Origin of the sequence: Kutzneria sp. NPDC051319 (assembly GCF_040682195.1) — a bacterium.
Classification (GTDB): domain Bacteria; phylum Actinomycetota; class Actinomycetes; order Mycobacteriales; family Pseudonocardiaceae; genus Kutzneria.
On sequence record NZ_JBFBAM010000021.1, the window covers coordinates 1 to 115,343 of the forward strand.

General features: G+C 70.0%; 95 protein-coding genes, 2 tRNA genes, 2 pseudogenes and 1 riboswitch (1 of these 100 running past the window's edge). Of the genes and pseudogenes, 51 read left to right on the top strand and 48 right to left on the bottom strand.

Annotation, left to right across the window (positions count from 1 at the left end; genetic code table 11):
• Window positions 1–165: 165 nt before the first annotated feature.
• Window positions 166–1,695 carry a phospholipid carrier-dependent glycosyltransferase gene (locus AB0M73_RS22195; RefSeq protein ID WP_363893469.1) on the bottom strand — a complete coding sequence of 510 codons (1,530 nt, stop codon included), beginning with the start codon at window positions 1,693–1,695 and terminating at the stop codon, window positions 166–168.
• 49 nt (window positions 1,696–1,744) lie between these two features.
• On the opposite strand from AB0M73_RS22195, the gene rsmI reads away from it, so the two are divergent.
• The 9 genes from rsmI to AB0M73_RS22240 all read left to right on the top strand — a co-directional run bounded on the left by rsmI (window position 1,745) and on the right by AB0M73_RS22240 (window position 12,180).
• On the top strand, window positions 1,745–2,635 hold the full coding sequence (rsmI, locus tag AB0M73_RS22200; RefSeq protein WP_363893201.1) for a 16S rRNA (cytidine(1402)-2'-O)-methyltransferase: 891 nt from the start codon (window positions 1,745–1,747) through the stop codon (window positions 2,633–2,635).
• A 31-nt stretch (window positions 2,636–2,666) separates the two neighbouring features.
• Complete coding sequence (gene metG, locus AB0M73_RS22205; RefSeq protein WP_363893203.1) at window positions 2,667–4,460, top strand: methionine--tRNA ligase; 1,794 nt, start codon at window positions 2,667–2,669, stop codon at window positions 4,458–4,460.
• A gap of 42 nt (window positions 4,461–4,502) precedes the next feature.
• Window positions 4,503–5,297, top strand: coding sequence for a TatD family hydrolase (locus AB0M73_RS22210; protein ID WP_363893206.1), 795 nt, complete (start codon window positions 4,503–4,505; stop codon window positions 5,295–5,297).
• Between the two features lie 439 nt (window positions 5,298–5,736).
• Window positions 5,737–7,197 carry a ubiquitin-like domain-containing protein gene (locus tag AB0M73_RS22215; RefSeq protein WP_363893209.1) on the top strand — a complete coding sequence of 487 codons (1,461 nt, stop codon included), beginning with the start codon at window positions 5,737–5,739 and terminating at the stop codon, window positions 7,195–7,197.
• Window positions 7,198–7,214: 17 nt separating this feature from the next.
• Window positions 7,215–8,060 (top strand): 16S rRNA (adenine(1518)-N(6)/adenine(1519)-N(6))-dimethyltransferase RsmA, encoded by an 846-nt coding sequence (gene rsmA, locus AB0M73_RS22220; RefSeq protein ID WP_363893211.1) that lies wholly within the window; start codon window positions 7,215–7,217, stop codon window positions 8,058–8,060.
• Between the two features lie 282 nt (window positions 8,061–8,342).
• A riboswitch (SAM riboswitch) is annotated at window positions 8,343–8,433 on the top strand.
• Between the two features lie 225 nt (window positions 8,434–8,658).
• A complete protein-coding gene (locus AB0M73_RS22225) occupies window positions 8,659–9,669 on the top strand; it encodes a methionine ABC transporter ATP-binding protein (RefSeq protein ID WP_363893215.1) in 1,011 nt (336 codons plus the stop codon).
• Window positions 9,666–10,352 (top strand): methionine ABC transporter permease, encoded by a 687-nt coding sequence (locus AB0M73_RS22230; protein WP_363893218.1) that lies wholly within the window; start codon window positions 9,666–9,668, stop codon window positions 10,350–10,352. The genes AB0M73_RS22225 and AB0M73_RS22230 overlap by 4 nt, the downstream gene beginning before the upstream one ends.
• A gap of 21 nt (window positions 10,353–10,373) precedes the next feature.
• Entirely contained in the window at window positions 10,374–11,183 is an 810-nt protein-coding gene (locus AB0M73_RS22235) for a MetQ/NlpA family ABC transporter substrate-binding protein (protein ID WP_363893221.1), read from the top strand.
• 31 nt (window positions 11,184–11,214) lie between these two features.
• A complete protein-coding gene (locus tag AB0M73_RS22240; RefSeq protein ID WP_363893224.1) occupies window positions 11,215–12,180 on the top strand; it encodes a 4-(cytidine 5'-diphospho)-2-C-methyl-D-erythritol kinase in 966 nt (321 codons plus the stop codon).
• Here AB0M73_RS22240 and AB0M73_RS22245 read toward each other — a convergent pair.
• Window positions 12,177–12,791 (bottom strand): MmpS family transport accessory protein, encoded by a 615-nt coding sequence (locus AB0M73_RS22245; RefSeq protein WP_363893227.1) that lies wholly within the window; start codon window positions 12,789–12,791, stop codon window positions 12,177–12,179. The genes AB0M73_RS22240 and AB0M73_RS22245 overlap by 4 nt on opposite strands.
• Window positions 12,792–12,869: 78 nt before the next feature.
• Between AB0M73_RS22245 and AB0M73_RS22250 the strand changes: the two genes are divergently transcribed.
• The gene (locus AB0M73_RS22250) at window positions 12,870–14,636 is read left to right on the top strand and encodes an ABC-F family ATP-binding cassette domain-containing protein (RefSeq protein WP_363893230.1); all 1,767 of its coding nucleotides are present in this window, start codon (window positions 12,870–12,872) and stop codon (window positions 14,634–14,636) included.
• A 96-nt stretch (window positions 14,637–14,732) separates the two neighbouring features.
• On the top strand, window positions 14,733–16,385 hold the full coding sequence (locus AB0M73_RS22255) for a fatty acyl-AMP ligase (protein WP_363893233.1): 1,653 nt from the start codon (window positions 14,733–14,735) through the stop codon (window positions 16,383–16,385).
• 44 nt (window positions 16,386–16,429) lie between these two features.
• On the opposite strand, the gene AB0M73_RS22260 is transcribed toward AB0M73_RS22255, so the two are convergent.
• The 10 genes from AB0M73_RS22260 to AB0M73_RS22305 all read right to left on the bottom strand — a co-directional run bounded on the left by AB0M73_RS22260 (window position 16,430) and on the right by AB0M73_RS22305 (window position 26,329).
• Complete coding sequence (locus AB0M73_RS22260) at window positions 16,430–18,496, bottom strand: hypothetical protein (RefSeq protein WP_363893236.1); 2,067 nt, start codon at window positions 18,494–18,496, stop codon at window positions 16,430–16,432.
• 78 nt (window positions 18,497–18,574) lie between these two features.
• Window positions 18,575–18,823, bottom strand: coding sequence for a DivIVA domain-containing protein (locus AB0M73_RS22265; RefSeq protein ID WP_363893238.1), 249 nt, complete (start codon window positions 18,821–18,823; stop codon window positions 18,575–18,577).
• Between the two features lie 86 nt (window positions 18,824–18,909).
• Window positions 18,910–19,482, bottom strand: a complete 573-nt coding sequence (gene pth / locus AB0M73_RS22270) for an aminoacyl-tRNA hydrolase (RefSeq protein ID WP_363893241.1) — start codon at window positions 19,480–19,482, stop codon at window positions 18,910–18,912.
• On the bottom strand, window positions 19,472–19,978 hold the full coding sequence (locus tag AB0M73_RS22275; protein WP_363893244.1) for a DivIVA domain-containing protein: 507 nt from the start codon (window positions 19,976–19,978) through the stop codon (window positions 19,472–19,474). The genes pth and AB0M73_RS22275 overlap by 11 nt, the downstream gene beginning before the upstream one ends.
• A gap of 80 nt (window positions 19,979–20,058) precedes the next feature.
• A complete protein-coding gene (locus AB0M73_RS22280; protein WP_363893246.1) occupies window positions 20,059–20,658 on the bottom strand; it encodes a 50S ribosomal protein L25/general stress protein Ctc in 600 nt (199 codons plus the stop codon).
• 205 nt (window positions 20,659–20,863) lie between these two features.
• A complete protein-coding gene (locus tag AB0M73_RS22285; RefSeq protein WP_043730274.1) occupies window positions 20,864–21,844 on the bottom strand; it encodes a ribose-phosphate diphosphokinase in 981 nt (326 codons plus the stop codon).
• A 2-nt stretch (window positions 21,845–21,846) separates the two neighbouring features.
• Window positions 21,847–23,328, bottom strand: a complete 1,482-nt coding sequence (glmU, locus tag AB0M73_RS22290) for a bifunctional UDP-N-acetylglucosamine diphosphorylase/glucosamine-1-phosphate N-acetyltransferase GlmU (RefSeq protein ID WP_363893249.1) — start codon at window positions 23,326–23,328, stop codon at window positions 21,847–21,849.
• A 42-nt stretch (window positions 23,329–23,370) separates the two neighbouring features.
• Window positions 23,371–25,038: a GGDEF domain-containing protein gene (locus AB0M73_RS22295; protein WP_043719330.1), complete on the bottom strand. Its 1,668-nt coding sequence runs from the start codon at window positions 25,036–25,038 to the stop codon at window positions 23,371–23,373.
• Between the two features lie 74 nt (window positions 25,039–25,112).
• A tRNA-Gln gene (locus AB0M73_RS22300) sits at window positions 25,113–25,183 on the bottom strand.
• 33 nt (window positions 25,184–25,216) lie between these two features.
• The gene (locus AB0M73_RS22305; RefSeq protein WP_363893253.1) at window positions 25,217–26,329 is read right to left on the bottom strand and encodes an alpha/beta fold hydrolase; all 1,113 of its coding nucleotides are present in this window, start codon (window positions 26,327–26,329) and stop codon (window positions 25,217–25,219) included.
• Window positions 26,330–26,542: 213 nt separating this feature from the next.
• On the opposite strand from AB0M73_RS22305, the gene AB0M73_RS22310 reads away from it, so the two are divergent.
• Complete coding sequence (locus AB0M73_RS22310) at window positions 26,543–27,493, top strand: acyl-CoA desaturase (protein ID WP_363893256.1); 951 nt, start codon at window positions 26,543–26,545, stop codon at window positions 27,491–27,493.
• 92 nt (window positions 27,494–27,585) lie between these two features.
• Window positions 27,586–28,185 carry a TetR/AcrR family transcriptional regulator gene (locus AB0M73_RS22315; RefSeq protein WP_363893472.1) on the top strand — a complete coding sequence of 200 codons (600 nt, stop codon included), beginning with the start codon at window positions 27,586–27,588 and terminating at the stop codon, window positions 28,183–28,185.
• Window positions 28,186–28,251: 66 nt separating this feature from the next.
• Here AB0M73_RS22315 and AB0M73_RS22320 read toward each other — a convergent pair whose 3' ends face one another.
• Complete coding sequence (locus AB0M73_RS22320) at window positions 28,252–28,809, bottom strand: barstar family protein (RefSeq protein WP_363893259.1); 558 nt, start codon at window positions 28,807–28,809, stop codon at window positions 28,252–28,254.
• Entirely contained in the window at window positions 28,809–35,723 is a 6,915-nt protein-coding gene (locus AB0M73_RS22325) for an RHS repeat-associated core domain-containing protein (RefSeq protein ID WP_363893262.1), read from the bottom strand. The genes AB0M73_RS22320 and AB0M73_RS22325 overlap by 1 nt, the downstream gene beginning before the upstream one ends.
• Window positions 35,724–36,178: 455 nt before the next feature.
• On the opposite strand from AB0M73_RS22325, the gene AB0M73_RS22330 reads away from it, so the two are divergent.
• Entirely contained in the window at window positions 36,179–42,331 is a 6,153-nt protein-coding gene (locus AB0M73_RS22330; protein ID WP_363893265.1) for a LamG-like jellyroll fold domain-containing protein, read from the top strand.
• Window positions 42,332–42,382: 51 nt separating this feature from the next.
• Here AB0M73_RS22330 and AB0M73_RS22335 read toward each other — a convergent pair whose 3' ends face one another.
• Window positions 42,383–43,135 carry a putative hydro-lyase gene (locus AB0M73_RS22335; protein ID WP_363893268.1) on the bottom strand — a complete coding sequence of 251 codons (753 nt, stop codon included), beginning with the start codon at window positions 43,133–43,135 and terminating at the stop codon, window positions 42,383–42,385.
• A gap of 45 nt (window positions 43,136–43,180) precedes the next feature.
• Between AB0M73_RS22335 and AB0M73_RS22340 the strand changes: the two genes are divergently transcribed.
• Together AB0M73_RS22340 and AB0M73_RS22345 are read left to right on the top strand one after the other, a co-directional pair.
• Entirely contained in the window at window positions 43,181–43,591 is a 411-nt protein-coding gene (locus AB0M73_RS22340; RefSeq protein WP_363893271.1) for an SRPBCC family protein, read from the top strand.
• Window positions 43,588–44,025, top strand: coding sequence for a MarR family transcriptional regulator (locus AB0M73_RS22345; protein WP_363893274.1), 438 nt, complete (start codon window positions 43,588–43,590; stop codon window positions 44,023–44,025). The genes AB0M73_RS22340 and AB0M73_RS22345 overlap by 4 nt, the downstream gene beginning before the upstream one ends.
• Window positions 44,026–44,193: 168 nt before the next feature.
• Here AB0M73_RS22345 and AB0M73_RS22350 read toward each other — a convergent pair whose 3' ends face one another.
• A complete protein-coding gene (locus AB0M73_RS22350; RefSeq protein ID WP_363893277.1) occupies window positions 44,194–46,737 on the bottom strand; it encodes a CHAT domain-containing protein in 2,544 nt (847 codons plus the stop codon).
• Window positions 46,738–46,841: 104 nt separating this feature from the next.
• On the opposite strand from AB0M73_RS22350, the gene AB0M73_RS22355 reads away from it, so the two are divergent.
• The 7 genes from AB0M73_RS22355 (at window position 46,842) to AB0M73_RS22385 (ending at window position 55,426) form a co-directional block, all read left to right on the top strand.
• Window positions 46,842–47,888, top strand: coding sequence for a S8 family serine peptidase (locus AB0M73_RS22355; protein WP_363893280.1), 1,047 nt, complete (start codon window positions 46,842–46,844; stop codon window positions 47,886–47,888).
• Window positions 47,881–48,429 carry a sigma-70 family RNA polymerase sigma factor gene (locus AB0M73_RS22360; RefSeq protein WP_363893283.1) on the top strand — a complete coding sequence of 183 codons (549 nt, stop codon included), beginning with the start codon at window positions 47,881–47,883 and terminating at the stop codon, window positions 48,427–48,429. The genes AB0M73_RS22355 and AB0M73_RS22360 overlap by 8 nt, the downstream gene beginning before the upstream one ends.
• Complete coding sequence (locus AB0M73_RS22365; RefSeq protein ID WP_363893286.1) at window positions 48,426–48,875, top strand: hypothetical protein; 450 nt, start codon at window positions 48,426–48,428, stop codon at window positions 48,873–48,875. The genes AB0M73_RS22360 and AB0M73_RS22365 overlap by 4 nt, the downstream gene beginning before the upstream one ends.
• 161 nt (window positions 48,876–49,036) lie before the next feature.
• Complete coding sequence (mfd, locus tag AB0M73_RS22370) at window positions 49,037–52,612, top strand: transcription-repair coupling factor (protein WP_363893289.1); 3,576 nt, start codon at window positions 49,037–49,039, stop codon at window positions 52,610–52,612.
• A 30-nt stretch (window positions 52,613–52,642) separates the two neighbouring features.
• A complete protein-coding gene (locus AB0M73_RS22375; RefSeq protein ID WP_363893292.1) occupies window positions 52,643–53,578 on the top strand; it encodes a hypothetical protein in 936 nt (311 codons plus the stop codon).
• The gene (locus AB0M73_RS22380) at window positions 53,575–54,543 is read left to right on the top strand and encodes a MazG family protein (protein ID WP_363893294.1); all 969 of its coding nucleotides are present in this window, start codon (window positions 53,575–53,577) and stop codon (window positions 54,541–54,543) included. The genes AB0M73_RS22375 and AB0M73_RS22380 overlap by 4 nt, the downstream gene beginning before the upstream one ends.
• A 10-nt stretch (window positions 54,544–54,553) precedes the next feature.
• Window positions 54,554–55,426: a murein transglycosylase gene (locus AB0M73_RS22385; protein ID WP_363893298.1), complete on the top strand. Its 873-nt coding sequence runs from the start codon at window positions 54,554–54,556 to the stop codon at window positions 55,424–55,426.
• Between the two features lie 57 nt (window positions 55,427–55,483).
• On the opposite strand, the gene AB0M73_RS22390 is transcribed toward AB0M73_RS22385, so the two are convergent.
• Complete coding sequence (locus AB0M73_RS22390; protein WP_363893301.1) at window positions 55,484–55,879, bottom strand: tetratricopeptide repeat protein; 396 nt, start codon at window positions 55,877–55,879, stop codon at window positions 55,484–55,486.
• A 237-nt stretch (window positions 55,880–56,116) separates the two neighbouring features.
• Here AB0M73_RS22390 and AB0M73_RS22395 point away from each other — a divergent pair, with 237 nt between their 5' ends.
• The 6 genes from AB0M73_RS22395 (at window position 56,117) to AB0M73_RS22420 (ending at window position 63,144) form a co-directional block, all read left to right on the top strand.
• The gene (locus tag AB0M73_RS22395) at window positions 56,117–58,306 is read left to right on the top strand and encodes a UvrD-helicase domain-containing protein (RefSeq protein WP_363893304.1); all 2,190 of its coding nucleotides are present in this window, start codon (window positions 56,117–56,119) and stop codon (window positions 58,304–58,306) included.
• Between the two features lie 103 nt (window positions 58,307–58,409).
• On the top strand, window positions 58,410–59,696 hold the full coding sequence (gene eno / locus AB0M73_RS22400; RefSeq protein WP_363893307.1) for a phosphopyruvate hydratase: 1,287 nt from the start codon (window positions 58,410–58,412) through the stop codon (window positions 59,694–59,696).
• On the top strand, window positions 59,696–60,256 hold the full coding sequence (locus AB0M73_RS22405) for a cell division protein FtsL (protein WP_363893310.1): 561 nt from the start codon (window positions 59,696–59,698) through the stop codon (window positions 60,254–60,256). The genes eno and AB0M73_RS22405 overlap by 1 nt, the downstream gene beginning before the upstream one ends.
• 20 nt (window positions 60,257–60,276) lie before the next feature.
• On the top strand, window positions 60,277–60,747 hold the full coding sequence (locus AB0M73_RS22410; protein ID WP_363893475.1) for a DUF501 domain-containing protein: 471 nt from the start codon (window positions 60,277–60,279) through the stop codon (window positions 60,745–60,747).
• 204 nt (window positions 60,748–60,951) lie between these two features.
• Window positions 60,952–62,175: a hypothetical protein gene (locus AB0M73_RS22415; RefSeq protein ID WP_363893313.1), complete on the top strand. Its 1,224-nt coding sequence runs from the start codon at window positions 60,952–60,954 to the stop codon at window positions 62,173–62,175.
• A gap of 18 nt (window positions 62,176–62,193) precedes the next feature.
• Complete coding sequence (locus tag AB0M73_RS22420) at window positions 62,194–63,144, top strand: Ppx/GppA phosphatase family protein (RefSeq protein ID WP_363893315.1); 951 nt, start codon at window positions 62,194–62,196, stop codon at window positions 63,142–63,144.
• Window positions 63,145–63,220: 76 nt separating this feature from the next.
• Here the strand turns inward: AB0M73_RS22420 and AB0M73_RS22425 are convergent, their stop codons facing one another.
• Together AB0M73_RS22425 and AB0M73_RS22430 are read right to left on the bottom strand one after the other, a co-directional pair.
• Entirely contained in the window at window positions 63,221–64,186 is a 966-nt protein-coding gene (locus AB0M73_RS22425; protein ID WP_363893318.1) for a hypothetical protein, read from the bottom strand.
• Window positions 64,187–64,298: 112 nt separating this feature from the next.
• Complete coding sequence (locus AB0M73_RS22430) at window positions 64,299–65,756, bottom strand: peptidase S10 (protein ID WP_363893321.1); 1,458 nt, start codon at window positions 65,754–65,756, stop codon at window positions 64,299–64,301.
• A 19-nt stretch (window positions 65,757–65,775) separates the two neighbouring features.
• On the opposite strand from AB0M73_RS22430, the gene AB0M73_RS22435 reads away from it, so the two are divergent.
• The 5 genes from AB0M73_RS22435 to AB0M73_RS22455 all read left to right on the top strand — a co-directional run bounded on the left by AB0M73_RS22435 (window position 65,776) and on the right by AB0M73_RS22455 (window position 69,559).
• Window positions 65,776–66,474 (top strand): uracil-DNA glycosylase, encoded by a 699-nt coding sequence (locus tag AB0M73_RS22435; RefSeq protein ID WP_363893324.1) that lies wholly within the window; start codon window positions 65,776–65,778, stop codon window positions 66,472–66,474.
• A gap of 176 nt (window positions 66,475–66,650) precedes the next feature.
• Window positions 66,651–67,976, top strand: a complete 1,326-nt coding sequence (locus AB0M73_RS22440; RefSeq protein ID WP_363893327.1) for an NAD(P)/FAD-dependent oxidoreductase — start codon at window positions 66,651–66,653, stop codon at window positions 67,974–67,976.
• Between the two features lie 156 nt (window positions 67,977–68,132).
• Window positions 68,133–68,255 (top strand): hypothetical protein, encoded by a 123-nt coding sequence (locus AB0M73_RS22445; RefSeq protein WP_255360895.1) that lies wholly within the window; start codon window positions 68,133–68,135, stop codon window positions 68,253–68,255.
• Window positions 68,256–68,257: 2 nt separating this feature from the next.
• Window positions 68,258–69,370, top strand: coding sequence for a hypothetical protein (locus AB0M73_RS22450; RefSeq protein ID WP_043719286.1), 1,113 nt, complete (start codon window positions 68,258–68,260; stop codon window positions 69,368–69,370).
• A 114-nt stretch (window positions 69,371–69,484) separates the two neighbouring features.
• Window positions 69,485–69,559: transfer RNA gene (locus AB0M73_RS22455), tRNA-Leu, on the top strand.
• 70 nt (window positions 69,560–69,629) lie between these two features.
• Here the strand turns inward: AB0M73_RS22455 and AB0M73_RS22460 are convergent.
• Together AB0M73_RS22460 and AB0M73_RS22465 are read right to left on the bottom strand one after the other, a co-directional pair.
• A complete protein-coding gene (locus tag AB0M73_RS22460) occupies window positions 69,630–70,076 on the bottom strand; it encodes a hypothetical protein (RefSeq protein ID WP_363893332.1) in 447 nt (148 codons plus the stop codon).
• The gene (locus AB0M73_RS22465) at window positions 70,073–70,534 is read right to left on the bottom strand and encodes a hypothetical protein (RefSeq protein ID WP_363893335.1); all 462 of its coding nucleotides are present in this window, start codon (window positions 70,532–70,534) and stop codon (window positions 70,073–70,075) included. The genes AB0M73_RS22460 and AB0M73_RS22465 overlap by 4 nt, the downstream gene beginning before the upstream one ends.
• Window positions 70,535–70,721: 187 nt before the next feature.
• Between AB0M73_RS22465 and AB0M73_RS22470 the strand changes: the two genes are divergently transcribed.
• Window positions 70,722–71,627, top strand: coding sequence for an alpha/beta hydrolase (locus tag AB0M73_RS22470; protein ID WP_363893338.1), 906 nt, complete (start codon window positions 70,722–70,724; stop codon window positions 71,625–71,627).
• Between the two features lie 11 nt (window positions 71,628–71,638).
• On the opposite strand, the gene AB0M73_RS22475 is transcribed toward AB0M73_RS22470, so the two are convergent.
• The 12 genes and pseudogenes from AB0M73_RS22475 to AB0M73_RS22530 form a co-directional block, all read right to left on the bottom strand.
• Window positions 71,639–73,201, bottom strand: a complete 1,563-nt coding sequence (locus AB0M73_RS22475) for a Na+/H+ antiporter (RefSeq protein ID WP_363893478.1) — start codon at window positions 73,199–73,201, stop codon at window positions 71,639–71,641.
• Between the two features lie 100 nt (window positions 73,202–73,301).
• Entirely contained in the window at window positions 73,302–73,946 is a 645-nt protein-coding gene (locus tag AB0M73_RS22480) for a response regulator transcription factor (protein ID WP_363893341.1), read from the bottom strand.
• Window positions 73,947–74,007: 61 nt separating this feature from the next.
• A pseudogene (locus AB0M73_RS22485) lies at window positions 74,008–74,238 on the bottom strand (MerR family transcriptional regulator); the annotation flags it as partial.
• Window positions 74,235–75,860 carry a molecular chaperone DnaK gene (gene dnaK / locus AB0M73_RS22490; RefSeq protein ID WP_363893344.1) on the bottom strand — a complete coding sequence of 542 codons (1,626 nt, stop codon included), beginning with the start codon at window positions 75,858–75,860 and terminating at the stop codon, window positions 74,235–74,237. The gene dnaK and the pseudogene AB0M73_RS22485, both read right to left, overlap by 4 nt.
• A 265-nt stretch (window positions 75,861–76,125) precedes the next feature.
• Window positions 76,126–77,010, bottom strand: a complete 885-nt coding sequence (gene pqqB / locus AB0M73_RS22495) for a pyrroloquinoline quinone biosynthesis protein PqqB (protein ID WP_363893347.1) — start codon at window positions 77,008–77,010, stop codon at window positions 76,126–76,128.
• The gene (gene pqqE, locus AB0M73_RS22500) at window positions 77,007–78,083 is read right to left on the bottom strand and encodes a pyrroloquinoline quinone biosynthesis protein PqqE (RefSeq protein ID WP_363893350.1); all 1,077 of its coding nucleotides are present in this window, start codon (window positions 78,081–78,083) and stop codon (window positions 77,007–77,009) included. Before pqqE ends, pqqB begins: the two co-directional genes overlap by 4 nt.
• Window positions 78,076–78,342: a pyrroloquinoline quinone biosynthesis peptide chaperone PqqD gene (pqqD, locus tag AB0M73_RS22505; protein ID WP_363893353.1), complete on the bottom strand. Its 267-nt coding sequence runs from the start codon at window positions 78,340–78,342 to the stop codon at window positions 78,076–78,078. Before pqqD ends, pqqE begins: the two co-directional genes overlap by 8 nt.
• Entirely contained in the window at window positions 78,339–79,013 is a 675-nt protein-coding gene (pqqC, locus tag AB0M73_RS22510) for a pyrroloquinoline-quinone synthase PqqC (protein ID WP_363893356.1), read from the bottom strand. Before pqqC ends, pqqD begins: the two co-directional genes overlap by 4 nt.
• Before the next feature lie 89 nt (window positions 79,014–79,102).
• Window positions 79,103–79,234: a pyrroloquinoline quinone precursor peptide PqqA gene (gene pqqA / locus AB0M73_RS22515; RefSeq protein WP_063753550.1), complete on the bottom strand. Its 132-nt coding sequence runs from the start codon at window positions 79,232–79,234 to the stop codon at window positions 79,103–79,105.
• Window positions 79,235–79,353: 119 nt separating this feature from the next.
• Window positions 79,354–80,535, bottom strand: a complete 1,182-nt coding sequence (locus AB0M73_RS22520) for a polysaccharide deacetylase (protein ID WP_363893360.1) — start codon at window positions 80,533–80,535, stop codon at window positions 79,354–79,356.
• Between the two features lie 37 nt (window positions 80,536–80,572).
• Complete coding sequence (locus AB0M73_RS22525) at window positions 80,573–81,334, bottom strand: class F sortase (RefSeq protein WP_363893362.1); 762 nt, start codon at window positions 81,332–81,334, stop codon at window positions 80,573–80,575.
• Between the two features lie 8 nt (window positions 81,335–81,342).
• Window positions 81,343–82,743 carry a SpaA isopeptide-forming pilin-related protein gene (locus AB0M73_RS22530; RefSeq protein WP_363893365.1) on the bottom strand — a complete coding sequence of 467 codons (1,401 nt, stop codon included), beginning with the start codon at window positions 82,741–82,743 and terminating at the stop codon, window positions 81,343–81,345.
• A gap of 379 nt (window positions 82,744–83,122) precedes the next feature.
• Between AB0M73_RS22530 and AB0M73_RS22535 the strand changes: the two genes are divergently transcribed.
• Together AB0M73_RS22535 and AB0M73_RS22540 are read left to right on the top strand one after the other, a co-directional pair.
• Window positions 83,123–83,905, top strand: coding sequence for a Bax inhibitor-1/YccA family protein (locus AB0M73_RS22535; protein ID WP_363893368.1), 783 nt, complete (start codon window positions 83,123–83,125; stop codon window positions 83,903–83,905).
• Window positions 83,906–84,062: 157 nt separating this feature from the next.
• Window positions 84,063–85,376: a hypothetical protein gene (locus AB0M73_RS22540; RefSeq protein ID WP_363893371.1), complete on the top strand. Its 1,314-nt coding sequence runs from the start codon at window positions 84,063–84,065 to the stop codon at window positions 85,374–85,376.
• A 17-nt stretch (window positions 85,377–85,393) separates the two neighbouring features.
• On the opposite strand, the gene AB0M73_RS22545 is transcribed toward AB0M73_RS22540, so the two are convergent.
• Window positions 85,394–86,614, bottom strand: a complete 1,221-nt coding sequence (locus AB0M73_RS22545; protein ID WP_363893374.1) for an acetyl-CoA C-acetyltransferase — start codon at window positions 86,612–86,614, stop codon at window positions 85,394–85,396.
• A gap of 99 nt (window positions 86,615–86,713) precedes the next feature.
• Between AB0M73_RS22545 and AB0M73_RS22550 the strand changes: the two genes are divergently transcribed.
• On the top strand, window positions 86,714–87,685 hold the full coding sequence (locus tag AB0M73_RS22550; protein ID WP_363893377.1) for an ABC transporter substrate-binding protein: 972 nt from the start codon (window positions 86,714–86,716) through the stop codon (window positions 87,683–87,685).
• Window positions 87,686–87,893: 208 nt separating this feature from the next.
• Here the strand turns inward: AB0M73_RS22550 and AB0M73_RS22555 are convergent, their stop codons facing one another.
• Window positions 87,894–88,820 carry an SGNH/GDSL hydrolase family protein gene (locus tag AB0M73_RS22555; RefSeq protein WP_363893380.1) on the bottom strand — a complete coding sequence of 309 codons (927 nt, stop codon included), beginning with the start codon at window positions 88,818–88,820 and terminating at the stop codon, window positions 87,894–87,896.
• A gap of 142 nt (window positions 88,821–88,962) precedes the next feature.
• Here AB0M73_RS22555 and AB0M73_RS22560 point away from each other — a divergent pair, with 142 nt between their 5' ends.
• From AB0M73_RS22560 to AB0M73_RS22570, 3 genes are all read left to right on the top strand, one after another.
• Window positions 88,963–90,333: a cystathionine beta-synthase gene (locus tag AB0M73_RS22560; protein ID WP_043719255.1), complete on the top strand. Its 1,371-nt coding sequence runs from the start codon at window positions 88,963–88,965 to the stop codon at window positions 90,331–90,333.
• Window positions 90,334–90,421: 88 nt separating this feature from the next.
• On the top strand, window positions 90,422–91,630 hold the full coding sequence (locus AB0M73_RS22565) for a hypothetical protein (RefSeq protein WP_363893384.1): 1,209 nt from the start codon (window positions 90,422–90,424) through the stop codon (window positions 91,628–91,630).
• A 245-nt stretch (window positions 91,631–91,875) separates the two neighbouring features.
• Window positions 91,876–93,033, top strand: coding sequence for a cystathionine gamma-synthase (locus AB0M73_RS22570; protein WP_363893387.1), 1,158 nt, complete (start codon window positions 91,876–91,878; stop codon window positions 93,031–93,033).
• Window positions 93,034–93,110: 77 nt separating this feature from the next.
• Here the strand turns inward: AB0M73_RS22570 and AB0M73_RS22575 are convergent, their stop codons facing one another.
• Complete coding sequence (locus tag AB0M73_RS22575) at window positions 93,111–93,332, bottom strand: hypothetical protein (RefSeq protein ID WP_043719250.1); 222 nt, start codon at window positions 93,330–93,332, stop codon at window positions 93,111–93,113.
• Between the two features lie 158 nt (window positions 93,333–93,490).
• On the opposite strand from AB0M73_RS22575, the gene ilvA reads away from it, so the two are divergent.
• A complete protein-coding gene (ilvA, locus tag AB0M73_RS22580; protein ID WP_363893390.1) occupies window positions 93,491–94,696 on the top strand; it encodes a threonine ammonia-lyase in 1,206 nt (401 codons plus the stop codon).
• 144 nt (window positions 94,697–94,840) lie between these two features.
• Here the strand turns inward: ilvA and hppD are convergent, their stop codons facing one another.
• The gene (gene hppD, locus AB0M73_RS22585) at window positions 94,841–96,022 is read right to left on the bottom strand and encodes a 4-hydroxyphenylpyruvate dioxygenase (protein WP_363893393.1); all 1,182 of its coding nucleotides are present in this window, start codon (window positions 96,020–96,022) and stop codon (window positions 94,841–94,843) included.
• Between the two features lie 157 nt (window positions 96,023–96,179).
• Between hppD and AB0M73_RS22590 the strand changes: the two genes are divergently transcribed.
• Entirely contained in the window at window positions 96,180–96,659 is a 480-nt protein-coding gene (locus tag AB0M73_RS22590; RefSeq protein WP_043730234.1) for an Lrp/AsnC family transcriptional regulator, read from the top strand.
• 28 nt (window positions 96,660–96,687) lie between these two features.
• Here AB0M73_RS22590 and greA read toward each other — a convergent pair whose 3' ends face one another.
• Entirely contained in the window at window positions 96,688–97,188 is a 501-nt protein-coding gene (greA, locus tag AB0M73_RS22595; RefSeq protein WP_363893396.1) for a transcription elongation factor GreA, read from the bottom strand.
• A gap of 210 nt (window positions 97,189–97,398) precedes the next feature.
• Window positions 97,399–97,824, bottom strand: coding sequence for a DUF4307 domain-containing protein (locus AB0M73_RS22600; RefSeq protein ID WP_363893399.1), 426 nt, complete (start codon window positions 97,822–97,824; stop codon window positions 97,399–97,401).
• A 120-nt stretch (window positions 97,825–97,944) separates the two neighbouring features.
• Between AB0M73_RS22600 and mca the strand changes: the two genes are divergently transcribed.
• The 3 genes and pseudogenes from mca to AB0M73_RS22615 all read left to right on the top strand — a co-directional run bounded on the left by mca (window position 97,945) and on the right by AB0M73_RS22615 (window position 99,668).
• On the top strand, window positions 97,945–98,826 hold the full coding sequence (gene mca, locus AB0M73_RS22605) for a mycothiol conjugate amidase Mca (protein WP_363893402.1): 882 nt from the start codon (window positions 97,945–97,947) through the stop codon (window positions 98,824–98,826).
• 17 nt (window positions 98,827–98,843) lie between these two features.
• Window positions 98,844–99,032, top strand: a pseudogene (locus AB0M73_RS22610) (hypothetical protein); the annotation flags it as partial.
• Between the two features lie 27 nt (window positions 99,033–99,059).
• Window positions 99,060–99,668 (top strand): sucrose phosphorylase domain-containing protein, encoded by a 609-nt coding sequence (locus tag AB0M73_RS22615; RefSeq protein WP_043719236.1) that lies wholly within the window; start codon window positions 99,060–99,062, stop codon window positions 99,666–99,668.
• A gap of 3 nt (window positions 99,669–99,671) precedes the next feature.
• Here the strand turns inward: AB0M73_RS22615 and AB0M73_RS22620 are convergent, their stop codons facing one another.
• The 4 genes from AB0M73_RS22620 to AB0M73_RS22635 form a co-directional block, all read right to left on the bottom strand.
• Window positions 99,672–100,427, bottom strand: coding sequence for a nucleotidyltransferase domain-containing protein (locus tag AB0M73_RS22620; RefSeq protein ID WP_363893406.1), 756 nt, complete (start codon window positions 100,425–100,427; stop codon window positions 99,672–99,674).
• Window positions 100,428–100,500: 73 nt separating this feature from the next.
• Window positions 100,501–101,172, bottom strand: coding sequence for a nucleotidyltransferase domain-containing protein (locus AB0M73_RS22625; protein WP_363893408.1), 672 nt, complete (start codon window positions 101,170–101,172; stop codon window positions 100,501–100,503).
• On the bottom strand, window positions 101,173–103,653 hold the full coding sequence (locus AB0M73_RS22630) for a polynucleotide kinase-phosphatase (RefSeq protein ID WP_363893411.1): 2,481 nt from the start codon (window positions 103,651–103,653) through the stop codon (window positions 101,173–101,175). It lies immediately after the preceding gene.
• Window positions 103,650–104,984 carry a 3' terminal RNA ribose 2'-O-methyltransferase Hen1 gene (locus AB0M73_RS22635; RefSeq protein ID WP_363893414.1) on the bottom strand — a complete coding sequence of 445 codons (1,335 nt, stop codon included), beginning with the start codon at window positions 104,982–104,984 and terminating at the stop codon, window positions 103,650–103,652. The genes AB0M73_RS22630 and AB0M73_RS22635 overlap by 4 nt, the downstream gene beginning before the upstream one ends.
• A gap of 67 nt (window positions 104,985–105,051) precedes the next feature.
• Between AB0M73_RS22635 and AB0M73_RS22640 the strand changes: the two genes are divergently transcribed.
• Window positions 105,052–107,064 (top strand): thioredoxin domain-containing protein, encoded by a 2,013-nt coding sequence (locus AB0M73_RS22640; protein ID WP_363893417.1) that lies wholly within the window; start codon window positions 105,052–105,054, stop codon window positions 107,062–107,064.
• Between the two features lie 286 nt (window positions 107,065–107,350).
• Complete coding sequence (locus tag AB0M73_RS22645; RefSeq protein WP_043719226.1) at window positions 107,351–107,908, top strand: hypothetical protein; 558 nt, start codon at window positions 107,351–107,353, stop codon at window positions 107,906–107,908.
• A 41-nt stretch (window positions 107,909–107,949) separates the two neighbouring features.
• Here AB0M73_RS22645 and AB0M73_RS22650 read toward each other — a convergent pair whose 3' ends face one another.
• A complete protein-coding gene (locus AB0M73_RS22650) occupies window positions 107,950–108,576 on the bottom strand; it encodes a hemolysin III family protein (protein ID WP_363893482.1) in 627 nt (208 codons plus the stop codon).
• A 132-nt stretch (window positions 108,577–108,708) separates the two neighbouring features.
• Between AB0M73_RS22650 and AB0M73_RS22655 the strand changes: the two genes are divergently transcribed.
• Window positions 108,709–109,494 (top strand): isoprenyl transferase, encoded by a 786-nt coding sequence (locus AB0M73_RS22655; protein ID WP_363893420.1) that lies wholly within the window; start codon window positions 108,709–108,711, stop codon window positions 109,492–109,494.
• Window positions 109,495–109,562: 68 nt separating this feature from the next.
• Here the strand turns inward: AB0M73_RS22655 and AB0M73_RS22660 are convergent, their stop codons facing one another.
• Window positions 109,563–109,865, bottom strand: coding sequence for a hypothetical protein (locus tag AB0M73_RS22660; RefSeq protein ID WP_363893423.1), 303 nt, complete (start codon window positions 109,863–109,865; stop codon window positions 109,563–109,565).
• Between the two features lie 221 nt (window positions 109,866–110,086).
• Entirely contained in the window at window positions 110,087–110,413 is a 327-nt protein-coding gene (locus tag AB0M73_RS22665) for a hypothetical protein (RefSeq protein WP_157494702.1), read from the bottom strand.
• A 255-nt stretch (window positions 110,414–110,668) separates the two neighbouring features.
• On the opposite strand from AB0M73_RS22665, the gene AB0M73_RS22670 reads away from it, so the two are divergent.
• Both AB0M73_RS22670 and AB0M73_RS22675 read left to right on the top strand, forming a co-directional pair.
• Window positions 110,669–111,889: a DUF885 domain-containing protein gene (locus tag AB0M73_RS22670; RefSeq protein WP_363893427.1), complete on the top strand. Its 1,221-nt coding sequence runs from the start codon at window positions 110,669–110,671 to the stop codon at window positions 111,887–111,889.
• A gap of 425 nt (window positions 111,890–112,314) precedes the next feature.
• On the top strand, window positions 112,315–113,604 hold the full coding sequence (locus tag AB0M73_RS22675) for a PhoH family protein (RefSeq protein ID WP_363893430.1): 1,290 nt from the start codon (window positions 112,315–112,317) through the stop codon (window positions 113,602–113,604).
• A 98-nt stretch (window positions 113,605–113,702) separates the two neighbouring features.
• On the opposite strand, the gene AB0M73_RS22680 is transcribed toward AB0M73_RS22675, so the two are convergent.
• Together AB0M73_RS22680 and AB0M73_RS22685 are read right to left on the bottom strand one after the other, a co-directional pair.
• A complete protein-coding gene (locus AB0M73_RS22680; RefSeq protein WP_043719213.1) occupies window positions 113,703–114,473 on the bottom strand; it encodes an ABC transporter permease in 771 nt (256 codons plus the stop codon).
• Window positions 114,470–115,343, bottom strand: partial view of an ABC transporter ATP-binding protein gene (locus AB0M73_RS22685; protein WP_363893433.1) — the 3' portion only. The gene runs 194 nt beyond the window's last position; only the last 874 of its 1,068 coding nucleotides appear in the window; its start codon lies beyond the right edge, outside the window — the gene reads right to left on this strand; its stop codon occupies window positions 114,470–114,472. Before AB0M73_RS22685 ends, AB0M73_RS22680 begins: the two co-directional genes overlap by 4 nt.

Below are 115,343 nucleotides of genomic sequence, written 5' to 3' on the forward strand. Positions count from 1 at the left end.
CCCGTGCTACCCGCAAGAAGAGCACGAAGACCACGAGCCGCACGACCACAGGTCGGAAGACAACCAAGACCCAAGCCACACGTTAAAACTCAAGGACGCCTTACCCTCGTTCAACGCGGGTAAGGCGTCCTTCCCTGCATAAGGAGGGGCCTTTGAAGAGCGGGGTCAGCGCCAGCTGGGGAGCCAGAGTTCGGCCTGCCACTGGGCGGCGCTGATCGGGACCCCGTTCAGGATCGGCCACAGCCAGACGAAGTTGGCCACCACCAGTCCCGTGTAGATGGCCACCACCAGCAACCCCGTGCCCCGCCGCTCGGCCCCGGCACGGGCCCGGCCGAGGATGTCGCCGCAGGCCAAGACCAGGCCCAGCACCAGGAACGGCGCCATGGGCGTGACGTAGAAGAAGAACATCTGCCGGTCGATGTTGACGAACCACGGCAGCAGGCCGGCCATGTAGCCGACCATCACGGCGGCGTGGCGCCAGTCGAACTTGATGATGGCCCGCCACAGCGACCAGCCGATCATCGGGAAGGCCAGCCACCACATCGCCGGCGTGCCGACCAGCATCTGGGCGCTGACGCACTCCGAAGCGCCGCAGCCGGCGGCCAGCGGGCTGGGCGACTGCTCGATGTAGTAGAGCATCGGCCGCAGGCCCATGGGCCACGTCCACGGCTTCGACTCCCACGGATGGGTGCCGACCCCGGGCGCGCCGGTGATCAGGTTGGCGTGGAAGTGCAGCACGTTGCCTTCGTAGAAGAAGAACGACTGGAAGGCGTTGGGCAGCCAGCTGGAGACGGCGACCGTGTTGCCGGCGGCGTTCCGGTCGACGCCGGTCTCGCTGCCGAACCAGGCCCACCAGGACGCGAAGTACACGGCCACCGAGATCACGACGATGGCCCACAGCGCCGGCAGCACGTCACGCACGATCGCGCCGGCCCACGGCCGCTCGACCCCGGCCGCCCGCCGCGCGGTCGCGTCCCAGATCACCGACAGCAGGCCGAAAGCGACGATGTAGTAGATGCCGTTCCACTTGACGCCGCAGGCCAGCCCCAGCGAGATGCCACAGGCGAAGCGCCACCAGCGGAACCCGAGCCGCGGCCCGAACTCGGACGCGTTGACCCAGCCCTCGGACACCGCGACGGCCAGCCGACCCCGCACCACGTCCCGGTCGACCAGCAGGCAACCGAAGGCCACGACCACGAACAGCGCGCCGAAGATGTCCAGCATGCCCAGCCGCGACTGCACGTGGCTGACGCCGTCGCAGATCAGCAGCACGCCGGCCAGCGCGCCCAGCATGGTCGAGCGGGTCAGGCGCCGTCCGATCCGGACGATCAGGAAGATGCACAGCGTGCCGGCGATGGCCGAGGAGAACCGCCAGCCCCAGCCGTCGTAGCCGAACAGCCACTCGCCGACCGCGATCAGGTACTTGCCGACCGGCGGGTGCACCACCAGCTCGTAGCCGGGGTTGTCCTCGTAGCCGCCGTTGCGCAGCATCTGCCACGCCTGCGGCACGTAGTGCTTCTCGTCGAACACGGGCGTGCCGCGGTCGGTCGGCGACCCCAGGTCCCAGAACCGGATCAGGGCGCCGAGCAGCGTGACGCTGAGCGTGACCAGCCACCCGCGGACAGTGTCCGTCGGCCGCCAGACGGCGAGGCGTTCCAGTGGCCCGGCGGTGGACGGCTGCGTCGCCGGCGGCAGCTCGCCGACGTCCACCACGCCGTCGGGCTCGGGTTCGGTCCGCTCCACGATGGTCGTCACGGGGGTCGATCGTAGGGTGAGTGGCGTGAATACCGTATCGGGCACCGGCCGTCTGCTGTTGGCGGCGACGCCCCTGGGCAACCTCGGCGACGCCACCCAGCGTCTGGTGGATGCCCTGGCCACGGCCGATCTGGTGGCCGCGGAGGACACCCGCAAGCTGCGTTCGCTGGCCGCCGGCCTGGGGGTCAAGCCCGCCGGCAAGGTCGTCAGTTTCTACGACGCGGTGGAGACCGCCCGGCTGCCCGGGCTGGTCAAGGCGGTCGCTTCCGGACAAACGGTGTTGCTGGTGACCGACGCCGGCATGCCGAGCGTGTCCGACCCCGGCTACCGCCTGGTCGCCGCCTGCGTGGCCGAGGACCTGCCGATCACCTGCCTGCCCGGCCCGTCGGCGGTGGTCACCGCGCTGGCCCTGTCCGGGGTGCCGGTCGACCGGTTCTGCTTCGACGGCTTCCCGCCGCGCAAGCCGGGGGAGCGCCGCAAGTGGCTGGCCACGCTGGCCGCCGAGACCCGGGCCTGCGTCATCTTCGAATCACCGCATCGGGTGGCGGCGACGCTGGCCGACGCCGTCGAGGTGCTGGGCGCGGACCGCCGGGGCGCGGTCTGCCGCCAGCTCACCAAGTCCGACGAGCAGGTCCGGCGGGGCACCCTGGCCGAGCTGGCCGAGTGGGCCGCCGGCGGGGTCGGCGGCGAGGTCACGGTGGTGTTCGCCGGGGCCGAGCCGGTCGTCGTGGACGTCACCGACGTGGCCGACCTGGTGCCGGCGGTGCAGGAGCGGGTGGCCGCTGGACAACGCCTCAAGGATGTGGTTGCCGAGGTCGCGGCGGGTGCCGGCGTCAGCAAGAAGGCGCTGTACGACAGTGTGGTCGCGGCCAAGAAGTAATCAGTCGGGGCGTCCCCGTACCCTTACGCCCATGAGTGCCTCCGTGCTGACGGCGGTGGCCTGGCCCTACGCCAACGGCCCCCGTCACATCGGCCATGTCTCCGGTATCGGTGTCCCCTCCGACCTGTTCGCCCGCTACATGCGAATGTCCGGCCATGACGTGCTCATGGTCTCCGGCAGCGACGAGCACGGCACCCCGATCCTGGTCCAGGCCGACAAGGAGGGCCTGACGCCGCAGCAGACCGCGGACAAGTACCACCGTGTCGTCGCGGAGGACATGCGCGCCCTCGGCGTGACCTACGACCTCTACACGCGCACCACCACGCGCAACCACTACGACGTGGTGCAGCAGATCTTCCTGGCGCTCAACGACAACGGCTACATCCTGCCGAAGACCACGACCGGCGCGGTCAGCCCGTCCACCGGCCGCACCCTGCCCGACCGCTACATCGAGGGCACCTGCCCGATCTGCGGCTACGACGGCGCGCGCGGCGACCAGTGCGACAACTGCGGCAACCAGCTCGACGCCGCCGACCTGATCAACCCCAAGTCGCGGATCAACGGCGAGAAGCCCAAGTTCGTCGAGACCGAGCACCTGTTCCTGGACCTGCCGGCGTTCACCCGCACGCTGGGCGAGTGGCTGGGGTCCAAGACCGACTGGCGCCCCAACGTCGTCAACTTCACCAAGAACCTGGTCGACGACATGCGCCCGCGGGCCATCACCCGCGACCTGGACTGGGGCGTGCCGATCCCGCTGGACGGCTGGCGCGACCAGGGCCTCAAGCGGTTCTACGTGTGGTTCGACGCCGTCATCGGCTACTTCTCGGCCAGCGTGGAGTGGGCCCGGCGCAGCGGCGACCCGGACGCGTGGAAGCGTTTCTGGACCGACCCCGAGACGCCGATCGTGCACTTCATGGGCAAGGACAACATCACCTTCCACGCCCAGATCTGGCCCGCGCTGCTGATGGGGCACAACGGGGCCGGCGACAAGGGCGGCAAGCCCGGGCCGTACGGCACGCTCAACCTGCCCACGGAGATCGCCTCCAGCGAGTTCCTCACCATGAGCGGCTCCAAGTTCTCCACCTCGCGGGGCCGGGTCATCTACGTGCGGGACTTCCTGGCCGAGTTCGGCCCGGACGCGTTGCGCTACTTCATCTCCGCCGCCGGCCCCGAGACCCAGGACGTGGACTTCACCTGGGACGAGTTCGTCCGGCGGATCAACTTCGAGCTGGCCAACGAGTGGGGCAACCTGGTCAACCGCTCGGTCTCGATGGCGCACAAGAACGTCGGGGCCGTGCCGGCGCCGACCGCGCCCACCCAGGCCGACGAGGACCTGAAGACGCTGTCCAAGGCCGCCTTCGACACCGTGGGCGCCCACCTGCGGCACTCACGCTTCCGCGCCGGCATCGGCGAGGCGATGCGGGTGGTGTCGGCGGCCAACAAGTACCTGTCCGACCAGGAGCCGTGGAAGCTCAAGGACGACCCGGCCCGCCGCGACACGGTGCTGCACACCGCGTTGCAGGTGGTCAAGGACGCCAACACGCTGCTCACGCCGTTCCTGCCGCACTCCGCGCAGAAGATCCACGAGCTGCTGGGCGGCACCGGCCTGTGGGCCTCGCAGCCGGAGATGCGCGAGGTCACGGACCTGGACGACCCGTCGCGCGAGTACCCGGTGCTGACCGGTGACTACACGACCGAGCAGGCCAAGTGGGAGTCCACGCCGATCGAGGTCGGCGTGCCGCTGAGCAAGCCGACGCCGTTGTTCGCCAAGCTCGACCCGGAGCTGGGCGAGACCGGTCCGGAGTGGGCTCCGATCGAGAAGTGACACCACGCTGTGCCTAATTCACGTCGGGGCGAGCGGCCGCCGATGCCGGAGCGTCTTCCGGTGTCGGCGGTCGACGCCCACACTCATCTGGAAGCCTGTGGCGCCAAGGATTCCGCCGATGTCCGGTCCATGATGGACCGTGCCGAGGCGGCGGGCATCGGCCACGCGATCACCGTCGCCGATGACATGGCCGCCGCACGCTGGGCCGTCGAAGCGTCCACTTGGGACGATCGCGTTTTCGCCGCCGTCGCCCTGCATCCCACGCGTACCAAGGACTTCGGCGACGCCGAGCGGGACGAGTTGGCCGCGCTGGCCGCGCACCCGCGGGTGGTGGCGATCGGCGAGACCGGTTTGGACTACTACTGGGACTACGCCCCGCACGATGCCCAGCAGGACGCTTTCCGTTGGCACATCGAGCTTTCCAAGCGCCTGGGCAAGCCGCTGATGATCCACGACCGGGACGCGCACGAGGACGTGATGCGCATCCTGGACGAGGAGGGCGCCCCGGAGACCGTGGTGTTCCACAGCTTTTCCGGCGACGCGGATCTGGCGCGACGCTGCGTGGCCAATGGTTACGTGCTGTCGTTCTCGGGCACGGTCACGTTCCGCAACGCGAAACCGTTGCGGGACGCGGCAATGGTTGTCCCCCTACAACAGTTGCTTGTGGAGACCGACGCGCCTTTCCTGACGCCGCACCCGTTCCGGGGTCGTCCGAACGAGCCGTACTGCGCCGCGTACACGCTCCGTGAGCTCGCTGATCTACGGGGAGTGCACGTCGGTGAGTTGGCAACAATCGTCACCGCAACGGTGAACCGAGTCTTCGGCCTGGGCGTATGACGGTGTGTACGGAGAAAGAATCACCCTGTGGTGTGACTGGAGACACAACAACCCCGGGAATGTTTGCTCACACGCTCGACCTCCGTTACGGTCCCGTGATCGGTGGGTCGGACAGCGATGTCCAACCACCGGCCCGCAGTCAGGTCGGCGTTCGTCGGGGACAGCCGGGGCCCGCGAGGGACCAGCTGGACGGCGTTGACTACGGGACGACAGACAAGGCAAGTCGGAGCACGAGACCCGAGTGAAGCGAGGAGAAGTACCAGCGGCTGACGTCGGCTAGGCGAGACCAGCCGCGGAACTCTTCGCGGATCATCGGCTTTTCGGAGGTAACGACCCCGTGACTGGGACCGGTAGGCACCGTAGACCGCGCGCGTCCGAGGAAGCGCCGACTCAGGCGCAGAGCGCTCAGAGCTTCTGGGCACCCCACACCGGGGTGGCCGTGGCCGAGCGCCAGTCCTCAGGCTGGACCGCAGTGCGGCCGGACCTCGACTGGGACTGGGACTGGGAGGCCGAGCTCGAGTCCACCCGCCAGTTCGTGCCCGGCGGGGCGTACGTCTCCACCCAGGACGTGATGGACGTCCTCGGGCCGGACGCCCAGGACATCCTCAACTCCGTCAACATGGAGCTCGACCAGCTGCTCGAGCTGATGAACGCCAAGACCACGGTCTTGCCGATCATCCGTGACGACGCCGGTCCCCTCACCGAGGGCCTGGGCCAGTGCTGGGAAGAGCTCGAAGAGGGCCTCCAGGACGCCAACCTCGTCCCCGAGCCGCTGCGCAAGACGGTCGTCAAGACCGATCTCGAAGCCAAGTCGCCGTGGAAGCGCCGGTTCATCAAGGCCGCCGTCATGGCCACCCTGGTCAGCCTGGCCGGTGGCGGCGCCACCGCGCTGGCCATGGACAAGGCCGTCACCGTCGATGTCGACGGCCACGAGATGACCGTGCACACGTACTCCGGCACCGTCGGCGACGTGCTGGCCAAGCAGGGCCTGTCCGCCGGCGCGCACGACTCGTTGATGCCCTCGGCCAACTCCTCCATCGCCGACGGCGGCAAGATCGTCCTGCAGCGCGGCCGCACCATGACCGTGTCCGTGGACGGTGTGTCCAAGACCCAGTGGGTCAAGGCCCAGAACGTCGCCGACGCGCTGCGCGAGATGGGCGTCAAGACCGAGAACGCCAAGCTCTCGGTCGACCCGTCCAAGCAGATCCCGCTCAGCGGGATGTCGATGGACGTCAAGACGGCCAAGACCGTCACCATCAGCGACGGCGGCAACGCCCCCAAGCAGCTCACCACCTACGCGGTGACCATCCAGGAGCTGCTCAAGTCCCTGAACATCTCCCTGGGCGCGGACGACAACGTCGCTCCGGCCTCGGACACCAAGCTGGCCAGCGGCGCCCAGATCACCGTCAGCCGCAACGGCGTCACGGTGGTCCAGGAGAACCAGGACATCCAGCCGACGACGCAGATCGTCAACGACCCGACCCTCGACGAGGGCGTCACCCAGGTCATGGACCCGGGCGTGGTCGGCAAGCAGAACGTGACCTACCGGGTCACCATGCACAACGGCAAGCAGACCGACAAGCAGCAGATCGGCGTGCAGGTCATCACGCCGATGAAGCCGAAGGTCGTCAAGAACGGCACCAAGGCGCTGCCGGGCGACGAGATCTGGGACCGCATCGCGGTGTGCGAGTCCAGCAGCAACTGGCACGCCAACACCGGCAACGGCTACTACGGCGGGCTGCAGTTCAACAACCCGACCTGGCTGTCCAACGGTGGCGGGCAGTACGCCCCGCGGGCCGACCTGGCCACCCGTGAGCAGCAGATCGCCATCGCCAACCGCGTGCGGGCGGCCCGTGGCCTGCAGCCGTGGCAGTGCGCCGGCGAGCTCGGCCTGACCTGAGCCTAGAATCTCGCTTCGTGCCCGAACTGCTGGGACCCGTCGAGGTCCGCGCCCTTGCCCAGGAGTTGGACGTCCGTCCGACCAAGAAGCTGGGCCAGAACTTCGTGCACGACACCAACACCGTGCGGCGCATCGTCGCCGTCTCCGGTGTCACCGCCGATGACGTCGCCCTCGAGGTCGGTCCCGGCCTCGGGTCCTTGACCCTGGCGCTGCTGCCCGTGTGCCAGGCCGTCGTCGCCGTCGAGATCGATCCGGTGTTGGCCGCCCGGCTCCCCGCGACCGCCGCCGAGTTCGCCCCCGACTTCGCGTCCCGGCTCACCGTCGTCGGCGCCGATGCCATGCGGGTCACCGCCGACCAGCTCGGCGCCGCCCCCACGGCCTTGGTCGCCAACCTGCCGTACAACGTCTCCGTGCCGATCATCCTGCACCTGCTGGCCGAGCTGCCGTCCCTGCGGACCGGGCTCGTCATGGTCCAGTCCGAGGTCGCCGACCGCATGGCCGCCGGTCCCGGCAGTCGGGTCTACGGGGTTCCCAGCGTCAAGCTCGCTTGGTACGCCTCCGCCCGCCGCGCCGGTCCTGTGCCCCGCTCCGTCTTCTGGCCCGTGCCCAACGTCGACTCCGCCCTCGTCGCCTTCACCCGCCGCGAGGCCCCGTCCTCCGTGTCACGCGAGGCCCTCTTCACCCTCGTCGACGCCGCCTTCGCCCAGCGCCGCAAGACCCTCCGCGCCGCCCTCGCCGGCTGGGCCGGCTCCGCCGACCGCGCCGGCCAGCTCCTCACCGCCGCCGGCGTCGACCCCTCCCTGCGTGGCGAGCAACTCGGCATCGCCGACTTCGTCCGCGTAGCCGAAGCCGCCGCCGCGTAGTTTCCCCACGTCTGGGGCCAACACCCGCTCCCGCCGGCTTCTTTCCCGCCACCCCGTGACTTTCGCCTGGCCTATCGCCGCCACCCTGGGAACGATCTTGAAAACGGACGCCCTGTGGATAACTTGCCGGGTTGTGGATAACCCTGGGTGCCGGGGAACCTACCGTGAGATACGTCGCGAACCGAGCAATCATCGGGCATCGGTGTGACTTACCGAACGATCCGTGGTTCTTCCTGGGCATGGCTTGATTTTCCACATACCGGTCAGGTGTACTGCTACTTGCATCCATCCCGAGCGGCCGAGAGACCTGGATCGACGAAGCCGCAGCAACCACCCGACCCCGGGCAGGTGCTACCGCCAGGACCGATGGAGGACGTCATGGACCTCGCCCGAGTGTGCGCAGCTCTGCTGCTCACCCGCCGTCGAGTCGTCGATCAGTGCCGCCGCACCGCCACGGGCTGTCAGGCCGGCCGGTAACACCCTACCCGCCGCTGCTGTCGGTTCACCCTTAATCGCCCCGTCCGGTTAGGACGGTCCAAAAAGGACGGTCATACGCGCGCCATGAGCGCGCGTGGCCGCGCGTGCCGTGGAGCATAAAGTGATCACTGTCGACAATCTGGTCAAATCCTTCCCCAGTCGCAGCGGCGCGGTGCGCGCGCTGGACGGCGTCACCCTTGAGGTCCAGGCCGGCGCGGTGTGCGGCGTCGTGGGCCCGAGCGGCTCCGGCAAGTCGACCCTGGCCCGCTGCATCGCCCTGCTGGAGCGACCGGACAGCGGGGCGATCCGCGTCGACGGAACCGACCTCGTCACGCTGGACGGCAACCGGCTGCGCGCGGCGCGGCGGCAGATCGGTGTTGTGCCGCAAGGGGATTCCCTGCTGCGTCAGCGCACGGCGGCGGGCAATGTGGCGCTGCCGTTGGAAACCGCGGGTGTTGACGGCCCGACGCGGCGTCGTCGCGTGGGCGAACTGCTCGATCTGGTCGGCCTGACGGACAAGGCCGCGTCGTACCCGGACCAGCTCTCCGGCGGGCAGCGCCAACGCATCGCGGTCGCCCGCGCGCTGGCCGCGAACCCGGCGGTGCTGCTGGCCGATGAACCCACCTCGGCGCTGGACCCGGAGACCACCGGCTCCGTGCTCACCGTTCTCGACCGGGCCCGAGCGGAGCTCGGAGTCACGGTTGTTGTTGTCACACACGACATGGCGGTCGTCCGCCGGATCTGCGACGACGTGGCGCTGCTCGACGGCGGCCGGATCGTGGAGAACGGCAAACTGCTCGACCTTGTGTCCGATGTGGACAGTCGTACCGCCAACGCGCTGCTGCCCGCGCTCGACCAGACCGACGGCGTCGCCGGCAACCACGACCGCGTCGCGGACGTGGTGCTGGTGGGCTTCGCCGCGGTGGGCGCGCTGCTGCCGGAGGCGTCCAACCGGTTCGGCGTCGACCTCGCCGTGCTCGGCGGCGGACTGACCCGTCTCGGCGAGACCCCGGTGGCCCGGTTCCGGCTGGGCCTGACCGGCGAACGGGCCGACTCCGCGCTCGAGTGGATCTCCGAGGCCGGCGCCCTCGTTCGACGGACCCCGAAGGGTCCGCAGGGAGTCGCTGCGTGAGACCGACCACTCCGTGGTCCGATGTGTTCGACCTGCTCCACCCCGCGCTCGGCCAGACGCTGTACATGGTCGGCGTGGCGACGTTGTTCGCCACGGCGCTCGGGATCCCGCTGGGCGTGCTGCTGCACGTGTCGGCGCCGGACGGCCTCAGACCCGTCCCGCTGCTGCACCGGATCCTGGGCACCGTGGTGGACTTCGGCCGATCGCTGCCGTTCATCGTGCTCATCGTGCTGCTGCAACAGGTTGTCACCCGCCCGCTGATCGGCACCTCGATCGGCCCGACCGCGGCCATCGTGCCGCTGGCCATCGGGGCGGTGCCGTTCCTCGGCCGACTCGTCCAGTCCGCGCTGCGTGAGGTGGACGCGACCGTCGTGGAGGCGGCCGTCACCACCGGCGCCACCCGGACCCGCATCGTGCGATCCGTGCTGCTGGGCGAATCCGCCCCGGCGCTGGTGTCCGCGGTCGGCGTCACCGCCGTCACCCTCGTCGGCTTCTCCGCCATGGCCGGGGTCGTCGGCGGCGAAGGCCTGGGCGACCTCGCCATTCGCTACGGCTACCAGCGCTATGACGACCGGGTTCTCTGGGCCACGGTGCTCGTGCTGGGCGCCCTCGCCATGCTCATCCAACTGCTGTTCGACGTGTCCTCGCGGTTGATCGACCGCCGTCGCCGCGTCACTGCCTGACATTCGAGGAACCACAGTCCCATGAAGCTCCGTGTTGCGCTCCTTGCTGCCCTCGTGACGGCCACCGCGGCCGCCTGCGGGACGGGCGGCGGCGCGGCCGCCGACCCGAACGCCCCGCTGATCGTCGGCGTCAGCCCCACCCCGCACGGCCAGATCCTGCAGTTCGTCGCCGACAAGCTGGCGCCGGCCAAGGGCCTCAAGATCCAGGTCAAGGAGTTCACCGACTACGTCACGCCGAACACCTCGTTGGTCGACAAGTCGCTGGACGCCAACTACTTCCAGCACCAGCCCTACCTCGCCGACTTCGAGCAGAGCCACGGCGTGCAGCTGTCCTGGGTGACGGCCGTGCACCTGGAGCCGCTCGGGCTGTACTCGAAGAAGGCGCACAAGCCGGCCGACCTGCCCGACGGCGCCAAGATCGGTGTGCCCAACGACACCAGCAACGAGGCGCGGGCGCTCAAGCTGCTGGCCGACAACGGCCTGCTCAAGCTCAAGCCCGGCACCGAGACGACTGCCACGCCGCGCGACGTGGCCGACAATCCGAAGCACCTTCAGTTCGTCGAGCTGGAGGCGGCCCAGCTGCCGCGCAGCCTCGAGGACACCGACGCCTCGATCGTCAACGGCAACTACGCGCTGTCGGCCGGCCTGGACACGAAGACCGCGGTGCTGATCGAGAAGGCCCAGGGCAACCCGAACGCGAACGGTCTGGTCACGCGACCCGAACTCGCAGGTGACAAGCGCGTCAAGGAGCTGGCCGAGCTGCTCAACTCCCCGCAGGTCAAGGACTACATCGAGCAGACGTTCCACGGTTCGGTCCTGCCGGCGTTCTAGCCAGCACAGCAACAGCCCGTAGGCTGGACGGGTGCTAGCCGTCGTACCGACACCAGTGACCGTCCGGGCCCCGGCGAAGGTCAACCTGCATCTGTCCGTGGGTGACCTCCGTGCCGACGGCTACCACGACCTGACGACGCTGTTCCAGTCGTTGTCGCTGACCGACGAGGTCACCGTGGCCGTCTCCGACGAGTCCGGGCTCGAGGTGCGGGGCGAGGGCGCGGAGGACGTGCCCACCGACGCGTCCAACCTGGTCTGGAAGGCCGTGCGGGCGCTGGCCGCGCACGTCGGCCGGGACCCGGACGAGCCCAAGCTGCGGATCACCATCAACAAGGGCATCCCGGTGGCCGGCGGCATGGCCGGCGGCAGCGCCGACGCCGCCGCCACCCTGATCGCCCTGGCCCACCTGTGGCGGCTGGAGATGGGCCGGGACGAGCTGTCCACCGTCGCCGCCGAGGTCGGCAGCGACGTGCCCTTCGTGCTCCAGGGCGGCGTCGCCCTGGGCACCGGGCGGGGCGAGCAGCTCGTGCCCGTGCTGTCCCGGCACACCTATCACTGGGTGATCGCCCTCGACGCCGGCGGCCTGTCCACCCCCGACGTGTTCCGCGAGCTGGACCGCCTCCGCGCCGACGGCAACCCGCCTCGCGTCGGTGCCGTCGAGCCCGTGCTGGAGGCCCTGTCCTCCGGCGATCCCAACCAGGTGGCGCTGCTGCTCGGCAACGACCTCCAGGCCGCCGCCGTCTCGCTGCGCCCCGGCCTGCGCCGCACGCTCCGGGCCGGCGTCAACGCCGGGGCCCTGGCCGGCATCGTCTCCGGCTCGGGGCCCACCTGCGCCTTTCTCTGCTCCGACGGCGACGCCGCCGTGCGGGTCGCCGCCGAGCTCTCCGGCGCCGGTGTGTGCCGGACCGTGCGCGTGGCCCAGGGCCCGGTCGCCGGCGCCCGCGTGATCACCGGCGACGACGCCGCCCGTCAGACCCCGCCCGAGGTGCACGCCTAGAAACCGGCGCAGATCGCGCTGGCGAACGGCCCGGTGCCGGTGGCGGTCTTGGCCTCCTTGCCGTTCACGGTGACCTTGCAGCTGACCGTGCCGCCGTTCTCGTCGGTCATCACGCTCAGTGTGCCGCCGGCCAGCACACCCTTGGCCTGCACCTCCTTGCGCCACGGCAGCTGTGTGACCGACTCCTGGTTGGTCGCGGAGTTGCCGCCGCCGAACGAGCTGTAGGTCACGGTGGCGGTCTTGGCGTCGCCGGTCACCTCGTAGGTGATCGTGGAGACGGCGTTCTGCTGGTCGTTGACGGTGCTGACGGCGGCGGTGAAGACGACCGCGTACAGGATGCAGATCACCAGGCCGACGGCCGACAGCGCGGTGCCGGCGATGGCCAGGCCGCGGTTGGTCGCCTGGCCGTTGCTTGCTCGGATCACGCCGAGGATCGACAGCACCAGGCCGACGATCACCAGCGGCCACGCCACGATGCCGATGATCGGGATGAAGCTGAGAACGAGGCCGACGAGGCCCAGGACGAAGCCCGCGGTGCCCAGCCCGTTGCGGGGCGGCTGCCCCTGCGGCTGGATATCGGTGGCCGGCGGCGGAAAGTACGGAGCGGACATGGTGCTCACTTTCGGTCATCTCGCACTGGTGCCAGACGCATCACCGGGGCCCGGTTCGTCGTTACGTACCCTTTTCGCGTGGCGAACCTGGTCAACCTCGAGTCCGTGAGCAAGTCCTATGGCGTGAAACCGCTGCTCGACGCCGTGTCCCTAGGCGTGAACGAGGGTGATCGAATCGGGGTCGTTGGTCTGAACGGCGGCGGGAAGACCACCCTTTTGGAGGTACTGACCGGGTTGGAGCCCCCAGATGAGGGCAGGGTCAGCCAGGCCAGGGACCTGCGGATGGCGGTGGTGACGCAGCGCACGGAGCTGATCGGCGACACGGTGCGCTCCGCGGTGCTGGATCCGCACGGGTACACCTCGGAGCACGAGTGGGCCTCGGACGCCCGGGTGCGGTCGATCATGGACGGCCTCGGCATCACGGCGCTGGGGCTGGACTCGCTGGTGGGGACGATGTCGGGTGGCGAGCGGCGCCGGGTGTCGCTGGCGGCGGCGCTGATCCGCGACCTCGACCTGCTGGTGCTGGACGAGCCGACCAACCACCTGGACGTCGAGGGCGTGCGGTGGCTGGCCGAGCACCTGCTGGCCCGGCGCGGCGCGCTGGTGGTCGTGACCCACGACCGCTGGTTCCTGGACATCGTCTGCACGCGGACCTGGGAGGTCGTCGGCGGCGCGGTCGAGCAGTACGAGGGCGGCTACGCGGACTGGATCTTCGCCCGCGCCGAGCGGGCCCGGCTGGCCGACACGCTGGAGGAGAAGCGCCGCAACCTGGCCCGCAAGGAGCTGGCCTGGCTGCGCCGGGGGGCGCCGGCACGGACGTCCAAGCCCCGGTACCGGATCGAGAACGCCGAGGCGATCATCTCGGACGTGCCGGAGCCGCGGGACAAGGTCGAGCTGATGGCCTTCGCCAAGCGCCGGCTGGGCAAGACGGTGATCGAGCTGGAGAACGTGTCGTTCTCTCTCGGCGACCGCACGCTGCTCGACGACGTGACGTGGCGGATCGGGCCGGGGGACCGGATCGGCTTGGTGGGCGTGAACGGATCGGGCAAGACGTCGCTGCTGCGGCTGCTGGCGGGCGACCGTGAGGCGGACAGCGGCAAGCGGATCCAGGGGCAGACGGTCCGGCTGGCCCACCTGACCCAGGAGCTGATCGACCTGCCGGGCGAGCTGCGGGTGCTGGAGGCGGTCGAGGAGGTCGCCCGGCGGGTGGTGCTGGGCAAGGTGGAGCTGAGCGCGTCGCAGCTGGCGGAGAAGTTCGGCTTCACCAAGGTCAAGCAGTGGACGCCGGTGTCGGACCTGTCCGGTGGCGAGCGGCGGCGGCTGCAGCTGGCCCGGCTGTTGATGGCCGAGCCCAACGTGCTGCTGCTCGACGAGCCGACCAACGACCTGGACATCGACACGTTGCAGCAGCTGGAGGACCTGCTCGACTCGTGGCCGGGCACGATGGTCGTGGTCTCGCACGACCGATACCTGATCGAACGTGTCTGCGACCAGGTGGTGGCGCTGTTCGGCGAGGGCGGTATCAGCGACCTGACCGGCGGCATCGAGGAGTACCTGCGCCGCCGCGACCAGCAGTTGGCGGCCGCCGCGGCCACGCAGGCCGTCGCCGCCGCGCCGAAGGTGAGCGACGCCGCCGAGCAGCGGGCCGCCCGCAAGGAGCTGTCACGGCTGGAGCGGCGGCTGGACACGCTGACCAAGAAGGAGGGGGAGCTGCACACCAAGCTGGCCGAGGCGGCGACCGATCCGGACCGGTTGCTGTCGCTGGACGCCGAGCTGCGGGCCGTGCTGGCCGAGAAGGGCGAGGTCGAGGAGCAGTGGATGCTCGCGGCCGACGCCGCCGAGTGACCCTCCGATGCAGGGAAGGACGCCTTACCTGCGTTGACCGAGGGTAAGGAGTCCTTCCCTGCATGAAAGCGGGCTCGACCGCATAGGCTCCGCGTTATGAGCAAGTTCGTCGATACGTTGCGCGCCACCGGGACCGGTGGTCGTGGCAAGGGGTTCATCACCGGCGAGCCGCACGCACCGCTGCGCCGGACGTGGGCCGAGGTGCACGTGACCGCGACCGAGTTGGCCGGCGGCCTGGTGGCGGGCGGCCTGCGTCCGGGCACCGCGGTCGCCGTGCTGGCCGCCGATCCGGCGGTGATCGCGCCGGCCGTGCAGGCGGTGTGGCTGGCCGGCGGCAGCGTGACCATGCTGCACCAGCCGACCCCGCGCACCGACCTCGGCGAATGGGCCCAGGACACCCTGCAGGTCCTCGGCATGATCGAGGCGGGCCTCGTCCTGCTGGGCAGCCCCTTCGACGCGCTGTCCGGCGTGCTGGACGAGCACGGGATCACCTACCGCAAGCTGACCGACCTGGCCGGCGAGGCGCTGACCGAGCCCGTGCCCGTCGACGAGGACGCGACCGCGCTGCTCCAGCTGACCAGCGGCTCGACGGCCGACCCCAAGGCGGTGCGGATCACGCACCGGAACCTGATGGCGAACATGACGGCGATGATCACCGCGTCCAAGTTCGACTTCGAGGTCGACACCATGGTGTCGTGGCTGCCGCTGTTCCACGACATGGGCATGGTCGGCTTCCTGACGCTGCCGATGACCTTCGGCATCGAACTGGTGAAGGTCAGCCCTGTGGAGTTCCTCGGCGGCCCGCTGCTGTGGTTCGACCTGATCAGCCGGTACCGCGGCACCGTCACCGCCGCGCCCAACTTCGCCTACGCCATCGCCGGCCGTCGACTGTCCTCTGTGGACGAAGAGGGCAAGTACGACCTGTCGCGGCTGCGGATCGCGCTGAACGGCGCGGAACCCATCGACGCCGCCGCGGTGAAGTCGTTCACCGACGCCGGCGCGCGCTTCGGTATGAACCCCGGATGTGTGCTCTGCGCCTACGGAATGGCCGAGACCACGCTCGGCGTCGCCTTCGCGGCCCCCGGTGACGGCATCACCATCGACACCATCGACGCCGACGAGCTGGAGGCCGGCAAGCGCGCCGTCCCTGCGACCGAAGGCAAGACCCGCGCCTTCCCGCTGCTCGGACATCCCTTGCCCGGCTTGGAAATCAAGATTGTCGACGAGAACGGTGACGCCCGGGGCGACCGTGAGGTCGGCCTGATCATGCTGCGCGGCGAGGCCGTCACCCCCGGCTATCTCACCGTCAACGGCCCGGTGTCCACACAGGACGAACACGGCTGGCTCGACACCGGCGACGAGGGCTACCTCGTCGACGGCCAGGTCGTGGTCTGCGGCCGCCGCAAGGACGTCATCATCATGGGCGGCCGCAACATCTATCCCACCGACATCGAGCGCGCCGCCACCTCCGTCGACGGCGTCCGCGCCGGCAACGCCGTGGCCGTCCGCCTCGACGCCGGCACCCGCCGCGAACGCTTCGCCGTCGCCCTGGAATCCAACCGCGCCACCGATCCCGAGGCCGTCAAGGTGATCAAGGACGAGGTCGCCGCCAAGGTCGTCGACGCCGCCGGGGTGCGCCCCTACGCCGTCATCGTGCTGCCGCCCGGCAACCTGCCCAAGACCCCCTCGGGCAAGCTCCGCCGCGCCGCCGCCGGCGAGCAGGTCGCCAAGATGCTGGCCAAGGACTGACCGAAACCGGGTGCGGGGCAAGGAAACCCCGCACCCGGTTCTGGTCACGGCGCCGCGTTCACCGGGAGGTTGACCTCGGTCAGCTCGGTCTGCGTGCCGTCCGCGAAGTTCCCCGTCAGTTGGAGCGTGAGGTTGCCCGTCAGGGTCGGGGTGAACTGCACGGTGGCGGTGCCGTCGGCGCCCGCGGGCACGGTCACCGGGCTGTCCATTTCGCTGAACCAATAGGTGTAGCTGACCACGCCCGGCACCGTCGGCGCGAACGTGAGTGTGGCGGTCACGCCGACGGTGGCGCTGCCGTCGGCGAACTGGGGACTGGACCACGTCGGCGCGTTGCTGTCGACGGTGAACGAGGTCCAGGAACGGTCGGAGTTCACGCCGTCCGCGGTCGTGCTGTACACGTACAGGTCCTCGCCGCCCGGCTGGTCGGTGAGGAGCGAAACCGTTGCGGTGCCGTCACTTTGCGCGGGCACGGTCGCCGGGTCGTGGTAGCCCCAGGTGTAGGTGAACGTCGTCGATCCGGGCAGCGTCGCGTGGAAGGTGAACTGCACCGCGGTGCCCTCCACCGCGTGGTCCACCGACTGGTCGACGGTCGGTGTGCCGGGGTCGACCGCCAAGGAGTAGAGGGTGGCATCGGTGGTGTTGCCGTTGGTGAGCCTGGCCCGCACGTTCAGGTTGAGCCTGGACGTCGGCGTCATCGTGAAGGTTCCGGTGCCGTCGGGGTTGGCCGGCACGTCGGTGTTGGGGCCGCCGTCGATCTGGTACCGGTAGCCGACGTTGCCGGTGTCGCGCGGGGTGATCGTGCAGGTCCGCGGTCGGCCGATGTAGTCGAGGGTCGGTGTGCAGACGACCTTCGGCGTGTTGTCCTGCACGGTGTACCGGTAGTCCACGGGCACCGACTTGTTGCCGGCCTTGTCGACATCGGCCACGGTCATGGTGGCCGAGCCGATGGAGCTCGGGGTGACCCGCACCGACGCGGTGCCGTCGGCGCTGGCCGCCACATAGTTCTCCGGCGTGCCGTGGAGGCCGTACAGATAGCCGACGGTCTCGGTGGAACCGTTGGGGGAGAAGACAAACGTGCCGGGCAGGCCGCTGCCGCCACTGGGACGGTCGGTCGGGTAGTCCGAAGAGGACACGATCGGCTTGGGCGGCGCGACCAGGTCGACGGTGAACTGGCAGACGTCGCTCCACGGCCCGGTCAGTCGCAGGGAGGACGCGGGGCCGCCGTCGGTGGTCCGGGCCCGCCAGGCGTAGGTCACGCCGTCGGCCAGCAGTGATTGGTCAATGATGGACTGGACCGTCGAGTTGTCGTTGGTCGGCCCTTGGCCAGTGTGCATCTGGTCCGGATGGTCCACCGGCCACCAGTCGAACTCGGTGGTCTGGAAGTCGTTGTCCGGATCGGTCTGGGTCACGCTGGGATGCGTGTACGGCTCCTTGCCCACCGGCGCCGGTGTCGAGCCGCAGGCCTTGCCGTCGACGGCGAGCTTGGACGGAGCCAGCGGCGCGTGGTCGTAGATCACGGTCAGCGTCGGGGCATGGTCGAACGTCCGCAGCAGCGACGGGTCGTTCTGCTGGTCCTCGGGCAGGCGCAGCTCGAAGGTGGCCTGTGTGGCCCCGGCGGCCAGCGCTTGCTGGATCGCCGTGGCGGCGTCCCAGGTCAGGTTGCCGGACGGGCACGCCTGGGTGTCACCGTGCGGACCGTCCAACTGGAGCTGCTCCACCGGCGGCTGGGCCCACGTGGGCGCGGTCGCGGTGGCGGTGAGCCACACCTGTTCGATACGGGCCTTGGTGCAGTCGGCGACGGAGATCTCGCGACCGGCCAGCTGCGCGGAGGCGACCGTGGCACCGGTGAACCTCGACAGGTCGAACGTGAAGTAGGCCCGATCGCTGTGTGTCGTGCCGGACGCGTCCACCTGGGCCCCGACCGGGGCGGTGCCCGCGGGGTTGGCGACCGTGGTGGTCGGCGCGGCGGAGTCGGTGTACGCCCAGGAGATGGGCGGGTTGCTGGTGCTCGGGACGGCCGCGGCCGTCCCGGCGAGCGAGGTGACCGCGAATCCCGCGGCCATGGTGGTGACGACTGCTCCCGCGAGCAGTCTGGACAAAGCTGTGGCCATGAGGCCCTTCCCCCTGACACATAGGTCCCAGCCGCCAGACGGCGACCGAATCGTGTATAGGCGGGGGAAGTGTTGGTGTTACCGGGATTCCAGCGTCACGGCGGCCTGGGTCAGGAACTCGTCCACTTCCTCCTTCGTGTACCCGCGCCGGCCGAGGCCGGTGTGGGTGAAGGCGACCGAGCGGACATCGGCGGCGGTGAGGGTGTCCTCACCGCGCAGGGTGGCCTCGATGCGGTCGAGGAAGGCGTCGACCTCGGCCTCGTCGTAGGCGTTCTTGCTGATCAAAGCCAGGCTGAACGTGACGTCGCGGACGTCGTCGGGGCTCATGGCGGCGACGCTACCCAGGGCGTCGGCGGCGCGCTCGTTGATCAGTCGCGGTGGCCGAGCCCCCGCGCGGAACGCGCGGCAAAAACTCAGTGGAAGGAGTTCTGGGCGGCTTCCAGGCCCTTGCCGATGAGGGCCTCGACGGCGTCGGCGCAGCGGTCGACGGCGAAGGGCAGTTCCTTGCGCTGAGGAGTGGAGAAGTCCTTCAGCACATAGTCGGCGGGGTCCTGGCGGCCTGACGGGCGGTCGATGCCGAAGCGGACCCGGTGGTAGTCCTTGGTGCCCAGCGACTTGGTGATGGAACGCAGCCCGTTGTGGCCGTTGTCGCCGCCGCCGAGCTTGAGGCGCAGGGTGGCGAAGGGCAGGTCGAGCTCGTCGTGCACGACGACGACGTCGGCCGGGGCGACCTTGTAGAAGCGCGCGGCGGCCACGGTGGGGCCGCCGGAGAGGTTCATGAACGAGCGAGGCTTGGCCAGCACGACCCGGCGGCCGGACAGCCGCCCCTCGACGACCTCGGCGCCGCTCTTGTGGGCCTTGAACCGGCCGCCGACGCGGGCGGCGAGCTCGTCGGCGACGAGGAAGCCGATGTTGTGCCGGTTGCCAGCGTACTGCGGACCGGGATTGCCCAGCCCGACGACAAGAACGACCTCGCTAGCGTCCACGCGAGCGCAACTCCTGCTCCAACTCGTCCAACAGGGCGTCGACGGCGGCCACCCGGTACCCCCGGCGCAGCCCGGTGGTCCCGGTGAACCGGGTGTGGAACACCTCGCCCGCGGTCATCGCGGCCCTGCCGTCCAGGGTCGCGGCGGCCCGCACGAGGAACGCCTCCACCTCGCCCGGATCGTAGCCGTGCGAGGCCTTCGGCAGCCGCACGGCCAGCAGGTCGCCGCCGGTCCGCAGCCGCGTCCCGGCCACCCGGCCCGTGCTCAGCTGCAGCCGCACCCGCTCCAGGAACGCGTCGACGTCCCGAGGGCGGTAGCCGTGCTTCCGGGAGGCGAAAACCACCTCTTTGACCTGCTCGGCGGTGAGCGTGCCCCGGCCGGTCAGCGCCTGCGCGACCTGGACCAGGAACGCGTCCACCTCGTCCACGTCGTAGCCGGGCCCCCGCTCGAACCGCACGGTCCGCACGTCGGCGGGCGTGAGGGTGGGCGGCGGCATGGGGCCGGAACGCGGGAACGGCGCCCGGCCCCCGTGGGTAGGGGGCTGGGCGCCGTCGCGGTGCTCTGCCGTGATGAGGCTCAGCTCTCGTCGGCGGCCGGCTCGGCCTCGGCCTCGGCGCCGTCCAGCTGGGCGGCGGTGGGCGCGGCGTTCACGGCGGCGACGAGCGCGTCGGCGTCGGTGATCAGCGACGTGCCGGCGGGCAGCACGATGTCGGAGGCGTTGATCCGAGTGCCGGCCTCCACGCCCGCGATCGGGACCTCGACGTGCTCGGGCAGGTTCAGGGCGTCGGCCTCGACCTGGATGGTGGAGAGCTCCTGGGTGACCAGGGTGGCCGGGGCGGCGTCGCCGACCAGCACGACCGGGACGTCGATGGTGATCTTCTCACCGCGCTGCACCAGCAGCAGGTCGACGTGCTCGATGTAGTTCTTGATCGGGTGCGTGGTGACCGTCTTGGTCAGGGCCAGCTCGCTGCCGCCGTTGACCTCGAGCGACAGGACGGCGTTGGTGCCGTGCTCACGGACCACACGGGCGAACTCCAGCGCCGGCAGGGCCAGGTGCTTCGGGTCGGAACCGTGGCCGTAGAGCACCGCGGGGATCTTGCCGGAACGACGGGTGCGGCGGGCCGCGCCCTTGCCGAACTCGGTGCGCGACTCGGCGGCGAGACGTACCTCGGACACGGTGGGGTACTCCTTGTAGCTCTCAGGATCGGGGTGGGGAAGCGGCCTGCGGCGACGGGGAGCGGCGCGGGACCATGAACAGCGCGCGGCAACCAAGCCGCCGCGTCGATCACGGAGCCACGAGGACGTACCCTCGCCGAGGCAACCAAGACAGTGTAGGGGGCCGATTCGCAGAAGACGAATCGGCCCCCTGATTTACACCTCGTTATGCGTTGCCGTCGAAGAGACTCGTCACCGAGCCGTCCTCGAACACCTGCTGAATCGCCTGCGCCAGCAGCGGGGCGATGGACAGCACGGTCAGCTTGTCGAACTGCTTCTCCTGCGGGATCGGCAGCGTGTTGGTGAGCACGATCTCGCGGGCGCTGCTGTTCTGCAGCCGCTCCACCGCGGGCCCGGACAGCACACCGTGCGTCGCGGCCACGATCACGCCCGTGGCGCCGGCGTCGACCAGCTGCTCCACGGCCTTCACGATGGTGCCGCCGGTGTCCACCATGTCGTCGATGACCACGCACATCCGGTCGCGCACCTCGCCGACGACGCGGTTGGCCACCACCTCGTTGGGCTTGAGCGGGTCACGCGTCTTGTGGATGAAGGCGATCGGGCAGCCGTCGAGCATGTCGGCCCACTTCTCCGCCAGCTTGGTGCGGCCGGAGTCGGGGGAGACGACGGTCAGCGGCTCGCTGCCGTACTTGGTGCGCACGTGCTCGGCCAGCAGGGCCATCGCCCACAGGTGGTCGACCGGCCCGTCGAAGAAGCCCTGGATCTGCGCGGTGTGCAGGTCCACGGTCATGATCCGGTCGGCGCCCGCGGTCTTGAACAGGTCGGCGATCAGCCGGGCCGAGATCGGCTCGCGGCCGCGGTGCTTCTTGTCCTGCCGCGCGTACGGATAGAACGGCATGATCACGGTGATGCGCTTGGCGCTGGCCCGCTTCAGGGCGTCCACCATGATCAGCTGCTCCATCACCCACTGGTTGATGGGCGCGCTGTGGCTCTGCACGACGAAGGCGTCGCAGCCTCGCACCGACTCCTCGAACCGGACGAAGATCTCGCCGTTCGCGAACTCGTACGCCGACTGCGGCACGACCGAGACGTCGAGGTACTTCGCGACCTCCTCGGCGAGCTCCGGGTAGGCGCGGCCGCTGAAGAGCATCAGGCTCTTCTTCGGAGTTCCGGAGATGGAGGCCACGGTCACTGCTCCTTCGGGTCGGGTGTCTCGTCACCGTCCTGCTGGGCGGCGAGTGCCTTGGTGGCGGCCTCGGCCGCCGGGGTGCCTTCGCGACGTCGGGTGACCCAGCCCTCGACGTTGCGCTGTTGCGCCCGTGCCACCGCGAGCGCGCCGGGCGGCACGTCGCGGGTGATGACCGAGCCGGCCGCGGTGTACGCGCCGTCCCCGACGGTCACGGGGGCAATGAACATGGTGTCCGATCCGGTGCGCGCGTGCGAACCGATCACGGTCCGGTGCTTGCGCACGCCGTCGTAGTTGACGAAGACGGACGCGGCGCCGATGTTGCTCTGCTCGCCGATGGTGGCGTCGCCCACGTAGGTCAGGTGCGGCACCTTGCTGCCGTCGCCGATCTCGGAGTTCTTCACCTCGACGAATGTGCCGATCTTGCCGGCGGTGCCGAGCTTGGCGCCCGGCCGCAGGTAGGCGAAGGGGCCCACGCTGGCCCGCTCGCCGATCTCGGAGTCCGTGCCGTGCGTGCGGATGACCTTGGCCCCCGGGCCGACCACGCAGTTGCTCAGCGTGGTGTCCGGGCCGATGACCGCGCCCTCGTACACCGCGGTGCCGGCCCGCAGCTGCACGTTGGGCTCGATGAGCACGTCGCGGGCCAGCGCGACGTCGGCGTCCAGCCAGACGCTGGACGGGTCGATCATCGTGACGCCGGCTCGCATCCAGTTCTCGACCAGCCGCCGGTTGAACTCGGCGCCCAGCCGGGCCAGCTGCACCCGGTCGTTGACCCCCTCGACCAGCCACTCGTCGGCGCAGATCAGGGCGCCGACCGGCCGGCCGTCGCCGCGGGCGATGGCCAGCACGTCGGTCAGGTACTGCTCGCCCTGCGCGTTGTCGGTGGTCAGCCGGGACAGCCCGTCCCGCAGCACCGCGGTGTCGAAGACGTAGATGCCGGAGTTGATCTCGGTGATGGCCGCCTGCTCGGGCGTGGCGTCCTTCTGCTCGACGATCGAGAGGACCTGGCCGTCGGCGTCGCGCACGATGCGGCCGTAGCCGTGCGGTTCGGGCACGACGGCGGTGAGCACCGTCACCGCGTTGCCGGCCGAGTGGTGCTCGGCCAGCAGCTGGGCCAGCGTGTCGCCGTCCAGCAGCGGCACGTCGCCGTAGGTGACGACGGTGGTGCCGGTCTCCACCTCGGGCAGGGCGGCCAGCGCGCAGCCCACGGCGTGCCCGGTGCCGCGCTGTTCCTCCTGCACCGCAACGGTGATCTTGCGGTCGATGTCGCCGGACAGCGCGTCCAGGTGCTCGGCGACGGCCTGCCGGCCGTGCCCGACGACCACGACGAGGTGGTCGGGATCCACGCCGATGGCGGCCCGCACGGCGTGTTCGACGAGTGCGCGGCCGGCGATCCGGTGCAGCACCTTCGGTGTCGCCGAGCGCATCCGGGTTCCCTCACCCGCCGCGAGCACGATGGTGCTGACCTGTCCGCCCTGAGGCATGGACCTGCTCCCTAGGAGTCGACGCCTTGGATGACGACGATCCTACGGTGCGCCCTCCACTGCCACGGCCGAGCGGCTGTTGGCCTCACTCACAGTGTCCCCGGCCACGGCCGCGACACCGTTGCCGCCGCCGCGCTTGGCCAGATACATCGCGGCGTCGGCCCGGGCCAGCGCCTGCGCGGCGCTCTCCTGCGGACGCAGCGAGATGACGCCGATCGACAGCGTCACACCGCGGGACAGGTCCATGGGCAGCCGGGCCACGGCGTCCACGGCCCGGCCCAACGCCGCCTCGGCCGCGCTCAGCGGGGCCCCGGGCAGCAGCACGACGAACTCGTCGCCGCCGTAGCGGGCCACCATGTCGTCGCCGCGGACGGCGCTGCGCAGCGTGCTGGCGACCACCCGCAGCACGTCGTCGCCCTCGGCGTGCGAGGCACGGTCGTTCACGCCCTTGAAGCCGTCCAGGTCGACCAGGGCGACGGCCAGCGGCTGCTCGCCGGGCTGGGCGACCAGGGCCTCCAGGCGGTCGTCGAGGGCGCGGCGGTTGGGCAGGCCGGTCAGCGGGTCCTGCAGCGCCTGCTGCGAGATGGCGCCGTGCTCACGGGACAGGCGCTCGTGCTCGCGGCGGGTCTGCAGGCTGGTGACCTTGGACTCGCCCATCTGCCACATCTCGTGCTCGAGCTCGGTGGCGTACTGCTCAAGGGCGTTGGCGCCGATCTCGGTCTGCTCCGAGCCCGACAGGCGGGCGAACTCCCGCATCAGGCACAGCCGCAGCGTGTTCTCGGTGGTGTCGTTGAGCAGCCGGTCGGCCGCGTTGGCCAGCACGTGGATCGCCTCGGAGAAGCGGTCCTCGCGTTCGAGGCAGCGGGCGAAGGCGATGGACACCATGATCAGTTCACGGGGCGAGGCCGCCCGGTCGGTCAGCGCCTGCAGCCGGTCGATGTGCTCGGCGCCGGGCCGGGCCAGCGCGTGCGCGGCCCCGACCACGGGCAGCTGGTCGGCCGCCGGGGCCTCGGACAGCCGGGTCGGCTGCGAGTTGCGCCAGGGCACCTCGGCCGCGGCGGCGATGGCCGAGGCCGTGAGGAACTTCTCCGCCGCCTTGTCGTACTGGCCGACCCGCTCCAGCCGCAGGCCCCAGCCCAGCAGCAGTCGGGTCTGGTTGATCATGTGCTCGGCGATCTCGTACGGTCCGCCGTCGCCGCGGATGGCCGTGCCGGCCCGGTTGAACACGCCGGCCGCGATCTCGTACACGCCGAGCTGGCTCAGCAGCTGGCCGATGTCGACCAGCACGCCCGACAGCAGACGGGTCCACGACCGGACGCCGATCAGGGTGTCCGGGGTGAGGTCCTCGTCCAGGATGGCCAGCGCGCGGGCGGCCGAGGTGAGCGCCTCGTCCTCGTAACCGCCGAGGAAGAACCGACGTCCGCGCAGGGCGTGCGCACCCGCCTCCATCACGGTCAGGCCGTGCCGGCGGGTGTGCGCGATCATCTCGTCGAGCAGGGGATCGGTCTCGTTGGGCGAGTGCGCCCCGGACAACCGCACCAGGCAGCTGGTCCGCAGGACCTGGGCGACCATGCGCGGCTCGCCGCGGCGCTGCGCCTCGGCCAGCAGGCGGTCGGCCTCGGCCACCGCCGTGTCCGAGGTGCCCTCGACGTCGCCGCCCGAGGACATCGCCAGCTCGCGGGCGCGCCCGACCAACCAGGCGTCCGACATCTCGGCCAGCGCCGGGGCGCTGTCCTCGTGCTGTGCGACCGTGTCCTCGTGCAGCTTCGACTCCTTCTCGGTTGCTCCGCTGCCAGGATTCGAACCTGAACCATTGGAACCAAAATCCAAGGTGCTGCCGTTACACCACAGCGGACCGGGGCAGTGCTTGCCCCCATGTTGTCATGTCTCACCTAGTCAGGTCAGGGCGACCACCCAAGAAGTCCCTGAGATGACGCTCGTAGCCGTCCGGGTCCACGTTCCAGGCCGCGGTGTGCTCCGCCTTGGGCACTTCGACGTACGTGATGGACCAGCCCAGGCCGCCCGCGGCGGCGGCCAGGTCGCGTGAGGCCTGCACAGGAACGGTCGTGTCCAGCGAGCCGTGGAACAGCAGCGTCGGCGGCTTGTGCGCGGGCGGCGAGTCGATCAGCTCCATGCGGCCGAAGTCGATGCCGCTGCGCCAGCCCGACACCAGTTCCGCGTCCCACGTCAGCAGGCCGGTCAGCGGCAGGCCGCGGTCCTGCGCCTGCAGCACCAGCGTCTTTCCCCAGCTCACGGCCGGTGCGTCCAGCACGACGGAGTCGACCTCGCCGGCCAGCGGCGACTGCGTCATCAGCTGCTCGACGATCGCGCCGCCCATCGACCAGCCGTAGAGCACGAAGCGCTTGGCGCCGTGGGCCGAGCCGTACTTCATGGCCGACTCCACGTCCCGCCACTCGGAATCGCCCAGGTGGAAGAAGCCGTCGGGGGACGGGGGCGCGCCGGCGTCGTTGCGATACGTGACGGACAGCACGGTCAGGCCCAGCTTGTGCAACGGCGGGATGGCCCGCAGCGTCTCCTCACGGGTGCCGCCGCGGCCGTGGACGGCGATCACCCAGGTGTCGTTGCCGGGGACCAGCCAGGCCGGCATCGGCCCCAGTTCGGTTTGAACGTCGACGTTCTGGAAATCCTGGACCAGGGCGGATTTCGGGTCGCCCGGCCATATCTGCGGGTTGAGCCGGACATGCGTGCCGGCCGGCGGCGCCTGGCCCTTGAGGAGCCGGCGCTCAACCTTGTTGTCATGGTCGCTGAGCACCTCGCCGACCTGGGCGTAGCCGCCGTCCCAGAGCAACGCCCACTGCCCGGCGTCTGTGGTGTCGCTCGCTTTTTGCAGTGCGACGGAACCCACACCGTTCACAGACGTTGGGCCGAGTGACACGTCCGGATAGCCGGGTCGTGCCTGCGCCGGATCGAGCAGCTGGCCGCTGTAGAACCAGCCGATCCCCGCTAGCGCGAGCACGGCGACGACCAGCACGATCGGCACGGTGACGAGGGTGATCCGGAGGGCCCTGTGGCGGCGAAGACCTTGTGTGGACACGGAGAAGTCAACCGCCTGTCGATCCTGTGAAGATGCCTACAACGTCCATGTGCGGGCTGGTATTCCCGGCCAACACAACCTACGCTTGCGTAAGTTACGGTGCCGTAGGCGAGGTTCGCCTAAGTCAACCAAATTAATCTGACCGCGAGGTGTCACGGTATGACCACAGCCCTGGAGAAGCCAAGGGAAGCGGCCGGCGGGGGGCCGAAGCCGATGTTCGAAGGCCAGAGTGGCGGACTCGAACAGGCCCTCATCTACATCTTCACCATCGTGCCGTTCGTCGCGTTGGTCGCCGCCGTTCCCCTGGCCTGGGGCTGGGGTTTGACCTGGATCGACATCGCGCTCGCCGCGGTGTTCTTCTGCATCAGCGGCATGGGCGTCACGGTGGGCTACCACCGCTACTTCACGCACGGCTCCTTCAAGGCCAAGCGCGGCCTGCGCGTCGGCCTGGCCATCGCCGGCAGCATGTCGCTGCAGGGCTCCGTGATCAAGTGGGTCGCCGACCACCGGCGCCACCACGCCTTCTCCGACCGTGAGGGCGACCCGCACTCGCCGTGGCTGTTCGGCACCGGTCCGATCGCCCTGGCCCGTGGCTTCTGGCACGCGCACATGGGCTGGCTCTACGAGCGCGACCTCACCAACCGCGACCGCTTCGCCCCCGACCTCGTCGCCGACGACGACCTCCAGCGGGTCGACAAGCTGTTCCCCGTGTGGACCGTTGTCAGCCTGCTCGCGCCGGCCGCGCTCGGCGGCCTCATCAGCTGGTCCTGGTGGGGCGCGCTGACCGCCTTCTTCTGGGCCGGCCTGGTCCGGGTGGCCGTGCTGCACCACGTCACGTGGTCGGTCAACTCCATCTGCCACATGATCGGCGAGCGGCCCTTCGCCGCCCGTGACAAGTCGGCCAACTTCTGGCCGCTGGCGATCCTGTCCTTCGGCGAGTCGTGGCACAACCTGCACCACGCCGACCCCACCTCCGCCCGTCACGGCGTGCAGCGCGGTCAGATCGACATCTCCGCCCGCACCATCTGGCTGTTCGAGAAGCTCGGCTGGGCCTGGAACGTGCGCTGGCCGAGCCCCCAGCGCCTGGCCAGGATCAGCGCTGCCGACTAGGTGACATATCGTGGCTGGCCATGGCCGCCCGCCGCAGGACACGTGACAGCAGGGGCGACGCGAGCGGCGTCGCCCCTGTGACCCGTGTGCGGATGACCGGCAAGGAGCGCCGGCAGCAGCTGCTCGACGTGGCCCGCGAGCTCTTCGCCGAGAAGGGCTTCGACGGCACCTCCATCGAGGAGATCGCCCACCGTGCCGGCGTGTCCAAGCCCGTCGTGTACGAGCACTTCGGCGGCAAGGAAGGCGTCTACGCCGTCGTCGTCGACCGGGAGATGCAGTACCTGCTCGACTCCGTCGTCGCCGTCCTCGGCGACGGCGACGGCCACCCCCGCGAGCTCCTCGAACGCGCCGCCCGAGCCCTCCTCAACTACATCGAGGGCTCCAGCGACGGCTTCCGTATCATGGTCCGCGACTCCCCCGTCGCCAGCGCCACCGGCACCTTCTCCAGCCTCCTCAACGACATCGCCTCCCAGGTCGAGCACATCCTGGGCCTGCACTTCGACGCCCGCGGCTACGACCCCAAGCTCGCCGGCCTCTACGCCCAGGCCCTGGTCGGCATGGTCGCGTTGACCGGCCAGTGGTGGCTGGAGGTCCGCAAGCCCAAGAAGGACGAGGTCGCCGCGCATCTGGTCAACCTGGCGTGGAACGGACTGTCCCACCTGGAAGGCAAGCCCCGGTTGCGGTCTCGGTAGACGGTCCCTTCACTCCCGTTCGATCTGGAGCCCCTCTGGGCCGTGGTTGGGCATCGACGGTGGCACTCAATCGGGTTTCGAGCTGACCAGAACACGATCGTCGGATTCGTGGACCGAGAGGTCATCTCGTTCACGGAGCCGATCGGCCAACTGTTTCCTGTTGGTCCTCTTCGTGAAGAAAATAAAATGAAGAGGAAATGGTGGGCGATCTCGAGGTAGATCGTCGGCATCCAGTGAGAGATTTGCCCTGTCGGCGGCCTCGCAGAGCAGGGCGATGAAGAGCGGGAAGAAGTCGGTGTCCACCACCGGGTCGGCGTCCTCGACGACGACCGCGACGGGTAGTTGACCGTGTCCACTGCTGTGCAGGTCGTCAAGGCAATCCACAAGTGCATACCAGTTGTGGCCGAAGTATGGCGGGAACTCGAGCTTGTCCGCAAATTCGGCGAACAGGCCGGAAGTATCGGTCATCATCGCCGAGTCCAGAGGCTTGACGACTCCACTGGTCGCAATCGCTGCGAGAAGCTCGCGTGCCACAAGGTCGTCGTCCTGCGTGACCACGACCCATGGCTCGACGGGCGACGTGAGGGTGAACGGTTGACCGGGTGGCGTGGTCGCGTTGGTCACTACATTTCCCCGACGTAGTAGAAGGTGCCGTAGTGGTCGCTAGTGTAGTAGACGGAGCCGGATCCGGACTTCGGTGTCAGAAGTCGTTCCGGACCGCGAATGGGCCTGCCGCACACTGAGCAGTTGGGCAGGTCGTCGATTGCGTTGACGTCCCACTCCCGGTACTTGCCGGTCGGTAGCTGATCCAGCTTGTTGGCCCAGACCGAGTTGCCTTCATACCCCGGCACCTTTCCGATGCCGCCAGCCCTGCTCTTCACCATGTCCAGCATGTCGGTCGCCTTGGCTGGGGCGGGGCCGGCCACTATTCCCGGGCCGTTTTCTGGGCTGCCGGATTCCCCGCCGTGAATGCCGCACAGCGGGCCTTCGTTGTGCACGAGCACTGGCGTCCGGCCGGCCTCAACGTAGTACGTGTGGAGGCCGTCAACAGTCAGGTTGAAAGTCCGGATGCTGGAGGTGAACTCCCAACTGGACACGACGGTTGCAGTGGCGTTGCCGTCGGTGTCGAGTTGGTCGCCGGGCTTGAGGTCGGCCGCCGCCGTCCAGATGTGTTTGGTGCTGTCCCAGAACAGGTGGTGCGCGGTGACCGTGATGGTCTTCGGACCGCTCGCCGTCCCCACCGACAGGCTGGTGAAGTCCCGGTCGGTGTCGGTCACGTGGAGGGCGGTCACCGCGTGCTGCTGAGATGTAGTGCTTTCGGGATCGGCGTTGGTGATCTTGTCGCCGACCTTGACGTCTTGGATGGGTTTCGTGGTGCCGTCGGCCATGAGCACGCCGGTGCCGGCGGCGAAGCTGTTGCAGCCGCCAAGGCTCTCCTCGAAGGCCTCGCCGGTCTCCGCGGCCTCCGATTCCGTGGCGGCGATGGCCAGGCCCTCCTCGGCCTCGGCCGCGACGCCTCCGATCGCGGCGGCGGCCGCACCGACCAGTGCCTCGGCGAGGGGGCCGACGACGGCGGAGAGGGCGAGGCCGAGCAGCAGGGTCAGGGTCTCCTTCCAGCTGGGCACGTAGAGCAGCCCGGACTTCTGGGCGGCGCCGCAGAAGTCGGAGTTGGCCTCGTTGATCCCGCTGGAGCACTGGGCGTTGGCCCAGTCCTGGATGGCCCGCCCGTACTCGCCGTCCTTGTAGGTGACACCGTTGAGCATCTGCTTCTTGAGGGTGTCGAACGTGGGTATCCGGTAGCCGGCGAAGTAGGGCTGCTTGTTGATGTCGGTGTTCTGTCCGCTGAGGAAGCGGCCGAGGTCGGCGAGGCCCCGGTTGGAGACGTCGCCGGACTCGCAGCCGTCGCAGAAGTGGGTCGTTGGCGCGGTGTTGCCGCAGACGGGGTTCGAGACAGAGCAGCCGGGCCCGTGGTTGTCGCCGCTGCCGGCGTACTCGCAGCCGTCGCAGAACAGGCCGGACGGGTCGCTGCCGGTGATGGGGTCGTTGCCGGCGTAGTCGTAGCCGTTCATCTGGTTGGGGCTGTTGTCCTCGAACACCGGGTCGGCGGAGAGGAAGCGGCCGTTTGCGGGGTTGTACTCCCGGGCCCCGAGGTTGACGAGCTGGGTGGTGGGGTCGGGGGTGCCGCCGACGTAGCCCTTGTCGCCGGGCCACGCGGCGGGCGGGGTGCCGCGGGTGCCGCCGAAGGGGGTGAACTGCCGACGGGTGACGGTGTCGCTGCCGGCGTCGATGGTGAGCTGGTCGGTGCCCTGTCGGTCGGGCACGAGGATCTGGGGATTGGTTTTGAGGGTGGTCCGCACGGCGACGGTGGTGCCGCCGATGGCGTAGTAGCGGCTGGCGGAGACGCCGTTGGTGGTGGTGTCGAGCACCAACTGCTCGTCGCCGACGAAGATGGTGGTCTTGCCGGGATCGCGCCGCACGACCAGATTCCCGGAGGCGTCGTAGACGTAGGAAGAGCCGCCGGTGCTGGTGGTGTCGGTGGCGAGCTGACCGAGGTTGTTCCAGGTCAGGCTCTGGTCACCGGTGGCGCCGCCGTGGATGGCGGTGGTGTTGCCGGCCGTGTCGTAGCTGTACGACGCGGTGTTGGCGGCGGCGCTCGGACCGGTGGACGTGGTGTTCGACAGGGTGTGCGGCTGAGAGCTGCCGGAGCCGGGGGTCGGGTAGTTGTAGACGGTCCGGGTGTCCTTGGTGACATCACCGGTGACGTCGCGGTCGACCTGGCTGGCTCGGTTGCCGGCGGCGTCGTAGGTCCACGACTGCCAGTAGGCGTTCGGACCGCCGACGGTGGCACCGGACGGCGAGTTGGCGCAGTTGTCGGTGGCGGACCACGCGCCGGCGAGCCGAGTGGCGTAGTCGTAGGCGTAGCACTGGGTGTCGGTGACGGCGCCACCATTCTGTTTGTCCACAGTGGACGTGACCAGACCCGCGCCCTTGGAGACACCGGGTCCGTTGTAGCGGTAGCCGGTGTCGTCGATCAGATTGGTCTTGACCTGGTCAGCGGTCTGCACGTCGGTCAGCGCGTGGGTCTGGTCGTCGTAGGAGTTGGTGACCCAGGCGTTGCCGGTGCCGGTGGGCAGCGTGTACTGCACCGGCTCGCCGTACTCCGAGTACCCGAGGGCCTGCACGTAGGGCCAGGACGGGATGCCGGAAGTGACCGGAATGGTGCCGGCCAACGAGGTCGGCTCGCCGAAGTTGTCGTAGCCGGTGCCGATGTCCTCGCGCGGCAGACCGTCGACCGCGGAGTCGTTCTGGTCGGTCTGGTAGCCGGTGAGGCTGTACATGAACCCGGTGGTAATGCCGGCCGCCGGGAAGACGGTGGTGCCTTCACCGGTCAGCGTGGCCTTGACGGACGACGGCACGCCCATGGCGTTGTAGCCCACCACGGTCTGCGTGTAGGTGTCGCCACCCGAAATGGACGTGGTGGTGGTCGGATAGCCCGTCTTGACGGAGTCGTACGTCCACGCGGCGGTCTTGTTGCTCGTCGAGAGCGTCTGCGTGGTTGTCGTGTCGTAACGAGCGGTCTTGCGGCCGTCGGGGTCGTAGGTGAACGTGCTCTGCTTGCCGCGGGAGTCGGTCGTGGTGATCAGCTGACCGGCGTTGTCGTAGGTGCTGGTGGCCGCCCCGGTGTCGGGGTCGTTGGAGGATGTCTGCTGCCCCAACAGGTTGTACTGGTACGACCAGGTGTTGCCGGCGGCGTCGACGACGGTGTGCTTCTTACCGTTGGGGTAGTACGTGTACTTGGTGTCGTCGTATGCCGAAGCCGGGTTGTTGATCGGATCCGGCGTCACGCCCTGGTGGTAGACGAGGTAGTCGGTGGTGCGGCCGAGAGCGTCGACCATCGTCGTGTTCGGGGGCGCGCCGGCCGGCGGCGTGGTGGTGACGAAGTTGCCGCCGTACTGGTAACTAGTGCTCCACGTGGCATTGCCCAGCGCGGAGGCGGTCTCGGTGATCTTGCGACCGGTCGCGTCGTAGGCGATGCCAACGGCGGATGGCACCTGTCCCGGTTGCGCCTGCACGTAGGTGGCGCTGACCGGATCCGAGTTGAAGTACGGGTTGTTGGTCTGGGACACCCAGCCATCGGTGTTGTAGACGGTGTCGGAGATCAGGCGGCCATTGTCCGGCGTCTGGGTCTGTGTCTCCCGTGCCCGCAGCAGGGAGTCGTACAGTGTCTCGGAAACCCGGTAGCTGCCGTCGTAGTTCAGGGTGTAGGTGTCCACAACGGACGGTTTATCGTTGGCGACGGTGTAGCTGTACTTCAGCGACAGCCCGTTGATGCCGGGCTTCTGCACGGCGATGAGCCGACCGAGCGCGTCGTACTGGGTGCTTGTGGTGTAGCCGGCCGGGTCGGTCAACGAGATGGCCAGGTCGCGCACGACGTCGTACGTGGTCTTGGTGGTGAAGTTCTTCGGGTCGGTGACGGCGATGGACGTCGGCTGCGCGCCGGTCGCCGGCGTGTACGCGGTGGACGTCTTCCGCGTGTCCGGGTCGGTCTTCGCCGTGGTGCGACCGTACTGGTCCACCGTGATCGTCGAGGTGGTGATGTAGTTCGGCGTCGTCCCGGTGTAGGAGGAAGCCAGCTGCGTCATCGTGGTGTCACCGACGGTTGGTGCGGCGCCGAGCGTGCTGGAGCCGTCGTAGAAGGTGAGCCCGTCGGTGACGACATCGTCGGGAATCGTTGCCGTGGTTGAGCATTTGACCGAGACGGACTTGACCTCGGCGGCCTTGTTCAGGATCCACGCCGTCGCGTTGTCGGCGTAGGTGGTGGTGGTGCACATGTCGTCGGTGTTGACCGACACGTCACCGAGGTCGTTGACCTTGGCGATCCGCCCTCGGGCGTCGAAGGTGTTGTCCGACTCGGTCACCCTGGTCGTGCCGCCGGCCAGCGGCGTGTACGTCTTGGTGTCCGCCGAGCCGGTGAGGAACGCCTGCTGCGCGGGCAGTCCGGTCAGCGCGTGCGTAGCGGTGGCGTCGCTGGACCACGGGTCGGTGACGGTGTCGGAGACGACGTCGGTCCCGTTGAAGATGGTCTTCTCGTACGTCATGCCGGCGTACTGCGCCTTGTCGGTGACGCCCGGGTCGCCGCGGGAGTCGCTCACCGCCGCGGCGCGGGTGCCGCTGGGCAGGGTGTCCCCGTCCATACCGCGGAAGTAGGTGTACAGGGTCTTGGCGATCGGGTCCGGCGCGGTGCCGGTCGTCACGATCATGCCCTGATAGCCGCGCCACTGGTCCCACGTGCGGTGGTCGGCCGGTGTGAGCGGATTGTCGTTGTGGTGCCAGGCCGGCCTGCCGACCGGGGTGTACGTGGTGACGATGGTGTCATTGGCCGCGCCGCCGGTCGGGTCGGCCTCGGTGACGCCGGTGACGATGTACTTGTTGAACCAGTCCAGTATCGGGTTGGTGACCCCGAGCGGTGTCCAGTAGCCGGGATAGCAGAGCTTGGTGTTCTGCGACGGATCGGTCGGGGTGCCGGTGCCGCACGCGGGCGAGCTGTACCCGATGGTGATCGTCTCGCCGGTCTCGGTGGTGATGGTGTGCATGCGCTGCCGGGTGATCGGCGCGTAGCCGGCGGCGAGGTCTACCCGGTTGGACAGCGGCGTGCCGGTGAAGGTGACCGCCGGCAGGTCGATCGGCGCCGTGCTGCCGGAGGTCGTGTCCTGGCCGGTGTGCGTGATGGACGACAGCCACAGCGCCGGCTGGGTGGAGTCGCCGGTGGCCGGGAAGGAGTGCGTCAGCGACCACTTGTCCACATTCGTCTCGGTGGTGCCGACGAGAACCTGGGTCTGGATCGACTGCAGCGTGTACTCGGACCAGAACGACGGGCTCTGCGCCTGGCAGGCGGCCTGCGATGCGCAGTTGAGGTCGTACGGCACGTCCGGCCAGTCCGCGGCGGTGCTGGTGCTGAGCGTGCCGGGGTCGCAGCTGTCGAGCTTGCAGCGGCCGGTCGAAGTGAAGATCACCTGGGCGGCCGGCTGGGTGCTGTAGACCTGGCCGTCGCGCTGGCCGTACTGGATCCGCGCCAGGTAGCTGCCGCGGTCGTAGCCGGCTGTGGCGTTGGCGCCCTTGTCGGCGGCGTAGGAGTTCGTCTCCTTGTTGTAGAAGTAGGAGACGACGTCGTTGTGGGTGTCCTTGACGTAATCCAGGTTCCACCGGTACGCCTGCTGGCAGTGCGACAGCGAGAAGTCCGCGTTGTAGCAGCCCTGCGGGGTGGACTTGGTGAAGTAGACGGGCTCGGTCAGCACGGAGTTCGTCGTCGGCTTGGTCGAGTCCCACCCGGGCAGCTGGTTGAGCCCGAAGAAGTACTGGGTGCCGTCGGTCGTCGTGACGACGAAGTGCTCGCCGTTCTGCGCGCCGTTGGCGATGCCGTCGGCCACGTATTGCACGCGCGCGCCGGAGTCGGACTGCGGGTGGTACTCGCCCGTGCTGTCGTCCTTGATCAGGGTGCTGCTGGAGCCGGCCAGCGACAGCGTCAACGAGTTGTTGTCCGACCAGCAGCTGTCGCCGGTCTTGGTGGCGCCGGCGGGGTTCTCATGGCAGGACTGGTAGGACCGCTCGATGTAGCCGGGGGAGTAGTCCCAGCCGTCGCCGATCCAGGACGGCTGGTTGTTGGTGGACGAGATCAGCCCGTCCACACCCTGGGAGTTGTAGGACAGCCCGATGCTGGGCTGCAATCCGCCGGGCACCGCGGGTACCGGGATCGGGTACGACCAGGTGAACGCGTCGGTGGAGCCACCCGCCTGCCATGAGCCGGAGGGCTTCAGCGAGGTCGCCGAGTAGTCGCCGCCGCCGTCGCCGGAGTTACCGGCCTCGGCGGCAAAAACCATCGCCGGGGCGGCGGCGGTCCGTTCGGCAGCGCGTGTGGCGGGCCGGGCGGTGGACGACAGCGCGACATCGGCCGACACGGTGCCGGACTTGGTGTCGTTGCTGGACCGCACGGGCGTCTGGCCGCGGCATTCGGCCTTGTCCGGAGTGCTCAGCGCGCAGGAGGGCAGCTCGACCAGGTGCAGTCGTGAGCCCCAGTCACCGCCGAACGCGTCTCGAAAAGGGGTGTAGTCCAGGCTGATTCGAACCGGGCTGGTCGCGGTGTCGTTGTCCGTGCGCTGCACGGAGAACACGACGCCGTGCACACCGGCGGCGGTGGCCGTGGCCTGTGGCGCGACGGTGACGTGGGCAGCCGGCTGCTGGGCGGCGGTGCGCGCCAGTTTCATCGGGAGGTTGCCGGCCTTGACCGGCGTGCTCGTGGTGAGCGCGACGTCGGCGGCGCCGGACGGCCAGCTGGTGGTGGTCGGCTGCCAAGCCGGCATCGTCGGAGGCTTCTGGTAGTGGCTCGAGACCGTACTGACCGGGATCGATCTGTCTTGGCTGATCTCGGGCGCGGATCTGGCCCCGGTGGGCGTGGCGGCGGCGATTCCGGGCACGAGGCCGACCACGAGCACGGCGGCCAGCCCGGCGATGGCAATCCGCATGCGACGCGCAGACTTCAACAACACCACAGTGCCCTCCCCCTGCACCTGGCTGGTGCGAAACAACGCGAAGCTAGCATCTGAGTCACGCCCGTGGAAGTGCTGGTGATTGGTTGATTCGGGTTATTGCCCGTCCGACGGGAAAGCGTTCTGTGACCACGCAGGAAATGTGGACAGTCGGTTGAACCGGACTATTGGGCGTAATGGCGCGAACCGCTCATCGGTACTCTCGTCAGCGACGACGCGCCATCGACCAGGCAGGTCACGGTGTTACAAGATGAGATCCATGTTAAAGGTGATCTGTGCCACATTGTGATCATGGTGTTTTGGTTAGTCAAATTTCACCTGGCTCGTGCGCGATGCTGTGCGGATCTTGATTCACGGTCGGAACAGGGGGGTTCATGCTCGGGTTCAATTCTGTCCGGAGAAAGTCGCGGCATAGGAACGCGATTTTCGCGGCAATTCTCGCGGTCGGCGTGATCGCGTCGACGGCCACGGCGGTGCCGCCGGTCGCCCTGGCGGGCACACCCGTCACGCCCAAACCCGGACCCGTTCCCACGACGCCGGCCCAACCGTCCAACCTGCCGACTCTTGACGACGGCTACGGGCCGACGCCACAGGAGTCGGCCGCGATGGCATCGGCCTCCGCGCAGGCCAAGGCCACGGGAAAACCGGTTCCGGTGGACAGTCTCACCACCGAGACCGCTCAGTACGCGGCGCAACCCAAGGGCGGCTTCCTGCTGACCGGCACCCCTGAGCCGGTGCGCACCAATCAGCACGGCAAGTGGGTTCCCATCGACACCACCCTGCGCCGCAACGCGGACGGATCGCTGTCCCCGGTAGCGACCGCCTATGGCTCTGTAACCCTTTCCGGAGGCGGCAAAGCGCCGCTGGCGACCACCGCGTCCGGGGTGACGACGTACTCCGTGTCCTGGACTGCATCGTTGCCCACACCGACGGTCGATGGCAGCACCGCCACGTACCACGACGTGCTGCCGGGAGTAGATCTCCAAGCCGCGGCTACCATCACCGGCGGTTTCTCAGAAGTCCTTGTGGTTAAGGACAAGCAGGCCGCAAGCAACCCGGCCCTGGCTAGGCTCCAACTGCCCACAAAGGTCTCCGGCGGCTCTGTCGCGACGGGGAAAACCGGCGGGATCACGGTGACGGGTGTCAAGGGCGGCAACACACTGGCCGCGTCGACGCCGTTCATGTGGGACTCCAACACCAAGGTCCCCACTCCGGCGAAGAACGGCCCGCGCACGCCGGCCGGCGCGCAGGTTGCGCCGGACGCGTCTACCAGCACGCATCCCGGTCTGGTCGCGCGGACCGGGTCGATCAAGGCCGAGGCGACCGCGAACACGCTCACCCTCGTGCCGGACAAGCGCCTGCTGGCCGACGCCGGCACGGTCTTCCCCCTCTACATCGATCCGTCGTTCCACTGGAAGAACCCGTCGGAGGACATGGGCAACCCGTCGTTCGACGAGGTGAAGCAGGGGTACCCGTGCACCGACACCTCGTTCTGGGACAAAACCGACCAAGCTGGTGACGGTGGCTACCTCGCCGTCGGCTACAACGATTTCGGCGGCGGTTGTCTCGGCGATATGCGCTCGTACTTCCAGTGGACGCTGCCGCAGGAGATCTGGGGCGCACACATCGGCAACGTGCTCGGTCAGCCTGGCGCGACCGCGAACTTCATCAAGGTCTACTCCGGCACCTGTGCCACCGGCAACATCAACCTGCACTGGAGCGGCGGTATCGGCCCGGACACGACCTGGCACCGCCAACCCGGTCCGGGGCCGATCATCGGGCAGCACTCCTGGGGGCCGGTCGACCGGCCCTGTGGCGCCAACACACCCGCCTCGATCACCTACGGCTACGACGTGACCAATGCGATTGCGCAGTCCGCGGCTGCACATGCCACACAGATCACTCTGGGGCTGTTCGACGACGGCGGTGAGGCCTCGCGCAGCGACGCCGCATACGCCCGCTTCGCGCACGACGCGAAGCTCGAGATCTACTTCAATCGGGCACCGAACACACCCGGAGCCAATGAGATGGCTGCGAAGTCGGGCGCCGACAACACGGGCTGTGACACTGCGGGCCAGGGGCCGTACCCCTACATGGGTAAGGCCCTCGCTACCAACACCCCGGTGCTCTCGACTCTGGTGTCCGATGTGGACGGCGACCATCTCCAGGCCGACTTCCAGTACTGGGTGGACAACTCCCCACCCACCGACGGATTCAGCGCGAACGACGTCGGCTCCGGCAGCACCGCGGCGTATTCGCTGCCGAACTCCTTCATCACCGGCCTGTCCAACGGACAGGTGGTGAGCTGGAAGACCAGGGTCACCGACGGCGAGGACTGGAGTGGCTGGTCACAGGTCTGCCATTTCACCGCCGAACCCACCGCGCCCTCGGCGCCGTCGATCACCTCCACCGACGGCAAGTACCCCGGCAACGGGACCCTGGGCGCAGTCGCCGGCACGCCGGGGCGCTTCACCGTGTCGTCCACCGGCGGCCAGGTGAGCAAGCTAGTGGAAGGCCTGGACGAGCCGAACCTGCCCAGGACGAATCCGCCGGCGGCCGATGTGATGACGCCCAACGGCAGCGCGGCCATCGCCACCGCGGGTCGGTGGAAGCTGAACGAGGGCAGCGGGACCAGCGCGGTCGATCTGGCCGGAAACGCGCCGGCCACGCTGACCGGCACTACGTCGTGGACCACGGATCCTGTGCACAGCAAGGTGTTGACGCTCAACGGCCAGGGCTTCGCCGCGACCAACGGGCCAGTGGTCAAGACCGACGGCAGCTTCACGGTGTCGGCCTGGGTCAACGAGACCTCTACGGACAGCGGTGGTTCGGTGTTGGGGCAGGACAGTGTGTTTGCCAGCGGCTTCTTCCTGGAGCACATTGACGGCAAGTGGTCGTTCTCGAAGCTGTCCAGCGACGATCTCAACGCGGGGGCGATTCGGGCGGAGTCGACGAACGCGCCGCAGCCGGGGGTGTGGACGCATCTTGCCGGTGTGTACGACGCCGCCAACGGCCGGTTGACGTTATACGTCAACGGTCAGGCGCAGGGAACGGCTGTCGACAGCACGCCGTACTCGGCCAACGGGCCGTTCACCATCGGCCGGGCGCAGTGGAACACGGCGCAGGGTGGCCTGTTCAGTGGGTCGATCAGTGATGTGCAGGCTTACCAGGCGGCGCTGAGCCCATCCGACATCGCGAAGGTAATCGCCGGCGGCCAGGTCGGCCCGGCGGCGCGGTGGCGGATGCTGGACGGCTCGGGCACGAGCCTGGCCGACGCCAGCGGTGGCAACCACCCTGTGACGCTGACGGGTGCGGGCGCCGCCTGGGCGCCGGCCACCGACGACGCGCCGGCGTTGAGGTTCGCCGGCCCCAGCGGGTACGGCGCCACCGCCGGTCCGGTCCTCGACACCACGCAGAGCTTTACGGTGTCGGGATGGGCCAAGATCAACGATCTGGACGGCTACTACGCGGTCGTGGGTCAGAACGGCACGCACACCTCGGCGTTCGAGATCCGATACTCACCCGATGTCAAGGCGTGGATCTTCGGCATGCCCTCGACGGACGCCACTGGCGACCATTACCAGTGGGCGTTCGCGAGCAACACGGTGAGCCAGGCCAACATGTGGACTCACGTGGCCGGTGTTTACGACGCGCAGACGCACCAGGTCAGCCTTTACGTCAACGGCGTGCTGATGGGGCAGAACTCTGTGACGTCGGTGATCCCCGCGCCCGGCCCGCTCGTGGTCGGGGCGACCGTCTTCAATGATGCGACCACGGCGTTTTTCCACGGCTCGATCTCGGACGTACAGGCGTACCAGACCGCGCTGAACGGTTCGGAGATCGCCGAGATAGCCGCGTCGGCGACGAGGGCGTACGCGCCGAAGTCTCCCGGCCCGCACACGATGACGGCCTACACGGCCAATGCGGCCGGTGACACCTCGGGCTACCAGAACTACACCTTTTATTCGAACTCCGACCCCAGCACCACGTGCGCCTCGCTGGCCGCGTGCTTCAACAACGTGTCGATCAGTCCGGACAGCAACAAGAAGATCGGCAACGCCGACGGCGGGAACTCGTTCTCCTCGGACGACCTCACCAACGCCGGGTGGGCCAGCGGGGGAACCGTCAGCGTCAACGGCGCGACGTTCACCCTGCCCCAGTTCGGCGCCGGCCAGGCTGACAACGTGCTAGCGGCCAACCAGACCATCACCGTCGGCCAGGGCGTCCAGCCCACCGGCCTCAGCTCGCTGGAGTTCCTGGCCACCGGGACCACCACGGACGGCGGAAAGATGCCTCCGTCGATCAAGGACAACCTGACGACGCCGTTCGTGCCGACCGGCACCGCTGTGGTGAGCAGTTGGTGCTTCGACTCGACCAAGCCCGGCTCATGGTGCGCGCCGAGAGGTGTCATCCACTACACCAACGGTTTCGACGCACCGTATTTCCTGACCGTCCCGGACTGGGTGAGCGGCCCGGGCGCGCTGGCAGCGGTGACGTTGCCGCACCGCAACGAGCAACTCGGCCAGAACAGCCAGCTCCAGACCAAGATGTATGCCTTCTCCGTGCCGCTGGTCCCCGGCCTCACCGTGGCGTCGGTGACGCTGCCGGACGTGGGCACGAGCCCGGCGGCCACGCAGGCGCTGCACATCTACGGCATGGCGACCCGCAACACCACCGTCGACGGGGCGGCGGCCGGCAAGACCTGGACCGGTGCGTGGAGCGGCCCGACGGAGGGCCTGTTCAACTACGGCTCGACCTTCTCCGACGTCACCTTCCGTGAGGCGGTGCGGCCGTCGATCGGCGGCGACACAGTGCGGATCAAGTTCGACAACGCCCTCGGCGCCACACCGTTGAACATCGCGCACGCCAGCATCGCCCTCGCGTCGGCCGGCGGCGTCGCGCCGACAGCAGTGCCCGCGGCAACACCGCTGGCCCTCAGCTTCGGCACCCATCCGGGCGTGACGCTGCCCGAGGGCGGCATGGCCTACTCCGACCCGATACACCTGACCGTGCCAGCCAACAAGTACGTGCTGGTGTCGTTCCAGGTGGCCAATGACAGCGTGCCGTACATCCCGACGCACACCGATTCCAACAACACCGGCTATGGCTTCGTCACCGCCAATGCCACGGTCGCCGACAAGACCAACCACTCCGATGATCACACCCTGGACACGACCGGAACTCCGTTCACCGCGAACGGGCTGGGTGGATTCGTCACGAACGTGGTGACCAACCTGGATGTCCAGACCAGCGGCGTGCCGACACAGGTGGTGCTGGGCGATGGCTTCATCGACCAGACGCAAGCGGGCCCGACCGGTCACCGGCCGCCGGCCGCCGGCAATCTCGCCGACGTCTTCACCACCACCGAGGCGACGACCCCGACGCCGTACGGTTCGGTGTCCGAAGGCATCGAGTCCAACCGAGTGATGCAGGACTACCCGACAGCCAACGGCGGTGGGCCGTCTCTGTTGTCCCGCATCGACCGCGACGTGCTCGACCAGCCGGGCCTGAGCACGGTCGTGCTCGAGGAGGGGTTGCAGGACGTGCTGGCCGGCAAGTCGGCCACGGACCTCACATCCAACGGACTGAGCCTGCTCACCTCTCAACTGTTCAACGCTGATGTCGCCTTCGTGGGCATGGGCCTGACACCGTGTCTCGGCTACGCCGGCAACGGGGCGGACCCGAACGATGCCTGCACGACCGCGGTGGACGACCAGCGGCAGGCCGCCAACACGTGGCTGTCCGGCTTGGCCGCGAATGGAAAGAAGTACTACGTCAACTCGGACAGTGTGGTCGGGGTGCCGGATGCCAGTGGGCAACGGGTGCAGTTGCACCCGGCCGCCGACAGCGGTGACCATGTCAACCTGAGCGATGCCGGGTTCGGCGCGCTGGCCTCCGTGTACCAGGGAGCACAGGACACCTGGAAGCTGGATGACGGCGCCACCACGAGCGACCCGACGATCGCCGCCGACAGCGCCGACAACGGCGCCAGTCCGTACTTCCTGACCAGCCTGCCCGCTGGTGGCAACCCGGCCACGTTGGCCGGCACGGCGACGTGGGAGGCCGACTCGACCGTCGGCGAGGCACTCAGCCTGGACGGGGTGTCCGGCCACGCCGCCACCGACGGCCCGGCACTGGACACCAGTCGCAGCTTCACGGTGTCCGCATGGGTGAACCCGAGCTCGTTGCCGGGCACCAACGCGACCGTGTTGGCCGAGGACGGTCAGCACAGCAGTGCGTTCTTCCTGTTCTACAACCCGGCCTCGAAGAGCTGGAATTTCGCGGTGTCGCCGACGGACACGCCGACCGCCACCCTGCCGTGCGTGATCGCGCCCGACCAGGCGGCCACCAACACCTGGACCCATCTGGTGGGTGTTTACGACGCCGTGGCGATGACCGAGAGCCTCTATGTGAACGGGAAGTTCATCAACCTGGTCCGCAATGTGTCGTCGTTCGCCGCCACCGGGCCGCTGACCATCGGGCGACAGCGGTGGAGGGATGCCGACGCAGGCTTCTTGCCCGGCAAGATCAGTGACGCACAGGCGTGGAACTACGCCCTGACGCCGACGCAGGTCTCGGCGTTGTACCAGCGGATCAACTGATCACCTGATCGCACAGAAGGCCCCGGAGCCGAAGCTCCGGGGCCTTCTGTGTCAGATCCGGTAGTCCCTGTCGAGGGCGTCGGTGATGAGCATGTGGCCGGGCGAGTGGGTGATGGCGAACGGGGGCTTGGACGCCATCACGGCGGCCTGAGGGGTGACACCGCAGGCCCAGAAGACGGGGACCTCACCGGTGCGAAGGTCAACGGGCGCACCGAAATCGGGGTGTTGGAGGTCGGAGATGCCGAGGGCGGAGGGATCCCCGACATGCACCGGCGACCCGTGCACGGCCGGCATCAGACGCGTCACCTCGACGGCGGTGGCGACGAGGGAGGCGGGGACGGGGCGCATGGAGACGACGAGGGGTCCGCGGAGGCGAGGGGTGGGGCGGCAAGGGCGGTTGGTGATGTACATGGGGACGTTGGTGCCGCGGAGGGGAATGCCGGCGGCCAACAGAAAAGACTCGAAGGTGAAGCTGCAGCCGATGAGCACGGCGACGAGGTCGTCGCGCCAGAAGTCGGTGGCGTCGGGGCATTCGGTGTGGAGGGAGCCGTCGACCCAGACGCGGTAGGAGGGCAGGTCGGTGCGGAGGTCGGCGTCGGGGGCGAGTGCAGTGTGGGGGACACCGGTGTCGGTGACGTCGAGGACGGGGCAGGGCTTGGGGTTGCGCTGGGCGAAGAGCAGCACGTCGTAGGCCCAGTCGGCGGGCACGGCGATGAGGTTGGCCTGGGTGTGGCCGGGAGCCAGGCCGGAGGTGGGCGTGACGAGGCCGGAACGGAAGCGCGCACGAGCGTCGGCAGCGGTCACGAATTCAGGGTAGCGATGTAGTAAGCGCGCATATAGTATGTGTGCATGACAACTTACGAGTTCGAGCACACGGTGACGACCACGGCGACGCCGGCGGCGGTGTGGGCGAAGTGGAGCGACCCGGCGGACTGGCCGAGCTGGGACGAGGGGCTGGCGAAGGTGACGCTGGACGGCGAGTTCGTCCAAGGGGCGAGAGGGGAGCTGACGGTGGCGGGCCGGCCGCCGCTGGGGTACGTGCTGACGGAGGTGAGGCCGGGTGAAGGGTTCACCGACGAGACGGAGATGCCGGGCGGGGTGCTGCGGTTCGTGCACCGGATCGAGCCGGCGGGCGACGGCCGCTGGCTGCTCACACATCGGTTGGAGATCGAGGGCGACGACGAGCTGGCGGCGATGGGACCGATGATCACGGAGGACTTTCCCGACGCGGTCGGGGCACTGGCGAGAATGTGCGAATGAACGACGAGCCGCGGTCCCGCTGGACCGGCCCCGGGCGCAGCCCCGGCTTCCTGCTCTGGCGGGTGACGCTGGCCTGGCAGCGGGCGATGCGCGCGGCGCTGGCGCCGCACGGCCTCACCCACGTGCAGTTCGTGTTGCTGGCCACGTCCTGGTGGCTGGGGGATCACGAGGAGTCGCCGACCCAGCAGCGTCTGGCCGAGCAGGCCGGCACCGACACGATGATGACCAGCCAGGTGGTTCGCAAACTGGCCGACCGCGGCCTGGTCAATCGCACGCCGGACCCCCGGGACGCCCGGGCGCTGCGCATAGTGGTCACGCCGGACGGACGTGAGGTGCTGGCGGCGGCGCTGCGGGATGTGGAGCGGGCCGACGCCGAGTACTTCGCCGGTGTGGACGACGACTTTGTCGCCGGCCTGGCCCGACTGCTGCGTTAGGGATACGGCTTTTCCTTGGGGCGCAAAGCCTCGACGCGGTCGATCCGCCGGTCGCGGACCAGGTCGCGGATCTCGTGGGCCAGGGCGGTGACGTCGGTGATCTCCTGGGTCCGCCTGGTAGACGGTGATGAGCCGCTCGTCGTAGGCGGCGTTGATCGTCTTCATCTCCTACCCACTGCACGCGGCGGTGGCAAAAGACTTCCCGCCCAGGCAGACGAAACCGGCGGCGGCGGCGAGGTCCTGGGGGCTGCGGTCACGCAAGGAGGCCTGGGCGGCGGCGAGGGCGGACGGGGCGGGGAGGCCGGCGAGGAGCTGGCGGTGGAAGGCGGTCATCAGCGGGGCGGTGGCGAGGTCGGGAATCGGTACCACGGAAGCGATGAGCGTGGCGGTGCCGCGCGAAAGGAAGGTGGCGGACAGGCCGAGGAGCTCGTCGCCGGTGCAGACCAGGGATCGCCCGATGTCGCACGAAGCGAGCACAACGGTGTGCGGAACCTGCTGGGCCCGTTCGAGATCGTGCACGACCAGCGGCCCGTCGTGCAGCCGCAGGCTGGTGAACAGGGGATTGTCCAAGGCCAGGCGGCCATGTGCGGCCAGGTGGGCGACGCCGCAGCTGCGGAGGAGCCCGAGCACCCGGTCGACGGTGGCGTCCAACCAAGGTGTGACGCCGTAAAGCGAAGCGACGGCGATGGCTTCCGAGCGAGCGCCGGAAAGGCCGGGCCCGGCGACAACGGCGACACCGGGACGGGCGTCGAATCGTGTTGACTGCCAAAGGGTTGCCGACGGCGACACGGTCACCGGGAGCCCGATGCGGCTGGGCAGCACCGACCACGGCAGGTCGTGCAACGGCCCGGTCGGCACCACGACCAGCGGCCGATCGTCCACACGGAATGGTCCCAGCAGGAGATTGTCCAGCCGTGCAGCGGCATCCTCCAGCAAGGTCAGCGCGGCCGGCGACGGCCGCCGGGCCAGCCGGTGCAGGGCGAACGGCAGCCGCTCGACCAAGCCGGCGACGTCGGCCACCGACCCGAGCGGCACCAGCGAGGAAACACCGTCGACCACGCCGATGCCGTGCAGCTGACCGTCGAGCTGGACGAACTCCACCAGGGCGTTCGAACCGAGATCCAGCTCAGCCAGCGAAACCGGCTCCACGACACGGAAATCGCCGCCTCGGTGCAGCCGCACATGATCCCGGATCCGATGCTCTAACCCGACCTGCCGCCGCGCGGAACGGGCGTTGCGGACGACGCTGCGCAGCTGGGCCAACAGGTCGGCCAACACGGGATCGTCCGGTGGCAGCACGGGCTGGTGCACCAGGCGACGACTCCGCTCCGCCCACGAGAAAACCTGCGCCACCCGGCCGTCCCGCAACGCCGCCCGCAGACCGAGCTCGGTCAGCTCCGCTCGATGCACGGCCGAATACGCGCGGAGATCCGTTGCCCCCAAAGACATGCTGTACTCGTCCAACACCCGCAGCCCATGCCGCAGCGCCCGCGACGATCCGGCCGTGTCGCCGGAACGCTGCCGCAGCAACGCCTCCGCATACCAACCCCGGGCCCGAAGACCGGCCGGCCCACGGCGACGAGCCTGGGCGGCCTCGCCCAGCAACTCCGCGTCGTCCAGCACCAAAGCCGCCGCCAGTCGAGCCTCCAGGGCGGCGGCGGGCCAACCGGAACGCACCAAGGCCGCCACCATGTCCCGCATTCCACGCCGCGAAACGGAAAGGCCGAGCGCCAGCGACGACCGTACGACGATCAACCGCGCCAACTCCGCCCACTCGGTGCGCTGCTGCCGCAGGAACTGCCGCCGGGCCCGCCGGGCCTGTGTCAACGCCGTCGGCCAGTCGCGGGCCAGCAGCGCCGCCTGCGCCTGCAACACCAACGCCCCCGGCAACAGCAGGCCGCGCCGCTCAACAGAGAACGCATGCACGGCTCGTTCCGCCGCTTCCTGCGCCTCCGACGCCGAACCGACCGCCAACAACAGCTCGCCCCGGTCCATGAACACCGGCCCCAGCTGCCCGCCCTCGGCGCCGATCGCCCGCTCCGCGCGGTCGAGATGCGCCAGCGCGGCCGGCACGTCGCCACGCAGCGTCTCCATGAAGCCGAGGTTCTCGGCGATGATGCCGGTCGCCAGGTGCCGGCCGAGTTTGCGGGCCAGCTGATCGGCCGCCGTCAGGTCGGCCTCGGCTGCGCCGAACGAGTGACGTTCGGTGTGGAGGATGCCGCGGTTGACGAGAGTGCGTTGCAGATTCAGCAAATCACCCGTACGGCGCAGCAGCGGCACCGCGACCTGGTACTCGGAGTGCGCCTCGGACAGCCGCCCGAGCTGGTGCAGCATGTCCGCCCGCTGGGCCCGGGCCCGCGCCCGACCGGCCCCGTCAAGATCGGGTACGGCCAGGTCGATCTCCCGGAGCGCCGGCCCCGGCCGACCCTGCTGCAACAGCGCCGCCGCCAGCAGAATCCGGCTCTCCGCCGCCAGTTCCGCCCGTGCGGAAACGGCGATCGACCTCCGCAAATGCACCGCTGCGGCCACCACGTCACCGGACTGGAGCAGCGACCGCCCCCATGCCCGCTCGGCGATCGACAGCGCCTCCGTGTCGCCGTCACGACGGGCCCGCAGCACCGCCGCCGCGCACGCCGGCCCGGCGCGTCCGGCGGCCCGGTCAGCCAGCCGCAGCGCCTCCTCGGCCACCGCGAGCGCGGTACCGCTGTTCACACCAAAGAGGATGAACCCGTCACACCCGTCCCGAAAATGCGATTAACCGGGATGTATCACGGGTGCCGCCGGCGGCTCGGTGATGCATGAGGAGGGGACAACCTATGGACGAGCTGATCGTCGACAGCCGTCACTGCGACGAGGTCGTGGAGCTGCTGACCGACCGGTTGCACGTGCTGCCCGCCGACCACTACCGGGACGCGGACGGCGTCATCGGCCTCACACTGGTCGGGCCGCTCGACTTCGCAGGCTACGAGCCGGCCGCCCGCAAGCAGTACGCGGACGAGACCGACCTGACCGGCATGGACCTGCTGTTCTACGACATCGGCCGCCGCTTCGCCGACGAGCACGGCTTCGTGCCGCTGCTCGACCGCAACACCGAGGACGTGTTGGCCAACCCGCAGCACAAGGGGTTCGGGCCGGCGTTCGCCTACGACCACGTCGTGCCGATCCCGGATACCGCCGCCGGGGAGGGCGTGCACATCGGCGTGATCGACACGGCGCCGACTCGGCACCCGGACCTGCCGCCCTCGCACGTGCTGACCGACACCTACTTCGACCCCGACGAGACCTCGAAGATGGTGGCCGGCCACGGCACGTTCGTCGCCGGCCTGATCCGGCAGAAGGCCCCGGCGGCGATGATCCACATGCGGGCCGGCCTGTCCTCGGACACCGGCCGGACCAGCCGCTGGCAGCTGGCCAAGGACATCGGCGCGTTCGTCGGCGACGACATCCAGATCCTCAACCTGTCGCTGGGATTCGAGGACGCCGAGGTGCCCGCGTCGACCGCCCGCGCACTGTCCCGGTTGAGTCCGGCGGTGTTTGTCGTCGCGGCCGCCGGCAACGACCACACCGACCGGGTCTGGCCGGGCGCGTTCGGCTCCGTGCTCGACGTGGCCTTCACCGGCGGCGAGACCTGGTCCTGGATCAACGCCGCCGCACCCGACGACTGCCCGAGCGCCTACCTGTACGGCACCTTCGAGGACACACCGTTCACCGGCTACGCGACCTGGCACGGCAGTTCCTTCGCGTCCGCGTTCGTCACCGGCTCGATCGCGGCCCGCATGACCACGGCGGACATGAGCGCGGCGGAGGCGTACCGCTCGCTGACGCTCGACGCCGACTCGATGGTGGCGGCGCTGCATGCCTGACGTCGCCGAGTTGGTCCTGCGGGCCAGGCGCGGCGAGCAGGCCGCGTGGGACGAGATCGTGGAACGGTTCGCGCCGCTCGTGTGGGCCGTGTGCCGGCGACACAACCTGTCGGCCGCCGACACCGACGACGTCAACGCCACCGTGTGGCTGCGGCTCGTCGAACGCCTCAACACCCTGCGGGAGGCCGCCGCGCTGCCCGGCTGGATCGCCACCACCACCCGCAACGAGTGCCTGCATCTGTTGCGAGACAAGAAGAAGCAGATCAGCGTCGAGGACATCGACGGGCCCGACGAGCGGCCCGAGCTCGACGCGTGGCTGCTCATGCAGGAGCGGCACATCGCGTTGCGGGTGGCCTTCCGGGAGCTGTCGGAGCGCTGCCGGCAGCTGCTCAACCTGCTGTTCGCCGAGGAAACCGTCCGCTACGCCACGATCTCCGCCAAGATCGGCGTGCCGGTCGGCAGCATCGGGCCCAGCCGCATGCGGTGCCTCGACACCCTCCGCGGCAACCCCGCGCTGGCCGCATTCGAGGAGGAGTCGTGACCGGTTTCTGGGACGGCGACGACCAGCTGCTGGCCGACCTCGCCGAGGCCGTCCTCGCCGCCCGCGAGGTGCCCCCGCGCCTGGTCGACGCCGGCAAGGCCGCCTTCGCGTGGCACACCGTCGACGCCGAACTGGCCGCGCTGGCCTTCGACTCCGACGTCGAGCCCGCCGCCATGCGGGCCGAGACCGCCACCCTGCGGGCCATGACCTTCGTGGCCAGCCACGCCACCATCGAGGTCGAGGTCACTGCCGACGCCCTGCTCGGCCAGGTCGCCCCGCCCCGCTCCGGCGAGCTCCTCGTCCGCCAGGCCGACGGCCTCGTCCGCACGGTCCAGGTCGACGCCCTCGGCTGGTTCACGATCCGCCCCCGCCCCACTGGCCTGTTCCGCCTCGAACTCACCCAGTCCAGCGGGCCTCGCGTCCTGACGGCCTGGACCTCGCTGTAAACCGTGCCGCTGCCCACCCCGGCCCCTGCTACCGTCGAATGAGGGGCGATAGATCCCCGTATATCGCGCTGACCAGGGTTTATGCACCACGGCGGGTTCTTGTCGGGGCGGCGGCCTAGGCTGAACAGCGTGTCGAGGTGCATTCAAGGGGGACTGTCGAAGTGACCCAGCCCGGCCGACTGTCCGGTCTGCTGACCGCCGTGCTCGCGGACAAGTCGCTGCGTGAGGCGCTGGGGGCGGTGGAGCAACCACGCCTGGAGCTGGAGGGCCCGCCGGCCGGGCGGCCGCTGCTGGTGGCGGCGCTGGCCACGGAGCGCCCGGTGCTGGCGATCACGGCGACGGGCCGCGAGGCGGACGAGCTGGCGGCGATCGCCAAGGACCTGCTCGGCCCGGACGCGGTGGAGCTGTTCCCGTCCTGGGAGACGCTGCCGCACGAACGGTTGTCGCCGCGGGCGGACACCGTGGGCCGGCGGCTGGAAGTGCTGCGGAGGCTGGCGCATCCGGAGGAGCATCCGGCGGGCCAGGTCAAGGTGATCGTCGCGACGATCCGCAGCCTGATCCAGCCGATGGCCCCGCAGTTGGGCGAACTGGCCCCGGTGCACCTGGAGATCGGCGCGGAGCACGACTTCCGCCAGCTGGTGGAGCGCCTGGCCGAGCTGGCCTACGTCCGTGTGGACATGGTGGAGAAGCGCGGCGAGTTCGCGGTCCGCGGCGGCATTCTCGACGTCTTCCCGCCGACCTCGGAGCACCCGGTCCGGGTGGAGTTCTGGGGCGACGAGGTGAGCGAGATCCGGCCGTTCTCCGTGGCCGACCAGCGCTCGCTGCCGGGGGAGATCCAGGCCTTCACGGCCCCGCCGTGCCGGGAGCTGCTGCTCACCGACGACGTCAAGGCCCGGGCGGCGGAGCTGGCCGCGGACCACCAGGCCGACGCGCAACTGGCGGAGATGCTGGACAAGCTGTCCAACGGCATCGCGGTGGAGGGCATGGAGGCCCTGATCCCGGCGCTGTGCCAGGGCGAGCTCCAGCTGCTCACGGAGGTCGTGCCCGAGGGCACGATCGTGCTGGTCAACGACCCGGAGAAGATCCGCACCCGGGCCCAGGACCTGGTCCGCACGGGCCAGGAGTTCCTCGAGGCCTCGTGGATGGCGGCAGCCAGCGGCGGCAAGGCCCCGATCGACCTGGGGGCCTCGGCCTACCGCGCGCTGGCGGACGTCGCGACGACCACAGTGGACAGTGGTCGCGCCTGGTGGACGCTGAGCCAGCTGACCTCGGACGCGGAAGGCGTGCTGCGCCTGGACGTGGCGCCGGTGGAGGCCTACCGCGGCGAGGTGGACCGGGCCTTCGCGGACCTGCGGGCCCACACGGCGACCGGCGGGACGGCGCTGCTCATCGTGCCGGGAACCGGTACGGCGCAACGGGCCGTGGAACAGATGTCCGACGCGGAGGTGCCCGCGCGCCTGGCCGAGAACGGCCTGTTCGACGCCCCGGAGCCGGGTGTCGTCACGGTCGCCCGCGGCTCGATGGAGGACGGCTTCCTGGCCGGCGGTCTCGGCCTCGTCGTCCTCACGGAGACGGACCTGACCGGCGGCCGCGGCGGCACGTCCACGCGGGACATGCGCAAGATGCCGTCCCGCCGCCGCAACGCCGTGGACCCGCTGGCCCTCAAGCCCGGCGACTACGTGGTGCACGAACAGCACGGCATCGGCCGCTACGTGGAGATGGTGCAGCGCACGGTCGCCGGCGCCACCCGCGAGTACCTGGTGCTGGAGTACGCGGCCAGCAAGCGCGGCCAGCCCGGCGACCGCCTGTTCGTGCCGACCGACCAGCTCGACGAGGTCTCCCGCTACGTCGGCGGCGAGCTGCCCACGCTGAACAAGCTCGGCGGCTCGGACTGGAAGAACACCAAGGCCAAGGCCAAGAAGGCGGTCAAGCAGATCGCCGCCGAGCTGGTGCAGCTCTACGCCGCGCGCCAGTCCGCCCCCGGCCACGCCTTCGGCCAGGACACGCCGTGGCAGCGTGAGCTGGAGGACGCCTTCCCCTTCACCGAGACGGCCGACCAGCTGGCCGCCATCGACGAGGTCAAGGGCGACATGGAGCGCGCGGTCCCGATGGACCGGGTGATCTGCGGCGACGTCGGCTACGGCAAGACGGAGATCGCGGTCCGGGCGGCGTTCAAGGCGGTGCAGGACGGCAAACAGGTGGCGGTGCTGGTGCCGACCACGCTGCTGGCCCAGCAGCACCTCAACACGTTCAACGAGCGCATGCGGCAGTTCCCGGTCAACGTCAAGGGACTGTCCCGGTTCACCGACCCGATGGAGTCGGAGAAGGTCGTGGCCGGCCTGGCCGACGGCGAGGTCGACATCGTCATCGGCACGCACCGCCTGTTGCAGACCGGCTTGCGCTACAAGGACCTCGGCCTGGTCATCGTGGACGAGGAGCAGCGCTTCGGCGTCGAGCACAAGGAGCACATCAAGGCGCTGCGCACGCACGTCGACGTGCTGACCATGTCGGCCACGCCGATCCCGCGCACGCTGGAGATGAGCCTGGCCGGCATCCGCGAGATGTCGACCATCCTCACCCCGCCCGAGGAGCGGCACCCGATCCTCACCTACGTCGGCGCCTACGACGACAAGCAGGTCGGCGCGGCCATCCGCCGCGAGCTGCTGCGCGACGGCCAGGTCTTCTTCGTGCACAACCGGGTCTCCTCGATCGAGCGGGCGGCCCGCCGGATCCGCGAGCTGGTGCCGGAGGCCCGCGTCGCCACCGCGCACGGCCAGATGAACGAGGACCGCCTCGAGAAGATCATCGAGGGCTTCTGGGAGCGCGAGTTCGACGTCCTGGTCTGCACCACGATCGTCGAGACCGGCCTGGACATCTCCAACGCCAACACGCTGATCGTGGAGCGCGGCGACCTGCTCGGCCTGGCCCAGCTGCACCAGCTGCGCGGCCGCGTCGGCCGGGCCCGGGAACGCGGCTACGCCTACTTCCTGTACCCGCCGGACGGCACGCTGACCGAGACCGCGCACGACCGGCTGGCCACCATCGCGCAGAACACCGAGCTGGGCGCCGGCATGGCCGTGGCCATGAAGGACCTGGAGATCCGCGGCGCCGGCAACATCCTCGGCGCCGAGCAGTCCGGCCACATCGCCGGCGTCGGCTTCGACCTCTACGTGCGGCTGGTCGGCGAGGCGGTCGAGGCGTTCCGCAAGCACGCCGGCGCGCCGTCCGAGGAGGACGCCGAGGAGATGGCCGAGGTCCGCGTCGACCTGCCCGTGGACGCGCACATCCCGCACGACTACGTGCCGGGCGAGCGGCTGCGGCTGGAGGCGTACCGCAAGATCGCGGCGGCCTTCGACGAGACCATGCTGACGGCGGTCAGGGAGGAGCTCCAGGACCGCTACGGCCAGCCGCCGGCCCCGGTGGAGCGGCTGCTGGCGGTGGCGCGGTTCCGCCAGACCTGCCGCCAGCACGGCGTGACCGAGGTGGCCACCCAGTCCAGCTCGATCCGGTTCGCGCCGATGGAGCTGATGGATTCCCAGCTGGTGCGGTTGAAGCGGCTGTATCCGAAGGCCCTGTACAAGCCGACCACGCACACCGTGTCGGTGCCGCGGCCGACGGAGGGCCCGGCCGGCGGCCGGATCGGCGCGCCGCCGCTGCGGGACACCGAGCTGCTGGACTGGTGCGCCCACTTCGTGGAGACCTTGCTCGGAAAACCCAAGCCGGTAGCCGCTGGTTGAGATCATCTTCGCTGTGAGAGAGTGCGCACTGTGACGATCGCCATTCGCCGTCCCATCGCAGTTCTCGCCGCGTGCGCCGCTGTCGGCGCCCTGGTCACCGGCTGTGGTGCCGGCCCGGGTGGCGGTGACATCGGCGCCGCGGCAGTGATCGGCGGCACGACGATCCCCCTCGACGTCGTCCAGCAGAACATCACCAACGTGCTGGTCGGCAGCGCCGACGCGCGCAAGATGCAGCAGCAGAAGCCGAGCACCTTCCCGCAGATCGCCCGGACGATCGTGGGCCTGTCGGTGCTGCACGAGGCGACCAGCCAGCTGGCGGCCAAGTCCGGCATCAAGATCGACCAGGCCCAGGTGGACCAGGTGTACGGCCCGGCCACCGCGGCCGGCAAGGGGCTGGGCCTGAGCCAGACCGCCGACGTCCAGGCCAAGGGCCCGCTGCTGCGTGACTACATCGGCGACGAGATGGTGTGGAGCAAGCTCGGGGCCAAGCAGGTCAAGACCGCGCTGGCCACCGTGGACTACGCGCAGGTGGCGGACCGCAACGCCGCCCAGGCGCTGGTGAACAAGGTCGTCGCGCACCCCGAGGACGACAAGAAGCTGTTCTCGGCCACCGCCGGCGCGGCCGTCGACGCCGCCGCGACGCCGACCGGCGTGCCCCAGGACCTGGTCCTGCTGTTCGCCGCCAACGCCGGCGAGGTCGTCGCCTTCCCGATGCAGTCCGAGAACGCATGGGCGGTCGTCTACGTCAAGAAGCGTGTGGACAACGCCGGCGACACCACGGGCGGCCAGGACACCAGCCAGCTCGCCGAGACCTTCGGCCAGCTGCAGGCGTTCCGCTTCGCCCAGCAGGCCGGCCTGACCCTGAACCCGCGCTTCGGCGTGTGGGAGCCGCTGCTCGGCCAGGTCTCGCCCAGCGACGGCGAGTCCTCGACCATTTCGGCGCCGGTGCGGAACCCGAAGTCGTGACCGCTGTTGTCGTCCTGCTCAGCCCGCGCCTGCCCGGCGTGCTGCCGGCGGCGGCGCTGCCGGCGCTGCGGGCCGCGACCGAGGTGTGGGCGGGCAAGGATGTGCCGGAGCAGCTGCGGCAGTCCCTCGGGGCCCGCGAGCTGGCGGCCGAAGAGCTGACCGACGACGCGGTCCTGATCGCCACCGACGCCACCGAGCCGGCCGCGGCCGCGCTGCTGGCGGCCGGGGCGACCCGGATCGACACCCCGGAGCCGGTCGGTGCCGCGCTGCTGGACGCGGCGTCGGTGATGGACCGGCTGCGTTCGCCCGGCGGCTGCCCGTGGGATGCGGAGCAGACGCACGAGTCGCTGCGGCAGTACCTGGTCGAGGAGACCTACGAGCTGCTGGAGGCGATCGAGGACGGCGACCGGGCGGCGCTGCGCGAGGAGCTCGGCGACGTGCTGCTCCAGGTGCTGTTCCACGCCCGCGTGGCCGCCGAGAACGGCGACGACCCGTTCGACATCGACAACGTGGCCGGCGACCTGGTGGACAAGCTGGTCGGACGGCATCCGCACGTGTTCGCCACCGAGGAGGAGGGCTTCGAACTCGACCGGCACGACCGGCGGTGGGAGGAGCTCAAGCAGGCCGAGAAGAAGCGCGAGTCCAGCGTGGACGGCGTTGCTCTCGGCCAGCCCGCGGTGTCGCTGGCGGCCAAGCTGACCCAGCGCGTCGCCCGCGTCGGCCTGCCGGTGGACCTGCTGCCCTCGGGCGACGACACCGGCGCGACGCTGTTCGGCGTCACCGCCGTGGCCAAGCTGACCGGCGAGGATCCCGAGAGCGAGCTGCGGGGCGTGGCCCGGCAGTTCGAGCGAGACGTGCGGGCCGCGGAGCTGTCGGCCAAGGCGGCCGGACTGGACCCGACGCGGCTGACCGCGGACGACTGGCGCCGGCACTGGCCGCCGCGTCACTCTCCCTTGGCCACGTAGCCTGGGTGACATGGCCTACTCGACCCCACCGCGCTCGCAGGCCGAGTCGCCATACCCACCTCCGCCGCCGCCCCCGCGCAAGGGCCGCGGCGGCGAGATCTTCGGCAAGGTCTTCCTGATCGCGCTGGTGCTCCTGCTGGGCGCCGGCGCGATCTATGCCGTCAACTGGCTGAGCCATCCCGGCCCGCCGACGCCGACGGGGCCGACCGGGCCGCCGCCGTTCCGGGTGCCGCCGCTGGACGTGGCCAAGAACTCCGCGATCCCCGGCCCGGCCACCCCACCGCCGGCCGCGCAGACCGCGGCGCCCAAGGAGAACCTCCAGGGCTGGCTCACCCGCGTCGCCTACTACAGCGACGTGCCGGAGCGGGTGCTCACCGCCTACGCCCACGCCGATCTGGCCTACCAGGCCAAGGACCCGTCCTGCCACGTCACCTGGGCCACGCTGGCCGGCGTCGGGCGGGTCGAGTCCAAGCACGGTCGCTACGGCGGCGCCAGCGTGCTGGACAGCGGCGAGGAGTCCCGGCCGATCATCGGCCCCGCGCTGGACGGCAGCCCCGGCTTCCTGGCCGTGCCGGACACCGACAAGGGCGTGCTGGACGGCGACACCAAGTGGGACCACGCCGTCGGCCCCATGCAGTTCGCGCCGGCCACCTGGCACCGCTGGGGCGTGCGGGCCAGCGACGACGGCAAGGCCGCGGACCCGCAGGACATCGACGACGCCGCCATGACCGCGGCCCGCTACCTGTGCGCGATGGGCGGCGACCTGTCGGTGCCGAAGAACTGGTGGTCGGCCGTGCTGACCTACAACAACTCCACCGCCTACGGCCAGGACGTCTTCAGCAACGCCGACGCCTACGGCAAGGTCAGCCTGGGCAAGCTCTGAGCTGTTCGGAAGGGACCATTCCTCCACTCGGAGTGGAGGAAGTACGCCTTCACGTCGTCAGTTGCCGGCCTGGGCGTCGCCGGGACGGCCAAGGGACAGGCGGGCGCTGACCTCGCCGAGGGCCTCCTGGTACTCGGGCAGCGGGTACATCGCCACGGCCAGCCGGAGCTTGGTGATGGCCTCCGCGAACCGGCCCTGGCGCTGCAGGGTCTTGCCCAGCGCGAACAGCGAGTAGTGGTCGCTGGGATCCATCTCGACGAGTCGGGTGAAGGCCTCTTCGGCCCGTCTGAACTGGGCGGAGTTGAGGTAGGCGCGGCCCGCGAGCTGGATGACGCTCGGCAGGTCCGGCTCGGCCTCGACCACCGGACGCAGTTCGCGCAGCGCGTCCAGCGGACGGCCGTTCGACACCAGCGCCTCGGCTCTGCGGAACGCCTCGAAGGTGCTGTCGCTCATGGTCGTCCCCACAGTACGCAAGATCGCGGGTGACTTCGATGGACCATCCGGGGACATCGCCGGAGACAGGTGGCGCGCACGACCAGCAGTTTGATAGATTTAACGGTCAGAACGCACAGCTCAAGGCCACGAAAAAACGTGTCTGCGCCAGAATATAACGGTGAGTGAGGTCAGTTGTCAAGCCCTGCGAGTATTCCGGACAGTCAGGAAATCGACCGAGAGCAGGAATACGTCGCCATGCTCTACGGCCGGCTCGACGACCTCCGGGAACAGACGTCGCGCCGGCTGGCCCGCGTGCTGCTGGAGACGGGCGGCACGCCGCAGGCCCGTTCCGAGCGTGACACGGCGACGGCAATGCACTCGAGCGATCTCGCCCAGTACAGCGCGGTCGAGAACGGCCTCTGTTTCGGGCGGCTCGATTTCGAGAACGGCGAACTTCAGCACATCGGGCGAATCGGCATCTTCCGCACCGAGGGTGACTACGAACCGCTGCTGATGGACTGGCGCGCCCCCGCGGCCCGCCCCTTCTACCTCGCCACCGCCGCCTCGCCCGACGGCGTGACCCGCCGCCGGCACATCCGCACCCGCCGCCGTGCCGTGGTCGGCCTGGACGACGAGGTCCTGGACCTGGCCCAGGCCGTGCCCGGCCGCAACGAGGGCCTGGTCGGCGAGGCGACGCTGCTGGCCGCGGTGGGCGCCAGCCGCACCGGCCGGATGAGCGACATCGTCGCCACCATCCAGGCCGAGCAGGACCGGATCATCCGGTCCGAGCTCAACGGCGTGCTGGTCGTGCAGGGCGGGCCCGGCACCGGCAAGACGGCGGTGGCCCTGCACCGCGCCGCCTACCTGCTCTACACCCACCGCCGCCAGCTGGAGAAGCGCGGCGTGCTGGTGGTCGGCCCCAACTCCACCTTCCTCAACTACATCAGCCAGGTCCTGCCGTCGCTGGGCGAGACCGGCGTGCTGCTCAACACCGTCGGCGAGCTCTACCCGGGGCTCAAGGCCGTCGGCGCCGAGCCGGTCGAGGTCAGCGCGGTCAAGGGCCGCCTGGTCATGGCCGAGGTGCTCGCGTCGGCGGTGCGGGACCGGCAGTGGGTGCCGCGGGACGGCATCGAGATCCCGCACGAGCGCGACACGCTGGTGCTGGACCGCAAGACGGTGGCCGATGCTCGGGGCCGGGCCCGGCGCTCGCGCCGCCCGCACAACGCGGCCCGTCCCGTCTTCGAGCGGGAGATCATCGGCGCGTTGGCCCGGTTGGTGGCCAACCGGCTCGGCTCGCAGTTCCTCGACGCCGACGACGTCAGCGACATCCGGTCCGAGCTGCGCGAGGACGAGCGGGTGATGGCGGCGATCGACAAGCTGTGGCCGATCCTCACGCCCGAGCAGCTGCTGACCGACCTGTACGCGTCCGAGAAGCGGATCAACGCCGCCGGCCGCGGGCTCAGCCAGCGGGAGCGCCAGCTGCTGCGCCGCGAGCCCGGCGCCGAGTGGACGCCGGCCGACGCGCCGCTGCTGGACGAGGCCGCCGAGCTGCTGGGCGAGGACGACCGCGCCCTCAAGGCGGCGGCCGCGGCCAAGCGCCGGCAGGACCTCGCCTACGCCCAGGGCGTGCTGGACATCCTGGACCTCCAGGACGAGTCCGACCCCGATGTCCTGATGGCCGTGGACATGCTGAACGCCGACGCCCTGGTCGCCCGCGTCGCCCAGAGCGACTACCTGACCGCCGCCGAGCGCGCCGCCGACGACCGCACCTGGACCTTCGGCCACGTGATCGTGGACGAGGCGCAGGAGCTGTCGGAGATGGTGTGGCGGGTGCTGATGCGCCGCTGCCCCAGCCGTTCCATGACCGTGGTCGGCGACATCGCGCAGACCGGCGACCTGGCCGGCACCACGTCGTGGGGCCAGGCGCTCAGCCCGTACGTGGCCAACCGGTGGCGGCTGGCCGAACTCACCGTGAACTACCGGACCCCGGCCGAGATCATGGCCGTGGCCACCGACGTGCTGGCCAGCCTCGACCCGGACGCCGTGCCGCCGAGCTCGGTCCGTGACTCGGGACTGCCGCCGTGGCACGAAGAAGTCGACGATCTGGCCGAGGCGGTGCCCCGCGCCGTGGCGCGGGAGGAGAAGCGGCTGGACGACGGCCGCCTCGCGGTGCTGGTGCCGCGCTCGCTGGCCGGCGCGTTCGCGGTCGGCGGCGACGACCTGGAGAGCCCGGTGGTGGTGCTGACCGTCGGACAGGCCAAGGGGCTCGAGTTCGACTCGGTGCTGCTGGTCGAACCGGAGTTGATGTTGACCGAGTCGCCGCGGGGCGCGAACGACCTGTACGTGGCCATGACCAGGGCGACCAAGCGCCTCGGCGTGCTCCATACCGGACAACTCCCGGCGGTGCTCGCGAAGCTGACCCCTTTCTCCCTCGATTCAGAATGATTACGCTCTCGTTTCGGCACGCGAGCGTGCCGCCTCCGGGTGATCTGTCCACCCGGCTAGGCTGGTTGTGGGATGAGCCCCTGAACGCTGGATAGGAGCTGTTGTGGCGGTCATCGAGCAGGTCGGCGCGCGCGAGATCCTGGACTCGCGAGGCAACCCGACCGTCGAGGTAGAGGTCGCGCTGGACGACGGCACGCTGGCCAGGGCCGCGGTGCCCTCCGGCGCGTCGACCGGTGAGCACGAGGCCGTCGAGCTGCGTGACGGCGACACGACCCGGTACAACGGCAAGGGCGTGGAGAAGGCCGTCACCGCCGTCCTCGACGAGATCGGCCCCGAGCTGGTCGGCATCGAGGCCGTCGAGCAGCGGGTGGTCGACCAGAAGCTGGTCGACCTGGACGGCACCCCGGACAAGGGGCGCCTGGGCGCGAACGCCATCCTCGGCGTCTCGCTGGCGGTGGCCAAGGCCGCCGCCGAGTCCAGCGGGCTGGAGCTGTTCCGCTACCTGGGCGGCCCCAACGCGCACATCCTGCCGGTGCCGATGCTGAACATCCTCAACGGCGGTTCGCACGCGGACACCGACGTGGACATCCAGGAGTTCATGATCGCGCCGATCGGCGCCGAGTCCTTCCGCGAGGGCCTGCGCTGGGGCGTCGAGGTCTACCACGCCCTCAAGTCCGTGCTGAAGAGCAAGGGCCTGGCCACCGGCCTGGGCGACGAGGGCGGCTTCGCGCCCAACCTGTCCAGCAACCGCGAGGCGCTGGACCTGATCGCCGTGGCCGTCGAGAAGGCCGGCTACAAGCTGGGCCGCGACGTGGCGCTGGCGCTGGACGTGGCCGCCACCGAGTTCTACTCGGACGGCGCCTACACCTTCGAGCAGTCCAAGCGCAGCGCGGAGCAGATGACCGCGTACTACGCCGACCTGGTCAGCTCGTACCCGATGGTCTCCATCGAGGACCCGCTGTCCGAGGACGACTGGGACGGCTGGGTGCAGCTGACCGCCGAGCTCGGCGACAAGGTGCAGATCGTCGGCGACGACCTGTTCGTCACCAACCCGGAGCGCCTGGAGGAGGGCATCTCCCGCCGCGCCGCCAACGCGCTGCTGGTGAAGGTCAACCAGATCGGCACGCTGTCGGAGACGCTGGACGCGGTCGCGCTGGCCACCTCCTACGGCTACCGCTCGATGATGAGCCACCGGTCCGGCGAGACCGAGGACACCACCATCGCCGACCTCGCGGTGGCCACCGGCGTCGGCCAGATCAAGACCGGCGCCCCGGCCCGCGGCGAGCGCACCGCCAAGTACAACCAGCTGCTGCGCATCGAGGAGACCCTCGGTGACGCCGCCCGCTACGCCGGCGAGCTGGCCTTCCCGCGGTTCACCGCCGAGGCCTGATGCCCGAGCGCGAGCACGGTCGGCAGCCCCGGCGCAGGCAGGACACGTCCAGCCAGCGCCGCGGGCCCGACCGTGCTCGCCGCGCGGCGGCCAAGCCGGCCGCCGCGGAGCAGGACCAGCCGGCCCCGCGGCCGCGCCGCAGCACGTCCCGCCAGGACACGGGCCGCACCCGCACCGGCGGCGCGTTCGGGCTGTCGGCCACCAGGCAGGCCGCGGTGCTGGCGATGGTCGTCTGCGCCCTGGCGCTGTCCATCGCGGTGCCGCTGCGGACGTACCTGACGCAGCACGCGCAGGTGCAGCAGGAACTGGCCCAGCAGGCCAAGCTGCAACAGCAGGCCGAACAGCTGGAGCAGCGCAAACAGCAGTTGGCCGACCCCGCGCAGATCCAGGCCGAGGCGCGCAGCCGTCTGGGCATGGTGATGCCGGGGGAGACGCCGTACACGGTGCAGCTGCCCGGCGACGGGCAGCAGGGCGGCCAGCACGGCTCGCCGCAGCAGCAGGCGTCGGGCCGGCCTTGGTTCGATCAGTTGTGGGATTCGATCACCGGGAGTGGCTCGTGACGGCGGGGATCAGGGAAGCGATCACCGAGCTGGACCGGGAGGTGATCGCCCAGCAGCTCGGCCGTCCGCCGCGCGCGCTCCGGGCCATCGCGCACCGGTGTCCCAGCGGCCACCCCTCCGTCGTGCAGACCGCGCCGCGGCTGGAGGACGGCACGCCGTTCCCGACGCTGTACTACCTGACCTGCCCCCGGCTGACCGCGCTGGCCAGCAGGCTGGAGGCGGACGGCATGATGCGGGAGCAGACCGCGCGGCTGGCCGAGGACGAAGAGCTGGCGGCCCGGTACCTGGCCGCGCACCGCTCATACCTGGCCGAGCGCGACGCCATCGACTCGCTGGGCACCGAGGTCAGCGCCGGCGGCATGCCCAGCCGGGTCAAGTGCCTGCACGTGCACATCGCGCACGCGCTCGCCTGCGGCCCGGGCGTCAACCCGTTCGGCGACGAGGCCCTCGCGGCACTGGCCTCGGACTGGCCGGCTGGCGACTGCGCCTGACGTCACCCGCCAATAGCTGTACGTTGGTGACACCTCTGGTGACGCTGTGTGCACCATATGGGCTAGTCATGCCTCCCCGAGGTGCAAATATCCGTCAACGAAGTGACACTCGTCCGGGTCTGGGGCAGGCTGACCGTGAGCTAACGGCGTGTAGGCGACGATCGCATCTGGGTCATGTGATCGAGACGAGGAGCGTGGATCCGCGTGGGTGTGCACAGCGTTCGAGCCCGGACTGCCAAGCCCGCGCGAGTCGCACCCCAGCGGCGATGGCGGGCGGCCGCGGCCGTCACCGCGATGCTCGCGCCCCTGGTCCTCGCCGGTGATGCCACCTTCACCTGGGTGAACACCGCCCACTCGACGCCCAGCCCGGCGCAGGGCACCAAGAACCCCTTGGGCGCGACCGGCCAGCTCCCGCAGCAGAACTCCGTCGACCCCGACCTCAACACCGACATCGGCGACCCGGCCCACGCCGACGGCTCCTCCGAGCTCGGCGGCCTGCCCAACGGGCCCCTCGGCATCCCCGGCGCCGCCTTACAGGCCTACCAGCGGGCCGAGCAGCTCGAAGCCGCCCGCAACCCCAACTGCCACCTGGACTGGGCGCTGCTGGCCGGCATCGGCCGCATCGAGTCCGGCCACGCCCGCGGCGGTGCCGTGGACGCCCAGGGCAACACCCTCTCGCCCATCCTCGGGCCCCGGCTCGACGGCAGCGGCGGCTTCGCCCTCATCTACGACACCGACCACGGCCAGTGGGACTTCGACACCACCTACGACCGTGCCGTCGGCATGATGCAGTTCATTCCGGCCACATGGGCGCAGTACGCGGCCGTCTCCAACGCCAAGAACTACGGCACCGCGAACCCGAACAACATCTACGACGCCGCCTTCGCCGCCGCCAACTACCTGTGCGCCAGCGGCGGGGACATGCGTAACCCGGCCCAGCGTTCGGCCGCCGTGTTCGGCTACAACCACTCCGACGCCTACGTGGCCAACGTGCTGGCGTGGGCCACCTCGTACGCCAGTGGCGTCGAGTCGCTGCCGAACCTGACCGACGTCCCGATCGTCCAGCCCATCCCGAAGGCTCCCTTCGTCGGCCCGCCGCCCGCGCCGCCCGCGCCTCCGTCGACCACCCCGACGGACCCCGGCACGCCCACGAGCACCACCACGACCACGCCGACGGGCACCACCACGACGACGCCCACCGACACCACCACGTCGACCTCGACCTCGACTTCCACGTCGACTTCGACCTCGACGACCACCACCACGACTACGACCACCACCACGACGACGCCGACGTGCCCCACCGCGCCGACCTCGACGCCCACCAGCACCGCCGCGCCGACCTCCACGACGCCGGTGCCGCCCGGCTGCCCCACTCCCACCACCACGCACTCGCCGACCCCCAGCGCGACCTCGGTGGCCAGCTGACCGACTAGCGTTGGCGGCATGAAGCACTCGCGGGTGGCCGCCATCGACTGTGGGACGAACTCGATCCGTCTGCTCATCGCCGACGTCACCGTCCAGGACGACGGATCGAGTTCGCTGCGGGACGTCCATCGCGAGATGCGGATCGTCCGGCTCGGGCAGGGCGTCGACGCCACCGGCCGGCTCGCCCCCGAGGCCATCGAGCGCACCCGGGTCGCCCTCGTCGACTACACCGCCCTGTTGCGCCGCAAGGGCGTCGAGGCCGTGCGCATGGTCGCCACCTCCGCCACCCGCGACGCCGCCAACCGTGACGACTTCTTCGCCATGACCCGCGACGTCCTCGGCGTCGAGGCCGAGGTCATCTCCGGCGACGAGGAGGCCCGGCTCTCCTTCACCGGCGCCGTCGGCGACTGCGACCCCGCCGACGGCCCCTTCCTCGTTGTCGACATCGGCGGTGGCTCCACCGAACTCGTCCTCGGCTCCGAGTCCGGCGTCGAGGCCGCCCAGTCCGTGGACATCGGCTGCGTCCGCATCACGGAGCGCTGCCTCCAGTCCGACCCTCCCACCCCTTCGGAGATCGCCGCCGCCTCCGCCCTGGCCGCCTCCGTCCTCCAGTCCGCCTTCGACGCCGTCCCCGTCGCCAAGGCCCGCACCTGGATCGGCGTCGCCGGCACCGTCACCACCCTCTCCGCCGTCGCGCAGGACCTCCCCCAGTACGACGTGCTCTCCACGCACCTCTCCACCCTGTCCACCGAGCAGATCCACTCCGTCGGCGACCGCCTCCTGGCCATGACCCACGACCAGCGCGCCGCCGTCCCCACCATCCACCCCGGCCGCGTGGACGTCATCGGCGGCGGCGCCATCGTCCTGCGTGTCCTCGCCGACCACCTCTCCACCCACGCCGCCATAACCCACCTCACCGTCAGCGAAAAAGACATCCTCGACGGCATAGCCCTCTCCCTCCTCAAGTAACCCCGCTTGGTTGTTCGGAAGGGACCATTCCTCCACTCGGAGTGTAGGAATGGTCCCTTCTCACCACCGGACAGCCTCAAGCAACACTGGAAGGGCGTGCTTGCACGGCAGGCCGTGGCCGTGCTTTGGCAGCCGAGTAGGCGGCACGCAACTCGGCGATGACTCCCTCGGGGTCGTCGCGGAGGCGCGACGGCAGGGTCTGCACCACCACGATGCCTGCCGTGGCGTAACGCGTGTTGCGAGCAACCGTCTTGGCATATCCCCTGGCGTTGAGATGCCATTCGAACGAGTCGATCTCCCACGCCAGTGCCACATCGTCGCACCAGGCGTCCGGGACCGCGATGAACCGGCCGGAGCCGTCGTAGACGGGCAGGTTCCACATAGCCTTCGGTAGCTTTGACGCTCTCCAGAGACGAAGTCCGTGAGCCTCGGCGACGGAGTGCACACCCGCGCCGACCTCGTCGAGGACTCGTCGCGGTAGGGCAGACCCCCGACGGCTGCCCGTGTTCAGCTCCGCAAGTAGCTCTGCGGGTCTGCACCGTCCTCGCTGCACTGCCTCACTGAGCAGTGCTCGGACCGGATCGACCTTGCGCCAGCGCCTCGCCGCGTCGAGAACAGCGCGGTCCAGCGGGGCCAGCGGGATGCCGTCGCGCCATACCGGCTCAGGCATGTGGATCGTGCGTTCGACGAGGGCGAAGCCGGCGGTACGGATGTGGCGGCTGTGTGGAACCAACAGATGGACCGAAGGATCTGGCAGCAGTCGAGCGAGCTCGTGTCTGCGTGCGGCCTCTGACCCGGTGACTATGGCATCAGGTCCGCCGTGCAGTAGAGCTGCCTCGACCTGTTGCTGCCTGGTCGGTTCACCGGTCGACAGCAGGATGATTCCAGGCAGTAGCCAGCGCCACGGTCCGCCGGGTTGACATCGCTTATATGAGGTCGATTCAGGTATGCCTAGCTTGAGCAGTTTCTGTACGCGGATGACGCCATCGTGGCTCTCATTGATCAACTCGTCCGCGTGGGAGGACCAGCTCGTTCGTTCCATGCCTCGATGCTGCCGTGACCCCCTGACAATCTCGGGAGACCGGGTGTGAAGGGACCATTCCTACACTCGGAGTGGAGGAATGGTCCCTTCCGAACGGCAAAGTGGCGGTGGGTTAGCGGTTGGAGGAGGTGCGGATGAAGCGGGCCAGGTCGGCGGATTGTTGGAGGCGGCTGGGTTCGTGGATGTACATCATGTGGCCGGCCTCGTAGTAGGCGAGGTCGATGTTGGCGCCGAGTTCGGCGGGGATGGCGAGGTGGGCGACGACGTGGTCGCTGCCGGCGAAGGGGGTGGCGCCGTCGTGGTAGCCGGCGGCGATGTGCACGCGGAGGTGGGGGTTGGCGCGCATGGCGGAGGAGAGCTTGTCGGCGGTGGTGACGTGGGCGTTCTCGAAGTCCTTGTACGACCAGGGTTGCACGCGGCTGGAGAGGACCTCGTAGGGCAGGTCGTTGGCGTAACCGAGCTCCCCTCGCAGGTAGTGGTTGAGCGCGGAGGCGTAAGGACCGGTGATGGCGCTGATGGAGGGGTCGTGGCTGAAGTGCTCACGCCCGTAGTCGGCCTCCCAGCCGGTGAAACGGCCGTCGATGCGGCCGACGGTGAGCCGGCGCGAGCGGAGAAGCTCGGTGAAGAAACGAATGTGCTCGATACGGAAGTTGACGGCGTCGACGTAGTCGGTGGAGAGGCCGGTGAGGGCGGCAGTGCGGTCCACAATGGACTGGCGGTCGGCGGTGGAGAGGCGGGAGCCCTGGACGAGGGCCCAGAGGTAGTCCCGGTTGGCGAACTCGACGGCCTCGGCGACGACCTCGGACAACGGGCGCGAGCCGTGCAGGCCGTGGTAGTGGGCGATGGCGGCGTAGGTGGGAAGGAAGAGGGCGTAAGGAAGTTCGTTGCCCTCGCTGAAGTCCAGGGCGTTGAAGTCCAGCGCGGTGGAGATGAGCATGAGGCCGTTGAAGTACATGCCGTACTTGGACTGCAGCCGCTCGGCGATGGCGACGCCGCGGGTGGTGCCGTAGGACTCGCCGGCGATGAACTTGGGCGACATCCAGCGGTCGTTGCGCGAGGTCCAGAGCCGGATGACCTCGCTGATGTACTCGATGTCGGCGGCGAAGCCGTGGAACTCCTCGGGCTTGCCGCCCTTGACGGCCCGTGAGAAGCCGGTGGACACCGGGTCGATGAACACCAGGTCGCTCTCGGCCAACAGGGTCTCGGCGTTGTCGACCAGCTCGTACGGCGGCGGGGTCATCGCGCCGACGTCACCGCTGACCACGCGGCGCGGCCCGAGCAGCCCGAGGTGCAGCCACACGCTCGCGGACCCGGGGCCGCCGTTGAACGCGAAGGTCACGGGCCGTCGCGCGGGGTCGGCGCCGTCCAGCGTGTACGCGGTGAGGAACACCTCGGCCTTGGCGACGTTGCCGTCGAAGGCGCCGTCGGTGTGCTTCTCCTGCCGCAGCACGATGCGCCCGGTGGTCGCGGTGTACTCCAGCGCCCGCCCGCCGGCGGTGATCGAGTGCTGGCTGGTGGCCAGGTCGTCGGTCGGGTCTTCGCTGGGCTTCTGCTCGTCGTTGCCTGCCATGAGTGGAACCCTAACCACCGTGGATCTACGAGATCTGGACAGCGAGCTCGTCAACTGTCGGCGGTGTCCGAGGCTGGTGGCCTGGCGTGAGGGCGCGGCGGCGCAGAGCCGGGCGCGCGACGAGGAGTACTGGTCACGGCCGGTGCCGGGGTTCGGCCCCGCCGACGCGAGCATCGCGGTGATCGGCCTGGCCCCGGCGCTGCACGGCTCGAACCGAACGGGCCGCATGTTCACGGGCGACCGCAGCGGCGACTTCCTCTTCGAGGCGCTGCACGCGGTGGGCCTGGCCTCGCAGCCGCACGCCGTGTCGAGGGATGACGGCATGCGGCTGGTGGACGTGAGGATGGCGTCGCCGGTGCGGTGCGCGCCGCCGGAGAACAAGCCGACGCCGGAGGAGCGGGACAACTGCCGGCCGTGGCTGGCGCAGGAGCTGGAGTTGCTGCGGCCGACGCTACGGGCGGTGGTGGTGCTTGGGGCGTTCGGCTGGCAGGCGCTGCTGCCGGTGCTGAGCGCCGCCTGCTGGACGGTGCCGAAGCCGCGGCCGAAGTTCGGTCACGGCGTGGAGGTGCGGCTGCCGGCGACCGACGGCGGCGCTCCGCTGACCCTCATGGGCTGCTTCCACGTCAGCCCGCACAACACCTTCACCGGACGGCTGACCCAGGAGATGGTGCGGGACGTGTTCCGCCGCGCGATGGTGGTCGCAGATGACCAAGAGTGACCGTAGGATGCGCCAGCTCTGGGCCGTTCGGTCGGTGAACCGATTCGGCCAACCGGGATCAAGCCGTCAACACCGGCGTCGCGGGCACGCACAGTGATCATGCTCACGGGGGACGGCCGTCACATCGGGCCGGTTGTGGACGGCGGCCCCTGGCGACGGGTGCGACCATTGCGGGTATGGCGGCAGTGAAGTCGGAACCCGCGAGGATCCTGATCGTCGGCGGCGGTTACGTCGGCATGTACACCGCGTTGGGCCTGCAGAAGAAGCTGAGGTCCCGCGAAGCGTCGGTCACGGTTGTCGACCCGCAGCCGCACATGACCTACCAGCCGTTCCTGCCCGAGGCCGCTGCCGGCTCCATCGAGCCGCGCCACGTGGTGGTGCCGCTGCGCCGGGTGCTGCGCAAGTGCCACGTGCTGACCGGCCGGGTCACCAAGATCAGCGACGCCGACAAGGTCGCCACCGTCACGATGACCGACGGCCACGTCGAGGAGATCCCCTACGACGTGCTGGTCGTCGCCCTCGGCTCGGTGGCCCGCACGCTGCCGATCCCGGGCCTGGCCGACCGCGGCATCGCCTTCAAGACCATCGGCGAGGCCATCTACCTGCGCAACCACGTGCTGTCGCGGCTGGACCTGGCGTCCACCACCGACGACGCGGACATCCGCAAGCGCCTGCTGACGTTCACGGTCATCGGCGGCGGCTACGCCGGCATCGAGGCGCTGGCCGAACTCGAGGACATGGCCCGCTACGCGCTGCGTTACTACGAGAACCTCGACCCGGCCGACATGCGCTGGGTACTGGTCGAGGCCACCGGCCGGATCATGCCCGAGGTGCGCGACAGCCTGGGCGTCTACACCGTCAAGGAGCTCGAGGCCCGCGGCATCGAGTGCTACCTGGACACCCGCGTGAAGACGATGGAGGGCGGCCACGTCGTCCTCGACGACGGCACCGAGTTCGACAGCGACACCATCATCTGGACCGCCGGCGTGAAGGCCAACCCGGTCCTGAACGACACGGATCTGCCGCTCGACCAGCGTGGACGGGTGATCTGCACGGCCACCATGCAGGTGCAGGGTCTCGACGGGACCTGGGCGGCGGGCGACAACGCCGCCGTGCCGGACCTGTCCAAGACCGACGTCGACCCGGCCGCCACGTGCAGCCCGTCGGCCCAGCACGCCGTGCGCCAGGCCAACCAGCTGGCCAAGAACATCGTGGCCGTGCTGCGCGGCCGCAAGCCCACGCCGTACCTGCACAAGTACGCGGGCTCGGTGGCCAGCCTCGGCCTGTACAAGGGTGTCGCGGACGTCTACGGCATCAAGGCCAAGGGCTTCGTCGCGTGGGGCATGCACCGCGCCTACCACGTGTCGCGGATGCCCACGTTCAACCGCAAGGTGCGGGTGGCCTTCGACTGGCTGGGCTCGTGGGTGCTCAAGCGCGAGGTGGTCTCGCTGGGTCAGATCAACGACCCGCGGGCCGAGTTCGATCGGGTCACGAAGAGCTGAGAAAGTAGCTATCGGCGTACGACACGCCGGGCTTGATCCGCCGAATGGGCTATGATCTGTGTCAGTCGTCTTGACATTGCGTTAGGCGGGTCCCGAAACTACCCGGGGCGGATCGCCTGAACGTGTGATGCGCCTTCGGGGAAAGAGGTGACCGCGATGTCGATGGAGGACCTGGCCGCGCAACTGCGCAGCGGCGAGATCGAGGACCAGGCGCTCGCGGAGTTCGCTGCCGAGTACGCACGCGCGGAGCGGATCTCCCGCAGCAAGAAGGACGACTGAGCATGATCGGCGCTGGGCGGGCCCAGTCGGACGGCCCGCCCCAGCCGATGCTCCCCGCCCGTCCCACCCCGTTGCTGCTCCAGGGCCAGGACTATGTGTTCCGGGCGCCCAGCGGCTGCTTCGACTTCCAGGAGCAGATCCACCGCCTCGAGATGGTCGAGGACACCGGCGAGCCCTCGCCGTGCGTGCTGGTGCTGGCCCGGTCGGCCGACATGGAGATGAACGAGCTGTCCATCGCCCTGGCCGAGCGGGGCATCCGGATGGCCCGCATCGACGTGGACCGCTGCCTCGACCTGGCGTTGACGATCTACACCGACACGCCCCTCATCGAACTCAACCGCTGGCTGCTGCGGCCGCTGCTGGTCTGGCGCCGGCACTTCGAGCTCACGGCCATGCCCGTCGACCCGCGGACGATCAGCGGCGCCTACGCGCTGGACCAGTGGGGCACCGTCGCCGGCTGGCTGACCGAGCGCAGCGAGTGGGCCCACGTGAACCCCGCGCGGGCGACCGGGCATCTGAACCGTCTCATCCAGCTCTCCGATGCCGCCGCCTTCGGGCTGAGGACGCCCAGGACGGCCGTGACGACCCAGCCCGGGCGGAGCAGGCCCGGTGGGGGCCAGTGCATCGTCAAGACCGCCGGGCGGCATCTCGTCGAGCCGCGCCCGGGCGTCCAGCACGGCCTGTTCCCCCGGCCGCTGGACACCTCCCGCGCCGGCGACGTGCCCGAGACCGCGCCGGTGATCGTGCAGCAGTACCTCGCCGCCGACACCGAACTGCGGGTTTTCGTCGTGGGCGACCGGCTCATCGGCTACCAGGTCGACAAGTACGACCCCGCCCAGCTGTGGGTCGACCCCGACAACGTCTCGGTCAAGCCCACCGACGTGCCCGAGGGGCTGGGCGACCGGCTGCTGGCGCTGGCCCGCCACTGGCGGCTCCAGGTCGCCGCCTTCGATCTGCTGCTCGTCGACGGTGAGCACGTCTTCCTGGAGGTCAACGTCAACTGCGACTGGCGCTGGTTCGAGCACCGCGCCGGCAGCACCGACGTGTCCGACGCCGTGCACGAGTGGGTGGCCGTGCGTTTCGGCGAGCTGCTCGCCGCCGATCGGGGCCGTTGACCTGTGGGCTTGTACCTCCACCGGATGCCGTGGCGATCCGCCGGGTGGGCGAACAGGGTCTCAATTGGCTGTAAGTACCTGACCTTGGGCTGTCCCACGGCTTAGGCTCCCCACGCCCCCGTAGCCCAATCAGGCAGAGGCAGGCCCCTTAAAAGGGTCAGAGTGTCGGTTCGAGTCCGATCGGGGGCACAGAGCGTAATTAACCCGATCGCGGAACGTTGGCACTCACCCATTGGGGGAAAGCCCGCGGATTGCTGAGTCACCAGAGACGGCGGCCGCCGCGGGCCAGCGCGCGGGCCCGGCGGACCAGGTCGTCGATCACCTCGGGGTCGGCCGACGGGGGCGTTCCGGTGCGGGGATCGCAGCAGCTGGGCTTGGTGCGGCGGGTGTTGTCGGTGGGCCAGGTGCCGGCCAGCTGGTACAGGGCGTCGTAGACGTTGCGGCCGGGGTCGGTCTGCTCGTGCGGGCCGACGAGCACGATCCAGGCCCGGGTGGCGCCCTCGAAGGCGACCACGACGCGGTCGTTGTCACGCAGGTGGCGCACGCACAGTCTCGGCAGCGGCGCGGGGCCCGTGACGCGGTAGCCCAGGGCGGCGCAGCCGCGGTGGGCGAGGTCGTCAAGGAAGGACTCGTACGCCTTGCGGGCCGGTCCACGCAGCAGCGTGGCCTGCGCCGAGGCGACGCGGGTCTCGACTACTTCGATCACTCAGTGATCGTCGTCCCGGCGCGCACGATCGTTCCCTCGCCCCGGACGACCTGGTCGAGGCTCTCGGTCAGATCCTCGCGTTCGAGCAGGGCCTGGTCGCTCAGCCGGCGGTGCACCTCGTCGAGCAGGCCGCGGGTGCGGCCGATGCGGCGGATCTCCCGGACCAGGTGCATCACCTCGTGCACCCGGCGCGGCTCCAGCCGCATGGTCGGCTCCTGCTCGCTGACCAGCAGCACGCCCTCGCTGGCCCAGGCCCGCACCGTCTTCTCGGTCAGGTCGAGCAGGTCGGCGGCCACCACGGGCCGGATCGGCATGGCCGAGGCCAACAGGTTGTCGGCCACGTCGTACAGCTTGCTGCGCCCGGGCGCACCGCTGGGCAGCGTGCCGGCGACCTCCTCGATCGCCTCGACGTTGGCCAGCAGCCGCTCGGTCTGCTCTTTTTCGGCGGCCACCGACATGACTACCTCCCCGTGTCTCGACTACCGATTATGGGCGCTGTTTTCATTACTTGCAAGTGTGATTCACGTGAAACGTCAAGCAGGTGGGCGGCGTGTCGCGGACATTCATTCGGCCTGGTGACGGGCGTCACGGAGTTGGTACCTGGCTGATGTAGGTTCGTCTCCCTGCTCCCGTAGAGATGACGCGATGCCCAGTCCTGAGTTCGAGGCGCTGCTCACGGCGATCCGGGCCAGTCCACGGCCCGAGCCCGCCGCCGGCCCGGCCGGCGTGCGGCAGGCACGCGAATCGATGGACCTGGCGCTGGGCGCGATCCCGCTGGCCGACGGCGTGATGACGGGGCGGACCGACGCGGGCGGCTGCCCGGCGGTGTGGGTGCGGCCGCAGGGTGGCGCGATGGACCGGGTGCTGCTCTACCTGCACGGCGGCGGCTTTCGAGCCGGCTCGGCGGCGGCGTTCAGCGGCTTCGCCTCGCAGTTCGCGACCGTGATGGGCATGCCGGTGCTGCTGCCCGACTACCGCCTCGCGCCCGAGCACCCGTTCCCGGCCGCGGTGGAAGACGTTGTGCAGGCCTACAAATGGCTGCTGGCCGAGGGATATTCGCCGGGGCGGGTGGTGCTGCTCGGCGACACCGCCGGCGGCGGCCTGGTCGTCTCGGCCCTGCTCGCGGCCCGCGACCTCGGCTTACCGCAGCCCGCCGCCGGCGCCTGCCTGAGCCCGCTGTTCGATCTCACCGCCAGCGGCGAGTCGTACGAGAAGTTCGCCGAGGACGACCCCATCTACAGCCGTGCCCAAGCGCTTGCCTGCGCCGTCGACTACCTCGGCGGGGCCAATCCCCGTGAGCCGCTGGCCTCGCCCCTGTTCGCCGACCTCTCCGGCCTCGCGCCGCTCATGGTGCACGCCTGCGACCGCGAGGTCCTCGTCGACGACGCCCGGACGCTGGTCGCCGGCGTGCTGGCCGCGGGCGGCCGGGCGAACCTGGAGATATGGCCCGATCTCATGCACTTCTGGCACCTGTTCGTGCCGGACATCCCCGAATCCACCGCGGCCGTCCTGGGCGTGGCCGAGTTCCTGCTGACCTACATCGGCGCCTGAGCCTCCCGGGTTCACGGGTCGTCGCCCAGGCGGGCATCCTCCAGGTCCAGCGTGCGCTGCAACCGTCGGCGGGTGCTGTCGTCGATGTCGCCGCCGTCGAAAAGCCTTGTCAGTTCGGCCATTTCCACGGCGAGCAGCTCGCGGCGCAGCTGGCGGTAGACGGTCGCGGCCGATGAGCCGGGCGGCTCCTCGGGGGTGTCGCTGCCGTGGTCGATGCGGGCCAGCAGCCCCTGTCGGGCCCGGTCGAGCACTTCGTGCGGCACGGTCTCGAGGTCGTAGAGCTGCTCCAGGTGCGCGAGACCGGCCTCGGCCAACCGCATGTTGGCGATCTCCTGCTCCTTGCGGGCCTCGGCCGGAGTGCGGGCGATGCCGGCCCGCTTGACCAGCGGCGCGAGCGTGAAGCCCTGAGCCACCAACGTGATCACGATGACCGTGGTGGCCAGTGCGAGCACGAGGTCGCGCTGCGGCACCGGTTGGCCGTCGTCGGTCAGCAGCGGGATGGACAGCACGGCGGCCAGCGGCACCACGCCCCGGGCCCCGGCCCAGGAGACCACTGTGGACGTTCGCCAGTTGAGGCGGCGGTTTCCCCGCCTCAGCTGCATGATCCAGCCCAGCGGGAAGATCCACAGGAACCGGATGACGATCAACGCGGCGGTGATCACCAGCGCCTGCCACGGCCAGCCCGGATCCGAGCCGGCCAACGCCCGTACCAGATAAGGGAGTTGGAGCCCGATCAGCGCGAACACGGCGCTCTCCAGGATGAAGATCACCGTGCCGTACACGGCGTCGATCTGGAGCCGGATGTGCGCGGTGGTGAGCTTCGGCGTCTGCGCGCCGAGCACGACGCTGCACACCACCACGGCCGTCACGCCCGAGCCGCCGATGGTCTCCGCGAGCACGTACGCCGAGTACGGGCTGATCAGCGCGATCACAGTCTCCAGCACCGGATCCGCGGTCCGCCGCCGGATCAGCCAGATACCGCCCGCCACCACCAGACCGACGACGAGGCCGCCGCCGGCCAGCACCACGAACTCGCTGGCCACGGACTCGAACGAGACCGCCCCGCCGGCGATCGCCGCCAGCACGGCCAGCCGGAACAGCACAAGGCTGGTCGCGTCGTTGAACAGGCTTTCGGCCTGCACCAGCACCTGGATCCTGGGCGGCAGCGACAGCCGTCTCCCGAGCGCGCTCACCGCCACCGGGTCGGTGCTGGCCAACACCGCGCCCAGCACGAACGCCATGCTCGCCGGCAGCGGCGCGACAAACGCCGCCACCAACCCGACCACGCCGGCCGAGGCCAGCACCAGGCCGATCGCGAGCACGGTCACGGGCCGCCAGACCGCGCGCAGGTCCCGCCAGGGCATCTCCTCGCCGGCCGCGTAGATCAGCGGCGGCAACACGACCAGGCTGACCAGTTCCGGCGTCGCACGGACCTCCGGCACCCCGGGCAGCAGCCCCACCACGACACCGGCCACCACGAGCAGCGACGGCGCGGGAATGCTCAGCCGCCGGGCGAACGTGGCGACCACGGTGGCCAGCACCACCAGCAGAAGGATCGTCTCCACGCTCTGCATCGCTGGCACGCCTTTCGCCGGGGTCACCGAAACCACCGCCGACCAGACTTCCCGGCACACCGCCCTGAACCCTACCTGGCGCGCCACCCGATCGGGTGGATCAGCCGTTCAGGTAGGCCAGCACCGCCAGCACCCTGCGGTTGTCGTCCTCGTGCTGGTGCAGGTTGAGCTTGGTGAAGATGTTGTTGGTGTGCTTGCCCACCGCCTTCTCCGTGACGAACAGGCGGCCGGCGATCGCGGCGTTGGAGCGGCCCTCCGCCATCAGCCCGAGCACCTCCTTCTCCCGCGGCGTCAACGAGGTGATCGGGGCGTCACGCTCGCGGCTGCTCAGCAGCTGGGCCACCACCTCGGGGTCCATCGCCGTGCCGCCGTCGGCCACGCGGCGCACCGCGTCCAGGAACTGCTTCACGTCCGAGATCCGGTCCTTGAGCAGGTAGCCGACGCCGCCGCTGCGGTCCGACAGCAGCTCGCGGGCGTAGAGCTGCTCGACGTACTGGGACAGCACCAACACCGGCAGGCCCGGCCTGGTCCGGCGGGCCTCGATGGCCGCGCGCAGCCCCTCGTCGGTGAAGGTCGGTGGCAGCCGGACGTCCACAACGGCCACATCGGGCTGGTGCTCGGTGAGGGCGGCCTTGAGCTCCGGCCCGGACTCGACGGCGGCGACGACCTCGAAGCCGTGCGCCTCCAACAGCCGGATCAGGCCGTCCCGGAGCAGCAGCAGGTCTTCCGCGATGACAACACGCACGGGGCGAGCTAACCACAGGTCACCGCCCGCCGAGTGCGGTTTGCAGTCGTAGCAACAGCTCCTGGAGCTCGATGATGCGGCGGATGCCGGCGGTGTTGATCCCTTCGCGCCGCGAGAGGTCCCGGATCTGGCGCAGTCGTTCGATGTCACGGGCCGAGTAGCGCCGCTGGCCGTTGTCCGCGCGGTACGGACGCACCAGGCCGTGCGCCTCGTACGTGCGCAACGTCTGCGGGTGCAGTCCGACCAGCTCGGCCGCCGCCGAGATCGAGTGCACCGGCCGGTCCTCGGTCATGGGCGCATCGCTGCGAAGGCGGCCTTGAGTGCGTCCATGTCGCCGTCGTCGAACGCCTTGCGCACCGCCGCGATCTGCTCCGGCGGGTACGCATCCGCGTTGTGCAGCAACGATTCCGCCGTGTTGCGCAGCTCCGCTTCCTCGCGGCGCAGGCGGTCCCGCTCCGCGTGCTCCGCCGCCTCCCGGATCATGCGGTCGATCTCCGCCTTCGGCAGCGCCGACCCGCCCGTGACCGTCATCGACTGTTCCGCGCCCGTGTCGAGGTCCTTGGCCGACACCTGAACTATGCCGTTCACATCGATGTCGAAGCGCACCTCGATGCGCGGCACCCCTCTCGGCGCCGGCGCGAGGCCCGTCAACTCGACCATGCCCAGCCGCCGGTTGTCCGCCGTCATGGGGCGTTCGCCCTGGTAGACCTGCACCGGGATGGACGTGTAGTTGTCCCCTGCCGTCGTGACGACCTCGGTGCGGCTGGTCGGGATCGTCGTGTTGCGCTCGATCAGCCGGGTCATCACGCCGCCGAGCGTCTCGATGCCCAGCGACAGCGGCGTGACGTCCAGCAGCAGGACGTCCTTCACCTCGCCCTTCAGCACCCCCGCCTGCAACGCCGCCCCCAGCGCCACCACCTCGTCCGGGTTCACGACCTTGTTCGGCTCCCGGCCGCTCAGCTCGGTGACCAGCTCCACCACCGCCGGCATCCGCGTCGAGCCGCCCACCAGCACCACGTGATCGATGTCCTCGGCCCGCAGGCCGGCGTCCTTGAGCACGTTCTCGAACGGCTCGCGGCACCGGTCCAGCAGGTCCTTCGTGATGCGCTCGAACTCCGCGCGGCTGATCGTCTCGTCCAGGAACAGCGGGTTCTTGTCCCCGTCCACCGTGATGTAGGGCAGGTTGACCGTCGCCGAGGTGGTCGCCGACAGCTCGATCTTCGCCTTCTCCGCCGCCTCCCGGAGCCGCTGCATCGCCATCTTGTCCTTCGTCAGATCCACCGCGACGCGGCCGCGCAGCCAGTCCACGACGCGCTGGTCCCAGTCGTCCCCGCCCAGGTGGTTGTCCCCGCTCGTCGCCTTGACCTCCACCACCCCGTCGCCCAGCTCCAGCAGCGAGACGTCGAAGGTGCCGCCTCCCAGGTCGAAGACCAGGATCGTCTGCTCCTGCCGTTCGAGGCCGTAGGCCAGCGCCGCCGCCGTCGGCTCGTTCACGATGCGCAGCACGTTCAGGCCCGCGATCCGCCCCGCCTCCTCGGTCGCCTGCCGCTGCGCGTCCCCGAAGTACGCCGGCACCGTGATCACCGCGTCCGTGACCTCTTCCCCCAGGTACGCCTCCGCGTCCCGCTTCAGCTTCATCAGCACCCTCGCCGCGATCTCCTGCGCCGTGTGCTCCCCGTGCCGCCAGTCCGTGCCCATGTGCCGTTTCACCGACCGGACCGTGCGCTCCACGTTCGTCACCGCCTGGTTCTTCGCCGGCTGCCCCACCAGCACCTCGCCATTGCGGGCGAACCCCACCACCGACGGCGTCGTCCTCGCCCCCTCCCCGTTGGCGATCACCCTCGGCTCCCCGCCTTCGAGCACCGCCACCACCGAGTTCGTCGTCCCCAGATCGATGCCGACCGCCCGCGCCATGGCCACCCTCCAGAGTTGAGCATCTTGGAGTCAACTATGCGGCTAGCATCCCGCTCAATGCACAAACCTTAGTCGGCTGGGCTCAACTCTGGGCTGCCCCAGGGGCGCCTGTGGCTGCCGATCGTCGCGGAGGCGTCGGGCCCATGCGAGCGATGGTGGTGTTCGGAGGACGTCGCGGTCCGGATGTATCGCCGGTGGACCGCCGAACATCCCCGCCCGGTCGATGTCGTGGTGTGGACTCGATCCGGTATGGGCAAATCCCTCGTCACAGCGTGAAGGCGGTGCCGTCGGGCAGCACTTCGACGCCCGCGGCGGTGATCTCCGCCGATTCCGGGGATTCGGGGTCCAGCAAAGGGTTCGTGTTGTTGAGGTGGGTGTAGATCCGCCGCATGCCGGGAAACCGGCGTAGCTGCTCGAGGCTGCCGGAATCGCCGAGGACGGGGATGTGGCCCATCGACGACTGGCCCTTGGAATGGCCGGTGCGGACGCCCATCTCGTCGGGGGAGCAGAAGGTGCCGTCGAGGAAGAGGCAGTCGACGCCGGACAGCAGCGCCTCGAAGTCGGCGGACCATGTGGCGAGGCAAGGGGAGTAGAGCAGAGTGCCGCCGGTGGAGGGGTCGTGGAGGCGATAGGCGACGACCCAGGGCCCGGGCAGCTCGGGCGCGTACTTGGGGCGTTTGACGCCGACGGGGTGGGCGGTGGCGATGAGGCCGGCCAGCTCGAAGGGCTCCCCGAAGGGGACGGAGTGCCAGGACCAGCCGGCGTAGAGGTCGAGGACGGGGCCGAGACCGAGGGGCGAGCGGAGGGCGGTCACGGCGTTGGCCGGGGCGTAGAGGTGCTGCCCGCCGCCCTCACGGAGGGAGAAGACGCCGAGGGAGTGGTCGAGCTCGGCGGAGGTGAGCAGGACGCCGCGGACAGGGGTGTCGCGGCGGCCGGGACCGGGGGCGAGGTCGGGACAGGCCAAGAGCTGTACCCGGATGTCGGGGGAGGCGTTGAGCAGCCACCAGTCGACGCCGTTGCCGCTGACGGCAAGGCAATCCTGGGTGCGGGAGGGCAAAGCGCCGGAGCGGCCGCGGACGCACAGGGCGCAGGCGCAGTTCCACTGGGGAAAGCCGCCGCCGGCGGCGGTGCCGAGAACGACAACCCTCACACGGACCGCCGCATGGCGAAGGCGGGGCGCGAAGGGGCGATCTCCGTGCCCAGGATCTCTTGCACCAGGCCATGATTGGGCGACAGCGTGCACACGGGGTCGGTGGCGGCGGCGTCGCCGGTGAGCTGGAAGGCCTGGCACCGGCAGCCGCCGAAGTCGATCTCCTTGCGGGGGCAGGAAAGACACGGCTCCTGCATCCACGAGGTGCCACGGTAGGCGTTGAACGTGGGGGAGTCGTACCAGATCTCGGACAGCGAAGACCGCTGCACGTTCTGCACGGGCAATGAGGTGATCACACTGGCGGCGGGGCAGGGCAGCACGTCGCCGTTGGGGGCGACGGTGAGCTGACGAGAACCCCAGCCGTACATGCAGGGCTTGGGATTGGCCTCGTGGTAGTCGGCGACGACGTACACGATCTCCATCCGACCGGCCAGCCGCTGCTGGGCTGCTTGGACCACGGGCAGGGCGGCGGCGAGCTGGGCACGGGTGGGCAGCAGGGCGGCGCGGTTGCGCAGGGCCCAGCCGTAGTACTGGGTGTTGGCCAGCTCCAGGCGATCGGCGCCCATCTGCTCGGCCAGCGCGATGATGCCGCCGATGTGGTCGAGATTGGCCTTGTGCAGCACGGCGTTCACGGTCAGCGCCAGCTCGGCGCCCTTGATCAACGCGGCGGCAGCCAGCTTGCGGTCGTAACCCTTGACCCCGGCGATCAGGTTGGCGTTCAAGCGATCCGAGTCCTGCACGGACAGCTGCACGTGATCAAGCCCGCGGTCGACCAGATCGGCCAGGCGAGGAGCGGTCAGACCGAGGCCGCTGGTGACGAGATTGGTGTAGCAGCCGAGACCGCTGGCGTGGGCCAGCAACGAGGGCAGATCGGGGCGGGCCAACGGTTCCCCCCCGGAAAGGTGCACCTGAAGCACCCCGAGTTCCCGAGCCTCGTCGAATACCCGTTGCCACGTGACGGTGTCCAACTCGTCGGCACGCTGAACCAGCTCGACGGGATTGGAGCAGTACGGGCAGTGCAGGGGGCACCGGTGGGTCAGCTCGGCCAACAAGCCCAGGGGAGCCTCAGTCAACGTCCACCACCCGTCGCGCCACCAACCGATCAACCAGCTCGATCACGTCATCGGGCTGCACGCCGTCGAACTCGTCGGCCAGCGCCAGGGCGATGTCGCCGACGCTGGACGCGCCGTCGCACCGCGACACCACGGCGGCGGCGGTCTCGTTCAACAGCAGCACACCCTCCGGGAACAGCACGACGTCGCTGTCCCGGGTCTTGTCGTACGTGCACCGCACACCGCGGCGCACCCGGGGAACGGAGTCCAACGACGTCATGAGTGGTAGTCCACGGCGTCCAGGATCGCCTGCAACACATCGCACTTGAAGGCCAGGGCGGCCACGCAGGCCTGCTGCTGCTCCCGCGTCCGGGCGTGCTCCACCACGATGTCCAAAGTGGACTTGCCCTCGCCGGCGATCACGGTCAGCCGGGACACGAAGTAGGCGAAGCCCTCCTCGCCGATCCACGGGTACCGCTCCCGCATGTCGGCCAGCCGGCGCTTCATCAGCCCGGGGGAGAACATCTCGGTCAGCCCGGAGGCGATGGACTCCACCCACGGTTTGGTGCGAGCGAAGTTCACGTAGGCGTCGACGGCGAACCGCACGCCCGGCAGCACATGCCGCTCGTCCAGCACCTCGGACCGGTCCAGCCCGACGGCCTCGGCCATGCGCAGCCAGTTCTCCGCGCCGCCCTCGCCGTCACGGCTGCCGTCGTGGTAGACGATCCGCTCCATCCAGTGCCGCCGAACCTGCGGCAAGGGGCAGTTGGCCAGGATGGCGGCGTCCTTCTGCGGCAGGCAACGCTGGTAGTACCAGCGGTTGGCCGCCCACAGCCGGAGCTCGTCACGGCTGAGGCTGCCCTCGTGCAGGCGCAGGTGGAACGGGTGGTCGTGCCAGTACCGCGGCGCCAGCGCGCGCAGCTCGGCGATGAAGTCCTCGGCCGCCAGCATGATCGACTCCTCGATGGGCGTGGGTGAAAGGACCATTCCTCACGTTCAACGAGAGGAATGGTCCTTTCCAACGGGAACCCCTTGACAGGTCAGACCCGCGCGGCGTACGCGGTGACCTCCATCGGCGTGTCGTAGTCGTTGAAGTCGGGCTTCACCCACGTGCGGCGGGCGGCCTTGCGGACGGCCTTCTCGGCGCGCTTGACGGTCTTCGCTGCGGACATCGCTCACTCCTTGTACGGCTGGGCAAGGGCGCGGCGGATCTCCACAGTAAGCCCTTTCTACGGCTCCCGGCTAGACACCTTCCGACCGTCCACACCCCGACTTTCGTCGGACGACCGGCTCAGTTGTGCGCCGCCGGCAGCCCGCGCAGCGAGTCGATCACGGCCGGGTCCTGCAGCTGCAGCCACTGGATCACCTGCGAGTATGTGGCGCACACGGTCTCCGGCTTGTCGCACGTCTCGCCCATGAACTGCTCGACCGCGCCGGAGAAGGCGCCGCCGGCCCAGTCGTTGAAGTGGTTGGCGATCACCAGCGGGGCCCGGTTGCCGTTGAACACGGTCTGGTACACCGAGCGGTAGGTGTCCAGCACGATCGGCGTGAACTCCGGCCCCCGCGCGTCGTCGCCCTCCTTGGCCCCGTCCAGCAGGTACCAGAAGTTGAAGTCCATCATCACCACGTTCTTGTCCAGCGCCGGCACCCGCACCTCGGGCAGCGGGAACTCCCACAGTCCGCGGTCGACGGTCGGCCAGGTCACGCCGAATGAGACATGGCTGGTGTCATAGACGAAACCGTGCGCCTTCATCGACGGGAACAGTTGGTCCCAGTTGCCCTCAAGACACGGCGTGCGGCCGCCCTTGATCATGTCGGGGGTGATCTTCAGGCCCTTGCCGTCGATCTCGCGCAGGAACGAGAAGAACTGGTCCAGCTCCGAGTTCCAGCCCGCGGTCGACCACGCGCCGACGCTGGGCTCGACGCCCTGGCAGAAGTGGCCGTTGTAGTGCGTGCCAAACTCCATGCCGTCGGCCAGCGCGCGGTTGAGGTACTCGACGCGGGCCTTGATGTCGGCGTCCGAGCCGCCGAAGCCGATCTCGCTGGCCCCCTTGGGATGCCCGGGCCCGGTGTACTCGGTGCCCTCGTGGTCGGGGATCAGGTACGGCCCGGACAGCATGGCGGTCACCCTGGCACCGGTCCGCTCGGCGATCGGCAGCACCTTCGCCCAGTGCGCCCCGGACGCGCCGCCGTCGAAGGAGAACATGATGAACTGCGGCGGCTTCTCGCCCGCCTTGAGCTTGTGCATCCACGCCGGCTGGGCGCCGGTCGGCGCGGGCAGCGTCGGCGTGGGGCCGGCTGAGGTGGCCTGACCGGCCGGTGTGATCGGCCCCGGGTTGGTGGTCGTGGTGGTCGGTCCCGCCTGCGACGTGGTGCGCTGCCCCGATCCCTGTCCCATCACGATCACGACCACCACGGCCAGCACCATCGCCACCGCGGTGGTCAGCCAACCCCACCTCTGCCTGAGCCCCATGACGGTTGAGACGACGCAGACCCCGTCTCGGTTGTCGTCAGGGCACGGGGTGCGCGATCACCACACGGTTCTCGTCGTAGCCCAGCGCGCCGCCGACCCACTTGCCGCCGCACGTGACCAGCACCAACCGGTGCGGACCGGTCTGGCCGAACAGCTCGTCCGCGTGCTGCGGCAGATTGTCCTTGCCCACGGTGAGGACCTGGTCGACGACGTAGGTCAGCTGCTTGCCGCTGCCGTCGACGACGGTGACGTGCTGCCCGGCCTGCGCGCCCCACAGCTCGGCGAACGGCCCGGCGACGCCGTCCCAGTTGATGTGCCCGGCGATCAGCGTCGCCCCGGCCGGCCCGTCCAGCGCGGCGCCCCAGAGCGCGGCCTTGCTCACGCCGTTCGGGATCTGGAGCGTGCCGTCGCCGGCGACAACGCTGCGCACGAGCGAGGCCCGGCCGCCCTTGGGCAGCAGCACGGTGTTCGGCCCCGGCGGCTGCGGGGTGGACGACGTCTTCGGCGGCGGAGGAGCGGCCGGTGATGTTGTTGTGGTGGACGGCGCGGCCACGGGGGCCGGGCCGGCCTGCGGGTCGACGGTCTGGGTGTGGCCGACCGGCAGCGGCGAGCCCGGAACGTGCTGCGGCTGGCCGAACAGCGTCGCCCCGGCCGCGACGGCGATCATCGTCAACCCCACCACGCCGCTGACCGCGGTGCCCGCGGCGGCGTTCGGACTCCGGTACCTGGATCGGCCCGCGACGGGGAACCCGCCGGCCGAGACCGGCCAGCGGGCTCCCGACGCCCGGTGCTTGCCCATGAGCCTGCTCAGCCTCGCGAGGCGATCCGCCGACGACGCAGCAGGAATCCGACGCCGCCCAGCGCGATCACCAGGAGGCCGCCGATCCCGGCCAGCGCGCCCGGGTCGATCTCGGTGACGGTGGCCGCGTCGGCGACCATCGGCGAGCCGCCGGCCGGGATCTTGACCGGCACGGTCGGCTTGTTCGGCGTGTTGGCCAGCTGCAACGCCAAGGTCTTGCCCGGCTCGACGGAACCGCAGACGCTGGGCGGCGACGAGGCGTCGAAGTTCTCGTCGTACCCGCTCGGCGCGGCCACCTCGATCAGGCAGATGTCCTGCGGCGTCTGGAGATTGTCGACGGTGGCGGTGCCGTCGGCCCCGGTCGTGACGACCAGCGGCTTGCCGTCGGTTCCGTTGAGGGCAGTGCCGTCCTGCTTCACGGCCGCGGCGGTCTTGTCCTTGGCGGTGATCCGCAGCTGCACGCCCGCGAGGCCGGCGTTGGTCCTGCTGTCCACCTTGGTCACCTTGACGGCGCCGGGCGCGGTCTTGGCGGTGGTGGTCGCGTTCGCGGTCAGGGCCTTCTCGCCGCCCGTGGACACGATCCACTGGATGGCCCCGCCGGTGTTCACCGGCGCCTGCACGACCGGCTGGTCGGCCGGGGCGCTCAGGTCCACCCTGACCGTCGGCTTGGGACCGGTCGGCGTGACGTTGACGACCAGCGGGCTGCCGTCGGCCGGCGTGGTCACGGTGTCCTTGTCGACGGTGCCGTCGGTGACGGTCAGCTTCACCGGCGCGCCGGTGATCGCTTTGTCGGTGCCGGCGTGCGTGACCTTGACCGTCCACTTGTCCGGGGTGCCGATGACCTGGGCGCCGGTCGGCGCGGTCACCGCGACGTCCCAGGGGCCCTGGTTGGCCGTCGCGTCGGCCTCCTCGGCCGTAACAGCGTCGGCGGCCTGGGGGTGCTGGGCCTTGAGCTTGTCGAGGTGGCCCGCGATGTCGTAGGCGATGTGGTTGAAGTCGTTGGCCGGGTCAAGCCTCGGGTCGCCCGCGGGCACCCCGGAGGTGTAGCTGTGCAGCAGGTGCGCGAGCGCGGCCGCCTGGTCGGCGTCCTTGGTGCCCGCGTAGCGCAGCAGCAGGTACGAGATCTTGGCCGCGACGACGGGGTCGAGGTCCTTGCCCCACTTGTCCTTGAGCGGCTCGCCCGGCTTGTACTGGGTGTCGCTGTCGGGCGCGTTGAGCGCGAAGCGGACGCAGTAGACGTCCTTGCCGCCCACCACATAGGACCCCAGCCAGTCGGACGGATCCTGGTTGCCGTGGTACGGCTGGGCCGGTGTCACCTCCTGGCCGACACCGCGACTGCCGGTGTTGGCCGACGCGGTGATCGGCGCGGCCAGCATGGCCGCCCCGGCCAACATCGTGATCCCGGTCACCCCAGCGACCAGTTTGCTCAGTCCCAAACGGTCCTGCGCTCCCTCACGGGCGCCGTGCCGCTTCCCCGCGGCGCGGTGCCCCTCGTTAGGTCGGACGTCTGTATGGCGGCGTCCGGGGCTCGTTTCCCCGACGGAACGAGAAAGCCGTGGTGGCCGCCCTGCGAGCCTGGCTGGCCCGCGGGCGGCGGGCAAGCCGCCAGCGGGAGGATGTCCGAGCACACCTAGAGTGTCAATACGGTGTGAAGGAGTTGACCGCTACGCCGAACAGATCAGTGCACGTTCGTCCATGTTGGTAAAGTGACCTTTGCCCCACGGGGAACCGATCGATCACGGTTACCGTTGTACGGGCTGTAGGCGCCACACGTTCCAGGAGGACCAGGTGCGCACATCGAGCAACCCGGCGTTCCGCACGCTGTCCGGCAAGGGCCAGGGCGGCTACGCGGGCTTCGGCTATCAGGGGCAGCAGCAGACGGGGTACGGCTACCCGCCCGCGCCACCCACCGCCGCCGACCGGCCGATGACGGCCGACGACGTGGTCACCAAGACCGCGGCCGCGCTGGGCACCACCGTCGTGGTGGGCGGGCTGACCGCCTACATCGGACTGGCGCCCGGCTTCGCGCTGCTCGCCGCCCTGGTGGGCTTCGGGCTGGCGCTGTTCATCACGTTCAAGCAGTCCACCAACCCGGCGCTGGTGCTGGCCTACGCGGCCGTTGAGGGCGTGTTCCTCGGCACCATCACCCGGGTCATCGACTACCTGGTGCCGGGCGTGGCCGTGCAGGCCATCATCGGCACCGTCGTGGTGTTCGCCACCATGCTGGTCCTCTACCGGACCGGCGCGGTCAAGGTGACGCCGCGGCTGACCAAGTGGATCATCGGCGCGACCATGGGCGCGGCGGCGATCATGCTGCTCAACCTGCTGATGTCCTTCTTCGGCCTCAACCTCGGCATTCGCGGCAACGGCCCGCTGGCCATCGTGGTGAGCCTGGTGTTCATCGGCATCGCCGCGTTCAACCTGCTGCTGGACTTCGACCAGGCCGACCGGGCCATCCGCGCCGGCGCGCCGGCCAGGTTCGCCTGGTTCATCGCGTTCGGACTGATGGTCACGTTGGTGTGGCTGTACATCGAGATCCTCAACCTGCTCGCGCAGTTGCAACGCAATTAGTCAACCAAGGCCAACAGGTCTTGCCAGAAGGCGCCGGCATCCGTGAGGATGTCGGCGCTTTCCGCTGTAACGGGTGGATTTCCGTTGCGGGTGAACCCGAACCGACCGTGCCGCGTAGTGCGGATCGGTGGAGTGGGCCCTCATGGAGGAGAGACCTGTGACGGAAAGACCCATGCGCTGGAAGACCATCCGGCCGACGTTCATGCTGCCCCAACTGCGCAAGCTCACCGTGCGCAGCCGGCTCGCCCTCGGCGTGCCGGCGCTCGCGGTGGTCGCCGCCGCCGTGGCCGTGGTGGCATCTGTTGCCGTGCAAGGAGATCCGCAGTTGGCGGCGAACCAGGCCGATATCGCCAACCCGGACTGCACGCTCCAGGTGCCGGCCAACCCGTTGTCGGCCAACGGGCTGGCCACGCCGTACGTGCTGAGCGCGGCCCGCGGCCGCTGCCAGGAGACCAACGCCGACCAGTCGGCGTTCGTGCAGGCGACGATTCTCGACCCGGCCACCGGCAAGCTGTCCGTGTACGACCCGCTGGTGATCGACAGGGGCAGCAAGCCGGCCATCGCGCCGACGCCGCCGACCCTGCCGCGTGGCGCCGTGGTCGGCATCTGGTTCGGTTTCAACGGCGCCAACCTGACGCTGCGTGGCGACACCGGCACGTGCGTGAACGGCGACCACACCGGCGTGTTCGGGCAGTACGCCTACTGCAACGCGCAGCCGTTCTTCGCCGCCGCCAACAACGCGATCGCCGGCAAGAAGCTCGTCATCCCGCCGCTGGGCACCGGCAAGGACGGCCGGCCGTGCATGACCACCCGTGACTTCGGGCTGGTCGACCAGGACCAGAGCGACAACGTCACCACGACGTACCTGCAGGCCCGGGACGGCCGCGTCGCGCAGGACACCCCGGCCAACGAGTCCAAGCTGGGCTTCCGGAAGGTGCGCGCCAAGACCAGGGCCAAGCTGTCCAACGGCAGCGACAACGTGCTGCTCGACGCCTTCGTCGACCCGGCGCTGGGCTGCACGCCGTACACCGCGGCCGACCTGGCCAGCGGCCGGCAGGTCACCTCGCTGGCCCTGGACGAGCTGCAGGCCGCCACCCGGCAGGCGGCGCCGATGGCCCTCGTGCCGACCAACGACCCGATGGTGCTGGACGGCACGAAGACCAGTGTCACCAAGACGAATCTCTACCGGGTCGGGGTGGACATGCCGGCGATCAACACCCGCGCCGAGACGCCGCAGGCCTACTGCCGGCAGCTGTTCACCACGGGCCTGCAGCGCACCAAGCTGGACGCCCGCTTCACCAAGGTCGCCCCGTCGCCGGACCCCGGCGCGGCCAGCACCCTGTTCACGTTCCTGGCCCAACGGTTGGCCGGCTCGTTCGACAACCTCGGCTGCGGCACACTGCTGCACACCAAAAACCCCGTGCACGTGGTGACGAACAAGGCCGGCGTCGTGGTCGACGCCGGCCTGTGATCGTCACATCTGGGGGATCAGCTCAGGCGCTCCAGCACCATGGCCATGCCCTGGCCACCGCCGACGCACATCGTCTCCAGGCCGAACTGCTTGTCGTGGAACTGCAGCGAGTTGATCAGCGTGGTGGCGATGCGGGCGCCGGTCATGCCGAACGGGTGGCCGACCGCGATCGCGCCGCCGTTGACGTTCAGCTTCTCCAGCGGGATGCCCAGGTCCTGGTAGGACGGGATGACCTGGGCGGCGAACGCCTCGTTGATCTCGACCAGGTCGATGTCCCCGATGGACAGGCCGGCCTTGGCCAGCGCCCGCTTGGACGCCTCGACCGGGCCGAGGCCCATGATCTCCGGGGACAGGCCCGAGACGCCGGTGGCCACGATGCGGGCCAGCGGGGTCAGACCCAGCTCCTTGGCCTTGGTGTCGCTCATCACGACCACCGCGGCCGCGCCGTCGTTGAGGGCGCAGCAGTTGCCGGCCGTGACCCGGCCGTCGGGGCGGAACACCGGCTTGAGCGTGGCCGTCTTCTCCAGCGTCACGCCCGCGCGCGGGCCGTCGTCGGCCGACACGACCGTGCCGTCCGGCAGCGTCACCGGGGTGATCTCGCGTTGCCAGAAGCCGTCGGCGATGGCCTTCTCGGCCAGGTTCTGGGAGCGGACCCCGAACTCGTCCATCTCCTCGCGGCTGACCCCCTTGAGCAGGGCCAGGTTCTCGGCGGTCTGGCCCATCGCGATGTAGATGTCCGGCGTGTTGGCGTCCTCGCGCGGGTCGTGCCACTGGCCGCCGCTGTTCTGGGCGGTCGCGTCGGTGCGGGCCTCGGCGTCGGCGAACAGCGGGTTCTTGGTGTCCGGGAGGCCGTCCGAGCTGCCCTTCGCGAACCGCGACACGGTCTCGACGCCGGCCGAGACGAAGACGTCGCCCTCGCCCGCCTTGATGGCGTGGAAGGCCATCCGGATCGACTGCAGGCTGGAGGCGCAGTAGCGGGTCACCGTGCAGCCGGGCAGGTGGTCCATGCCCATCAGCACCGACACCACGCGGCCGATGTTGTACCCCTGCTCGCCGCCGGGCAGGCCGCAGCCCATGATCAGGTCGTCGATCTGGGTCGGGTCCAGCGCCGGCACCTTGTCCAGCGCCGCCCGGACCATCTGCACGGCCAGGTCGTCGGGGCGGATCGACACGAGCGATCCCTTGCCGGCCCGACCGATCGGGGAGCGGGCGGCGGAGACGATCACGGCCTCGGGCATCGCGAAACTCCTTCGGTTCGCTACTGATTGGTAACCTGCGGAGTCTAGCGACCGGACCCACCCCGTGACTGTGGTCCAGCTCTCGAATCTGGGGGACGTATGAACACCGACAGGATCGGCGCCCTCGCCCCGTTGACCGCGCCCGGCTGGGTCGAGGCCGGTCGACACCTGCTGGCCGGCCTCGAACTGGCGGCGGCCGACATGCCCTTCGAGCTGCTGGTCCGGGACACCGCCGCCGACCCCGCACGGGCGGCCGCGGCCGTGGACGAGCTGGCCCAACTGGGCGTGGCGGCCATCGTCGGGGAGTACCACAGCGTCGTCGCCCGGGCCGTCGCCGCGCGGGCCGAGGCCCTGGAGCTGCCGTTCCTCTGCTCGTCCGCCGTGCTCGACGCCCTCACCGACGAGCCGAGCGACCACGTCGCCCGCATCGCCCCGGCCCAGTCCCACGGCTGGCGGATCCACGCCGACTTCCTTCGCCGGGCCGGCCACACCCGCGTCGCCGTCGCCGCCCAGCCCAGCGCCTACTGGGCCGCCGGCACCCGGATCCTGCGCAGCCACCTCGACGTCGTCGAACTGTCCTTGGACGGCCTGTGCGACGACCTCGCCGCCAGCCGTGCCACCGCTGTCCTGCTCCTCGTCGGCACGCCCGAGCCCGCCCAGTCCCTGATCCGCGCCGTCCGCGAGGACCCGCGGCTGGCCGGGATGCTCATCGGCGCACCGGCCGGGCAGCCCGAGTTCGCCTCATGGGCCACCCCACTCGGCGCCGGCATTCCGTTCCTGCGCTACCTGCCGGAAAGCCTCAGCCCGCTCGGCACACGCGTCGAGGCCGCCCTCCGCGACCGGCTCGGCGAGGAGCCCTCGTTCGTGGCCTTCGAGGGCTACGACACCATCCTCGCCCTGGCCGAGGTGCTCCGCGGCGTGTCCTGGGCCGACGTCGACATCGAGGGAACCCGAGGCCGCGTCACCTTCTCCTGCCCGCCCGGCAGCGTCGTGTGGCAGTGGGCCTGGGCGCCGGTCCAGGTCGTCGACCGCGACCCCGCGGCCCCCGAGCGCTTCCGCACCCTCGGCTGAGGCAGCCGACCCCCACGCAGCCGACCCCCACGCAGCCGACCCCCACGCAGCCGACCCCCACGCAGCCGACCCCCACGCAACCGACCCCCACGCAACCGACCCCCGACCAACCCGGGGGCAGCCCCGTCGCCAGCCTACCAACCCGCCCTCGAAGTTGATCTTGAAACCGAGGTGCCTGTGGACAACTGGCGGCCTGTGGACAACTCGGTTACTGGGCCAGCTGACGCACGGGTTTGCCGAAGCGGAGGTTGAGGCGGGCGATGAACTTGGCCGTGGGACGGCGGGCCTCGGCCAAGGGGGAGCGGAAGGGCAGCCGGGGCAGCGGCCCGCCGGTCCACACGCCGGCGACGGTGCACAGGGCGGGCAGCAGCACGGAGCAGGCGGCGTCGTAGCCGACGGCGCTGGGGTGGAACTGGTCGGAGCTGAAGAACTCCCGCGGCCGGGCCAGGAACTCGGGGGCCAGCAGGTCGGCCAGGGGCACGGGGATGGCCCCGAGCCGCGCCACGGCCTTGCGCTGACCCCGGGCCAACAACAGGCTCCAGACCCGGGCGATGGACTTCAAGGGCTGCGCGATGGGGCGGATCACGCCGAGGTCGGGGCACGTGCCGACGACCACGCCGCAGCCGGCGTCCTGGAGGGTGCGGATCACCCGTTCGAGGCCGGCGACGGCGTCGGGAACGGTGGTCAGCGTGGTGACGTCGTTGGCGCCGACGATGATCACGGCGACGTGCGGCGGGGTCACCAGGGCCTGTTCGACCTGGGCCGACAGGTCCTTGGTGGCGGCGCCGACGACGGCGTAGGTGTCGAGGCGCACGGGCCGGTCGGCCTCCTCGGCCAAGCCTCTGGCCAGCACGACGGAGGGCAGCTGGTCGGCGGAGTCCACGCCGAGACCGGCCGCCATGGAGTCGCCGAACATGGCGAACCGCAGGGCGTCGTCCTCGTCGGAGGGCGGCACGGGGCCGGAACCGTCGGGCAGGTAGACGCCGTCGGCCAGCCAGGGCGGGGCGACGGGCGGCCCGATGATCCGCTCCGCGCGCCGCGCCTGCCCCGTGAGCAGCCCATATGCCGCGCCGTAGAGCCCGCCGAGCGTGCCGGCGGCCAGCGCGATGAACCGAACTCCCCGCATCACACCCATGACTGACCTCCCCCGTTCCATTCTCCCACCAGTCAGATCGTCGACTCCTCCATTGGGATTAACACCACGCAGCCACGATGGTTCCCCGGAACGAGTTAGGCTGCGGCCAGTTCACGAGACGCCAATTCGAGAAGGGCCTTCGGTGGAGTACGTCGATCACGTAGTCGACCTCGTCGGCAACACCCCGCTGGTGCGGTTGAACGCCCTCGTCGACGGTCTGGCGCCCCTGGTGCTGGCCAAGGTCGAGTACTTCAACCCCGGCGGCAGCGTCAAGGACCGCATCGCGCTGCGCATGGTGGAGGCCGCCGAGCGCTCGGGCGAGCTCAAGCCGGGCGGCACGATCGTGGAGCCGACCTCCGGCAACACGGGCGTCGGCCTGGCGCTGGTCGCCCAGCGCCGGGGCTACAAGTGCGTCTTCGTCTGCCCGGACAAGGTCAGCGAGGACAAGCGCAACGTGCTCAAGGCCTACGGGGCCGAGGTCGTGGTGTGCCCGACCGCGGTCGCCCCGGAGCACCCCGACTCGTACTACAACGTCTCCGACCGGCTGGTCCGCGAGATCCCCGGCGCCTGGAAGCCCAACCAGTACGCCAACCCGCAGAACCCGGAGAGCCACTACCACTCCACGGGGCCGGAGCTGTGGCGGCAGACCGAGGGCAAGATCACGCACTTCGTCGCGGGTGTGGGCACGGGCGGCACGATCACCGGCACGGGCCGGTACCTCAAGGAGGTGTCCGACGGCCGCGTGAAGATCATCGGCGCGGACCCGGAGGGCTCCGTGTACTCGGGCGGCTCCGGCCGGCCGTACCTGGTCGAAGGCGTCGGCGAGGACTTCTGGCCGACCACCTACGACCGCGACATCTGCGACGAGATCATCCCGATCTCGGATGCCGACTCGTTCGAGGTGACCCGTCGCCTGGCCCGCGAGGAGGGCCTGCTGGTCGGCGGCTCCTGCGGTATGGCCGCCGCGGCCGCGATCGAGCTGGCCCGCCGCTGCGGCCCGGACGACGTGATCGTGGTGCTGCTGCCCGACGGTGGCCGCGGCTACCTGTCCAAGGTCTTCAACGACACCTGGATGTCCTCCTACGGCTTCCTCTCGCCCGACCACACCGGCGCGACCGCCGGCGACGTGCTGCGCCGCAAGGACGGCACGATGCCCGAGCTGGTGCACGTGCATCCGAACGAGACGGTCGCCGAGGCCATCGCCATCCTGCGCGAGTTCGAGGTCTCCCAGATGCCGGTCGTCAACGCCGAGCCGCCCGTGATGGCGGCCGAGGTGGCCGGCGCGCTCAACGAGCGCGACCTGCTCGACGCGCTGTTCACCGGGAAGGCGCAGCTCGCCGACCGGGTCGAGCAGCACATGTCGCCGCCGCTGCCGACCATCGGCGCTGGTGAGCCGGTGGGCGTCGCGATGGACGCGCTGTCGGCCGCGGACGGGGCGATGGTGCTGGTCGACGGGAAGCCCGCGGGCGTGGTCACCCGGCACGACATCCTCGGATTTCTCGCTGGTCGATGAGTCTTGCCAGGCGGGCGGCGGTGCTCCGTCGTATGGGCTAGCGTTACGCGCGACGTGACGTCAAGGGCCCAAGGGGGTTGGAAACCCGATGAGTGATCCACAGCCGCCGGAGACCGGTGACTCCGCGGTGAACCCGGAGGCCACCCAGGTGGTCGGGGCGGGATCCCAGCCGCCGGCCACCAGTCCCGCGGACGCCAACGCCACCCAGGTGGTGCGGCCGGGCGACCTGCCGTCACCGGGAGCGACGATGCCTCCGCCCGCCGACTCCACCCAGGTGGTGCCGCCCGGCCAGCAGCCGCCGGCCGGGCCGACCTACAGCCCGCCCGGGTACGCCAACCCGCCGAGCGGCCCGATGCCGGCCCAGCCGGCGACGCCGTCGTTCGGTCAGCAGCCCGCGCCGAGCCCGTTCGGCCAGCAGCCGCAGCCCTACGGCGCGCCCGGCAGCGGCGGCTTCCCGCAGCAGCCGGGCATGCCCCAGGCGGGTATGCCCCAGCCGGGTCAGCCTTTCGGTCAGCCGCAGCAGCAGCAGTTCGGCCAGCCGCCGTTCGGCGCGCCGCAGCAGCCGGCGTGGGCGACCCAGCAGCCGGGCTACGGTGCCCAGCCGATGGGCGGCGGCGCCGCGGGCGGCGCCACGAACACGCTGCCGATCGCGATGTGGGCGACGATCGTCCTGATGGCGTTCGGTGTCATCTCCAGCATCGTGTCGGTGATCGGCCTGCTGAGCTCGCGCTACAGCACCGGCCTGCTGATCTTCACCGCGATCTTCGCGCTGGTGATCGCGCTCGGCGCCGGCGCGTGCGCCTGGTTCGCCGGGCAGGGCGCCAACTGGGGCCGGATCGTGCTCACGGTGTTCTTCGGCCTCGGCCTGATCAGCGCGCTGCTGCAGATCGGGGCCAACCCGGTGGTCTCGCTGATCGAGATCGTGCTGTTCATTGGTCTGCTCGTGCTGTGGTGGATGCCGTCGACCACGGCCAACATGGCGGCCAAGCGCGGGGCCGCGCCGCAAGGCGCCGGCGGCTACGGGCAGCAGCCCCAGTACGGCCAGCCCTTCGGCCAGCAGCAGTTCGGTCAGCAGCCCCAGTACGGCCAGCCGCAGCAGCAGTTCGGCCAGCCCCAGGCTCCGCAGTTCGGCCAGCCGCAGCCGGGTCAGCCCTACGGGCAGCCCCAGCAGCCGCCGACCGGTGGCTTCGGCCAGCCGCAGGCGCCGCAGTTCGGCCAGCCCTCGCCCTACGGGCAGCCGCCGCAGCAGCCCGGTTACGGGCAGCCGCCGCAGCAGCCCGGCCCGTACGGCCAGTGAGGTAACCCGATCGAACGCCGCCGGGCGGTTCCACTGCGAACCGCCCGGCGGCGTTTTGTGTTGAGGTGATGAAGCCTCGGGTTTCAGCCCGGCACCACGGTGACCGCCGCCGTGCTGGCGCCGCCGGTGCTCGTGCCGTTGACCCTGTTGGTGCTGGCCGTCGTCTTGATCGTGCTCGCCAGCGCCCCTGTGACCGGCGTCTACCTTCGCTCGAGGGGACCAGTCCCGCGACGTAGGCTCTGTGCATGACGGACAGCACCGCCCGACACGGTTTCGAGACCAGGGCGATCCACGCCGGGCAGGAGCCTGACCCGCACACCGGCTCGGTCATCGTGCCCATCTACCAGACCTCCACGTTCGCCCAGGACGGCGTCGGCGGGCTGCGGGCCGGTGGCTACGAGTACTCCCGCACCGCCAACCCGACCCGCACCGCGCTCGAGGAGTGCCTCGCGTCACTGGAGGGCGGCCGGCACGCGCTGGCCTTCGCCTCCGGCATGGCCGCCTCCGACATCGCGCTGCGGTCGCTGGTCCGCCCGGGCGACCACGTGATCATCCCGGACGACGCCTACGGCGGCACCTTCCGCTTGGTGGACAAGGTGCTCAGCCAGTGGGGCGTCGAGCACACGCCGGTGCATCTGTCCGATGTGGACGCCGTGCGGGCCGCGGTTCGCCCGGAGACCAAGGTGATCTGGGTCGAGACGCCCACCAACCCGCTGCTGGGCATCGCCGACATCGCCGCCCTGGCCGGCATCGCGCACGACGCCGAGGCGCGGCTGGTGGTGGACAACACCTTCGCCACCCCGTACCTGCAGTCGCCGCTCGGCCTCGGCGCCGACATCGTGCTGCACTCCACCACCAAGTACCTCGGCGGTCACTCCGATGTGGTCGGTGGCGCCCTGGTCACCTCCGACGACGAGCTGCACGAGAAGTTCGCCTTCCTGCGCAACGCCGCCGGCTCCGTGCCCGGCCCGTTCGACTCGTGGCTGACGCTGCGTGGCCTCAAGACGCTGGCCGTGCGGATGGACCGCCACAGCGACAACGCCGAGCGCGTGGTCGAGGCCCTGGTCAGCCACCCCAAGGTGACCAAGGTGTTCTACCCCGGCCTGGTCGAGCACGCCGGCCACGAGGTCGCCGCCAAGCAGATGCGCCGCTTCGGCGGCATGGTGTCGTTCACCGTCTCCGGCGGCGAGCAGGCCGCCCTGGACGTCTGCGCCGGCACCAAGCTGTTCACCCTGGCCGAGTCTCTCGGCGGCATCGAGTCGCTGATCGAGCACCCGGGCAAGATGACCCACGCCAGCACCGCCGGCTCCGCCCTCCAGGTCCCCGACGACCTGGTCCGCCTCTCCGTCGGCATCGAGTCCGCCGACGACCTGGTCGAAGACCTCCTCGTCGCCCTGGGCTGACCCCGGCCAATGCAGTGAAGGACGCCTTACCCTCGTTCAACGAGGGTAAGGCGTCCTTCACTGCATAAGTTGCCGTCTCAGGGGCGGACGCCGGTCGCGGCTTCCTTGGCGCCGGGGAAGTCCTGCTTGTCGACGCAGCTGCCGACCAGTTCGACCACGTTGCCGTTGACCACGTAGTGCCCGGCGTCGGCGCAGCCGGCCTGCGACACGGTGAACACGGCCGCTCCGGCCAGTGCCGCGGCGCATGCGACCGCCCCGATCAGCGGCAGCACCCCGGCTATGCGGGCCACGCGTGCCATGCCACCTCCACGATGTCCATATCCCCGGCGTAGTTGTCTTCTACGTCCCGATGACCATGCGTGGTTCAGTGGTCACCGGCGCCGGTGAGAATGCGTCAAGCGTACCCGTAACGGGCCGTCGGTGTGGCGACGGACAGCACACTGGCAGGATCGGCGCCATGGAGCTGGTCAGCGTCGAGCGGGTGAGGGCGGCCCGGAAGCTGCTCGCGGGAGTGGTGCGGCAGACACCGATGGAGCATTCCCGGGTCCTGGGCGAGATTCAGGGCGGTGAGGTCTTCCTCAAACTGGAGAACCTCCAGCGCACTGGATCGTTCAAGATCCGCGGCGCCTACGTGCGCATGCACGGCCTCGACGCGGAGGAGCGCTCGCGCGGGGTGGTTGCGGCCAGCGCCGGCAACCACGCGCAGGGAGTAGCCCTCGGCGCGTCGCTGCTGGGCATTCCGGCCACGGTGTTCATGCCCCGCCGGGCCCCGCTGCCCAAGCTCGCGGCGACCCGCGGCTACGGCGCCGACGTGAAGCTGACCGGGGAGTCCTTCGACGAGACCCTGGCCGCCTCGATCGTCTTCGCCCAGCGGACCGGGGCGGTGTTCATCCACCCGTTCGACCACCCGGACGTGATCGCCGGGCAGGGCACGATCGGCCTGGAGATCCTGGACCAGGTTCCCGACGTCGGCACCGTGCTGCTGGCCGCGGGCGGCGGCGGACTGGTCGGCGGCGTGGCCGTGGCGATCAAGGCGCTGCGCCCGGACGTGAAGATCGTTGCGGTGCAGGCGGAAAACGCCGCCGCGCTGCCGGAGTCGCTCAGCACCGGCTCGCCGGTGAAGCTCCCGGGCGTGCGCACGATGGCCGACGGCATCGCCGTCGCCAAGCCGGGCGCCCTGACGTACCGGCACGTCCGCGACCTGGTCGACGACGTCGTGACGGTCACCGAGGACTCGCTGGCCCGGGCGGTGCTGCTGTCCATGGAGCGGGCCAAGCAGGTCGTCGAGCCCGCCGGCGCCGCCACCATCGCCGCGCTCATGCAGTACCCCGGCCGGTTCAAGGGCCCGGTGGTCGCCGTGCTGTCCGGCGGCAACGTGGATCCCTTGCTGCTGCTGCAAATCATCCAGCACGGCATGCGCGCCGCCGGCCGCTACCTCGCGCTGCGGCTGCGCATCGACGACAAGCCCGGCAGCCTGGCCGGTCTGCTCACGATGCTCGGCGACCTCGGCGTGAACGTCCTCGACGTGGAGCACACCCGCATGTCCGACCAGCTGCGCCTGGGCGAGGCCGAGGTCTCCCTCAACCTGGAGACCCGCGGCGTCGAGCACTGCGCCGAACTGGTCGCCGCCCTCCGCGCCGCCGGCTTCACGGTCCTGCGCTGACCCGTCTTGTCCACAGGGGCCGAGTTATCCACAGCGACCCCGGCTTCAAGATCCACTAGCGGCCACGCCGGGTAGAATGGTCTTGGGGCGGCCACCCCGGGAGGGTGGGGGCTGCGCCGGATGACGGACGCAGCCCCGCGAAGCTCACAGGTTGCCGCGGCGCTCCTGCTCGCGCTCGATGGCCTCGAACAGGGCCTTGAAGTTGCCCTTGCCGAAGCCCAGCGAGCCGTGGCGCTCGATCAGCTCGTAGAACACGGTCGGCCGGTCGCCGATGGGCGCGGTGAAGATCTGCAGCAGGTAGCCGTCCTCGTCCCGGTCGACCAGGATCCGGTGCTGCTTGAGCACCTCGATGGGCAGCCGCACCTCGCCGATCCGGGCCCGCAGCGCCGGGTCGTCGTAGTAGGAGTCCGGAGTGTCGAGGAATTCGACGCCGGCGTTCCGCATGGCCGTCACGGTGGCGATGATGTCGTTGGTGGCCAAGGCGATGTGCTGGCAGCCGGCGCCGTTGTAGAACTCCAGGTACTCGTCGATCTGCGACTTGCGCTTGGCCACGGCCGGCTCGTTGAGCGGGAACTTGACGCGGTGGTTGCCGTTGGACACCACCTTGCTCATCAGGGCCGAGTAGTCGGTGGCGATGTCGTCGCCGATGAACTCGGCCATGTTCACGAAGCCCATGACCCGGTTGTAGAACTCGACCCAGTAGTCCATGCGCCCGAGCTCGACGTTGCCCACGCAGTGGTCGACGGCCTGGAACAGCCGCTTCGGAGCGCCCTCGGGGCGCTTCACCGTGCTGGTCCTGGCCACATAACCCGGCAGGTACGGGCCGTTGTAGCGGGAGCGGTCGATCAGGGTGTGGCGGGTCTCGCCGTAGGTGGCGATGGCGGCGCGGCGGATGGTGCCGTGTTCATCGGTGACGTCGTTGGGCTCCTCCAGCACGCTGGCGCCCTGGGCCCGGGCGTGCTTGATGCACTGGTCGACGTCGCCGACCTCCAGCGCGAGGTCGACCACGCCGTCGCCGTGCTTGCGGTGGTGGTCGAGCAGCGCGCTCGACGGCGACACGCCGCCGTTGATCACGAAGCGGGCCGAGCCGGACTTCAGCACGAACGACTTGTGGTCGCGGTTGCCGGTCTCCGGGCCGGAGTAGGCGACCAGCTGCATGCCGAACGCCACCTGGTAGAACCACGCGGTCTGGGTGGCGTTGCCGGCCACGAACACGACCGCGTCCATCGCCTTGACCGGGAACGGGTCCTTCGACGCGTCGTAGTCGACCAGCCCGACCAGCTGCTTGAGCGATTCGAAGCTGACGTCGTCCAGCATCTCAGTCATGGCGACCCTCCCCGTGGCGGTGTGCAATCAGCTAGCCGAAGCATCCGTGCCGCCGACATCGTGCGCAACAGCCGCTGATTTGACTGAACACCATGCTCGGTCAACCGTGGATATCGCCGGCAGAACTGGGCAGACTGACCAGGTGGACCGGGAACCGATGGACGCACTCGACGCGAAGCTGTTGCTGCTGCTCACCGACGAGCCGCGGCTGGGAGTGCTGGAATGCTCGCGCCGGCTGGGCGTGGCGCGCGGCACGGTGCAGGCGCGGCTGGACCGCCTCACCGAGCGCGGCATCCTCGGCGGCTTCCCGCCGGCCGTCGACCTGGCCGCGATGGGCTACGGGCTCACGGCGTTCGCGGTGCTGGAGATCGCGCAGGGACGGCGCTCCGAGGTGGCGGCGCAGCTGGCCGCCATCGACGAGGTGTGCGAGGTGCACGCCACCACCGGCCAGGGCGACCTGCACGTGCGCATGGTCGCGCGGTCCAACGACGACCTGCAGCGTGTGGTGGACGAGGTGGTGGCGGTGCCGGGCGTGCAGCGGACATCCACGGCGATCGCACTGTCCACGCCGATCGAGCCACGGGTCCGGCCGCTGCTGCAACGGGTCGCGAACGAGCAAATGCCCTGGTCACCGTGACCGATGACCAGGGCGTCACGGCCCGGGGTCAGGCGGCGGTGTAGGGCACCGCCTTGACCAGGGTGACCTTCATGCTCTTGCCGTTGGGCAGCTCGTACTGCCGGGTCTCGCCCTCCTTGGCGCCCAACAGCGCCCGGCCGAGCGGGGACGCCGGCGAGAAGACCTCGAGCGGACCCTCCGCGCCCTCCTCGCGGGTGGCCAGCAGGAACTGCTCGGTGTCGCTGTCGCCCTCGTAACGGACGGTGAGCACCTTGCCGGGCTCGGCGATGCCGTCGTTCTTGGGGGCCTCGCCCACCTTGGCCACGCGCAGCAGCTCCTGGAGCTGGCGGATCCGGCCCTCCTGCTTGCCCTGCTCCTCGCGGGCGGCGTGGTATCCGCCGTTCTCCCTGAGGTCGCCTTCCTCGCGCCGGGCGTTGATCTCGGCGGCAATGACCGGGCGGTTCGCGATCAGCTCGTCAAGCTCGTGCTTGAGCCGGTCGTAGGATTCCTGGGTCAGCCAGGTCACCTGGGTCTCGCTCACGGTCACCAACTCCTCGTTTCTACCGGGCCCACGCCGGACACGCGGGCGCCGGTATGCCAGTGGCATACCGGGCACTTCCGGGCCGTGAGGCCAGGAACGAAAAACACGGCCCGTGGAAAGGGGCCGTGCTGTCGAGCGATTCTAGCACGCCACCCGTGGCGGGCGGCGAGATTTTCGCAGGTCCACGACCGCTTGCGGGGTGGTTCACCCGCTTGGCGGCTAGGCGTTCTTCAGATATGGGGGCACCTGGTAGGAGCAGCCGTACACCTCCACGATCACTGCTCGTTTCGAGGTGTGCACCACCGTGTCGACCGTGCGTTGCGCGCCGCCCGCGGGCACGTAGACCTCGCGCACACCGGCCTCGTCGCCGTCGGCCGAGCGGGTCCGGACGATGCAGTCGGCCGGTTTGGACGGGTCGTCGCGAGTGACCGTGAACGTGAACTGGGTCGTGTGGTCGTCCACGAACTTGTAGCTCGCCGGCTCGGTGGTGATGGGGCCGTCGCCCAGGTTGACGTACGCCACATAGGCCACGACCAGGCCGACCACCACGAAAACACCCAGTAAGGCCCAGTACACCCAGCGTGGCCCGCGGCGCTGAGCACGCGAACCGTAGCGGCCGGCCGGTAGCTCACGCTGTGTGACCATGCCGCCTCCTCGCTCGGGACTGTCGGACCGGTTTGGAACAATGGCTGAGACCGTCCGGTTGAGTATCCCTGGGCCCCCGGCGGAGACGGCGGGCAGGGTGGATACGACGATGAGGGGACCATGGCCGAGAAGCTTCGCCTGATGGCAGTGCACGCGCACCCCGACGACGAGTCCAGCAAGGGCGCCGCGACGATGGCGCGCTACGTCGCCGAGGGGCACGACGTGATGGTCGTTACCTGCACCGGCGGCGAACGGGGCAGCATCCTCAACCCGGCCATGGACCGCCCGGACGTGCTGGAGAACATGGCGGAGATCCGCCGCGAGGAGATGGCCACCGCGGCCAAGATCCTGGGCATCCAGCACCGCTGGCTCGGCTTCGTCGACTCGGGCCTGCCCGAGGGCGACCCCAAGCCGCCGCTGCCCGAGGGCTGCTTCGCCCTGGTGCCGCTGGAGGAGTCCGCCGAGGCGCTGGTCCGCGTGGTGCGCGAGTTCCGGCCGCACGTCATCGTCACCTACGACGAGAACGGCGGCTACCCGCACCCCGACCACATCCGCTGCCACGAGGTGTCCGTCGCGGCCTTCGACGCCGCCGCCGACCCGGACCAGTTCCCCGAGGCCGGCGCGCCGTGGCAGACGCTCAAGCTGTACTACTCGCACGGTTTCCTCAAGGCCAAGATGGTGGCCTTCCATGAGGCGCTGCTGGCCCGGGGCGCGGAGTCGCCGTACGGGGAGTGGCTGGCCAACTGGGACCAGAACCGCAAGGACAACATGGAGCGGGTCACCACCCAGGTGCCCTGCGGCGACTACTTCGAGCAGGGGCTGGAGGCGCTGCGCGCGCACGCCACCCAGATCGATCCCACCGCCCGGTGGTTCGCCGTACCCTTGGACCTGCAGCGTGAGATCTGGCCGACCGAGGAGTACGAGCTCGTCCGGTCGCTGGTCGACACCACGCTGCCCGAGGACGACTTGTTCGCCGGAGTACGAGAGAAGGTGCACGTGTGACCGGTCTACCGGTCCCCGTGGCGTTGGCCCAGACCACTACCGCCACCACCCCCGCCGGCACCGACCAGGGCGGTCAGGGCGAGGACTTCGGCAAGTCCACGCCTGTCGGCTTTGTCGTGCTCATCCTGTTCTTCGTGGCCGTCGCGTTCCTCATCCGGTCGATGACCAAGCACCTCAAGCGGGTGCCGGCCAGCTTCGACGAACCCGAGGACAAGCCGAAGACCGGGGAATAGGTGGATCACGAGGAAGCGGTCCGCTGGTACGGGCCGTGGGGCATGGTCAAGCCCGACGACGCGGCCGCCCTGTGCGCCGGGCTGGACGCGCCGTGGTGGGTCAACGGCGGCTGGGCCATCGAGGCCTACGCCGCCGTGCGCCGTGAGCACGGCGACATCGACCTCGGCGTCTTCCGTCGCGACGCCGCCGCCGTGATCGAGCACTTCGCGCCGAGCTTCCACATCTGGGCGGTTGGCGACGGCGCCCTACGCCCCGTCGTCTGGCCCGAGGGCGTGCCGTCCTGGGCCTCGGGCCTGTGGCTTCGGGAGAACGCCACCTCGCCGTGGCTGCTCGACCTCCAGCTCACCGACGATCGGGACGGCGAGTGGGTGTGCGGGCGGGACCCGTCCCTCGTGCTCCCGCTGTCCGACGCCACTTGGGAGGGCCGCGGCATCCGCTACCTGCGGCCCGAGCTCGTGCTGCTGTTCAAGGCCAAGCACAACCAGGCCAAGGACGAGGCCGACCTCGTCGCCACCCTGCCCTGGCTGGACGCCGCCGGCCGCCACCACTGCGCCGACCTGATCAGCCGCGTCCACCCCGAACACCCCTGGCTCAAGCTCCTCGGCTGAGGTTCAGGCATCGAGGCGGAGTTGGACCACGAACTTGTGGAGGTCGGCCTCGGCGGAGGGGTGGTCGGGGAGAGTCGAGCGCTCCTGGGCGGTGACCAGTTCGGCGAGCCAGTGTTCGTAGGTCTGCCACAACAGTTCCTGTGACGGGCCGCCGGTCAGGGTGAGGTGCTCGCCGGCGGCCTTGGCGGTGATGAGCTCGGGCAGGAACGAGGGCCCGTGCAGCTCGGAGACCAGCACGGACAGGTCGGCCTCGATGGCGCCGGTGCGCATGAGGTGGATGCCGGTGAGCAGGGCCCGGAAGGTGTAGAGCAAGGGCTTGAGCTCGCCTGAGCGGCCGAACAGCTGCCACTGGGTGCGGGCGAAGCCGCGGTAGTGATGGGCGTGCCGGGGCGTGACGCAGCCGGCGGCGAAGCCGGCCAGCTCGGCGTGGGCGTCGGAGGTCTGCACGACCAGGGGCGACAACAGCTGCTCAAGGACGTAACCGTTGGGCCGCAACAGAAGTCGGGTGAACTTGAGCAGGTCGTGGGTGACCAGGTCGAGCTCGACGCCGTCACGGATCCACATGCGCTCCAGGGTCTCCGGACCGTGCCGGAGCCCGACGACCTCGTCGGCGGGCAGCAGGTGCACGCCGCGCAGGTCGACATCGGAGTCGGCGGAAGGGAAGCCGTACAGGTGCGCGCCGGACACGGTGGCGAACAACAGCCGGTACGGCTGCTCGGCGACGACCTCGCGCAGCCCGGGAACATCCACCGCGGTCACTGGCCCACCTCGCTGGCGCTCGGCGGGTCTGCGACCCAGGTCCCTGTGTTGAATGGTGCCCTCGCAAGCTCGGTCACTGGTCCTCCAAAGCGGATCTCCGGCGCACCGACACGAGCCAGTCCTGCACCGCCGCGGTGTCGGGCACTGCGGGCAGCGGCGAGCGGAGCACGGCCCGCGCGGTGCGGTCGCGCAGATCCTCCACCCATTTCACGACGTCCTTCCACGGCACGTCCCCGTCGCGCACGGCCAGCAGCTGAGCCCGGTGCTCACCCACGCGAAGCACCAGCTCGCCGGTGCTCAACAGCCGGTCGCACAGGGTCAGCAGCCGGATGACGTGCATGACCTGCTTCCACCGTGGCGTGCCGCCGCTGGCCATCGCGGCGGCGGCCCGGGCGAACTGCTGGGCGGTGGCCCGCCGGTAGCTGTCGGCGGCGCGCTGCGACAACAACGCCGGCAGGAGCGCCTGGAGCTCGGCGCCGAGCGGCGTGCACGTCTCGACGAGGTCGGAGGCGAGCACCTCCAACACTGTCGGATTGGCCTTGAGGGCCAACGACAGGAAGTGCTCGACCTCCCAGCTCACCCGCTCCTGCTCCGGCCCGTCGACCGAGGTCGGCGGCTTCTCGAAGGCCCAGAACAGCCGGGTCGGCGGCACGTACACGCCCCGACGGTCCACATCGGACTCGTCGGTGTCCAGCCCGTACGCGTGCGAGCCGATGACCACGGACAACACGGTGTGCTCGATCATCTACAGCCTCGGATCCACGGGCTCGGACTCCAGCGCCAGCACGGCGAACACGCATTCGTGCACGCGCCACAGCGGCTCTCCCCGGGCCAACCGCTCCAACCCCTCGATGCCCAGCGCGTACTCGCGGGCGGCCAGCGACCGCTTGGCCGCCAAGCCCCGCTGCCGCAGCCGGTCGATGTTGCCCGGCTCGGTGTAGTCGGGCCCGTAGATGATCCGCAGGTACTCCCGCCCACGCACCTTCAGCCCCGGCTGCACCAGACCGCGCCGCCCGCGCGTGAGGTTGCCCAGCGGCTTGACGACCATGCCCTCGCCGCCGGCCGCGGTCAGCTCCTCCCACCACCGGACACCGGCTTTCACCGACTCCGGATCCGTGGTGTCCACGGTCAGATTCTGAGTCGTGGCGAACAGTTCCGGGTCGGCGGCGGCCAGCTGCCCGGCCACCGACAGGTGCCACGAGTGTGGCCGGTCGTGGTACGTGGCGCCCTCCGACGCGAGCAGCTGGAACGGGGCGATCCGCACCCCGCTCAGGCCCTCGGTCGGCCAGCAGTACCGCTCGTACGCCTCGCGATAGGCGGCAGCGTTGTGAGCGCGGGATTCCGTGCGCGCCAACAACTCCGTCACGTCCACGCCACGTGCTGAAGCCTCCCGCAGCACCTCGACGGCCGTCGGCAGGGCACCGGAAGCCGCCGCCCCGACCGCCGCGTACTGCTCACGGATCAGCCCGCCGGCCTTGGCGTTCCACGGCAGCAGCTCGCAGTCCAGCAGCAGCCAATCGCTGTCCAAAGTGGACCAAAGCTGCGACTTTCCCACCGCGGAACGGATCCGCTCCAGCAACTGTCCCGTCAGCTCGGGACCGAAGAACGACCGGCCGGTCCGGGTGTGCACGGCCCCGTCATCACGGGACACCAACACCACTGCGCGCGAACCCATGTGCTTCTCCTCGCACACGACCCGGTCCACACCGTCGGTCAGGTACGCGGAGAACGCCTCCTCCGGATGCTCCAACACCTCCGGCCGCGCCGAGGTGGCCACGGGCGCCATCGTCGGCGGCAGGTACAGCAGCTTGGCCGGCTCGATGGCGAACCGGCTCATCACCTCGATCGCCGCCGCCGCGTTCTCGGCGCGAACGGTCAGCCGACCGTGGTTGGCCGTCTGCACGGTCCGCTTGCCGATCACGTCGGTGATGTCGAGTTCCTCCGGCGCCCGCACCGGCTCCTCCGGCGTCAACGGCCGCACCGGCTCGTACCAGACCCGCTGCGCCGCAACGGAAACAATCTCCCGCTCCGGATAGCGCAGGGCCGTCAGCTGCCCGCCGAACACGCATCCCGTGTCCAGGCAGATGGTGTTGTTGACCCACTCCGCGTTGGGAACCGGCGTGTGGCCATACACCACGGTCGCGCTGCCTCGATAGTCGTTGGCCCACGGATACCGCACCGGCAGGCCGTACTCGTCGGTCTCGCCGGTGGTCTCCCCGTACAGCGCGAAACTGCGCACGCGTCCGGACGCCCGCCCCTGGTACCGCTCCGGCAGCCCGGCGTGCGCCACCACCAGCTTGCCGCCGTCCAGCACGTAGTGCGACACCAGGTCGTAGCAGAACTGCTCGGCCTGCTTGCGGAAGTCGTCGGACTCCGAGGACAGTTGCGCCAGCGACTCGGCCAGCCCGTGCGTCACCTGCACATTGCGCCCGCGCAGGGCTCGGACCAGCTTGTTCTCGTGGTTTCCGGCCACGCACAGCGCCGTTCCGGCGGCGACCATGTTCATCACCAGCCGCAGCACGCCCGGCGTGTCCGGCCCGCGGTCGACCAGGTCGCCGACGAACACCGCCCGCCGCCCGGCCGGGTGCGAAGCGGAATCGCCGTCGACGTGATATCCCAGCCGTGTCAACAGTTCCGTCAGCTCAAGGCGGCAGCCGTGCACGTCGCCGATGATGTCGAACGGCCCGGTCTCACCGCGACGGTCGTTGACCAGCGGATCGCGGCGGATCGTGGCGGCCTCGACCTCCTCGACCGAGCGCAGCACGTGGACGCGGCGGAAACCTTCCTTCTCCAGGAAACGCAGCGACCGCCGCAGGTCGTTGCGCTGCCGCCGGATCACGTGCACACCGAAGTCTCGGTCGGCCCGCGCCTGGTTGCGCTCGAAACACACGGACTCCGGCAGGTCCAGCACGATGGCCACCGGCAGCACGTCGTGCTCACGGGCCAGCCGCACCAGCGACGCCCGCCCCTCGCGCTGCACATTGGTCGCGTCGACCACGGTCAGGCGGCCGTTGTGCAGCCGCTTGCCGGCGATGTAGTGCAGCACGTCGAAGGCGTCGTTGGTGGCCGACTGGTCGTTGTCGTCGTCGGACACCAGGCCGCGGCAGTGATCGCTGGAGATCACCTCGGTGTCGAGGAAGTGCCTGCGGGCGAAGGTGGACTTGCCAGAGCCGGAGGCGCCGACCAGCGCGACCAGCGACAACCGCGGGATGACGAGCTCGCTCATGACGACTCCTCCTCTCGTGCGAAAACGGCCATCTGCGTCGGCGGGCCCAGCTCCGGGTCCGGCTCTCCGACGGGAAGGTACTGGACGCGGTAACCATGCTGCGCGGCAACGGCTTGCGCCCACGCCGAGAACTGCGCCCGAGTCCACTCGAATCGGTGGTCCGGATGGCGGAACGCGCCCGCCGCCAGACCCTCGTACCGGGCGTTGTACTCGACGTTCGGCGTCGTGACGATCACCGTCCGCGGCCGGGCCGCCCCGAACACCGACCGCTCCAGCGCCGGCAGTCGCGGCGGGTCGAGGTGCTCGACGACCTCCATCAGCACCGCTGCGTCGTAGCCGGCCAGCTCCGCGTCCTTGTACGTCAACGCCGACTGTCGCAACGTGATCCGCCGTAGATCGCGGTCGCTGAGCCGATCGGCCGCCACACGCAGCGCCGCCGCCGACACGTCGACGCCGAGGATCTCCTCGAACTGCGGTTCCTTGGCCAGCAGCCGCAGCAGCGCCCCCGGCCCGCAGCCGAGGTCCACCACCCGCCGCGCCCCGGACTGCCGCAGCACGGCCAGCACCGCGCCCCGACGCAGCTCCGCGAGGGACTCTCGGCGCTCTACCGGCTGCACGTCCTCGGTGTCGAACTCGTCCACCTCGCCCAGCCGCTCCAGCGCCGATCGGACGTAACCCCGCTGGTGCGCAAGGTATCGCCGGCTGATCAGCTCCCGCTCCGGGTGCCCGGCCAGCCAGCCCTCGCCGGCCCGCAGCAGCTTGTCGACCTCGTCCTGGGACACCCAGTAGTGCTTGCCGTCGTCCAGCACGGGCAGCAGCACGTACAGGTGGTTCAGGGCGTCGGCCAGCCGCAGCGTGCCGTCCAGCCGAAGATCGACGTAACGCGAGTCCTCGATCTGGTTGACGTCCACACGCCAGCCCAGCGGCTCGAACAGCCGCCGCACCAGCTCCGCGCCGCCACGCGCCGGAACCACCGGCAGGTGCACCCGCAGCGGCATGTTCCGTCCCGGCAGCTCCGGCTTCAGGTCGCAGCGGCCGTTCATGGCCGTGCGGAACACCGCGCCGAGCGCCACCGCCAGCATCGAACTGGCGGCATACGGCCGGTCGTTGACGTACTGGAACAGGCCCTGACCTCGATCGCCACGCACCAACGCGATGGGGTCGACCTCCAGCAGCAGCGCCGCGGTGCACTCGGTGTCGTTCGCGCGTGGGTAGAACACGTGCGCACAACCCGCGGACACGGGAAACGTTTGCGCCTTGTCCGGGTGCTTGTGCAGGAGGAAGCCCAGGTCAGTGGCCCGGGGCATGGTGGTGGTCAGGGTCAGGAGCACACGCGCCAGTGTCCCGGATGGCCACGGGAACGCGCATGTGGATTCTCGGAGTGGCAGGCTGGGGCGCATGGCCAACCGCCTCGCTGACTCGACCAGTCCCTATCTGCTGCAACACGCCGACAACCCGGTCGACTGGTGGCCGTGGTCGGAGGAGGCGTTCGCCGAGGCGCGCCGCCGCACTGTGCCGGTGCTGCTGTCGGTGGGCTACGCGGCGTGCCACTGGTGTCACGTGATGGCGCACGAGTCCTTCGAGGACGACGAGACCGCCGAGACCATGAACCGAAACTTCGTCAACATCAAGGTGGACCGCGAGGAACGCCCCGATGTCGACGCGGTGTACATGGCGGCCACGCAGGCGATGACCGGCCAGGGCGGCTGGCCGATGACGTGCTTCCTGACGCCCGACGGCGAGCCCTTCTACTGCGGGACCTACTCGCCGCCCGAGCCGCGGCCCGGCATTCCCTCGTTCCGCCAGCTGATGGCCGCCGTCGTGGACGCGTGGACCACTCGCGGCGACGAGGTGCGGGAAGCGGCCGGTCAGATCGTGACGGAGTTGGCCAAGAACGCCCGTCCGCTGCCCGAGTCCACTGTGGACGTCGAGGTGCTGGACGGGGCCGTGGTGTCGCTGCTGGCCGAGTACGACCGGGCACACGGCGGATTCGGCCGGGCGCCGAAGTTCCCGCCGTCGATGAGCCTGGAGTTCCTGCTGCGCCACCACGAGCGCACCGGCTCCGTGCAGTCGCTGTCGCTGGCCGAGGGCACGTACGAGGCGATGGCCCGCGGCGGCATGTACGACCAGCTCGCTGGCGGCTTTGCCCGCTACAGCGTGGACGCCGGCTGGGTTGTGCCGCACTTCGAGAAGATGTTGTACGACAACGCCTTGCTGCTGCGGGCCTACGCGCACCTCGCGCGCCGGACCGGATCGGCGCTGGCGTCGCGGATCGCCATCGAGACCGCGGAGTTCCTGGCCGGCGCCCTGCGTACCGACGAGGGCGGTTTCGCCGCCGCCCTGGACGCCGACACCAACGGCGTCGAGGGGCTGACCTACGTCTGGACGCCCACGCTGCTGGTGGACGTTCTCGGGGCCGAGGACGGCGCTTGGGCCGCCGAGGTGTTCGAGGTGACGGAGGAGGGCACCTTCGAGGAGGGCGCCTCGACGCTGCAAATGCTGCGCGACGTCGAGGACGACGACCGGCTCATGTCGGTGCGGGCCCGTCTCCTGGCGGCGCGGATGGAGCGACCGCAGCCGTCCCGTGACGACAAGGTCGTCACGGCGTGGAACGGGCTGGCCATTGGGGCCCTGGCCGAGGCCGGTGCCGCGCTGGGGCAGCCGGCGTGGATCGCCCTTGCCGCCACGGCCGCGTCGCTGCTGGTGCGCGTGCACCTTGTCGACGGGCGGCTGCGGCGGACCTCCCGTGACGGCGTCGTCGGCACCGCTGCCGGCGTGCTGGAGGACTACGGCTGCCTCGCCGAGGGGCTGCTGGCCTTGCACCAGGCCACCGGCGCGGCGGAGTGGCTGGAGATCGCCGTGCAGCTCATCGACACGGCCCTGGAGCGCTTCGCGGATCCCGAGGAGGCCGGGGTCTTCCACGACACCGCCGACGACGCGGAGAAGCTGGTCGGGCGGCCCGCCGACGTCAGCGACAACGCCAGTCCCTCCGGCGCTTCGTCCCTGGCCGGCGCGCTGCTCACGGCGTCCGCTCTGGTCGGCTACGACAAGGCTTCGCGCTACCGTGCGGCCGCCGAGGCCGCTGTCACCCGGGCCGGGTTGCTCGTGGCTCGGGCTCCGCGGTTCGCCGGGCACTGGCTGACCGTCGCCGAGGCCATCGCGCAGGGGCCTCTCCAGGTCGCCATCGCCACCGCCCACGGCGACCCTCGCGGGGAGTCGTTGCGTGACGTCGCGCTGGCCAACGTCCCCGGTGGCGCCGTGGTGTTGGCCGGGGAGCCCGACTCCGTGCCCCTGCTCGCCGACCGCCCCCTCATCTACGACGCCCCCGCCGCCTACGTCTGCCGCGGCTACGTCTGCGACCGCCCCGTCACCTCCACCGACGACCTGCTCGTAGCCCTCGAACGTCGTTAACCCCTCCCCTTAACCCCCTTCAAGTTTTCGCTACGTGAGTGGCTCATTTCGCATCTGAGCGCACCTGAGCCACTCAGGTGGAGCTGGGCGCAACATGAGCCACTCACGTGGAACTGGGCGCACATGAGTGGCTCAGGTGGGGCTGGGCGCACATGAGTGGCTCAGGTGGGGCTGGGCGCAATATGAGCCACTCACGTGGGGGTTCCGCCGCGGGTGAACGAGCCTTGTTGCCGGCGTTGCTGGGCGTACCGTGTATCGGTGTAAGCATGTAATCAAGGAGGTCACCATGCACGGACGTTTCGCACGGGGCCGGGGTTGGCAGCAGGGCGAGGTGCCGTCGGCCGAGGACGCGCCGGGCTGGTTCGCCGGGCGGCTGCCCGACGGCTGGTTCACCGGCGCGCCGGAGATCACGGTCGACCGCGAGGAGATCGTCATCGTCGGCGAGCTGCCGGCGCTGGAGGGCGAGTTCGCCGACGACGCGGCGCGCGCCGCCGCCGAGTCGGGCCGGATCAGCCGGTACCGCGAGCAGACCCGCGAGGAGCGGATCGAGATCGCGCGCCAGGCCGAGCACCGCTACGGCCGCAAGGTCGCCTGGGGCGCGAAGCTGGGCGGCACCACGGAACTGTTCACCACGCTGTCCGCGCCGGTGATGACGAGGCTGCGCCAGTCCGAGCGGCTGGTGCTCGACACCCTCGTCGACGCCGGCGTGGCCCGCTCACGCTCCGAGGCCCTGGCCTGGGCGGTGCGACTGGTCGGCGAGCACGCCGACACCTGGCTCACGGAACTGCGTGCGGCCATGGAGAAGGTCAACGACGTCCGGAGCCAGGGACCGGATCTCGGTTAAAGCGTTGCTACCCGTGGGCAGGGCTGATTATTTGGGCCCGCTCACGGGTAGAGCGCGAGAAAGATGGCGATGTAGTGGCAGATCGCGGCCAGCACCGTGGTCGCGTGGAAGAACTCGTGGTACCCGAACACCTTCGGCCACGGGTCGGGCCACTTGGTGGCGTAGAAGACCGCGCCCGCGGTGTACAGCGCGCCGCCGACGAGCAGCAGCACGAGCGACGCGACTCCCGCGTGGTGCAACAGATCCGGCAGCACGAACACCGCGACCCAGCCGAGCGCGATATAGATCGGCACGCCTAGCCAGCGCGGCGCGTGCGGCCACACCATCTTCAGCGCCACGCCGAGCAGCGCGCCGCCCCACACCACCGCCAGCACGATCGTGCCGGTGGTCCCGGGCAGCGCCAGCACCGCGAACGGCGTGTACGTGCCGGCGATGAACACGAAGATCATCGAGTGGTCCAGGCGCTTCATCAGCGTCCGGGCCCGCGCGCTCACCCAGTGATGCCGGTGATACAGCGCACTCACGCCGAACAGCCCGAGAATCGTCAGGCCGTACACGGCGGTCGCGATCGCGGCCGTCGCCGACACGGTGGCCGCGGCGACCGACACCAGGGTCGCGCCGGTGGCCAGCGAGGCGAAGAACGACCACAGGTGCAGCCAGCCCCGCATACGCGGCTTGGGCGGGGCGGGCGGGTTCTGGTCGAGGGTCGCAGCGGTCACGAATCCGAGGTTACGGCACCGTAGGTTGCGCGGTCACCGTGATGTGACCCGCCCCGCTGCCCCGGCGTACCCTCCGGTGGCGTGGGTCTTCGCAAGCGCCTGAGCAGGGTTGTCTACGGCCTGTACGAGATGCGCCTCAATCAACAGATCACCGCGGCCAGTCGACGACCACGGCACGTTGGCGTGATCCTGGACGGGAATCGCCGATGGGCCAAGGAAGCCGGCTTCGAGGACGTCGCCGACGGCCACCGCGCCGGCGCCCGCAAGATCGCCGACCTGCTCGAGTGGTGCCAGGTGGCCGATGTCGAGGTCGTCACACTCTGGTTGCTGGCCACCGACAATCTGAAGAAGCGCTCCAGCGACGAGCTGTCGGCGCTGCTGCTGATCATCGCCGACGTGGTCGACGAGCTGGCCGAGCCCGGCAATCCGTGGCGGCTGCGCGTGGTCGGCGCGCTGGACCTGCTGCCGAGCGACATCGCCAATCGGCTCACCGCGGCCGGCCAGCGCACCGCGGGCCGCACCGGCATGGAGGTCAACGTCGCCGTCGGCTACGGCGGCCGGCAGGAGATCGCCGACGCCGTGCGCAAACTGCTGCTCCAGCACGCCGAGGCCGGCACGCCGATCGAGGAGCTGGCCGAGGTCCTGGACGTGGACCACATCTCCGAGCACCTCTACACCTCGGGCCAGCCCGATCCGGACCTGCTCATCCGCACCTCCGGCGAGCAGCGGCTGTCCGGTTTCCTGCTCTGGCAGTCCGCGCACTCGGAGTTCTGGTTCACCGAGGCCTACTGGCCCGCGTTCCGCCACGTCGACTTCCTGCGCGCGCTGCGCGACTTCGCCTGGCGGCACCGCCGCTACGGCTCCTGAGTAGCCCGGACACGGCGAAGGCGCCGGGACCCTCGGGTCCCGGCGCCTTCGCCGTCTGGCGGGCTTGATCAGCCGCCGTGGTGGTCACCGCTGGTGGAGGCGGCGACGCCGTCCACGCAGTCCTTGACGAAGGTCGGGTTCAGCGCGTTCACCGCGACGGCCACGAGGCCGCCGGCGATGGTGTTGTTGGTGGCGCACAGCGGGATGTCCACGTTCTCGGCGGCGTGGACGTCGTTGGCCGCGTGCACGTCGTTGACGTTCGCGGTGCCGGACTGGTCCGGGCCGTCGTGCATCGGGGACGCGAACGCCGGCGAGCCGACCAGCGCGATAGCGGCGGCGGCGATGGCGACGACGGCAGCCTTCTTCAGCACGTCTGCTCACTCCTTCTCGGGGAATAGTCCGGCGAACTGAACGGTCACCGGTCCTGCTCGGTAGCAAAACCTACTCTCCGTTTCCGCTCGGCACCGGCCTACTAACACCATTGTGTGATCATCTCGGCGTGTCGCGACCGTATGGACGCCGTTAAACAGCCGAAAGCACCGGCGCGCTCGAATGGCGCTCCGGTGCTTTCGGCTCAGGGCTGGGCCAGAGATCAGCCGCCGTGGTGGTCGCCGCTGTTGGAGATCGCGGCGCCGTCCACGCAGTCCTTCACGAAGGTCGGGTTCAGCGCGTTCACCGCGACGGCCACGAGGCCGCCGGCGATGGTGTTGTTCGTGGCGCAGATCGGCACGTTCACGTTCTCCAGCACGTGGACGTCGTTCAGCGCGTGCACGTCGTCGACGTTGACCACGCCGACCTGGTGCGGGTGGCCGTGGCCCATCCAGTGGCCCTCGCCGGGGGTCCCGGCGAACGCGGGCGCGCTGAGGACCATCACGCCGGCGGCAGCGGCAGCGGCGATAACGCCAGCCTTCTTCAGCACTTCCAACACTCTCCTTCGTACCGGGGAAATACCCGGAACTCCGAAACCGGGGTCCCGGGCTCGGGGCCCTTCGGTGCGAAAACCTACTCGGATCTCGGAGCGGTTGCCCACCGCGCTAACACCATTGTGTGATTGGTTCGCTTCGACGTGTAGCACGTTCCGGTGCTCTATCGGGTGAGTGCATTTCTCGGTCGGCAGTTTGCTCCGGACGGTGGTAGGTGCCGCCGCGCGTCGCCGCCTAGGCTCGCTGTTCTCATGGAACTCCAGGTCGTGCGCGAATATCTGACGCTTGGGCTGCGAATGGACCGCCTGCTGCCCGGCGCCGTCGACGCGTACACCGGACCCGCCCAGCTGCGTGACGAGGTCGCCGCCGAGCCTCTACCCGATCCGGGGGATCTTCGTTCGCGCGCCGCCGACCTGCTGGCCGCCGTGGCGGACGCCGACCTGAGCCCGCAGCGCCGGGAGTTCCTCGCCGCCCAGCTCCTCGCCATGCGGACCACGTGCGCCCGGCTCGCCGGCGAGCCCGTCGGCTTCGTCGCCGAGGTCGAGGCCTGTTTCCAGACCACCATCGAGCTCGGCGACCAGGACGTCTACGCCCAGGCGCACCGGCAGTTGCGGCGGCTGCTGCCCGGCCTCGGCTCACTGCGTCGCAAGGTCGCGCGGTATCGAACGGGTGAGGAGATCCCGAAGGAGAGCATCGCCGACTGCGTTCGGGTGCTGTCCGCCGACTTGCGCACCCGCGCGGCCCAGCGCTTCGGTTTGCCCGACGGCGAGGCCGTCGAGTACGAGATCGTCGACAACCGGGCGTGGAGCGGCTTCAACAGCTACCTCGGCGGCTACCGGTCCCGCGTGTCGCTCAACGTGGCGCAGGGGCACCGAGTGTCCACTCTGGCCCATCTCGTCGCACACGAGGCTTATCCGGGGCACCACACCGAACACTGCCGCAAGGAGGCCGGCGCCATCCGCGTCGACGGGCAGTGGGAGCAGAGCATGTTCGTGCTCAACACGCCGCAGTGCATGGTCGCCGAGGGGCTGGCCGAGCTCGGCGTGTACGCCGCCGTCGGGCCGCACTGGGGCCCTTGGGCCTCGTCCCTGTTCGCCTCGTGCGGCGTGTCGGTCGACGGCGAGCTGCTGGAGGCCGTCGACCTGGCCTCGACCACGCTCCAGGCCGTCCGCCAGGACGCGATGCTCATGCTGCACGACCGACACGTCGACGAGGAGGACGTCGTCGCCTATCTGTCCCGGTGGCTGCTCGTGCCCGAGTTCCGGGCCTACCGGCTGCTGCCGTTCCTCACCGATCCGCTGTGGCGGGCGTACACCACGACCTACGTCGAGGGCGCCCGGCTCGTGCGCCGCTGGCTCGCCGCCCGCGGTCCGGTCGATCTGTCCACCCGGTACTCCCGGTTGTTGGACGAACCCCTCGTTCCGGCCGCGCTTCGCGCAGAGCTGACAACTACCCCCAGTAGTCTTTCCTGATCGCCCGTTCGGCCTATTTTCCCAGTTCAACCGGGGTCTCGCGGGGGTGCTGGCGTGATCGTCGATCTTGACTCTCCGTGGCAGTTCGGTGACGACTGCGTGAATCACCTGTGTGGCAGCCTGCAAACAAGGGCATCCCGCAGGTAGCTTGCGAAGTGACGGGTCGTGTCCAATGCGGTTCGTCCCGGGAGGCCCTGGTCGTGACGGTGAGCGCGAGGGGGCCGGCACCCGGCCCTCTTGGGAGGGGAGCCTGACGCCGACGGCGTCAGACGACCGTTCCAGCTGGGTGGTGTGCCTGGCCCATCGAGGGAAGCGGGTGCGGGTGCCGCACTCGCGAGGGAGTTGCCGTGACTGCACGACGTCCCGCCAGCCGTTCCTCAGGCTCTGCCCGTAGTGCCGCGAAAAGGCGCACAGCCCCCACTTTCGTGCTCGACACCTCGGTCCTGCTGTCCGATCCGTGGGCACTGACCAGGTTCGCCGAGCACTCGGTCGTGCTGCCGCTCGTGGTGATCTCTGAATTGGAGGGCAAGCGCAACCACCCCGAGCTGGGCTGGTTCGCCCGGGAGGCGCTCCGCCTCCTCGACGAGCTCCGCCTGCAGCACGGAAGGCTGGACTCCCCGGTCCCGATCGGCGACCAGGGCGGCACTCTGCACGTCGAGCTCAACCACACCGACCCGGAGGTGCTGCCCGCCGGCTTCCGCACCGACTCCAACGACGCCCGCATCCTCGCCTGCGCCCTGAACCTCAAGGCCGACGGGCTCGCGGTGACGCTCGTGACCAAGGACATGCCGCTTCGGGTCAAGGCCGGCGCGTGCGGCCTCGACGCCGACGAGTATCGGGCCCAGGACGTCACCCCGTCCGGCTGGACCGGCATGGCGGACATGGAGGTCGACCAGGAGGTCATCGACACCCTGTACAAGGAGGGCAGCGTCGAGCCGGCGCTGTTCGATCTCGGCGACGCCGCCGCCATGCCGTGCCACACCGGCCTCCGGCTGCTGTCCGGATCGGCATCGGCCCTGGGCCGGGTCACCCCCGACAAGCAGATCCGGCTGGTCCGTGGCGACCGCGAGGCCTTCGGCCTGCACGGGCGGTCCGCCGAGCAGCGCATCGCCCTGGACCTGCTGCTCGACCCCGAGGTCGGCATCGTGTCCCTGGGCGGCCGGGCCGGCACCGGCAAGTCGGCTCTCGCCCTCTGCGCCGGCCTCGAGGCCGTCATGGAGCGCCGACAGCACCGCAAGGTCGTCGTCTTCCGGCCCGTGTACGCCGTCGGCGGGCAGGAACTCGGCTACCTGCCCGGTTCCGAGAGCGAGAAGATGGCGCCGTGGGCCCAGGCCGTCTTCGACACCCTCGGCGCCCTGGCCAGCCAGGACATCCTCGATGAGGTGATGGACCGCGGCATGCTCGAGGTCCTGCCCCTCACCCACATCCGAGGCCGGTCGCTGCACGACTCCTACGTCATCGTCGACGAGGCCCAGTCGTTGGAGCGCAACGTCCTGCTCACCGTGCTGTCCCGGCTGGGAGCCAACTCCCGCGTCGTGCTCACCCACGACGTGGCCCAGCGCGACAACCTCCGGGTCGGCCGCCACGACGGCGTCGCCGCCGTCATCGAGAAGCTCAAGGGCCATCCCCTCTTCGCCCACGTCACCCTGACCCGCTCGGAGCGTTCGCCTATCGCGGCCCTGGTGACCGAGATGTTGGAGGACTACGCCAGCTGAGGTTTTCCTGGCGCGAAGGGCCGGGATGCCTCAGCATCCCGGCCCTTCGCGCTGAGATCGCCGTGCTTGGAGCCGCCGCGACCATCGTTCGTCGTCGGTCAGTCCAGCGCGCGGCGCATGAAGCCCCGCACCCCGATTGCGCCGAACAGTCCGATCGCCCCCACCATCACCAGCAGCGACACCCACAGCGCGATGCTCTGGCCGTTGGGCAGCAGCACCGCCCGCATCGCCTCGCTGGCGTAGGTCAGCGGGTTGAGCGCGCAGACCACCTTGAACCACAACAGGTCGTTGTTCAGCGACGACCACGGGAACTGCGTCGAGCCCGTGAACATCAACGGCGTCAGGATGACCGCGAACATGATGTTGATCCGCCGCGGCGGCACCGAGGTGCCCACCACCATGCCGATCGCCGCGCCGGCCAGCGAGCCGAGGATCAGCACCACCAGCACCAGCGGCAGGCTGGACAGCGGCCAGGTCAGGCCCAGGATGGCGAAGCCGATCGGGATCATCAGCACCGCCGCCAGCAGCCCGCGCAGCGCCCCGAACACCATCTTCTCCACCGCCACCATGGCGATCGGCATCGGCGCCAGCAGCCGGTCCTCGATCTCCCGCGTCCACGAGAAGTCCAGCACCAGCGGCAGCGTCGTGTTCTGCAGCGCGCCGAGGAACCCGTTGAGCGCCACCACTCCCGGCAGCAGCACCTCCGCGAAGTTGCCCTGCACGTAGCCGATCTGCGACAGCACCTTGCCGAAGATGAAGAGCGTGAAGAACGGCTGGATGATCACCTGGGCCAGGAAGCTCGGCAGCTCCCGCCCGGTGACGAAGACGTCCCGCCCGAGGACGGCGTTGAACGTGCGCAGGGCCGTCACCGGAGTTCCCTTCCCGTCAGATGGATGAACACGTCTTCCAGGCTCGGCTTGCCCAGCGCCAGATCGCTGACCTCGCAGCCCAGTTCCCCCAGCGCGCTCAGCGCCGACGGCAACACCACGGCCGCCTCGAAGTCCGAGTACAGCCGGAACTGATTGGCCTCCGGCTCGGCCGCCCCGCCGCCCGACGCTGTGCCGGCGCCGGCCGGTCCGCCTCCGCCGCCCATGCCCGCCCAAGGTGGCGCGCCGCCGGCGAAACCGCCGTTGGCCGCGGCGATCTGCTCCACGCGCTCCACACCGTCCACAGCGGACAACTTCGCCGCGACCTCAGCACTAGCGACTCCGCCGAGCTCCACCGTGAACGTGACGGTCGTGCGCCCCGGCAACGACCTGGTCAGCTCCGCCGGGGTGTCCAGCGCCAGCAGCTTCCCGTGGTCGACGATGCCGACCCGGTCGCACAGCTTGGCCGCCTCGTCCATGTCGTGCGTGGTCAGCACGACCGTGACGCCCTCGGCCCGCAGCTGCGCCACCCGGTCGTGCACGAACAGCCGAGCCTGCGGGTCCAGGCCCGTCGACGGCTCGTCCAGGAACATCACCTTGGGCCGGTGCATGAGGGCGCGGGCGATCATCACCCGCTGCGCCTGCCCGCCCGACAGCGTGTCGATCGCCGCCTTTGCGTGGCCCGTCAGCCCCATCCGCTCCAGGATCTCGTCCGCGAGCTTCGTCCGCTCCGCCCGCGCCACCCCGTGATAGGCGGCGTGGAACAGCAGGTTCTGCTTCACGTTCAGCGACCGGTCCAGGTTGTTGCGCTGCGGCACCACCGCCAGCACCTGCCGTGCCCGCTGCGGATCCGCCACCACGTCCACGCCCTGC

What these genes read in the sequence shown, in the direction of transcription:
- AB0M73_RS22255 (WP_363893233.1), top strand. Translation starts at nt 14,733, where the DNA reads ATGAGCAAGTTCGTCGATACGTTGCGCGCCACCGGGACCGGTGGTCGT.
- AB0M73_RS22590 (WP_043730234.1), top strand. Translation starts at nt 96,180, where the DNA reads ATGGACGCACTCGACGCGAAGCTGTTGCTGCTGCTCACCGACGAGCCG.
- AB0M73_RS22405 (WP_363893310.1), top strand. Translation starts at nt 59,696, where the DNA reads ATGCCCGAGCGCGAGCACGGTCGGCAGCCCCGGCGCAGGCAGGACACG.
- AB0M73_RS22525 (WP_363893362.1), bottom strand. Translation starts at nt 81,334, where the DNA reads ATGGGCAAGCACCGGGCGTCGGGAGCCCGCTGGCCGGTCTCGGCCGGC.
- rsmI (WP_363893201.1), top strand. Translation starts at nt 1,745, where the DNA reads ATGGTCGTCACGGGGGTCGATCGTAGGGTGAGTGGCGTGAATACCGTA.
- AB0M73_RS22630 (WP_363893411.1), bottom strand. Translation starts at nt 103,653, where the DNA reads ATGAGCGAGCTCGTCATCCCGCGGTTGTCGCTGGTCGCGCTGGTCGGC.
- AB0M73_RS22640 (WP_363893417.1), top strand. Translation starts at nt 105,052, where the DNA reads ATGGCCAACCGCCTCGCTGACTCGACCAGTCCCTATCTGCTGCAACAC.
- AB0M73_RS22390 (WP_363893301.1), bottom strand. Translation starts at nt 55,879, where the DNA reads ATGAGCGACAGCACCTTCGAGGCGTTCCGCAGAGCCGAGGCGCTGGTG.
- AB0M73_RS22555 (WP_363893380.1), bottom strand. Translation starts at nt 88,820, where the DNA reads ATGGGTGTGATGCGGGGAGTTCGGTTCATCGCGCTGGCCGCCGGCACG.
- glmU (WP_363893249.1), bottom strand. Translation starts at nt 23,328, where the DNA reads ATGCCTCAGGGCGGACAGGTCAGCACCATCGTGCTCGCGGCGGGTGAG.
- hppD (WP_363893393.1), bottom strand. Translation starts at nt 96,022, where the DNA reads ATGACTGAGATGCTGGACGACGTCAGCTTCGAATCGCTCAAGCAGCTG.
- AB0M73_RS22395 (WP_363893304.1), top strand. Translation starts at nt 56,117, where the DNA reads ATGCTCTACGGCCGGCTCGACGACCTCCGGGAACAGACGTCGCGCCGG.
- pqqA (WP_063753550.1), bottom strand. Translation starts at nt 79,234, where the DNA reads ATGTCCGCAGCGAAGACCGTCAAGCGCGCCGAGAAGGCCGTCCGCAAG.
- AB0M73_RS22260 (WP_363893236.1), bottom strand. Translation starts at nt 18,496, where the DNA reads ATGGCCACAGCTTTGTCCAGACTGCTCGCGGGAGCAGTCGTCACCACC.
- AB0M73_RS22670 (WP_363893427.1), top strand. Translation starts at nt 110,669, where the DNA reads ATGGAACTCCAGGTCGTGCGCGAATATCTGACGCTTGGGCTGCGAATG.
- AB0M73_RS22345 (WP_363893274.1), top strand. Translation starts at nt 43,588, where the DNA reads ATGAACGACGAGCCGCGGTCCCGCTGGACCGGCCCCGGGCGCAGCCCC.
- AB0M73_RS22650 (WP_363893482.1), bottom strand. Translation starts at nt 108,576, where the DNA reads ATGCGGGGCTGGCTGCACCTGTGGTCGTTCTTCGCCTCGCTGGCCACC.
- AB0M73_RS22385 (WP_363893298.1), top strand. Translation starts at nt 54,554, where the DNA reads ATGGCCTACTCGACCCCACCGCGCTCGCAGGCCGAGTCGCCATACCCA.
- AB0M73_RS22600 (WP_363893399.1), bottom strand. Translation starts at nt 97,824, where the DNA reads ATGGTCACACAGCGTGAGCTACCGGCCGGCCGCTACGGTTCGCGTGCT.
- ilvA (WP_363893390.1), top strand. Translation starts at nt 93,491, where the DNA reads ATGGAGCTGGTCAGCGTCGAGCGGGTGAGGGCGGCCCGGAAGCTGCTC.
- AB0M73_RS22625 (WP_363893408.1), bottom strand. Translation starts at nt 101,172, where the DNA reads ATGATCGAGCACACCGTGTTGTCCGTGGTCATCGGCTCGCACGCGTAC.
- AB0M73_RS22310 (WP_363893256.1), top strand. Translation starts at nt 26,543, where the DNA reads ATGACCACAGCCCTGGAGAAGCCAAGGGAAGCGGCCGGCGGGGGGCCG.
- AB0M73_RS22645 (WP_043719226.1), top strand. Translation starts at nt 107,351, where the DNA reads ATGCACGGACGTTTCGCACGGGGCCGGGGTTGGCAGCAGGGCGAGGTG.
- AB0M73_RS22470 (WP_363893338.1), top strand. Translation starts at nt 70,722, where the DNA reads ATGCCCAGTCCTGAGTTCGAGGCGCTGCTCACGGCGATCCGGGCCAGT.
- AB0M73_RS22445 (WP_255360895.1), top strand. Translation starts at nt 68,133, where the DNA reads ATGTCGATGGAGGACCTGGCCGCGCAACTGCGCAGCGGCGAGATCGAG.
- metG (WP_363893203.1), top strand. Translation starts at nt 2,667, where the DNA reads ATGAGTGCCTCCGTGCTGACGGCGGTGGCCTGGCCCTACGCCAACGGC.
- AB0M73_RS22430 (WP_363893321.1), bottom strand. Translation starts at nt 65,756, where the DNA reads ATGGCAGGCAACGACGAGCAGAAGCCCAGCGAAGACCCGACCGACGAC.
- pqqD (WP_363893353.1), bottom strand. Translation starts at nt 78,342, where the DNA reads ATGACGTCGTTGGACTCCGTTCCCCGGGTGCGCCGCGGTGTGCGGTGC.
- AB0M73_RS22355 (WP_363893280.1), top strand. Translation starts at nt 46,842, where the DNA reads ATGGACGAGCTGATCGTCGACAGCCGTCACTGCGACGAGGTCGTGGAG.
- AB0M73_RS22545 (WP_363893374.1), bottom strand. Translation starts at nt 86,614, where the DNA reads ATGCCCGAGGCCGTGATCGTCTCCGCCGCCCGCTCCCCGATCGGTCGG.
- AB0M73_RS22475 (WP_363893478.1), bottom strand. Translation starts at nt 73,201, where the DNA reads ATGCAGAGCGTGGAGACGATCCTTCTGCTGGTGGTGCTGGCCACCGTG.
- AB0M73_RS22550 (WP_363893377.1), top strand. Translation starts at nt 86,714, where the DNA reads ATGAACACCGACAGGATCGGCGCCCTCGCCCCGTTGACCGCGCCCGGC.
- AB0M73_RS22570 (WP_363893387.1), top strand. Translation starts at nt 91,876, where the DNA reads ATGACGGACAGCACCGCCCGACACGGTTTCGAGACCAGGGCGATCCAC.
- AB0M73_RS22440 (WP_363893327.1), top strand. Translation starts at nt 66,651, where the DNA reads ATGGCGGCAGTGAAGTCGGAACCCGCGAGGATCCTGATCGTCGGCGGC.
- AB0M73_RS22340 (WP_363893271.1), top strand. Translation starts at nt 43,181, where the DNA reads ATGACAACTTACGAGTTCGAGCACACGGTGACGACCACGGCGACGCCG.
- AB0M73_RS22265 (WP_363893238.1), bottom strand. Translation starts at nt 18,823, where the DNA reads ATGAGCCCCGACGACGTCCGCGACGTCACGTTCAGCCTGGCTTTGATC.
- AB0M73_RS22575 (WP_043719250.1), bottom strand. Translation starts at nt 93,332, where the DNA reads ATGGCACGCGTGGCCCGCATAGCCGGGGTGCTGCCGCTGATCGGGGCG.
- AB0M73_RS22520 (WP_363893360.1), bottom strand. Translation starts at nt 80,535, where the DNA reads ATGGGGCTCAGGCAGAGGTGGGGTTGGCTGACCACCGCGGTGGCGATG.
- dnaK (WP_363893344.1), bottom strand. Translation starts at nt 75,860, where the DNA reads ATGGCGCGGGCGGTCGGCATCGATCTGGGGACGACGAACTCGGTGGTG.
- AB0M73_RS22245 (WP_363893227.1), bottom strand. Translation starts at nt 12,791, where the DNA reads ATGTCCGCTCCGTACTTTCCGCCGCCGGCCACCGATATCCAGCCGCAG.
- AB0M73_RS22360 (WP_363893283.1), top strand. Translation starts at nt 47,881, where the DNA reads ATGCCTGACGTCGCCGAGTTGGTCCTGCGGGCCAGGCGCGGCGAGCAG.
- AB0M73_RS22450 (WP_043719286.1), top strand. Translation starts at nt 68,258, where the DNA reads ATGATCGGCGCTGGGCGGGCCCAGTCGGACGGCCCGCCCCAGCCGATG.
- AB0M73_RS22315 (WP_363893472.1), top strand. Translation starts at nt 27,586, where the DNA reads ATGACCGGCAAGGAGCGCCGGCAGCAGCTGCTCGACGTGGCCCGCGAG.
- mca (WP_363893402.1), top strand. Translation starts at nt 97,945, where the DNA reads ATGGCCGAGAAGCTTCGCCTGATGGCAGTGCACGCGCACCCCGACGAC.
- AB0M73_RS22565 (WP_363893384.1), top strand. Translation starts at nt 90,422, where the DNA reads ATGAGTGATCCACAGCCGCCGGAGACCGGTGACTCCGCGGTGAACCCG.
- AB0M73_RS22275 (WP_363893244.1), bottom strand. Translation starts at nt 19,978, where the DNA reads ATGCCGCCGCCCACCCTCACGCCCGCCGACGTGCGGACCGTGCGGTTC.
- AB0M73_RS22465 (WP_363893335.1), bottom strand. Translation starts at nt 70,534, where the DNA reads ATGTCGGTGGCCGCCGAAAAAGAGCAGACCGAGCGGCTGCTGGCCAAC.
- AB0M73_RS22420 (WP_363893315.1), top strand. Translation starts at nt 62,194, where the DNA reads ATGAAGCACTCGCGGGTGGCCGCCATCGACTGTGGGACGAACTCGATC.
- AB0M73_RS22235 (WP_363893221.1), top strand. Translation starts at nt 10,374, where the DNA reads ATGAAGCTCCGTGTTGCGCTCCTTGCTGCCCTCGTGACGGCCACCGCG.
- AB0M73_RS22210 (WP_363893206.1), top strand. Translation starts at nt 4,503, where the DNA reads ATGCCGGAGCGTCTTCCGGTGTCGGCGGTCGACGCCCACACTCATCTG.
- pqqC (WP_363893356.1), bottom strand. Translation starts at nt 79,013, where the DNA reads ATGCTGGCGGCCGAGGACTTCATCGCCGAGCTGCGCGCGCTGGCGCCG.
- AB0M73_RS22295 (WP_043719330.1), bottom strand. Translation starts at nt 25,038, where the DNA reads ATGTCGGACGCCTGGTTGGTCGGGCGCGCCCGCGAGCTGGCGATGTCC.
- AB0M73_RS22425 (WP_363893318.1), bottom strand. Translation starts at nt 64,186, where the DNA reads ATGGAACGAACGAGCTGGTCCTCCCACGCGGACGAGTTGATCAATGAG.